This is a genomic window from Haloechinothrix aidingensis (assembly GCF_013450155.1).
Lineage (GTDB): Bacteria > Actinomycetota > Actinomycetes > Mycobacteriales > Pseudonocardiaceae > Haloechinothrix > Haloechinothrix aidingensis.
The window spans coordinates 1-115343 of sequence record NZ_JACCKD010000007.1 but is presented as its reverse complement, the minus strand read 5'-3'; the positions used below and the strand labels follow the sequence as shown (position 1 = coordinate 115343).

Annotated in this window: 102 protein-coding genes, 2 tRNA genes, 1 other RNA gene and 1 riboswitch (1 of these 106 running past the window's edge); of the genes, 74 read left to right on the top strand and 31 right to left on the bottom strand. The window is 69.7% G+C overall.

Annotation, left to right across the window (positions count from 1 at the left end):
- From H0B56_RS18125 to H0B56_RS18100, 6 genes are all read left to right on the top strand, one after another.
- Nucleotides 1-970, top strand: the 3' portion of a protein-coding gene (locus H0B56_RS18125; protein WP_219632887.1) for an NADP-dependent oxidoreductase. 53 nt of this gene lie to the left of the window's left edge; only the last 970 of its 1023 coding nucleotides appear in the window; its start codon lies off the left edge, out of view; the stop codon is at nt 968-970.
- A 56-nt stretch (nt 971-1026) separates the two neighbouring features.
- Nucleotides 1027-1251 (top strand): cation transporter, encoded by a 225-nt coding sequence (locus H0B56_RS18120; protein ID WP_180894287.1) that lies wholly within the window; start codon nt 1027-1029, stop codon nt 1249-1251.
- A gap of 129 nt (nt 1252-1380) precedes the next feature.
- Nucleotides 1381-2274: an AAA family ATPase gene (locus H0B56_RS18115; RefSeq protein WP_180894286.1), complete on the top strand. Its 894-nt coding sequence runs from the start codon at nt 1381-1383 to the stop codon at nt 2272-2274.
- Nucleotides 2275-2336: 62 nt separating this feature from the next.
- Nucleotides 2337-3449 (top strand): vWA domain-containing protein, encoded by a 1113-nt coding sequence (locus H0B56_RS18110; protein ID WP_180894450.1) that lies wholly within the window; start codon nt 2337-2339, stop codon nt 3447-3449.
- Nucleotides 3433-4563 (top strand): XdhC family protein, encoded by a 1131-nt coding sequence (locus tag H0B56_RS18105; protein ID WP_180894285.1) that lies wholly within the window; start codon nt 3433-3435, stop codon nt 4561-4563. Before H0B56_RS18110 ends, H0B56_RS18105 begins: the two co-directional genes overlap by 17 nt.
- Nucleotides 4551-5498, top strand: coding sequence for an ADP-ribosylglycohydrolase family protein (locus tag H0B56_RS18100; protein ID WP_180894284.1), 948 nt, complete (start codon nt 4551-4553; stop codon nt 5496-5498). The genes H0B56_RS18105 and H0B56_RS18100 overlap by 13 nt, the downstream gene beginning before the upstream one ends.
- Before the next feature lie 6 nt (nt 5499-5504).
- On the opposite strand, the gene H0B56_RS18095 is transcribed toward H0B56_RS18100, so the two are convergent.
- From H0B56_RS18095 to H0B56_RS18080, 4 genes are all read right to left on the bottom strand, one after another.
- Entirely contained in the window at nt 5505-6263 is a 759-nt protein-coding gene (locus tag H0B56_RS18095) for a hypothetical protein (protein WP_180894283.1), read from the bottom strand.
- Nucleotides 6264-6348: 85 nt separating this feature from the next.
- Nucleotides 6349-7110, bottom strand: coding sequence for an ABC transporter permease subunit (locus H0B56_RS18090; RefSeq protein ID WP_180894282.1), 762 nt, complete (start codon nt 7108-7110; stop codon nt 6349-6351).
- Nucleotides 7107-8072, bottom strand: a complete 966-nt coding sequence (locus tag H0B56_RS18085; RefSeq protein WP_343063946.1) for an ABC transporter ATP-binding protein — start codon at nt 8070-8072, stop codon at nt 7107-7109. Before H0B56_RS18085 ends, H0B56_RS18090 begins: the two co-directional genes overlap by 4 nt.
- A gap of 457 nt (nt 8073-8529) precedes the next feature.
- Nucleotides 8530-9081: a DUF5336 domain-containing protein gene (locus H0B56_RS18080; protein ID WP_180894280.1), complete on the bottom strand. Its 552-nt coding sequence runs from the start codon at nt 9079-9081 to the stop codon at nt 8530-8532.
- A gap of 450 nt (nt 9082-9531) precedes the next feature.
- On the opposite strand from H0B56_RS18080, the gene H0B56_RS18075 reads away from it, so the two are divergent.
- The 4 genes from H0B56_RS18075 (at nt 9532) to H0B56_RS18060 (ending at nt 14053) form a co-directional block, all read left to right on the top strand.
- On the top strand, nt 9532-10074 hold the full coding sequence (locus H0B56_RS18075; RefSeq protein ID WP_180894279.1) for a (2Fe-2S)-binding protein: 543 nt from the start codon (nt 9532-9534) through the stop codon (nt 10072-10074).
- On the top strand, nt 10071-12449 hold the full coding sequence (locus tag H0B56_RS18070; protein ID WP_180894278.1) for a xanthine dehydrogenase family protein molybdopterin-binding subunit: 2379 nt from the start codon (nt 10071-10073) through the stop codon (nt 12447-12449). The genes H0B56_RS18075 and H0B56_RS18070 overlap by 4 nt, the downstream gene beginning before the upstream one ends.
- Nucleotides 12446-13300, top strand: coding sequence for an FAD binding domain-containing protein (locus H0B56_RS18065; protein ID WP_180894277.1), 855 nt, complete (start codon nt 12446-12448; stop codon nt 13298-13300). Before H0B56_RS18070 ends, H0B56_RS18065 begins: the two co-directional genes overlap by 4 nt.
- 90 nt (nt 13301-13390) lie before the next feature.
- Nucleotides 13391-14053, top strand: coding sequence for an SRPBCC domain-containing protein (locus H0B56_RS18060; protein WP_180894276.1), 663 nt, complete (start codon nt 13391-13393; stop codon nt 14051-14053).
- 61 nt (nt 14054-14114) lie between these two features.
- Here the strand turns inward: H0B56_RS18060 and H0B56_RS18055 are convergent, their stop codons facing one another.
- Complete coding sequence (locus H0B56_RS18055) at nt 14115-15386, bottom strand: M14 family metallopeptidase (RefSeq protein WP_343063945.1); 1272 nt, start codon at nt 15384-15386, stop codon at nt 14115-14117.
- A 376-nt stretch (nt 15387-15762) separates the two neighbouring features.
- Nucleotides 15763-15857, top strand: a riboswitch (glycine riboswitch).
- Between the two features lie 216 nt (nt 15858-16073).
- On the opposite strand from H0B56_RS18055, the gene gcvT reads away from it, so the two are divergent.
- From gcvT to H0B56_RS17995, 12 genes are all read left to right on the top strand, one after another.
- A complete protein-coding gene (gene gcvT, locus H0B56_RS18050) occupies nt 16074-17171 on the top strand; it encodes a glycine cleavage system aminomethyltransferase GcvT (RefSeq protein ID WP_343063944.1) in 1098 nt (365 codons plus the stop codon).
- Nucleotides 17172-17237: 66 nt separating this feature from the next.
- A complete protein-coding gene (glyA, locus tag H0B56_RS18045) occupies nt 17238-18509 on the top strand; it encodes a serine hydroxymethyltransferase (protein ID WP_180894273.1) in 1272 nt (423 codons plus the stop codon).
- A 38-nt stretch (nt 18510-18547) separates the two neighbouring features.
- Nucleotides 18548-19549, top strand: a complete 1002-nt coding sequence (gene lipA, locus H0B56_RS18040) for a lipoyl synthase (protein WP_180894272.1) — start codon at nt 18548-18550, stop codon at nt 19547-19549.
- Nucleotides 19550-19669: 120 nt separating this feature from the next.
- Nucleotides 19670-19764: signal recognition particle sRNA small type (ffs, locus tag H0B56_RS18035), an RNA gene on the top strand.
- A gap of 110 nt (nt 19765-19874) precedes the next feature.
- Nucleotides 19875-22067: a DNA polymerase III subunit gamma and tau gene (locus tag H0B56_RS18030; protein ID WP_180894271.1), complete on the top strand. Its 2193-nt coding sequence runs from the start codon at nt 19875-19877 to the stop codon at nt 22065-22067.
- A 168-nt stretch (nt 22068-22235) separates the two neighbouring features.
- Nucleotides 22236-22607, top strand: a complete 372-nt coding sequence (locus tag H0B56_RS18025) for a YbaB/EbfC family nucleoid-associated protein (RefSeq protein WP_180894270.1) — start codon at nt 22236-22238, stop codon at nt 22605-22607.
- Between the two features lie 25 nt (nt 22608-22632).
- Nucleotides 22633-23229, top strand: a complete 597-nt coding sequence (gene recR / locus H0B56_RS18020; protein WP_180894269.1) for a recombination mediator RecR — start codon at nt 22633-22635, stop codon at nt 23227-23229.
- Between the two features lie 202 nt (nt 23230-23431).
- Nucleotides 23432-25090, top strand: coding sequence for an ABC transporter substrate-binding protein (locus H0B56_RS18015; protein ID WP_219632886.1), 1659 nt, complete (start codon nt 23432-23434; stop codon nt 25088-25090).
- A gap of 114 nt (nt 25091-25204) precedes the next feature.
- The gene (locus H0B56_RS18010; protein ID WP_180894267.1) at nt 25205-26209 is read left to right on the top strand and encodes an ABC transporter permease subunit; all 1005 of its coding nucleotides are present in this window, start codon (nt 25205-25207) and stop codon (nt 26207-26209) included.
- The gene (locus H0B56_RS18005; RefSeq protein ID WP_425484547.1) at nt 26206-27174 is read left to right on the top strand and encodes an ABC transporter permease; all 969 of its coding nucleotides are present in this window, start codon (nt 26206-26208) and stop codon (nt 27172-27174) included. The genes H0B56_RS18010 and H0B56_RS18005 overlap by 4 nt, the downstream gene beginning before the upstream one ends.
- A gap of 4 nt (nt 27175-27178) precedes the next feature.
- Nucleotides 27179-28210, top strand: a complete 1032-nt coding sequence (locus H0B56_RS18000) for an ABC transporter ATP-binding protein (RefSeq protein ID WP_180894265.1) — start codon at nt 27179-27181, stop codon at nt 28208-28210.
- Complete coding sequence (locus H0B56_RS17995) at nt 28207-29250, top strand: ABC transporter ATP-binding protein (protein WP_180894264.1); 1044 nt, start codon at nt 28207-28209, stop codon at nt 29248-29250. Before H0B56_RS18000 ends, H0B56_RS17995 begins: the two co-directional genes overlap by 4 nt.
- On the opposite strand, the gene H0B56_RS17990 is transcribed toward H0B56_RS17995, so the two are convergent.
- Entirely contained in the window at nt 29172-30143 is a 972-nt protein-coding gene (locus H0B56_RS17990) for an EamA family transporter (RefSeq protein WP_180894263.1), read from the bottom strand. The two genes, H0B56_RS17995 and H0B56_RS17990, sit on opposite strands and share 79 nt — an antisense overlap.
- Before the next feature lie 72 nt (nt 30144-30215).
- Here H0B56_RS17990 and H0B56_RS17985 point away from each other — a divergent pair, with 72 nt between their 5' ends.
- Complete coding sequence (locus H0B56_RS17985; protein ID WP_180894262.1) at nt 30216-31160, top strand: LysR family transcriptional regulator; 945 nt, start codon at nt 30216-30218, stop codon at nt 31158-31160.
- A gap of 92 nt (nt 31161-31252) precedes the next feature.
- Nucleotides 31253-32320: a winged helix DNA-binding domain-containing protein gene (locus tag H0B56_RS17980; RefSeq protein WP_180894261.1), complete on the top strand. Its 1068-nt coding sequence runs from the start codon at nt 31253-31255 to the stop codon at nt 32318-32320.
- A gap of 63 nt (nt 32321-32383) precedes the next feature.
- Here the strand turns inward: H0B56_RS17980 and leuA are convergent, their stop codons facing one another.
- Entirely contained in the window at nt 32384-34171 is a 1788-nt protein-coding gene (gene leuA, locus H0B56_RS17975) for a 2-isopropylmalate synthase (RefSeq protein WP_180894260.1), read from the bottom strand.
- A gap of 250 nt (nt 34172-34421) precedes the next feature.
- On the opposite strand from leuA, the gene H0B56_RS17970 reads away from it, so the two are divergent.
- The gene (locus H0B56_RS17970) at nt 34422-34853 is read left to right on the top strand and encodes a hypothetical protein (RefSeq protein WP_180894259.1); all 432 of its coding nucleotides are present in this window, start codon (nt 34422-34424) and stop codon (nt 34851-34853) included.
- 28 nt (nt 34854-34881) lie between these two features.
- On the opposite strand, the gene H0B56_RS17965 is transcribed toward H0B56_RS17970, so the two are convergent.
- Nucleotides 34882-35493 carry a nitroreductase family protein gene (locus H0B56_RS17965; protein WP_180894258.1) on the bottom strand — a complete coding sequence of 204 codons (612 nt, stop codon included), beginning with the start codon at nt 35491-35493 and terminating at the stop codon, nt 34882-34884.
- 151 nt (nt 35494-35644) lie between these two features.
- Here H0B56_RS17965 and H0B56_RS17960 point away from each other — a divergent pair, with 151 nt between their 5' ends.
- Nucleotides 35645-36910 (top strand): aspartate kinase, encoded by a 1266-nt coding sequence (locus H0B56_RS17960; RefSeq protein ID WP_180894257.1) that lies wholly within the window; start codon nt 35645-35647, stop codon nt 36908-36910.
- On the top strand, nt 36910-37950 hold the full coding sequence (locus tag H0B56_RS17955) for an aspartate-semialdehyde dehydrogenase (protein ID WP_180894256.1): 1041 nt from the start codon (nt 36910-36912) through the stop codon (nt 37948-37950). Before H0B56_RS17960 ends, H0B56_RS17955 begins: the two co-directional genes overlap by 1 nt.
- Nucleotides 37951-38087: 137 nt before the next feature.
- On the opposite strand, the gene H0B56_RS17950 is transcribed toward H0B56_RS17955, so the two are convergent.
- Nucleotides 38088-39296 carry an MFS transporter gene (locus H0B56_RS17950; protein ID WP_180894449.1) on the bottom strand — a complete coding sequence of 403 codons (1209 nt, stop codon included), beginning with the start codon at nt 39294-39296 and terminating at the stop codon, nt 38088-38090.
- 102 nt (nt 39297-39398) lie between these two features.
- Between H0B56_RS17950 and H0B56_RS17945 the strand changes: the two genes are divergently transcribed.
- Nucleotides 39399-40583, top strand: coding sequence for an RtcB family protein (locus H0B56_RS17945; protein ID WP_180894255.1), 1185 nt, complete (start codon nt 39399-39401; stop codon nt 40581-40583).
- A gap of 28 nt (nt 40584-40611) precedes the next feature.
- On the opposite strand, the gene H0B56_RS17940 is transcribed toward H0B56_RS17945, so the two are convergent.
- Nucleotides 40612-41496 carry a DUF2797 domain-containing protein gene (locus H0B56_RS17940; protein ID WP_180894254.1) on the bottom strand — a complete coding sequence of 295 codons (885 nt, stop codon included), beginning with the start codon at nt 41494-41496 and terminating at the stop codon, nt 40612-40614.
- Nucleotides 41497-41505: 9 nt separating this feature from the next.
- Nucleotides 41506-42390 (bottom strand): alpha/beta hydrolase, encoded by an 885-nt coding sequence (locus tag H0B56_RS17935; protein ID WP_180894253.1) that lies wholly within the window; start codon nt 42388-42390, stop codon nt 41506-41508.
- A 608-nt stretch (nt 42391-42998) separates the two neighbouring features.
- Between H0B56_RS17935 and H0B56_RS17930 the strand changes: the two genes are divergently transcribed.
- Nucleotides 42999-43577 (top strand): hypothetical protein, encoded by a 579-nt coding sequence (locus H0B56_RS17930; protein WP_180894252.1) that lies wholly within the window; start codon nt 42999-43001, stop codon nt 43575-43577.
- Nucleotides 43578-43726: 149 nt separating this feature from the next.
- On the opposite strand, the gene H0B56_RS17925 is transcribed toward H0B56_RS17930, so the two are convergent.
- Nucleotides 43727-44794: an alpha/beta hydrolase gene (locus H0B56_RS17925; RefSeq protein ID WP_180894251.1), complete on the bottom strand. Its 1068-nt coding sequence runs from the start codon at nt 44792-44794 to the stop codon at nt 43727-43729.
- Nucleotides 44795-45033: 239 nt separating this feature from the next.
- Here H0B56_RS17925 and H0B56_RS17920 point away from each other — a divergent pair, with 239 nt between their 5' ends.
- The 4 genes from H0B56_RS17920 to H0B56_RS17905 all read left to right on the top strand — a co-directional run bounded on the left by H0B56_RS17920 (nt 45034) and on the right by H0B56_RS17905 (nt 49280).
- Nucleotides 45034-45600: an NADPH-dependent FMN reductase gene (locus tag H0B56_RS17920; RefSeq protein WP_180894250.1), complete on the top strand. Its 567-nt coding sequence runs from the start codon at nt 45034-45036 to the stop codon at nt 45598-45600.
- Between the two features lie 129 nt (nt 45601-45729).
- Nucleotides 45730-46689 carry a gluconate 2-dehydrogenase subunit 3 family protein gene (locus H0B56_RS17915; RefSeq protein ID WP_180894249.1) on the top strand — a complete coding sequence of 320 codons (960 nt, stop codon included), beginning with the start codon at nt 45730-45732 and terminating at the stop codon, nt 46687-46689.
- A complete protein-coding gene (locus tag H0B56_RS17910) occupies nt 46679-48400 on the top strand; it encodes a GMC family oxidoreductase (protein WP_180894248.1) in 1722 nt (573 codons plus the stop codon). Before H0B56_RS17915 ends, H0B56_RS17910 begins: the two co-directional genes overlap by 11 nt.
- Before the next feature lies 1 nt (nt 48401).
- Nucleotides 48402-49280, top strand: coding sequence for a ThuA domain-containing protein (locus tag H0B56_RS17905; protein WP_219632884.1), 879 nt, complete (start codon nt 48402-48404; stop codon nt 49278-49280).
- 85 nt (nt 49281-49365) lie between these two features.
- On the opposite strand, the gene H0B56_RS17900 is transcribed toward H0B56_RS17905, so the two are convergent.
- Nucleotides 49366-49971, bottom strand: a complete 606-nt coding sequence (locus H0B56_RS17900; RefSeq protein ID WP_180894247.1) for an NADPH-dependent FMN reductase — start codon at nt 49969-49971, stop codon at nt 49366-49368.
- A 157-nt stretch (nt 49972-50128) separates the two neighbouring features.
- Nucleotides 50129-53425: an AAA family ATPase gene (locus tag H0B56_RS17895; protein WP_180894246.1), complete on the bottom strand. Its 3297-nt coding sequence runs from the start codon at nt 53423-53425 to the stop codon at nt 50129-50131.
- 151 nt (nt 53426-53576) lie between these two features.
- Between H0B56_RS17895 and H0B56_RS17890 the strand changes: the two genes are divergently transcribed.
- The 4 genes from H0B56_RS17890 (at nt 53577) to H0B56_RS17875 (ending at nt 57778) form a co-directional block, all read left to right on the top strand.
- Nucleotides 53577-55085: an MFS transporter gene (locus tag H0B56_RS17890; protein WP_180894245.1), complete on the top strand. Its 1509-nt coding sequence runs from the start codon at nt 53577-53579 to the stop codon at nt 55083-55085.
- 356 nt (nt 55086-55441) lie between these two features.
- Entirely contained in the window at nt 55442-56155 is a 714-nt protein-coding gene (locus tag H0B56_RS17885; RefSeq protein ID WP_425484546.1) for a DsbA family protein, read from the top strand.
- A complete protein-coding gene (locus H0B56_RS17880; protein ID WP_180894243.1) occupies nt 56152-56778 on the top strand; it encodes a vitamin K epoxide reductase family protein in 627 nt (208 codons plus the stop codon). Before H0B56_RS17885 ends, H0B56_RS17880 begins: the two co-directional genes overlap by 4 nt.
- Nucleotides 56779-56980: 202 nt before the next feature.
- Nucleotides 56981-57778 (top strand): DUF2470 domain-containing protein, encoded by a 798-nt coding sequence (locus H0B56_RS17875; protein ID WP_180894242.1) that lies wholly within the window; start codon nt 56981-56983, stop codon nt 57776-57778.
- A gap of 7 nt (nt 57779-57785) precedes the next feature.
- Here the strand turns inward: H0B56_RS17875 and H0B56_RS17870 are convergent, their stop codons facing one another.
- The 4 genes from H0B56_RS17870 to H0B56_RS17855 all read right to left on the bottom strand — a co-directional run bounded on the left by H0B56_RS17870 (nt 57786) and on the right by H0B56_RS17855 (nt 62991).
- Nucleotides 57786-59624, bottom strand: coding sequence for a prolyl oligopeptidase family serine peptidase (locus tag H0B56_RS17870; protein WP_180894241.1), 1839 nt, complete (start codon nt 59622-59624; stop codon nt 57786-57788).
- 84 nt (nt 59625-59708) lie between these two features.
- Nucleotides 59709-59782, bottom strand: a tRNA-Pro gene (locus tag H0B56_RS17865).
- A 27-nt stretch (nt 59783-59809) separates the two neighbouring features.
- Complete coding sequence (locus H0B56_RS17860; RefSeq protein WP_180894240.1) at nt 59810-60781, bottom strand: metallophosphoesterase; 972 nt, start codon at nt 60779-60781, stop codon at nt 59810-59812.
- 26 nt (nt 60782-60807) lie between these two features.
- The gene (locus tag H0B56_RS17855; RefSeq protein ID WP_180894239.1) at nt 60808-62991 is read right to left on the bottom strand and encodes a transglycosylase domain-containing protein; all 2184 of its coding nucleotides are present in this window, start codon (nt 62989-62991) and stop codon (nt 60808-60810) included.
- A gap of 386 nt (nt 62992-63377) precedes the next feature.
- Between H0B56_RS17855 and H0B56_RS17850 the strand changes: the two genes are divergently transcribed.
- Entirely contained in the window at nt 63378-63680 is a 303-nt protein-coding gene (locus H0B56_RS17850) for a WhiB family transcriptional regulator (protein ID WP_180894238.1), read from the top strand.
- A 28-nt stretch (nt 63681-63708) separates the two neighbouring features.
- On the opposite strand, the gene bagB is transcribed toward H0B56_RS17850, so the two are convergent.
- The 3 genes from bagB to H0B56_RS17835 are packed head-to-tail and all read right to left on the bottom strand — an operon-like array spanning nt 63709 to nt 66935.
- Nucleotides 63709-64869, bottom strand: a complete 1161-nt coding sequence (gene bagB, locus H0B56_RS17845) for an ATPase BagB (RefSeq protein WP_180894237.1) — start codon at nt 64867-64869, stop codon at nt 63709-63711.
- A gap of 2 nt (nt 64870-64871) precedes the next feature.
- Nucleotides 64872-65894, bottom strand: coding sequence for an ATPase BagA (bagA, locus tag H0B56_RS17840; RefSeq protein ID WP_180894236.1), 1023 nt, complete (start codon nt 65892-65894; stop codon nt 64872-64874).
- A gap of 60 nt (nt 65895-65954) precedes the next feature.
- Nucleotides 65955-66935: an esterase/lipase family protein gene (locus tag H0B56_RS17835; protein ID WP_246361306.1), complete on the bottom strand. Its 981-nt coding sequence runs from the start codon at nt 66933-66935 to the stop codon at nt 65955-65957.
- A gap of 301 nt (nt 66936-67236) precedes the next feature.
- Here H0B56_RS17835 and sp36 point away from each other — a divergent pair, with 301 nt between their 5' ends.
- From sp36 to H0B56_RS17815, 4 genes are all read left to right on the top strand, one after another.
- Nucleotides 67237-67401: a Sp36 family protein gene (sp36, locus tag H0B56_RS17830; RefSeq protein WP_089301920.1), complete on the top strand. Its 165-nt coding sequence runs from the start codon at nt 67237-67239 to the stop codon at nt 67399-67401.
- Nucleotides 67402-67487: 86 nt separating this feature from the next.
- Complete coding sequence (locus tag H0B56_RS17825; protein WP_180894235.1) at nt 67488-67943, top strand: RidA family protein; 456 nt, start codon at nt 67488-67490, stop codon at nt 67941-67943.
- A complete protein-coding gene (locus H0B56_RS17820) occupies nt 67940-68722 on the top strand; it encodes an NUDIX hydrolase (RefSeq protein ID WP_180894234.1) in 783 nt (260 codons plus the stop codon). Before H0B56_RS17825 ends, H0B56_RS17820 begins: the two co-directional genes overlap by 4 nt.
- Nucleotides 68719-69513: an MBL fold metallo-hydrolase gene (locus H0B56_RS17815; RefSeq protein ID WP_343063943.1), complete on the top strand. Its 795-nt coding sequence runs from the start codon at nt 68719-68721 to the stop codon at nt 69511-69513. Before H0B56_RS17820 ends, H0B56_RS17815 begins: the two co-directional genes overlap by 4 nt.
- Nucleotides 69514-69917: 404 nt before the next feature.
- On the opposite strand, the gene H0B56_RS17810 is transcribed toward H0B56_RS17815, so the two are convergent.
- Both H0B56_RS17810 and H0B56_RS17805 read right to left on the bottom strand, forming a co-directional pair.
- Nucleotides 69918-70592 carry a Crp/Fnr family transcriptional regulator gene (locus tag H0B56_RS17810; protein WP_089301917.1) on the bottom strand — a complete coding sequence of 225 codons (675 nt, stop codon included), beginning with the start codon at nt 70590-70592 and terminating at the stop codon, nt 69918-69920.
- A gap of 294 nt (nt 70593-70886) precedes the next feature.
- Entirely contained in the window at nt 70887-71138 is a 252-nt protein-coding gene (locus tag H0B56_RS17805) for a hypothetical protein (RefSeq protein WP_180894233.1), read from the bottom strand.
- Between the two features lie 188 nt (nt 71139-71326).
- On the opposite strand from H0B56_RS17805, the gene nth reads away from it, so the two are divergent.
- From nth to H0B56_RS17780, 5 genes are all read left to right on the top strand, one after another.
- A complete protein-coding gene (gene nth / locus H0B56_RS17800) occupies nt 71327-72046 on the top strand; it encodes an endonuclease III (protein ID WP_219632906.1) in 720 nt (239 codons plus the stop codon).
- Nucleotides 72043-72678 carry a redoxin family protein gene (locus H0B56_RS17795; protein WP_180894232.1) on the top strand — a complete coding sequence of 212 codons (636 nt, stop codon included), beginning with the start codon at nt 72043-72045 and terminating at the stop codon, nt 72676-72678. Before nth ends, H0B56_RS17795 begins: the two co-directional genes overlap by 4 nt.
- Complete coding sequence (locus H0B56_RS17790) at nt 72675-73406, top strand: NUDIX domain-containing protein (protein ID WP_180894231.1); 732 nt, start codon at nt 72675-72677, stop codon at nt 73404-73406. Before H0B56_RS17795 ends, H0B56_RS17790 begins: the two co-directional genes overlap by 4 nt.
- A 163-nt stretch (nt 73407-73569) precedes the next feature.
- Nucleotides 73570-74751, top strand: a complete 1182-nt coding sequence (locus H0B56_RS17785; RefSeq protein WP_180894230.1) for a MarP family serine protease — start codon at nt 73570-73572, stop codon at nt 74749-74751.
- A gap of 174 nt (nt 74752-74925) precedes the next feature.
- Nucleotides 74926-75963 (top strand): fatty acid desaturase family protein, encoded by a 1038-nt coding sequence (locus H0B56_RS17780; RefSeq protein ID WP_180894229.1) that lies wholly within the window; start codon nt 74926-74928, stop codon nt 75961-75963.
- A gap of 22 nt (nt 75964-75985) precedes the next feature.
- On the opposite strand, the gene H0B56_RS17775 is transcribed toward H0B56_RS17780, so the two are convergent.
- Nucleotides 75986-76930: an alpha/beta fold hydrolase gene (locus H0B56_RS17775; RefSeq protein WP_180894444.1), complete on the bottom strand. Its 945-nt coding sequence runs from the start codon at nt 76928-76930 to the stop codon at nt 75986-75988.
- Nucleotides 76931-76955: 25 nt separating this feature from the next.
- On the bottom strand, nt 76956-77450 hold the full coding sequence (locus H0B56_RS17770; RefSeq protein ID WP_180894443.1) for a phage holin family protein: 495 nt from the start codon (nt 77448-77450) through the stop codon (nt 76956-76958).
- A 532-nt stretch (nt 77451-77982) separates the two neighbouring features.
- Between H0B56_RS17770 and H0B56_RS17765 the strand changes: the two genes are divergently transcribed.
- From H0B56_RS17765 to mnhG, 6 genes are read left to right on the top strand one after another with little or no spacing between them, the layout of a single operon-like run.
- A complete protein-coding gene (locus tag H0B56_RS17765; protein WP_180894228.1) occupies nt 77983-80868 on the top strand; it encodes a DUF4040 family protein in 2886 nt (961 codons plus the stop codon).
- Nucleotides 80865-81176, top strand: coding sequence for a sodium:proton antiporter (locus H0B56_RS17760; RefSeq protein ID WP_089301910.1), 312 nt, complete (start codon nt 80865-80867; stop codon nt 81174-81176). The genes H0B56_RS17765 and H0B56_RS17760 overlap by 4 nt, the downstream gene beginning before the upstream one ends.
- Nucleotides 81173-82669 carry a monovalent cation/H+ antiporter subunit D family protein gene (locus H0B56_RS17755; protein WP_180894227.1) on the top strand — a complete coding sequence of 499 codons (1497 nt, stop codon included), beginning with the start codon at nt 81173-81175 and terminating at the stop codon, nt 82667-82669. The genes H0B56_RS17760 and H0B56_RS17755 overlap by 4 nt, the downstream gene beginning before the upstream one ends.
- Complete coding sequence (locus tag H0B56_RS17750; protein WP_180894226.1) at nt 82666-83061, top strand: Na+/H+ antiporter subunit E; 396 nt, start codon at nt 82666-82668, stop codon at nt 83059-83061. The genes H0B56_RS17755 and H0B56_RS17750 overlap by 4 nt, the downstream gene beginning before the upstream one ends.
- Nucleotides 83058-83318: an MrpF/PhaF family protein gene (locus tag H0B56_RS17745; RefSeq protein WP_180894225.1), complete on the top strand. Its 261-nt coding sequence runs from the start codon at nt 83058-83060 to the stop codon at nt 83316-83318. Before H0B56_RS17750 ends, H0B56_RS17745 begins: the two co-directional genes overlap by 4 nt.
- Nucleotides 83315-83641, top strand: a complete 327-nt coding sequence (gene mnhG, locus H0B56_RS17740; RefSeq protein ID WP_180894224.1) for a monovalent cation/H(+) antiporter subunit G — start codon at nt 83315-83317, stop codon at nt 83639-83641. Before H0B56_RS17745 ends, mnhG begins: the two co-directional genes overlap by 4 nt.
- A gap of 149 nt (nt 83642-83790) precedes the next feature.
- On the opposite strand, the gene acs is transcribed toward mnhG, so the two are convergent.
- Complete coding sequence (gene acs / locus H0B56_RS17735; RefSeq protein WP_180894223.1) at nt 83791-85788, bottom strand: acetate--CoA ligase; 1998 nt, start codon at nt 85786-85788, stop codon at nt 83791-83793.
- 287 nt (nt 85789-86075) lie between these two features.
- On the opposite strand from acs, the gene H0B56_RS17730 reads away from it, so the two are divergent.
- Nucleotides 86076-86813 carry a Fic family protein gene (locus tag H0B56_RS17730; protein WP_180894222.1) on the top strand — a complete coding sequence of 246 codons (738 nt, stop codon included), beginning with the start codon at nt 86076-86078 and terminating at the stop codon, nt 86811-86813.
- A 438-nt stretch (nt 86814-87251) separates the two neighbouring features.
- Here H0B56_RS17730 and H0B56_RS17725 read toward each other — a convergent pair whose 3' ends face one another.
- Nucleotides 87252-88091, bottom strand: a complete 840-nt coding sequence (locus H0B56_RS17725; protein ID WP_180894221.1) for an HAD family hydrolase — start codon at nt 88089-88091, stop codon at nt 87252-87254.
- A gap of 184 nt (nt 88092-88275) precedes the next feature.
- Here H0B56_RS17725 and ssd point away from each other — a divergent pair, with 184 nt between their 5' ends.
- From ssd to H0B56_RS17685, 8 genes are all read left to right on the top strand, one after another.
- Nucleotides 88276-89364 carry a septum site-determining protein Ssd gene (gene ssd / locus H0B56_RS17720; RefSeq protein ID WP_180894220.1) on the top strand — a complete coding sequence of 363 codons (1089 nt, stop codon included), beginning with the start codon at nt 88276-88278 and terminating at the stop codon, nt 89362-89364.
- Between the two features lie 37 nt (nt 89365-89401).
- Entirely contained in the window at nt 89402-90568 is a 1167-nt protein-coding gene (locus H0B56_RS17715) for a TadA family conjugal transfer-associated ATPase (protein WP_180894219.1), read from the top strand.
- Nucleotides 90562-91386 carry a type II secretion system F family protein gene (locus H0B56_RS17710; RefSeq protein WP_180894218.1) on the top strand — a complete coding sequence of 275 codons (825 nt, stop codon included), beginning with the start codon at nt 90562-90564 and terminating at the stop codon, nt 91384-91386. The genes H0B56_RS17715 and H0B56_RS17710 overlap by 7 nt, the downstream gene beginning before the upstream one ends.
- Complete coding sequence (locus H0B56_RS17705; protein WP_343063942.1) at nt 91383-92120, top strand: type II secretion system F family protein; 738 nt, start codon at nt 91383-91385, stop codon at nt 92118-92120. Before H0B56_RS17710 ends, H0B56_RS17705 begins: the two co-directional genes overlap by 4 nt.
- Nucleotides 92121-92216: 96 nt before the next feature.
- Nucleotides 92217-92459, top strand: a complete 243-nt coding sequence (locus tag H0B56_RS17700) for a DUF4244 domain-containing protein (RefSeq protein WP_343063941.1) — start codon at nt 92217-92219, stop codon at nt 92457-92459.
- Nucleotides 92460-92840 carry a TadE family type IV pilus minor pilin gene (locus H0B56_RS17695; protein ID WP_180894217.1) on the top strand — a complete coding sequence of 127 codons (381 nt, stop codon included), beginning with the start codon at nt 92460-92462 and terminating at the stop codon, nt 92838-92840. It abuts the gene before it with no gap.
- A complete protein-coding gene (locus H0B56_RS17690; RefSeq protein ID WP_180894216.1) occupies nt 92837-93190 on the top strand; it encodes an Rv3654c family TadE-like protein in 354 nt (117 codons plus the stop codon). The genes H0B56_RS17695 and H0B56_RS17690 overlap by 4 nt, the downstream gene beginning before the upstream one ends.
- A 326-nt stretch (nt 93191-93516) precedes the next feature.
- Nucleotides 93517-94119, top strand: a complete 603-nt coding sequence (locus H0B56_RS17685; protein ID WP_180894215.1) for a bifunctional DNA primase/polymerase — start codon at nt 93517-93519, stop codon at nt 94117-94119.
- 71 nt (nt 94120-94190) lie between these two features.
- Here H0B56_RS17685 and H0B56_RS17680 read toward each other — a convergent pair whose 3' ends face one another.
- Nucleotides 94191-96539, bottom strand: coding sequence for a DEAD/DEAH box helicase (locus H0B56_RS17680; protein WP_180894214.1), 2349 nt, complete (start codon nt 96537-96539; stop codon nt 94191-94193).
- A gap of 263 nt (nt 96540-96802) precedes the next feature.
- Between H0B56_RS17680 and H0B56_RS17675 the strand changes: the two genes are divergently transcribed.
- The 7 genes from H0B56_RS17675 (at nt 96803) to H0B56_RS17645 (ending at nt 107751) form a co-directional block, all read left to right on the top strand.
- A complete protein-coding gene (locus tag H0B56_RS17675; protein WP_180894213.1) occupies nt 96803-99091 on the top strand; it encodes a sodium-translocating pyrophosphatase in 2289 nt (762 codons plus the stop codon).
- Between the two features lie 171 nt (nt 99092-99262).
- Nucleotides 99263-99904 carry a hypothetical protein gene (locus H0B56_RS17670; protein ID WP_180894212.1) on the top strand — a complete coding sequence of 214 codons (642 nt, stop codon included), beginning with the start codon at nt 99263-99265 and terminating at the stop codon, nt 99902-99904.
- Between the two features lie 80 nt (nt 99905-99984).
- Nucleotides 99985-100596 carry a hypothetical protein gene (locus tag H0B56_RS17665; protein WP_343063940.1) on the top strand — a complete coding sequence of 204 codons (612 nt, stop codon included), beginning with the start codon at nt 99985-99987 and terminating at the stop codon, nt 100594-100596.
- Nucleotides 100597-100785: 189 nt separating this feature from the next.
- Nucleotides 100786-103602, top strand: a complete 2817-nt coding sequence (topA, locus tag H0B56_RS17660) for a type I DNA topoisomerase (RefSeq protein ID WP_180894210.1) — start codon at nt 100786-100788, stop codon at nt 103600-103602.
- 177 nt (nt 103603-103779) lie between these two features.
- Complete coding sequence (locus H0B56_RS17655) at nt 103780-104250, top strand: hypothetical protein (RefSeq protein WP_180894209.1); 471 nt, start codon at nt 103780-103782, stop codon at nt 104248-104250.
- 250 nt (nt 104251-104500) lie between these two features.
- A complete protein-coding gene (locus tag H0B56_RS17650; protein WP_425484545.1) occupies nt 104501-106585 on the top strand; it encodes a bifunctional MFS transporter/dTMP kinase in 2085 nt (694 codons plus the stop codon).
- Nucleotides 106582-107751 carry a DNA polymerase III subunit delta' gene (locus tag H0B56_RS17645; protein ID WP_180894207.1) on the top strand — a complete coding sequence of 390 codons (1170 nt, stop codon included), beginning with the start codon at nt 106582-106584 and terminating at the stop codon, nt 107749-107751. Before H0B56_RS17650 ends, H0B56_RS17645 begins: the two co-directional genes overlap by 4 nt.
- A gap of 70 nt (nt 107752-107821) precedes the next feature.
- Here H0B56_RS17645 and H0B56_RS17640 read toward each other — a convergent pair whose 3' ends face one another.
- Entirely contained in the window at nt 107822-109390 is a 1569-nt protein-coding gene (locus H0B56_RS17640) for a hypothetical protein (protein ID WP_180894206.1), read from the bottom strand.
- A gap of 125 nt (nt 109391-109515) precedes the next feature.
- On the opposite strand from H0B56_RS17640, the gene H0B56_RS17635 reads away from it, so the two are divergent.
- Nucleotides 109516-109589, top strand: a tRNA-Thr gene (locus H0B56_RS17635).
- A 92-nt stretch (nt 109590-109681) separates the two neighbouring features.
- Nucleotides 109682-111268: a tyrosine-type recombinase/integrase gene (locus H0B56_RS17630; protein ID WP_180894205.1), complete on the top strand. Its 1587-nt coding sequence runs from the start codon at nt 109682-109684 to the stop codon at nt 111266-111268.
- 15 nt (nt 111269-111283) lie between these two features.
- Here H0B56_RS17630 and H0B56_RS17625 read toward each other — a convergent pair whose 3' ends face one another.
- Nucleotides 111284-111979, bottom strand: a complete 696-nt coding sequence (locus H0B56_RS17625) for an NUDIX hydrolase (protein WP_219632882.1) — start codon at nt 111977-111979, stop codon at nt 111284-111286.
- 605 nt (nt 111980-112584) lie between these two features.
- On the opposite strand from H0B56_RS17625, the gene H0B56_RS17620 reads away from it, so the two are divergent.
- From H0B56_RS17620 to H0B56_RS17610, 3 genes are all read left to right on the top strand, one after another.
- On the top strand, nt 112585-112827 hold the full coding sequence (locus tag H0B56_RS17620; protein ID WP_180894204.1) for a hypothetical protein: 243 nt from the start codon (nt 112585-112587) through the stop codon (nt 112825-112827).
- Complete coding sequence (locus tag H0B56_RS17615) at nt 112820-113269, top strand: hypothetical protein (RefSeq protein ID WP_180894203.1); 450 nt, start codon at nt 112820-112822, stop codon at nt 113267-113269. Before H0B56_RS17620 ends, H0B56_RS17615 begins: the two co-directional genes overlap by 8 nt.
- 96 nt (nt 113270-113365) lie before the next feature.
- Nucleotides 113366-113566, top strand: a complete 201-nt coding sequence (locus H0B56_RS17610) for a hypothetical protein (RefSeq protein WP_180894202.1) — start codon at nt 113366-113368, stop codon at nt 113564-113566.
- A 129-nt stretch (nt 113567-113695) separates the two neighbouring features.
- On the opposite strand, the gene H0B56_RS17605 is transcribed toward H0B56_RS17610, so the two are convergent.
- The coding region (locus H0B56_RS17605; RefSeq protein ID WP_180894201.1) for an FtsK/SpoIIIE domain-containing protein at nt 113696-115343 on the bottom strand (1648 nt) is incomplete at its 5' end.

Here is a 115343-nt window from a genome sequence, read left to right as displayed (position 1 = left end):
ATTGCCATCCAAGGACGACTTCGCGATCGTGCGGGCGGAGGTCCGTGAGCCCGGCGATGGCGAGGTTGTCGTGCGCAACGACTACCTCTCCGTCGACCCGTACATGCGGGGCCGGATGAATGACGTGAAGTCCTACATCCCGCCGTTCCAGGTCGGCGAGGTCATGGACGGCGGTGCCGTCGGCACCGTGGTCGCCTCGCGGTCGGACGAGCTCGCGGTCGGGGACACCGTGCTGCACGAGTACGGCTGGCGTGAGTACGCGGTGGGTCCCGCCAAGCGGTTCCGTGCCGTGGACACCACGCGGGTTCCCGCGTCGTCCTACCTGAGTGTGCTCGGCATGCCGGGACAGACGGCCTACTTCGGGCTCTTCGATGTGGCGGCGATGCGTCCCGGTGACACCGTGTTCGTCTCCGGCGCCGCGGGCGCCGTGGGCAGCCTCGTCGGCCAGTTCGCCAAGTTGCGTGGCGCGCGCCGGGTCATCGGCTCGGCAGGCTCCGCCGACAAGGTCGCCTACCTGCGTGAGGAGCTGGGCTTCGACGAGGCGTTCGACTACAAGGACGGGCCGGTCAGCGAGCAGCTGGCCGAGGCGGCTCCCCGCGGCATCGACGTGTACTTCGACAACGTCGGCGGTGACCACCTCGAGGCGGCGCTGACCTCGCTGCGCACCTTCGGGCGGGTGGCGATGTGCGGCGCGATCACCCAGTACAACGACACCGAGCCGGCGCCGGGGCCACGTAACCTGTTCCTGGCCGTCACCAAACGGCTGAGCATGCGCGGTTTCATCGTGATGGACTTCGCCGAGCGTGCCGGTGAGTTCACCGCCGAGGTCTCCCGCTGGGTCCGGGATGATCGCGTGCGCGTGCGCGAGACCGTCACATCCGGCATCACCAGCATGCCGGATGCGTTCCTCGGGCTGTTCTCCGGCGACAACCTCGGCAAGATGCTGGTGCGGCTGGACGACTCCGCATAGCCGAAGATACCCCCAAGGGGTATATTTGCCACGGGGACTTCGGAAAGGAGGTAGCCGTGGCCGAAGCGACCACGTACACGGTGACCGGGATGACCTGCGGGCACTGCGCGCAGGCCGTGCGTGACGAGCTCGAGCGGGTCGACGGGGTGACCGAGGTGTCGGTGGACGTTGCCACCGGCGCCGTCACGGTACGCGGCGAGCAGCCGGTTCCGGACGAGCGGGTGCGCGCCGCCGTCGAGGAAGCCGGCTACGAGGTAGCGGGACAGCAGCCGGCGGTGTGAGACCGTCCCGCGGCCGGGGAGTCCCCGGCCGCGGGACAGGGTCGTTCGTCGGAACCGACGAACAGCGCGCGACACGGTGGTCGTCCGTACACGTGTGCTGACGGGACGTGGAAGGCTAACCTTCATGGTGTGACTTCCGATACAGCAGCTGTGAGTACCCCGGAGGAGCTGTCCTCGGCACTCGAACGCACCGGTTACCTGCCGGACGCCGGAGTGGCGACGGCGGCGTTCCTCGCCTACACGATGGGCCGCCCGCTGTTCTGTGAAGGCGAGCCGGGTACCGGCAAGACATCGCTGGCAGCCGCGCTGGCCGACGGGCTCGGTCTTCCGCTGATCAGGCTGCAGTGCCACGAGGGCATCGACGCCGCGCAGGCGTTGTACGAGTGGGACTTCGCCCGCCAGCTCCTGCACCTGCGTGCGCTCGAAGCGGGAGCGGGCTCGGGTGTGGATGCCGAGGCGGCCGAGCAGTCCATCTACACCCGCAGGTTCCTCCTCGCCCGCCCCCTGTTGCGTGCCCTCCTCGACGCCCCGTGCGTGCTGCTGGTCGACGAGATCGACCGGGCGGACGACGAGTTCGAGGCGTTCCTGCTGCAGCTGCTCGACGAGAACGCGGTGACCATCCCGGAGCTGGGCGTGATCCGGGCCGAGGTTCCTCCGATCGCGGTCCTGACCTCGAACCGGACGCGCGAGGTGCACGACGCCCTCAAGCGGCGCTGCCTCTACCACTGGCTCGAGCACCCCGATCTGGCCAGGGAAGTGGCGATCCTGCGCAGCAGGCTGCCCGGTATCGGGGAGGAACTGGCCGGGCAGGTGGCTACCGCCGTGCGCAGGATGCGTGGCATGGAGCTGCTCAAACCCCCGGGTGTCGCCGAATCGCTCGACTGGGGGCGGGCGCTGCGCGCGCTCGACTGCAGCGTGCTGGATGCGGATACGGCCACCCGCAGCCTGGGTGCCGTGCTCAAGTACCGCGAGGACGCCGACCGTGTCCATGCGGCAGGAATAGACACATTGCTCGCGGGGTAGCCATGTCTCGACCATCCGTGCACCAGTCCCCTGGCAGGCAACGCGACGCCGCGGGTGAGCACATGGACGTGCTCCCCGGCTTCGTCGGGTTCACCCGCGCGCTCGCGCACGCCGGGCTGCCGGTGGCCACGGATCGGGCGGCGGCATACCTGGACGCCGTGCGGCGGATCGACGTCGCCGCCCCCGAGCAGGTCTACTGGGCGGGCCGGCTGACGCTGTGCTCGGATCCGGACGACTTCGCGACCTACGACGCGGTGTACACCAGGTGGTTCGACCCGGCACGCGGCGGCGGTACCGAGCTGCGCCGTGAGGTCCGCGGCACGGCAGAGCTGGTGCCGCTCGGTGGCACCGAGCCTGCGGCCGGGGAGGACGACAGCGAGGACGACACGGTGCATGCGGTCGGTGCCAGCGACACCGAAGTGCTGCGCAGCAAGGACATCGGCGAGCTGACCGAGGCCGAGCGCGAGCATCTGCGCCAGATGATGGCGTTGCTGCGCCCGGACCCGCCGATGCGCCGCTCGCTGCGCCTGCGTCCCGCGCGGCGTGGTGCGCTCGACCCGCACCGGACCGTACGCGCGATGCTCTCCACCGGCGGGGAGCCGGTCCGCCTGGCCCGCCGCAGCAGGTCCGCGCGCCCCCGCAGGGTGGTGCTGCTTGTGGACGTCTCCGGTTCCATGCGGCCCTACGCCGACGCGCTGCTGCGCTTCGCGCACGCCGTCACCCGCCGCACTCCGGGCGCCGTCGAGTCGTTCACCCTCGGCACCCGGCTCACCAGGGTGTCCCGGCAGCTCCGCCAGCGCGACCCGGAACGCGCGCTCGCCGCGGCCGGCCGTGCCGTGGCGGACTTCGCGGGTGGGACGCGCCTCGGTGACACGCTCCGCGCGTTCCTCGACAGGTGGGGGCAGCGTGGCGTGGCCCGGCAGTCCGTGGTGGTGGTGTTCTCCGACGGCTGGGAGCGGGGCGACGCTGAGCTGCTCGGCGAGCAGATGGGGCGGATGCGCAGGCTCGCGCACGCGGTGCTGTGGGTCAACCCGCACGCGGGCAAGGACGGGTACGCGCCGATTCAACTGGGGATGACGGCGGCACTTCCGCACATCGACCGGCTGCTCGCCGGGCACAGTGTGGCCACTCTGGACCGACTCATCAGGGAGATTCGCGATGCGCGACGTACTTGACCAGCTGAACGAACGCCTGTCCCGTGGCGAGACCGTGGGCGTCGGCACGGTCGTCGGCACGTTCTCCTCGGCGCCGCGCCCGCCAGGCGCCGCCATGCTGGTGGCCGAGGACGGCACGGTGGTCGGCAGCGTGTCCGGCGGGTGCGTCGAAGGCGCCGTCTACGAGCTCGCGCAGCAGGTGATCAGCGACGGCAGCCCTGTGCGGCAGCGTTACGGCGTCAGCGACGACGACGCGTTCTCGGTGGGGCTGACCTGCGGCGGGACCATCGATGTGTTCGTGGAGCGGTTCTCGCGCGAGGAGTTCCCGGACTTCGCCCGGCTGGCTGACTCGGTCGCGGGCGAGCATGCTGTCGCGGTGGCCACGGTCGTCGAACACCCGGACGCCGACCGCGTCGGTGCGCGCATGGTGGTCTGGCCGCAGGATGTCTCCGGGACGTTGGGCTCCGAACGCATCGACGACGCCGTTCTCGACGACGCCCGTGGGCTGCTCGCGACGGGACGGAGCGCGAGCCTGCACTACGGTCCCGAGGGGCAACGCCGCGGCGAGGGTATGACGGTGTTCGTCAACTCCTACGAGCCACCGCCACGGATGCTCGTGTTCGGGGCCATCGACTTCGCCCGTGCGATGGTGCGGATGGGCGCCTTCCTCGGCTACCGGGTCACCGTCTGCGATGCTCGCCCGGTGTTCGCCACCACCGCACGGTTCCCGGAGGCCGACGAGGTCGTGGTGGACTGGCCGCACCGGTACCTGTCGAGCCAGGTGGACGCGGGTGCGGTGGACGAGCGCACAGTGGTGGCGGTACTCACGCACGATCCCAAGTTCGATGTTCCGGTGCTGGAGGTCGCGTTGCGGTCGAAGCTGGGATACGTCGGCGCGATGGGCTCCCGTCGCACGCACGAGGACCGCATGGCACGGTTGCGCGAGGCAGGGCTGGCCGAGCACGAGCTCGACCGCCTCGCCTCACCCATCGGGTTGGATCTGGGTGCGCGCACCCCGGAGGAGACCGCTGTCTCGATCGCCTCGGAGATCATCACCCTGCGCTGGGGCGGCAGCGGCAAGAGGCTGAGCGAGCTGGCGGGACGCATTCACGGCGAGCCGCCATGGCCGGAGTGACCAGGGAGGACAAGGTGCTCGGCCTGCTGCTGGGCACCGCGCTCGGGGACGCGCTCGGCGCCTCGTTCGAGGGCAGGCATGCGGTGACGGCCCGGACGGTCGATGCGGTGGAACGTGCCGACGGGACCCTCGTGCACACCGACGACACCGCACTGACCATGGTGCTCGCCGAGCACCTTGCCGCGCGGGACCATGCGGGGCTGGATGAGGACGTTCTCGCCGGCGAGTTCGCCGCGGCTTGGCAGAAGGAGCCGTGGCGCGGGTACGGGCCCGGCGCGGCGCAGGTGTTCGAGCTCATCGGCAGGGGGATGCCCTGGCAGCGGGCTGCGGTGTCACTGTTCGGCGGTGCCGGCTCGTACGGCAACGGCGGCGCCATGCGGGTCGCGCCCGTCGCCGCTGTCGGTACAGGGCCGCACCACGTCGCCGAGCTGGGCCGCCGCACGGCATCGATCACCCACGCCCACGAGGACGGCCAGCACGGGGCCGAGGTGCAGGCATTGGCGGCCTATCTGGCGCTGGAACGCGAGTCGGCTCCGCGGGTGCTCGACATCGACCAGTTCCGGCACGACCTCACGAGGGTCGTGCGATGCCGCGCGTGGCACGAGAAACTCGACCGCGTGTCGGAGCTGGTACGCACCGGCGCGGACCCGCGGCACGCCGCCCACTCGCTCGGCAACGACGTCACGGCTCTCGGTTCGGTGCCGATGGCGGTGATGTCGTTCGTGAGTAACCCCGACGACCCCGTCGCGGCGATCCGGTACGCCATCGGCGGGGGCGGGGACACCGACACGATCGGGGCCATGGCGGGCGCGCTCGCCGGCGCCCGTAACGGTGCCTCGACGCTGCCGGAACACCTTGTGGCGCGCCTGGAGGTGGGTGACCACGCACGGGAGGTGGCCGGCAAGCTGGCTACCGCGGGCCACCGCGGCGGGTGAGCCGGATCAGCCGGGCCCCGGAACCAGCCGGTGGTAGGCGCCCGCGTGCAGCGACACGGTGTAGTCACCGGGGGCGAGTAGCTGTGGATGGTCGTCGAGCGTGGCCTCGGCCGGCTCCTCCAGCCGGAAGTCGACCTGGCGTGTCGCGATGCGCAGGCTGGAGGTGTCTGCCTGCGGGGACGACTCGACAAGGATCCCGGCGGCGGTCGGTTCCACGGCCAGTGCGGTCGTGATCTCCCGCGCCGCTCCCGAGACGTGGCAGCCGACCGGACCCGACACGGACAGGCGCGTCGCCACCGAGTCGTATACCGTGCCGCCCTCGCGTGCGGAGCGCACCGAGAGAGCCGGAACGGGCCGGGCGACGAGCGAGGTGGGGTCGGCAGGCGGGCAGTCCGGCCCGAGGAGCAGGGCGGCCCAGCGCGCGGCGCAGCGACGCGCGAGCGGGAGTTGGGCCGCGCGCTGGGCCACGACCAGCCGGACGTCGTGACCGTCCGGCACGGCGCCGAACGCGGGGGTCCCGGCCACGTCGAGCACCGGCCACTCCCAGCTGTGCGCCGCGTCACGCACCGCGGCACGGAACTCGCGGCTACCCCTGTCGAAGCCCCGGACGACGGCCAGCCGCCCGGCCGGGATGTCCCGGGGCCACTGCCGCGGTCTCGTGGCGGGGTCGAGCAGCGCATCGATCGCCGGTCGAACCGCAAGCCCGCGCTCGTTACGGGCGTCGCCGGAAACGGGTGCGGCTGCGGTGTGCGCGCGAACGGTCATGTCGCTGACGGTACAGCGCGCGACCGGAGCCTGTGTACGGTGAAGATCATCACCACCCGGCAGGCGCCTGCCGTTTCCGCGCCGGTCAGGTCACGTCCCGCCGCACCGACAGCAGGCTTCCGAGTACGCCGAAGGCGAGCGCGTAGATCGCGAGCAGCGCACCACCCTGCCACGGTTCGAGGAACTCGACGACGGGGTCGGTCGTTGCCGTCAGTGCCTCGCTGGCGCCGCCCGGCAGGTACTGGTAGTAGTCCCGGATGACGGGCAGTCCCCGCATGAACGCCTCGACCACGAACAGGTATACCAGCGCGCCGACGACCGCGGCGATCTGGTTGCGCACCAGCGCGCCCACCCCCACACCGAGCAGGGCGTACAGCGCGACGGCTGCGAGGACGCCCGCGAGCGTCCCCGGGATGCCACTGGAGGTCATCGACAGGTCGATGTCGATCGCCGCGAGCCACGGCAGGGCGATCGCCGTGGCGGCCACGATCGTGACCAGCCCGAAGGCGATGCCGAGCACGGCGTAGGCGGCGAGTTTCGCGGTCACCACGCGCCCCCGGTGCGGGGTCGCCAGGAACGTCGGCGTCACTGTCTGGTGCCGGAACTCCCCGGTGACCGCGATGATGCCGAGCAGCAAGGCGAAGGTGTTCGCCGCGCTCGCGGTGGCGAACAGGTTGCGCTTGCCTTCCGGTGTGCTCAGCGGCGGGGACGGGTTCCCCTCGGCGCCGTCGAAGCCGATCGTGAACGCCATGAACGTGCCCATCAGGGCGATCCCACCCAGCAGCAGCCAGATCCACAGCTTGGTGCTGAACGTCTTGTCGAACTCGGCTCGCACCAGACGGATCATGACTGGCCTCCTGCCCGCGTAACGTCGTGGTGTTCCCCGGCAGGCGTCGCCTGCCCGGCGGTTTCCGGTGCGGTCTCTCCGGTGAGGGTGAAGAAGATCTGCTCGAGGTCGCTGGTCTCGGTGCTCAGCTCATGCAACTCGATCCCCTCAGTGAAGGCGATATGCCCGACGGCAGCGGTGTCCATTCCGGTCACGCGCACGGCGTCCGCGTGCGGGCGCCGCACATCGGCCTTGCCGTCCAGGGCGGTGGCGAGCCGGTCGGCGTCCGGGCTGCGCACCAGCGTCGCGTGCCCGTGGTGCTCGGCCAGCTCGCTCAGCGGTCCTTGCCGGATCAGCGTGCCGTTGTTGACGATCACGACATTGTCGACGGTCTGCTCCACCTCGCTGAGGACGTGGCTGGATACCAGGATGGTGCGGCCCTGGTCGGCGAGGTGGCGGAGCAGCTGCCGCATCCACTTGATCCCCTCGGGGTCGAGCCCGTTGGCCGGCTCGTCCAGTACGAGGACGTGCGGGTCGCCGAGCAGCGCCGCGGCGAGGCCGAGACGCTGCCGCATACCGAGCGAGTACTGCCCTGCCTTGCGCCGCGCGGCCGACGTCAGTCCGGTCAGCTCGAGCACCTCGTCGGCACGCTCGCGGGGCAGCCCCGCGACGCGGCAGTACACGCGCAGGTGGTCACGGGCGCTGCGTGCCGGGTGGAAGCTGGATGCTTCGAGTAGTGCCCCGACGGTTCGGGTCGGGGTCTCCAGCTCGGCGTATGGCCGCCCGTCGATCGTCGCGGTGCCGCCGCTCGGCGTCACCAGACCGAGAACGCAGCGCAACGTGGTCGTCTTGCCTGCACCGTTGGGGCCGAGAAACCCCGTTACCGAACCGGGCTCGACCGTGAAGCTCAGATCGTCGACGGCCTTGACGGCACCGAACTTCTTGGTGAGCCCGGAGACGACGATCCGTCCGGTTTCGGTCACCTCGGTGTCCATTGTGTTCCCCCATGAGGAATGCGGATAGGAAGGGTGGTCGGCGAGTGTGCGGTTGTACTTCGATCCGGACCCGCAGTGGGTCTCGCTGACCTGCCGGTGCGGTCACCGTATTTCAGTTCGCTCCGTTTCGCAGGAGAATTCCGGAACGGGTGCGTCGGGAGTGCCTGATGTGACGGTTCGATCCCGGTGCGAATATGCATTCGTAAGCGGCGATCATGTCGTACAGCGGGAGGGCGACGGAGTAGAGCAGTGCGATTCCCCGAGCACCGCTGCTGTGGCGGGGGGCTCGTGCGGGTTCGGCGGCTGCCCGGCGTGCTGGTGTGGCAGCGGGCCTGTCATCGCGGCCTGCTTTGCCGGCCGGTGCCGGATTCGCAGGCGAACGACTGAATCCGCATAGCGGGGCACCGGCCGGTCCGGGACCGCACCGGCCGGTGCCCAGTGCGGGTCAGGAGTACCTGAAGTAGTGGTTCGACTCGGCCCGGAACATGAACACGATGGCCGCGGCGATGACGGCGAGTGAGGCGATCTGGAGCAGGCCGATCAGCGCGCCCACGAACCCGATCGCGAAGTACACGGGAAGCGTCAGCAGGCCGAGCAGGCCGAAGAGCAGCCCGATACCGCCGAGGACGGTGAGCACGATGCGCGCCCAGTTCGCGCCGTTTCGCATGGCGAACGCCAGACCGGCGAGGATCACGGCGATGACCAGTCCGATAACGATGCCCAAGGTGCCACCGGCCGCTCCGGCCTCGGCCTGGTCGGCGGTCGCGCCGAGCCGCTCCGCCGACTCCTCGTTGATCGCGTCCTGACTGATCAGGCTCAGCAGGCTGGACACGATGCCGATGACCACGCTCGCCATCCACAGCATGAATGCCGTGTCCACCGATTTCGGGCGCGGCGGGGCCTGCACCGTGTTCGGGTCGACCTGCGGCGCCTGCGGGTAAGGGGGTGGCTGCCGCGCGGGATCGTACGGATCCTGCGGGTCTTGTGGAGATGTCATACCGGACAATCTAGGTGAAGCGCCCGTCCCGTGCAGCTGGTTTGCCACAATTCCTACGCCGCTCGGCGCCGCCTTCTTCGTGGCGGCCCGCACGCTGATCCGGGTGGGGTATCCGGACTCCGAGGACGCGATGGGACCGGACGGGCCGCGTCCGATCCGCCCGGGGGACGGGCGGCCTACGGACAGTCACCGCATCCCCGTCTGCTTGCGCTCAGCGCGGCCGGGGCGCCCCGTCCGTGCGCGGGCCCGCTCGATACCCGGCCGGACGGAGAGACGGGCACTGATCTTGATTAGTCCCGACCGGTTAATTCGCTTCGCGGGGGTTGTTTGCGCTGGAGAGTGGGAGGATCCTCGTATGTGATGTCGGCCACTTGTCGAATGGTCAGTTGCCTCGGCCCGACGAGTTCGTGACAGCCCGCCGGGCACCACCGAAGAAGGAGTTGGAGGCCCATGCGCATTACGGTCACCGTTGATGGAACCCGGTACACGGATGATGTAGAGCCACGGATGTTGCTCGTCCAGTACCTGCGTGAACAGCTCGGCAAGGTCGGCACGGTCGTCGGTTGCGACACCAGCAACTGCGGTGCTTGCACCGTGCACGTCGACGGGCACAGCGTGAAGTCGTGCTCGATGCTGGCCGTGCAGGCGGACGGCTCGGAGGTCACCACTGTCGAAGGGCTGAGCAGGGACGGACGGATGCACCCGGTCCAGGAGGCCTTCCACGACAACCACGCCCTGCAGTGCGGCTTCTGCACACCCGGGATGATCATGCAGTCGATGGACCTGCTCGCCGAGGACGCCGACCCGGACGAGCAGACGGTCCGCGAAGGCCTGGAGGGCAACCTCTGCCGCTGTACCGGATATCAGAACATCGTGCGCGCCGTACAGGACGCCGCGCACCGGATGCGGCCAGGAGCAGGCCCGGACGCCGAGCGGGTCGCCGACGAGACGGCTATGTCCGAGCAGACGCGCGCGGAGGTGCGTCAGTCATGACCGCGACCGCTGACTCTCACGCAGGAGGCGAGGTCGGGCAAGCGCGGTTGCGCAAGGAGGATGCGCGGCTGATCGCCGGGCGCACCCGGTGGACGGACAACATGTCCCTGCCGGGAATGATGCATATGGCGATCCTGCGCAGCCCGCTCGCCCACGCCAGGATCAACAGGATCGACACGAGCGAGGCCCGGAGCATGTCCGGCGTCGAGGCCGTGGTCACCGGCGCCGATGTGGCCGATGACCAGGGCAGCCTGCCGTGCGCCTGGCCGATCACCGAGGACATGAAGTCGCCGAACGCCCCGTCGCTCGCGGTCGACGAGGTGAACTTCGCCGGTGAGGCCGTCGCCGTCGTGGTAGCCCGGTCGGCTGCCGAGGCGCACGACGCGCTGGAGGCCATCGAGATCGACTACGAGGAACTGCCTGTGGTGCTCGACATGTCCTCGGCGATGACCGAGGGGTCCGACCTCGTGCACCCCGATCTCGGCACGAACGCCAGCGCGACGTGGGTGTTCGACTCCGCCGAGGCGGGCACCGGTGGAAGCGCGGACGAGGCGCTCGCGGGCGCCGAGGTCACGGTGCACCGGACGTTCCGGCAGCAGCGCCTGATCCCGGCATTCATGGAGCCACGTTCGATACTGGTCGACCCCACCGGCGAGCAGACGACGATGTGGTCGGCAACGCAGGTACCGCACATCCTGCGCCTGATGCTGGCGATGACCACGGGCGTCGACGAGCACAAGATCCGCGTGATCGCCCCGGACGTCGGTGGCGGCTTCGGCGGCAAGCTGCAGGTGACGCCGGAGGAAGTCATCACCTTCCTGGTGGCGCGCAAGCTGGGCAAACCGGTGAAGTACACCGAGTCGCGGTCGGAGTCGTTCACCTCGGCGCACCACGGTCGCGACCAGATCCAGAAGCTGAGCCTGGCAGCCAACCGCGATGGCACGGTCACCGGGCTGAAGGTCGAGCTACTCGCCGATATGGGTGCTTACCTGCGACTGGTGACGCCGGGCGTGCCGATCCTGGGCGCGTTCATGTTCAACGCGATCTACAAGATCCCGGCATACCATTTCTCCTGCACGAACGTGTTCACCAACAAGGTGCCGACGGACGCCTACCGCGGCGCGGGCAGGCCGGAGGCGACGTTCGCGATCGAGCGCATGATGGACGAGCTCGCGGCCGAGCTCGGTATGGACCCGCTGGAGGTGCGGGAGCGCAACTGGATCAAGCACGACGAGTTCCCGTACACCACGGTGTCCACACTCACCTACGACTCCGGTAACTACGAGGCCGCGACGGCACGGGCCAGGGAGCTGTTCGGCTACGACGCGTTGCGTGCCGAGCAGGCCGAACGCCGCAGGCGGGGCGACACGGTGCAGCTGGGCATCGGCGTCTCCACGTTCACCGAGATGTGCGGTCTCGCGCCCTCGCGGGTGCTCGGTGCGCTGTCGTACGGTGCGGGCGGCTGGGAGCACGGCGCTGTGCGCATGCTGCCCACCGGCAAGGTCGAGGTGATCACCGGAAGCTCCCCGCACGGGCAGGGCCACGAGACCGCGTGGAGCCAGATCGTGGCCGACCGCCTCGGCGTGGGTTTCGACGACGTCGAGGTGTTGCACGGCGATACCCAGTCCTCGCACAAGGGGCTGGATACGTACGGCTCGCGGTCGCTGACCGTCGGCGCCATGGCGGTCGTGCAGGCGGCGGACAAGGTGATCGCCAAGGCACGCAAGATCGCCGCGCACATGCTGGAATGTGCCGAGGACGACGTCGAGTTCTCCGGCGGCAGGTTCACGGTGCGCGGTACGGACACCTCGACCAGCATCCAGGAGATCGCCCTCGCGGTCTTCGCCGCCCACGACCTGCCCGACGGCGTCGAGCCGTCGCTGGACTCGGAGGCGACGTTCGACCCGGAGAACTTCTCCTTCCCGCACGGCACACACCTGTGCGCCACCGAGGTGGACACCGAGACCGGCCGTGTGCGACTGCGTTCCTATGTCGCCGTGGACGACGTCGGCAACGTGGTGAACCCGATGATCGTCGAGGGACAGGTGCAGGGCGGGCTGGCGCAAGGCATCGCGCAGGCCCTGTTCGAGGAAGCGGTCTACGACGAGACAGGCACCCTGACGAGCGGCACGCTGGCCGATTACCTGGTGCCGTCCGCGGCCGACCTGCCGTCGTTCACCACGGACCGCACCGAGACGCCGTCGACGACGAACGCGCTCGGGGTGAAGGGCGTCGGGGAGGCGGGCACGATCGCCTCCACCCCCGCCGTCGTCAACTCCGTTGTGGACGCCGTGCGGCACATGGGTGTACAGGATATCGAGATGCCGTGCACGCCGATGCGGGTGTGGCGAGCCATTCATGGAGGTGCGCGATGATCCCGGCCGCGTTCGACTACGAGGCGCCGAGCACGATCGACGAGGCGGTGCGGGCCCTTGCCGAGGCCGACGACGAGGTGAAGATCCTCGCCGGTGGCCAGAGCCTGTTGCCCGTGCTGCGCATGCGGCTGGCGGCACCGGCCAAGCTGATCGACCTCGGCAGGATCGGTGAGCTGCGGGGCGTCCGCTCCGACGGCGACATGCTCGTGATCGGTGCCATGACGAGTCACTACGACGTGCAGCGTGACCCGTTGCTCAACGAGCACGCCAAGCTGCTCGTGATGGCCACGGACACCGTGGCCGACCCGCAGGTGCGGCACAGGGGCACGTTCGGTGGCTCGCTCGCCCACGCCGACCCGGCCGGTGACCTGCTGGCGCCTGCGCTGGCCCTGGATGCCGAGATGGTGATCGCCGGGCCGCGGGGCAGGCGCACCGTTCCGGCCGCGGAGTTCTTCGTGGACTACTTCACCACCGCGGTCGGCGAGGACGAGCTGCTCTGCGAGATCAGGGTGCCGAAGTACACGGGCTGGCACGCGCACTACGAGAAGTTCAACCGCGTCGCACAGGCGTGGTCGATCGTCGGTGTGGCCGCAGCGGTCCGGACCGACGGGCACATGATCGCCGAGGCCCGCGTCGGGCTGACGAACATGGCGTCCGTACCGGTGCGGGCGCGGGGAGTCGAGCAGGCGCTCGTGGGCCAGGAGGCGACCCCGGAGGCGATCCGGGCGGCCGCCGAGCACGCGCTCGACGGCACCAGCCCGACGACCGACGGCAATGCCGACGTGGCCTACCGCGAGCACCTCGCCAAGGTGCTCACCTCCCGGGCGGTCTCCGCCGCGGCAACCAGCTAACCAGGTGGGAGCCGAATGTGACATCCGGCTCCATAGAAGGAACCGAGGTCACATTCGGCTCCCCCTCGCGGGACGAAAGGAGCTACGCCTGTGCGACTTGATCACGAGTTCACGGTGCCGGCACCGGTCGAGGAGGTGTGGCAGGCGTTGCTCGACCCGGAGCGCGTCGCCCCCTGCATGCCGGGCGCGACGCTCACCGGGGTCGACGGCGACGAGTTCACCGCCACCATGAAGGTCAAGCTCGGACCGATCTCGCTGCAGTACAAGGGAACCGGCGAGTTCACCGAGAAGGACGCGACGGCGCGGCGGCTCGTGATCAAGGCGTCCGGTAAGGACACTCGTGGATCCGGCACGGCGTCGGCCGATGTCGCGGTCACGCTCACCGAGGAGGGCGGGGTAACCAAGGGCTCGGTCGCCACGGACCTGACGGTCACCGGCAGGCCTGCGCAGTTCGGGCGCGGGATGATCTCCGAGGTCGGCGGCAGGCTGCTCGGTGACTTCTCGACCTGCCTCGGTGAACGACTCGGTACGGCCCAGGAACACGCGACGGACCAGACATCTGCCGGTGCCGGGTCCGCTGCAGGGCCGGGCGCTCCGGCGGAGAGTGGTGGTGACCGGAAAGGCGAGCACGAAGGCGCCCCGATCAACCTGATGGATGTCGCCGGCGCTCCGGTGCTCAAGCGCGCCGTACCGGTCGTCGTCGGCGCCGCCGTCATCATCGCGATCATCCTGGCCGTTCGCGCCTGGCGCTAGCTGTGCGCTGAATGACGCTTTCAGTCCCTCTCGTGGACTGAAAGCGTCATTCAGCCCGCGCTCAACCGGCCTCGCGCAGGAGCAGGTCGACAGCGGCGTCGTTGCGCGCGGTCTCCTCCGCGATCACCGAACCCGGTGGGTAGAAGCCGTCGATGCCCCCTCCGCTCGGGTACATCTCGAGGGTGAAGCTCAGGATCTCGTGCTCGCCCCACATCCAGTCGTTCACCGTGCCGTCGGTGATGTAGAAGTCGCTGGACTGCATCGGCTCGTAGGCGTTGGTGTCCGCCATCGCCGTGCCCACGTCGACGAACCGCTGGTACTCCTCCTCGGTCATCCCGTCCGGAGTGTCCGCCTCGGTGAAACCGAACGGCCAGAGGACAAGCTCACCGTAACTGTGGAAGTCGATATGAGCCGCGATGCGTTGCTGCCCGTCGACCACCCGGGATTCGACGAACTCGGCGACCACCCGTGTCTCGGGGTCGGAGAACGGTTCCGGTCCCCGGTAGGTGTTCGAGCGCGGGTATCCACTGGATCCGCTGCAGCAGCCCCAGTTGTACGCCCAGTTGCGGTTGAGGTCGGTACCGACGGCGCCCCAGTAGTGCGGCATCCGGCTCTTGCGCCAGCCCTTGTACCGCTCGCCCGAGACGTCGTACTCGGCCCCGTCCGGGTTCACCATCGGCAGCACGTGGATCGTCCGCTCGTCGACCAGCTCGGTGACCTCCGGGTCGGTGCCGTACTCCGAGGTGAACCGGGTGACGATCCGCAGGCACATCTCGGTGGTCAGGTGTTCCCTGGCGTGCATCGTGCAGGTGAACAGCACCTCGGGCTCGGCGGGTTCGGCGCTGTCCTGTGCGGGGGTGTCGCTGATCGTGATCAACGGCAGGTCGCGCCCCTCGTACGAGGTGCCGACGCTAGTCAGCTCGGTGATGTCCGGGTGATCCTCGGCTGTGTCGCTGAGCACGGCGGTCATCTCGTCGTAGGTGTGGTAGGCGTCGTCGACGGGCGGTGGGGCTGCGGCCGACAACGGTTGGTGCCGCTGGGGCGTGAACCCCCGCGCGCGCAGCCCGGCCACCTGGCGGTCGGTGGCGTGCACGACCAGCCCGTTCCGGTCCATGTGAAGGACGTCCGCACCGGTGCGCGCGACCCGGGTGCGTTCGGCCGGGGTGTCTGCCCCGGGCACGATGACGGTCTCGCTCCCGCTCGAGTCCTGTGCCTGCCCGTGGGTGGCCTCCGTCGCATCCGCCGTGACCGCCAGCGGGGCGAGTAGGGCGATGCCCGCGATTCCCGCGATGAGCGTTGCCGTGCGGTGCCGGGCGAGTCGTCTGGTCAACACTGCTTGCCTCCAGGGTGTCGTGTGGAGCACCCGCGTCGGTACGCCGGGTTGCCCACCACCGGTGGCCATCCGGTGGTGCGGTGCGTCACCCGCAGCCGGCTGTCACGATCACGCCGTCCGGGCCGCCCCCGGATTCGAGTGCCCGCCACTCCCCTCCGCGGGAGTGCTCCGTGCCCCAGCTACCCGGCGGGTGGCCGACACCGGCCGGACGGTGCGTGGCCGGCCGGTGTCGCCTGCGGCGTCGTCGTGGTGTGACGTACCAGATGTAGCCTGGTCGTCAGGTGTGTCACAACCAACGAATGTCGGTACTGCAGTGGACTGGGGAGGGACGAGCGCGTACGTTTAGGCGTGAAACACAACTGCATACCGGGTCGTACGAGCCGGAGCGGGAGAGACCTCGCCAGCGCGGCGGGGCGCCGAAGGAGCAAGATCCCCACCAAACTCTCAGGCATCCGATACCGCTTCAGGCCAGGCCACTCTGGAAAGCAGGCGCACCGCGCCTCACCCACGGTGCAAGCCTTGCCCGCGCTGGGCAGCAGCGCTGCAGGCGAAGCTCTCAGGTTCATGACAGAGGGGGAGTTCCGATCAGTACGAACCCGAGGAGCTCCGTATGCGCATCTCCCACCCCTTATGCAGCCGTTCAGTGGCTGGTCAGTGGCTGATCGAGCCCCGTTGAGGAGGTCTGGCGTGTCTACCCCGTCCCCCTTGCACGAGGTGCACAGCGAGCTGGGTGCCTCGTTCACGGATTTCGCGGGCTGGTCCATGCCCGTGCGTTACAGCAGCGAGCTCGCCGAACATCGCGCGGTCCGGGAATCGGCCGGTCTGTTCGACCTGTCGCACATGGCCGAGATCGAGGTTCGCGGGCCGCAGGCTGCGGACATGCTCGACTACGCTTTCGTCGGCAACCTGGCCACGGTGAAGGTCGGGCGAGCGCGTTACAGCATGTTGTGCAACACCGCGGGTGGCGTGCTCGACGATCTGGTCACCTACCGGCTGGAGGAGGACCTCTACCTCGTGGTTGCCAACGCGGCCAATGCCGAGGTGGTCGCTACCGCGCTGACGGATCGTTCCGCGGGTTTCGACGTCGAGGTGACCAACCGCTCGGCCGACTACGCCCTGATCGCCGTGCAGGGGCCGTCCTCGGCGGACATCGTGCGCGCGGTCAGCGACGCCGATCTCGACTCGCTGCGCTACTACGCCAGCATGCCGGCCACTGTCGACGGCGTGGACCTGTTACTGGCCCGCACCGGCTACACCGGCGAGGACGGGTTCGAGCTGTACTGCGCGCCCGCGCAGGCGCGGCAGGTCTGGGACGCGCTGAGCGCGGCCGGGCAGGAGTACGGGCTGCTTCCCGCAGGGTTGGCGTGCCGGGACACCCTCCGCCTGGAAGCGGGGATGCCGCTGTACGGGCAGGAGCTGACCGAGTACCTGACTCCCTTCGACGCGGGGCTGGGCCGGTTGGTGAAGTTCGAGAAGGCCAGCGACTTCGTCGGCCGCGACGCGCTCGCGGCACGGTCGGAGGCCGAGGCGCAGCGCATCCTTGTCGGGCTCGCCGGTTCGGGGCGCCGCGCCCCGCGGTCGGGATATCCTGTTGTCGGACCGGACGGTGGCGAGCCGATCGGAGAGGTGACCAGCGGCGCCCTGTCGCCCACCTTGGGGTATCCGATCGGGATGGCGTACGTGCCCGTCGAGTACAGCGATGCGGGTACCGAACTGTCCGTTGACGTGCGAGGCAAGAGCCTGCCCGTCGAGGTTGTCGCGCTGCCCTTCTACCGGCGGTCGTGACCGGCGGACGGGCACAGTGGGACAACCGACAAGTGCAGAACTGATCGAGGAGTAAGAGGCCACAGCATGAACTCGTTTGACGCATCGCTTGCCACCGTTGACCCGGAGGTTTCCGCGGCGATCGACGCCGAGCTGACCCGTCAGCAGTCGACGCTGGAGATGATCGCCTCGGAGAACTTCGCGCCGGTCGGGGTGCTGGAAGCCCAGGGTTCGGTGCTGACAAACAAGTACGCGGAGGGGTACCCGGGCCGGCGTTACTACGGTGGCTGCGAGCACGTCGATGTCGTCGAGGAACTAGCCATCAAGCGCGTCACTGAGCTGTTTGGCGCGGAACACGCGAACGTGCAGCCGCACTCGGGTGCGCAGGCCAACGCCGCGGCGATGGCGGCGGTGCTCGAGCCGGGCGACACGATCATGGGGTTGGACCTGGCGCACGGCGGGCACCTCACACACGGGATGAAGATCAACTTCTCCGGCCGCCTGTACAACGTCGTCGCCTACCAGGTGGACAAGGAGTCGGGCCGCATCGACATGGGCGAGGTGGAGCGCCTCGCCAGGGAGCACCAGCCGAAGATGATCATCGCGGGCTGGTCGGCGTACCCGCGGCAGCTCGACTTCGCCGAGTTCCGCCGTATCGCAGACGCCGTGGGCGCATACCTGCTTGTGGACATGGCGCACTTCGCGGGCCTGGTCGCCGCTGGTCTGCACCCCAACCCGGTGCCGCACGCGCACCTGGTGACCACGACCACGCACAAGACGCTCGGCGGCCCGCGCGGTGGCGTGATCATGTGCGGCCAGGAGCTGGCCAAGAAGGTCAACTCGACGGTGTTCCCCGGCCAGCAGGGCGGCCCCCTCGAGCACGTTATCGCGGCCAAGGCCGTCGGCTTCAAGATCAACGCCAGCGAGGAGTTCCGCGAGCGCCAGCAGCGCGTACTCGACGGCGCCCGGATCCTCGCCGAGCGGCTGTCGGCCCCCGACTGCGCGGAGGCAGGCGTGAAGGTCTCCTCCGGTGGCACCGACGTGCACCTGGTGCTCGTCGACATGGTGGCCTCCGAGCTGGACGGCAAGAACGCCGAGGACCGCCTGCACTCGATCGGCATCACGGTCAACCGCAACGCCGTGCCGTTCGACCCGCGCCCGCCGATGGTGACGTCGGGCCTGCGGATCGGCACCCCCGCCCTGGCGGCGCGCGGGTTCGGTACGGAAGACTTCACCGAGGTGGCTGACATCATCGCTACCGCGTTGCAGCCCAGTTTCGACGAGGCCACACAGAAGGCGCTCGCCGAGCGGGTCGAGCTGCTGGCGCGGAAGCACCCGCTGTACCCGGACATTCGGTAACCCCGAACAGTCCCGCCGAGGTCCCTGGAGGTAGAACCGTGAGCGTTGCCCCGGAGGGTCGCAAGATGCTGCGACTCGAGGTGCGGAACTCGCAGACGCCGATCGAGCGGAAGCCGTCGTGGATCAAGACCCGGGCGCGCATGGGGCCGGAGTACACCGAGCTCAAGGGCCTGGTGAAGCGCGAGGGGCTGAACACCGTCTGCGAGGAGGCGGGCTGCCCGAACATCTACGAGTGTTGGGAGGATCGCGAGGCGACGTTCCTCATCGGCGGGGACCAGTGCACGCGGCGATGCGACTTCTGTCAGATCGACACCGGCAAGCCCGCCGAACTCGACACCACCGAGCCGCGCCGGGTCGCCGAGAGTGTGCAGGCCATGGGCCTGCGCTACTCCACGGTGACCGGCGTGGCCCGGGACGACCTTCCGGACGGCGGTGCGTGGCTGTACGCCGAGACGGTGCGGCAGATCCACCAGCTCAACCCGGGTACCGGGGTGGAGCTGCTGATCCCGGACTTCAACGCGGAGCCGGACCAGCTGGCCGAGGTGTTCGGCGCCGAACCGGAGGTCCTGGCGCACAACACCGAGACGGTGCCGCGGATCTTCCGGTCCATCCGCCCCGGCTTCCGCTACGAGCGCTCCCTTGAGGTGCTCACGAAGGCGCGGGAGGCCGGTCTGGTGACGAAGTCGAACCTGATCCTGGGCATGGGTGAGACCCCGGACGAGGTCGAGCCCGCGCTGACCGACCTGTTCGACGCGGGCTGCGAGATCGTGACGATCACCCAGTACCTGCGGCCGTCGGCGCGGCACCATCCTGTGGACCGGTGGGTCAAGCCGGAGGAGTTCGTGGAGCACACCGAGGCGGCCGAGCGTATCGGCTTCGCCGGGGTGATGGCCGGGCCGCTGGTGCGGTCGTCCTACCGGGCGGGCAAGTTGTACGCCCAGACGAAGAGGCACCGGGGTGAGGCGATCCCGGACAACCTGCAGCACCTCGCCTCGGCCGGACCGGCCGCCCAGGAGGCCCGCACCCTGCTGTCCGGCTGACGTGGCCGCCGCGGGGTGGGAGCCGAAGGTGACCTCGGGTTCTTAGAAGGAGCCCGGTGTCACCTTCGGCTCCCACCACACCCGCCCGGGCGCGGCGCGGACGCGGCCTCTACACTGGAAGGTGGACCCCGCGCGGCGTCCACCCTGTGAACCTCCCCAGGGCCGGAAGGCAGCAAGGATAAGCAGGCTCTGGCGGGTGCGCGGGGTCCCCTTCTTGCCGGGACCCCTCTGCCGGCTGCTGTGCCCCTCGCGAGCGGCGTCGAGCCCGCTGGAGATCTACCCCACCAACCGGAGACCGCATTGGCGGAGCCGGTATCCTCACGGCGTGGCCCTCGCTCTGTACCGCAAGTACCGGCCGGCGACCTTTGCCGAGGTCGTGGGCCAGGATCACGTGACCGTCCCGCTGCGGACGGCGCTCGCCGCGGGTCGGATCAACCACGCGTACCTGTTCTCCGGCCCGCGCGGCTGTGGCAAGACCTCCTCGGCGCGGATCATGGCACGTTCGCTGAACTGCGCGCAGGGACCGACCGACGAGCCGTGCGGCGAATGCGACTCCTGCCGCAACCTCGCCCCGGAGGGACCGGGCAGCATCGATGTGATCGAGCTGGACGCGGCCAGCCACGGTGGCGTCGACGATGCGCGTGAGTTGCGGGACCGCGCGTTCTACGCGCCCGCGGAGTCCCGCTACCGGGTGTTCGTCATCGACGAGGCGCACATGGTCACCGCGCAGGGCTTCAACGCGCTGCTCAAGATCGTCGAGGAGCCGCCGGAACACCTGATCTTCATCTTCGCCACAACCGAACCGGACAAGGTGCTGACGACCATCCGGTCGCGGACGCATCACTACCCGTTCCGGCTCATCCCGCCGGGGGCGATGCGTGAGCTGCTGGAGCGCAACGCCGCCGCCGAGGGCGTGACGGTGGAACCCGCGGTGTTCCCGCTGGTCATCCGGGCAGGTGCGGGATCGGCACGGGACACCCAGTCGGTGCTGGATCAGCTGCTCGCGGGGGCGGGCCCGGAGGGCGTGACCTACGACCGCGCCGTGGCGCTGCTCGGCTTCACCGACTCCGCCCTGCTGGACGACATGATCCACGCGCTGTCCGCGGAGGATGCCGCGTCGGTGTACGGCACGATCGAGCGACTCACCGAGGCCGGGCACGACCCGCGCAGGTTCGCCACCGACCTGCTGACGCGCCTGCGCGACCTCGTCCTGCTGCGTTCGGTCCCGGACGCGGGCGAGCAGGGGCTGGTCGCCGCGCCGGAGGAAGAGCTGAACCGGATGTCCGCTCAGGCGGACAGGATCGGCCTCGGAACGCTGACCCGGTACGCCGAGATCGTCCATGATGGACTTCGCGAGATGCGTGGCGCTACCGCGCCCAGGCTGCTGCTCGAGTTGCTGTGCGCACGGATGATGCTGCCCGCCGCCACCGATGACGAGGCTGCCGTGCTGCACAGGGTCGAGCGGCTGGAACGCAGGGTGACCGCGGGAGGGGCCGCTCCGGCCGCGGACTCGCCGGGCCGGGCAGCCGACCGGGCGGGCGAGGAGAGCCAGGCTCCCTCCCGGCAACACCAGGATTCCGCGCAGCCGCGCCAGGAGCAGCCCGTTCGGCGCGGCGAGCAGGCGGACGAGCAGCGACCCCAGCCGGAACGACCGTCCGAACAGGACGCCGCCCCCGCGGCGCGGCAGGCGCCGCAGCCGGAGCAGACCCAGCCGGAGGAGACCCATCCGGAGGAGACCCATCCGGAGGAGGTCCAGCGGGAGGAGGTCCAGCCGGAACCACGACCGCAGGTATCGCGGGAGCCCGAGCCTCAGCCACAGCAACCACCGGAGCCGTCGCCGGGACAGGCACAACCGGGCAGCATCGATGCCACCGCGCTGCGCGGTATCTGGTCGCAACTGCTCGCGGAGGTGCGTAAGAGCAGCAGGAGCACCGAGGCGATGCTGACCAACGCCACCGTGCACAGCGTGGACGGCTCGTCCGTTGTGCTCTCGCACACGGCGGCCCCGCTCGCGCGGCGGCTGTCCGAGGAACGCAACACCGATGCCGTCGCGGCCGCACTTCACCAGGTTCTCGGCGGGCAGTGGCAGGTGACGTGTGTACACGCGGGCAGTGAGGCCGGTGCGGCTCCGCAGGCGGGCAGGCAGCGTTCCCAGCAGCAGACCCAGCAGCGTTCCCAGCAGCAGACCCAGCAGCAGACCGGGCAGCCCTCCGAGCAGGCGCGGCAGCACGGCCCGGCCGCGGACCGGCAGGCGGCGACCGAGTCGCCGGAGGCGCGGGATGCCGTACGCCCGGAACCGGAGCGTGCGGAGCCGGAGCGCCCGGAGCCGGAGCGGACCGAACCCGAACGGCCCGGTCCCGCCGCGTACGCGGCGGGTACCGACGACGATATCCCGTTGCCCCCCGAGGAGCCGGACGCCGAGCCGGATCCGGAACCGCCGCAGGTCGGTTCCGGGCAGCAGGGCGTGTCGGTACACCAGCTGCTGTCCGACGAGCTGGGGGCGCGTCCCCTCGAATGACCCGCCGGGCTCGCGGCTGCCGGGGCCGTCTTGTTGCGGTCGGACCGGAGCCCGAGTCATATCGGCGGTTAAGCTGGACGTAGTACGCCCGGAAGGCTGGGTACGAGCAGGCGCGGGCCAAGGGCGGCGAACACGAGACATCGACGGCGGAAGGATCGAGGCCGAATCATGGTGCAGCCAGGTGGCGGCATGCCCGACATGCAGCAGATCATGCAGCAGGCGCAGCAGATGCAGGAGCAGCTGCAGAACGCGCAGGCGGAGCTCGCGGATACCGAGGTGACCGGTTCGGCGGGTGGCGGCATGGTCCGCGCCGTCGTTACGGGCGGGCTCGAGCTCAAGGACCTCAGCATCGATCCGAGTGTGGTGGACCCGGAGGACACCGAGACGCTGGCGGACCTGGTGGTGGCGGCCGTACGCGACGGCATGTCGGCCGCGCAGAAGCTCACGGAGGACAAGCTCGGCCCGCTCGCCGGTGGACTCGGCGGCGGGATGGATCTCGGTGGGCTGGGCGGTCCCGGCTTGCCGGGTTCCGCTCAGTAACCGACCGACGGGAGCGGAGCGGGAGTTGTACGAGGGAGTAGTACAAGACCTCATCGACGAGCTGGGCAGGTTGCCCGGGGTCGGGCCGAAGAGCGCGCAGCGCATCGCCTTCCACCTGCTCAGCTCGGATCCCGCGGATATCACCCGGCTCGCCGAGGTGCTCGGCAAGGTCGCCGAAGGAGTGCAGTTCTGCGAGACGTGCGGCAACGTCGCCGAGCAGGAACAGTGCCGCATCTGCCGTGACGAGCGGCGAGAGCCGCACGTGATCTGCGTCGTGGAGGAGTCCAAGGACGTGCTCGCCGTGGAACGCACGCGCGAGTTCAAGGGCCGCTATCACGTGCTGGGTGGAGCCCTCGACCCGCTCTCGGGGGTCGGGCCCGACCAGCTACGCATGCGGGAGCTGCTTGCCCGGATCTCCTCCGACGAGGTCACCGAGGTCATCATCGCCACCGACCCGAACACCGAGGGCGAGGCCACAGCCACGTACCTGGTGCGCGTGCTGCGGGACTTCCCCGGCCTGACGGTGACCCGGCTGGCCTCGGGGCTTCCCATGGGCGGCGATCTCGAGTTCGCCGACGAGCTCACCCTCGGCCGTGCCCTGTCCGGTCGCCGCGCGCTGTGACGGCCCGCGGCGACCGGACCGCGCATTTCCGCCAGTGGCACACCTGTGCCACTCCGTAGCAGGATCGTGACCTCAAGTGGTTAACTGAACGAACGGTTAGCGCTAGTGTCTGCGCCCATGAGTTCGCCTGCCGCGATCCGAACGGGTCGCTGGGGGCGGGAACCGACCATGTGCAAGGGGTGCAGACATGCTCCAATCGCGGGTGACGCGACTCGGCCGTACGGCCCTGATCGGGATCGCCGGTGCGCTCGCCGTGTCGTTGGCAGGTTGCGAGTCCGAGCGTGACACCGGGGACGGTGATCGCAACGAGACCGAGCCGTTCGTTTTCGGTGTACCGACCGACGCACGGACACTGGATCCGATCTTCACCACCGACGGGGAGACGTTCCGGGTCACGCGGCAGATCTATGACACCCTTCTCGACCACGAACCGGGCGGGAAGGAGATCGTCGGTGGCCTGGCCGAGGACTGGGAGTCCTCCGATGACGGGCTGGAGTGGACCTTCCAGCTCCGTGAGGGCGTGACCTTCCACGACGGCGAGGAGCTCGACGGCGAAGCCGTGTGCGCCAACTTCGAGCGGTGGCACAACTTCGAGGGTGCCTACCAGGACACCAACTTCACGTACTACTGGCAGAACATGTTCGGTGGGTTCGCCGAGAACGAGGAAGACGTGGACACCGAGGAGAAGTTCCGCTCGTGTACCGCAGACGGGCTCACCGTCACCATCGAGGTGGCCGAGCCGTCGGCGAACTACCCCGGCGCGTTCAGCATGGCCACCTTCGGCATCGTCAGCCCGGGCAGCCTCGAGCAGATCGAGGACGACGAGATCACCAGCGCGGACTCCGCCTTCCCTGACTACACCCAGGAAGCAGGGGTGCTTGCGGGCACCGGCCCGTTCAAGATCTCCGAATGGGACCACGGCTCGCAGGAGATCACCCTGGAGCGGTTCGACGACTACTGGGGCGACAACGCCAAGGTGAAGACGCTGATCTTCAAGACGATCTCGGAGGAGACCGCGCGCAGGCAGGCGCTCGAGGCCGGGGACATCCACGGTTACGACCTCGCCGCTCCGGGTGATGTCGAGCCGCTGAAGGAGAACGGCTTCCAGGTGCCGACCCGCGACGTGTTCAACATCCTGTACCTGGCGTTCCAGCAGGAGACGACCCCGGAGTTCGCCGACCTCGAGGTACGCCAGGCGATGGCACACGCGGTGGACAGGCAGCGAATCGTGGACACGATCCTGCCGGAGGGCGGCGAGGTCGCCTCGCAGTTCATGCCGCCCACTGTGGACGGATGGTCGGAGGACGTCACGACCTACGACTACGATCCCGAGCTCGCCGAGGAGATGATCGCCGACGCGGGGGTCGACGGCCTGACGGTGGACTTCTGCTACGTCACCGACACCTCGCGCCCGTACATGCCTGCGGTGCGTGACATCTTCGAGATCATCTCCAGTGACCTCGAGGAAGTGGGCTTGTCCATCGACCCCAAGCCGATGGAGTGGGACCAGTACATCCCGGCGACCAACAGCGGGAAGTGCAGCCTCTACCTGCTGGGATGGACGGGTGACTTCAACGAGGGTTACAACTTCCTCGGCACCTGGTTCGACCGGCCGAGCGACGAGTGGGGCTTCGAGAACGAGGAGATCTTCGACCTGCTGAGCGAGATCGATCGCACTCCGGATCCGGACGAACGGGCCGCGAAGCTCGCCGAGGCCAACGAGGTCATCATGGACTTCCTGCCCGGCCTGCCCATCTCGAGCTCGCCACCGGCCATCGCCTTCGCGCCGGACGTGGAGCCGATGGACGTCTCCCCGCTGACCCAGGAAGTTTTCGCCGACGTCAGCTTCGCGGAAGAGTGACGGCCCGACGCGCGGGGTGCGCTGGGTGACGTGCCGGGACGGCACGGGCCACAGGCACCCCGCGCGGCGACCGCTCGCGATCGCACGCGCGACCTCGACCGTGAATGAGAGACCGTGTTTCGTTACATCGTCAAGCGCCTGCTGCAACTGATCCCGGCGCTGTTCGGGCTGTCGATCCTGCTGTTCTTCTGGCTACGGCTACTGCCTGGCGGGCCGGAGAACACCCTGTTGCCGGATGACGCGTCAGCCCAGCAGCGCGAGGCACTGCGTGAGTCCCTCGGGCTGAACGAGCCCATCATCGTCCAGTACGGACTCTTCCTGGAACGGCTGGGGAATTTCGACTTCGGTAACTCCTTGCAGACGGGCAGGCCCGTCATGGACGAGTTCACCACCAGGTTCCCCGCGACGGCGGAGCTGGCGATCGCCGCCATGCTCATCGCCGTGTGCGTGGGCATCCCGCTCGGCTACTTCGCGGCGCGCAAGCGGGGCAGCTTCCTGGACTCGAGCGCGGTCGCCGGTTCGCTGCTCGGCATCTGTATCCCGGTGTTCTTCCTGGCGGCCATGCTCAAGGTGGTTTTCGCGGAGAAGCTCGGGTGGCTGCCCTCGGCGTTCCGGCTCGACGCCGGAGCGCGCTTCACCGAGATCACCGGCTTCCGCGTGCTGGACAGCGTGCTCACCGGGGAGTTCGACGTCACGGCCAGCGCGCTCGGCCACCTCATCCTGCCCGGGCTGGCGCTGTCCTCCATCCCCCTCGCGGTGATCACCAGGATGACCCGGGCGAGCGTGCTCGAGGTGCTCGGCCAGGACTACGTCCGAACCGCCGAGTCCAAGGGGCTGCAACCGACGGTGGTGCGCACCCGGCACGTGCTGCGTAACGCCATGCTGCCGGTGATCACCGCGATCGGCCTGCTGACCGGCAGCCTGCTTGCCGGTGCCGTGCTGACGGAGAGCGTGTTCGCCTTCGGCGGTATCGGCTCGTTCATCTACGAGTCCACCCAGCAGCGTGACTACCCGGCGATCCTTGGCTTCCTCATGCTCATCGCGATCATCTATGTGGTCGTCAACCTCCTGGTGGACCTGTCGTACACGCTGTTCGACCCGAGAGTGCGGGTGCGCTGATGACTCTGGGGACGGACAGGGTGAACAAGGTCGACCGGCTCGCCGAGCTCACCGCGCGGCGGGACGGCGACGCCGAGGGCGCGAGCCTGCTGCGCGAGACGTTCGGCAGGCTGCGCCGCAGCCCCATGGCGCTCTCCGGCGCCGTGATCGTCGGTGCGTTCCTGTTCGTCGCGGTCATCGCGCCGTTCGTCGCGCCCTACGAGCCCGGGGCACAGCTGTGGGGCAGGGAGGTCATGCCGAACCAGAACGTCTTCGTCGGCCCCCGCGCGGAGAACTGGTTCGGGCTCGACCACCTCGGACGCGACCAGCTCTCCAGGATGCTGGTCGGGGCACGCAACTCGCTGCTGGTCGGCGTGGTCGCGACCCTGCTCGGGTTCACCGTCGGCGCGATGCTCGGCGGGGTCGCAGGGGCGGCCGTGAGCCTGGGCAGGGCGTGGGGGCGGCGGCTGGACGCGGTGATCATGCGGTTCATCGACATGATGCTGGCCATCCCCGCCCTGCTGATAGCGGTGAGCATCGCGGCGATCCTCGGGCCGAGCCTGCCCACGGTGATGGTGGCTGTCGGACTGGCACAGGTACCGATCTTCGCCAGGCTGCTGCGGGGATCCATGCTCGCTCAGTCGCATTCGGACTATGTGCTCGCCGCGACGGCGCTCGGGGTTCGCAGGCCGCGGATCGTGCGTTCGCACATCCTGCCGAACTCGCTGGGGCCGGTCATCGTGCAGGCGACCCTGACCCTGGCCACGGCGATCATCGAGGCAGCCGCGCTGTCGTACCTGGGCTTCGGCAACCCGGACCCGGCCACGCCGGACTGGGGAGCCATGCTCGCCGACGCACAGCGGTTCCTCGTCGGTGCGCCGGAGCTGGCGATGTACCCGGCTGTGGCCATCATCATCACCGCACTCGGCTTCACGCTGCTCGGTGAAGCGATGCGGGAGTCTCTCGACCCGAAACTGCGGAAGTGATCGCATGGCCTTGCTGACGGTGGACAACCTCTCGGTCACCTTCACGGGAAACAACCAGCGACCGGTGCGTGCCGTCGACGGGGTGTCGTTCGGCATGGACGAGGGCGAGGTGCTCGGGCTCGTCGGCGAGTCCGGCTGCGGGAAGAGCGTGACCTCGCTTGCGCTCATGGGGTTGCTGCCGACCCGTGGTGTCGAGGTCGGTGGTCGGGTGCACTTCGACGGCACCGACGTGCTGTCGTTGCCGTCGCGGCGGCTGCGGGACATGCGAGGCAGCCAGCTGGCGATGATCTTCCAGGATCCGCTGTCCTCACTCAACCCCGTTGTGCCGATCGGCAGGCAGGTGACCGAGACGCTCAGGCGCCACAAGGGTATGCGGGGCAGGGCCGCCCGGGACCGTGCCGCCGAGCTGCTGGACCGGGTCGGGATCCCCGACCCCGCGCGGCGGCTGACGGAGTACCCGCACCAGCTGTCCGGGGGTATGCGCCAGCGGGCCCTGATCGCGATGGCCGTCGCGTGCGCCCCGCGCCTGCTGATCGCCGACGAACCGACAACGGCCCTCGACGTCACCATCCAGGCGCAGATCCTCGACCTGCTCGGTGAGCTGGCGCGCTCGGAAGGGACCTCGCTGCTCATGATCACCCACGACCTGGGAGTGGTGGCCGGGTTGTGCGACAACATCAACGTGCTCTACGCGGGCAGGGTGATCGAGGTCAGTAGCAGGAAGCAGCTGTTCGCGAGCCCGCACCACCCGTACACCGCGGGGTTGCTGGGCTCGGTCCCGCGGCTCGACGCCCCGCGCGGCGAGGCGCTGACCCCGATCCGCGGTTCCATCAACGACACGATCGACTGGGATGACGGCTGCGCGTTCGCGCCACGCTGCGACCACTACACGATGGAGTGCCTGACCGGTACGCCCGAACTGGTGCGTGCGGGCGAGGGTCACCAGCACCGCTGTGTCAACCCGGTGAATCTCGACCCCGGGTCGGCACATGCCGACCGGCCCGACCCTGTCGCGGAGGGAGGAAACGTTCGATGAGCGTGCTCGAACTGGAAGACCTCAAGGTGCACTTCCCGATCAGGAGCGGGGTCGTCTTCGACCGGACCGTCGGGCACGTGCATGCGGTCGACGGGGTCTCGCTGTCCGTCGAGACAGGCAGCACCTACGGTCTGGTCGGCGAGTCCGGTTGTGGCAAGACCACGCTCGGCAGGGCCGTGTTGCGGCTCGTCGACATCACCTCCGGGCACGTGCGTTTCGAGGGAACCGACCTCGCCGGGCTGTCGGGCGAGGAGATGCGTCGCAGGCGAAGCCGCCTGCAGATGGTGTTCCAGGATCCGCTCGGCAGCCTCGACCCCCGGCAGAACGTGGAGTCGATCCTGGCCGAAGGGCTCGAGGTTCACGGGATCGGTCAGAGCAGGGCCGATCGTCGTACGAAGATCGTCGACACGTTGGAACGGGTGGGGCTGGCGAGCAACGCGCTGTCCCGCTACCCGCACGAGTTCTCCGGCGGGCAGCGGCAGCGGATCGGTATCGCGCGTGCTCTGGTGCTGGAGCCCGATGTGATCATCTGCGACGAGCCGGTGTCGGCATTGGACGTCTCGGTGCAGGCCCAGGTGCTGAACCTGCTCGAGGAGCTGCAGTCGGCGTTCGGGCTGACCTACCTGGTGATCGCGCACGATCTCGCCGTTGTGCGGCACATCTCCGACGTGATCGGGGTGATGTACCTCGGCGGGCTGGTGGAAGAGGCCGGGGCGGACGAGCTCTACGCCGATCCGATGCACCCCTACACCAAGGCGCTGCTGTCCGCGGTTCCGATCCCGGACCCGGTGGTCGAGGACGCCCGGGAGCAGATCCTGATCCCCGGCGACCTCCCCTCGCCGTCCTCCCCGCCGAGCGGGTGCCGGTTCCACACCCGGTGCCCGTGGCGGCAGCCCGAGCGGTGTGACACCGAACGCCCTGAGCTGCGTGAGGTGGCCCCGGGACACCGGGTCGCCTGCCACTACGCCGAGGAGATCCGTGCCGGCGAGCTGCGGTCGCGTTCGGCCGATGTGGCTGCGGGTACCCCGCCACCGGCATGAGGCTCGCTGCGCGCCGCGTCGGCGCCACCACGAGCGGGCCTGGATCCGAGCAGTACACCGCCGATGACGAGCAGCGCCGCGAACAGCTCGACGACGGTGGGACGCTCGCCGAGCAGCACGAAGGCCGCGGACATCCCGACGACCGGTACCAGCATGGAGAACGGCGCGACCGTTCCCGCCGGGTTGCGCCCCATGAGCACCGCCCACAGCGCGGCCGCGATCACGCTGCCGAACAGCGCGACGTAAGCCAGGCCGGCGAGAGCGGCCCAGCCTTGCGCGGAATTGATCGTGCTCACCGCGCGCCACGCGGTGCCCGGCCCCTCCGTGAGCAGGGACAGGGTCAGCAGCGGCAGGGGTGGCACGACCGCCATCCAGACCGTGAACCGCAGGGCGCTGTCCGGCCGGGCCTTGCGCACGCACAGGTTGCCCGCCGCCCAGCTCAGCGCGCCGAGCAGGGTCAGCGCCATCGGCAGCAGCGCGGCGTGCTCGGACCGTTGCCAGCCGATCAGTGCCATGCCCGCGGCCGCGATCACCACGCCGAGCGCCGCGACCGGGCGCACCGGCTCGGCAAGCAGGAACGCACCGAGCAGGACCGTGAACGGTGCGGAGGCCTGCAGGACGAGGGAGGCGAGTCCCGCGGGCATCCCGAGTTCCATACCGACGAACAGGAACGCGAACTGGCATGTGCCCGTACCGAGCCCGTAACCGAGCAACCACCGCAGCGGTACGCGGGGCGGCGGCACGAACAGCACCACGGGGATCGCGATCAGGGTGAACCGCAGGGCAGCCGCGAGCAACGGCGGGAAGTGCCCGAGGGTGATGTCGATGGCGACGAAGTTCATACCCCAGAGCAGGGCGATGACGACGGCAAGGATGCGATCTCGGGAAGCCACGCTACCGAGAGTGGTGCGAAGAAATGTAAAGCACAAGCGAAAATAATTGCAAGATATTTGTAGTATTACTGTATGGACATTCCCAAGCTGCGCACGCTGCGCGAGTTCGCCGATCGCGGGAGCGTGACCGCGGTCGCCGAGGCGCTGCATTGCACGCCCTCGGCGGTGTCCCAGCAGCTCCGGGCGCTCCAGGCGGAGGTCGGGGTCCCGTTGACCGAGCCGGCAGGCAGGGGGATGCGGCTCACCGACGCGGGGCGTGCGCTGGTGGCGCGCGCGGACGAGGTGCTCGCCGCTCTGGAGCGCGCGGAGTCGGATGTGGACACCTACCGCAGCGCGCCGCGCGGGCGAGTGCGGGTGGCGCTGTTCCCCTCGGCCGCGTTGATGCTGCTACCGGGGTTCCTGCACAGGGTCGCCGAGGTCACCGATCTCGAGGTGGAATCATCGGGTGTGGAGCTGACGCCGGGCGAGGTCCCCGGCTTGCTCGCGGATTACGACGTCGTGCTGACCCACAGGGACGAGCACGCGGAGGCACTCGACTCGCCGTCGGGTGCCGCGGGCGAGGACGCGAACAGGCTGCGTGTGGTGCACCTGCTACGGGAACCGTTCGACATCGCGCTGCCACACGGCCACCGGCTCGGGGCGAAGCACAAGGTGGAGCTGGCCGATCTCGCGCACGAGCGGTGGATCAGCGTGGATGTCGGCTTCCCCGCCGACGACGTGTTGCGGTCCGTGGCGATTCGTACCGGTATGCATCCACACGTGGTGCAGCGCATCAACGACTTCCGGGTGATCGAGGCACTGGTGGCAGCCGGGCACGGCGTCGCGCTGCTGCCGAGGTATTCGATGGCTGCCAGGGGAGGCCGGCTGGTCCGCCGTCCCCTCGCCGGGATCCGCGCGGCACGGCACATCGAGGCGGTGCTCCGGGCAGGGGGGCCGACCCGTCCCGCCGTCTCCGCGGTCCTCGACATGCTCAGCGCCGAGGCCACCGCCGTTACCAGCACCCCGGACGCCGAATGACGCGTTCAGTCCCTCTGCTGGACTGAACGCGGCATTCAGCGCACCAGCTTGTCGGGATGCGGGGATACGATGCGGTCGTTCGAGGAGGGCTGATGGCAGGTACCGCGGAACGCGAGATCGCACGGCTGCGGCTCGTGGCGCAGCGGTTGTGCGGGCACGGACACGAGACCGCCGCGGACGCTGTTCGGTGGCTGACCGCCCTGCAGGGCCAGGACTACCCGGGTGCGCTGACCTCCGTGGCGTTGCGTACCGAGGACGGCAGCCGGGCGAAGGTCGAGGAGGCGATGAACGCGGGCGAGGTCGTGCGGTCCTGGCCCATGCGCGGGACGCTGCACCTGGTCGCGGCGGAGGACCTTCCCTGGTTGCTGCAGGTGACCGCCACCCGTGCGGTGGCAGGCGCTGCTGGTCGCCGCGCTCAGCTCGACCTGGACGAAGCGACCCTGGAAAACGCCCGGACGGTCGCGGTGCGGGTCCTCTCGGGAGGACGGCAGCTGCGACGGGCCGAGCTGCAAGCGGCTTGGGAGGATGCCGGCGTGTCGGTGGCAGGCCAGCGCGGCAACCATCTGATCAGGCATCTGGCGCAGACCGGGACGCTGTGTTTCGGGCCGGTAGCCGGTGGCGAGCAGCGGATCGTGCTGCTCGACGAGTGGATCCCGCGCGGGCGGCAGCTGGAACGCCCCGAAGCCCTCGGCGAGCTCGCGCTGCGCTTCTTCCGGAGCCACGGACCAGCCACGCACAAGGATCTCGCCCGCTGGACAGGCCTGACCATCACCGATGTCCGTACCGGAGTCGCCGCCGCCAGGCCGGAACTGGCCACTCTGGAACTCGACGGTGCCGAGTACCTGATGGACCCGAGCACTCCCGAGCTGCTGGAGCTCTACCGCGAGCGGGTAGCAGGGGTCCACCTGCTACCCGGATTCGACGAGTTCATCCTCGGCTACCAGGACCGCCGCGCGGCGGTTCCCGCGGAGTTCGCCGACCACATCGTGCCCGGTGGCAACGGGGTGTTCCGGCCGACCGTGGTCAGTGACGGCCGTGTCGTCGGCACCTGGAAACACAGCGGTACGGGCGCGAAGCGAACCGTGCGGGCGACACCGTTCACCACCTTTCCCGCGGAGGTCAGCGACGCCATCCCGGGTGTGTACGCCGCACTCCCCTGACCCGCAGGGTTGAGCTGAATGACGCGTTCAGTCCATCAGAGGGACTGAACGCGTCATTCAGCGTTACCGGTAGGCGCGGTTGACGGCCGAGATCACGGCACGCAGGGACGCGGTCACGATGGAGGGGTCGATGCCCACGCCCCAGTAGACCTGCTCGCCGATCGCGCATTCGACGTAGGAGGCCGCCTGGGCGTCGTCGCCCGCGGTCATCGCGTGCTCGCTGTAGTCGAGGAGCCGGATGTCGAAGCCGATCGTGGACAGCGCGTCGAAGAACGACGCGATCGGCCCGTTGCCGGAGCCGGTGATCTCCTGCTCGTCGCCGTCCACACGCACCGTCACCGTGATGGAGTAGTGCCCGCCTCCGTTGTCGACGACGTGCGACCGCATCAGCTCGAGCGGCTGGGTGGCCGTGAGGTACTCGGCCGAGAACGCCTCCCACATCGTGGTGGGGTCGATCTCGCCGCCCTCCGTGTCGGTGTACTGCTGGACCACCTGGGAGAACTCGACCTGCAACCGCCGCGGGAGGTCGAGCTGGTGCTCGCTGCGCATCACGTAGGCGACGCCACCCTTGCCGGACTGGGAGTTCACCCGGATCACGGCCTCGTAGGTGCGCCCGACGTCCTTCGGGTCGATCGGCAGGTAGGGCACTTCCCACGGGTAGTCGTCGACGGGCACGCCTTCCGCGTCCGCAGCGGCCTGGAGGGCGTCGAAACCCTTGTTGATCGCGTCCTGGTGGCTGCCGGAGAAGGCCGTGAACACCAGGTCCCCGCCCCACGGTGTGCGCTCCCCGACGGGCAGCTGGTTGCAGTACTCCACGGTGCGCTTGATCTCGTCGATGTCGGAGAAGTCGATCTGCGGGTCGATGCCCTGGCTGAACAGGTTCATGCCGAGCGCGACGAGGTCGACGTTGCCGGTGCGCTCCCCGTTGCCGAACAGGCACCCCTCGATCCGGTCGGCACCTGCCTGGTAGCCGAGCTCGGCCGCGGCGATGGCGGTACCCCGGTCGTTGTGCGGGTGCAGGGACAGGATGAGCGAGTCCCTGCGCTCCAGGTTGCGGCCCATCCACTCGATGGAGTCGGCGTAGATGTTCGGCGTGGCCATCTCGACGGTGGCAGGCAGGTTGACGATCACCGGATGTTCCGGGGTCGGCTCCAGGATCTCGGTGACGGCGTTGGAGATCTCGGCAGCGTAGGACAGCTCGGTTCCGGTGTAGGACTCCGGTGAGTACTGGAAGCGGAAGCTGGTGTCCGTGTACTTCGCCGCCAGCTCCTTGGCCAGCTCCGCGCCCTGCGTGGCGATCTTCTTGATGCCCTCGCGTCCCTCGCGGAACACCACGCGCCGCTGCGCGATGGAGGTGGAGTTGTAGAAGTGCACGATGGCCTTGTTGGCACCTTCCAGCGCCTGGAACGTGCGTTCGATCAGCTCGTGCCGGCATTGGGTCAGCACCTGGATGTGCACGTCGTCCGGGACAGCCCCGTCGGTGATGATCTCGCGGACGAAGTCGAAGTCCGTCTGGCTGGCCGCGGGGAAGCCGACCTCGATCTCCTTGTACCCCATCTGTACGAGGAGGTCGAAGAACTTGCGCTTGCGCGCGGGCGACATCGGGTCGATCAGCGCCTGGTTACCGTCCCGCAGGTCCACGGCGCACCAGAGCGGGGCGCGGCCGATACGCACGTCCGGCCAGGTCCTGTCGGGCAGTGTGATGTCCTCGACCAGCTCGTACCAGGGGCGGTAGCGGTGGTACGGCATCGAGCTGCCCCGCTGGGCGTTCCATACGGGCTGGTCAGCGGGGGCCGGCTTGGCGGGGGTTCGCGGGTTGCGGGTCCCGCCTGGTCGCGCTGTGGAAGTCATTGGGGGTTCTCCTGCTCTCCTGACGGCGAATGCTCCGGATTGACCGGCGCCACGACGAAACCCCGCGACGGGGAGCCGGTCTGATCAGGCCCCGTCGCGGCAGCGAAGCAGGAGAACGAACGCCATTGCGTCAAGGGTAACCCGTGCGGCTGAACGGCGACCAGCCGGGCCGCACCCCGGAGTGCGAACGGGGACGCGACGATGCTACGTGCCAGTAGCGTCACGCCGATCAACATGACAAACTTCCCCTATGTCAGACCACGCCAAGGACGAACCGCCCAACAACGACGAAACTCGTGCCATACCGCGGGCAGGCGGGGTGTCCGACAGCGAGCAGGGTCGCTCGCGTGCGCGCCGGTCGCCGGCCGTCGACTGGCGGGCAGTCAAGGACCAGTTCGTAGGCGTACTCGCGGGTGCCGTCCGTTGGGTGGGGTTGATCTTCGCAGTGCTGCTCGTGCTGCATGTCGTCTTCACCCTGGCCGATGCGAACCCGGACAACTCGATCGTCGACTTCGTCACGAATACCGCTCCCTCGCTGACGCTCGGGTTCGAGAACATGTTCACCTTCGACGAGCGCAACACCGAGGTGCTCGTCAACTTCGGCATCGCGGCGTTGTTATGGCTGGTGATCTCCTCGGTCGGTGCCTCGATCATCCGCAGGCTCGGCGGCGCTCAGGTTTAGGGCTGCCCGCTGGATCTTCGCCGGGCAGCTAGGGCGTGTCCCGGAATGCCGGCGTGCCCCACTCGCCGAACGCGAGCTCGTCGAGGGTGATACGCCTGCGCGGGGCCTGCTCGCGCTCGGCCAGGTTCTCGTCCCCGAGGACCTTCGCGTCCGCCTGCACGCCGACGGCGAGGGCAACCAGCGGTTCGGCGTAGTCCGGCAGGGCGAAGTCGCGGCGCGCCGCCTCGGCGTCGAACCCGGCCATCTGGTGGGCCGCGAGCCCGCTCGCGGTGGCCTGCAGCACGAGGTTCTCGGTGGCAAGGCCGGCACTGTAGGTGGCGTACGGGACGGTGCCTTTCGCGTTCTCGGTCATCGCCACGACCAGCAGGAGCGCGGACGCGCGACAGGCCCAGCTCCGGTTACGTTCGGTGAGCGCGGCGAGGATCTTGGCGTGCACCGTGTCTCCTCTGCGTCCGACCAGGTAGCGGGCGGGCTGGGTGTTGCCGAACGACGGCGCCCAGCGCGCGGCCTCCAGCAGCGCGCGCAACTGGCGGTCGGAGACGGCCGCGTCCGGGTCGAACGCCCGGGGGCTCCACCGCGAGGCGATCAGCTCGTGCACAGGCACGCTGGTCGTGGCCGGTTTGTCGGGTGGTGCGGGCATGCGATCAGATTATGCGCCGCATCGGGTGGTTTCGCGTGGCGGTTGCCACACGGTATGCCGTACAGGGGGTGACGGATCTGTACCCTGGTTCGCAAGCATGTAACGGCGCTAGCCCGAACGGGGTGAGGCGCAGCGAGGAGGGTGACGCGCTGTGGCGCTCATAGTCCAGAAGTACGGTGGTTCGTCGCTGGAGAGCGCCGATCGCATCAAGAGCGTTGCGGAGCGGATCGTCGAGACGAAGAAGGCCGGCAACGATGTGGTCGTGGTGTGCTCGGCGATGGGGGACACCACCGACGAGCTGCTCGACCTCGCGGAGCGGGTGAACCCGACACCACCCGAGCGCGAGATGGACATGTTGCTCACGGCGGGGGAACGCATCTCCAACGCGCTCGTGGCGATGGCGATCAGCGCGCAGGGCGCCGAGGCGTGGTCGTTCAGTGGCTCGCAGGCCGGGGTCGTGACCACGTCCGCCCACGGCAACGCACGTATCCTCGACGTGACGCCGGGCAGGGTCACCGAGGCGCTCGCGGAAGGGTATGTCGCGCTCGTGGCGGGCTTCCAGGGTGTCTCGCAGGACACCAAGGACGTCACCACGCTCGGCCGGGGCGGGTCGGACACCACCGCTGTCGCGCTGGCCGCCGCGCTGGATGCCGACGAGTGCGAGATCTACTCGGACGTCGACGGTGTCTACAGCGCTGATCCGCGGATCGTGAACGACGCTCGCAAGATCGACACCATCCCGTACGAGGAGATGCTCGAGCTCGCCGCGACCGGGTCGAAGATCCTGCACCTGCGCGCGGTGGAGTACGCGCGTCGTTACGGCGTGCCGTTGCGCGTCCGCTCGTCCTACAGCAGCAAGCCGGGCACGCTCGTGACCGGTTCGATTGAGGAGATTCCCGTGGAACAAGCGCTGATCACCGGCGTCTCGCACGATACGTCCGAAGCGAAGATCACGGTGACCGATGTGCCCGACTACGAGGGCGCCGCGGCGAAGATCTTCCGCGCGGTCGCCGACGCGGAGATCGACATCGACATGGTGCTGCAGAACGTCTCGCGCACCTCGTCCGGGGTGACGGATATCACCTTCACGCTGTCGAAGTCCAATACGGAGGAAGCGGTGAAGGCGCTCGAGCACGTCCGGGAGGACGCGGGCTTCGACGCGGTGCTGTGCGACGAGAACGTCGGCAAGGTCTCGCTGGTCGGCGCGGGCATGCGATCGCACCCCGGTGTCACGGCCACGTTCTGCGAGTCGCTCGCCAACGCGGGCGTCAACATCGAGATCATCAACACCTCGGAGATCCGGATCTCGGTACTGATCAGGGATGCCGATGTGGATGCCGCGGTGCAGGCGCTGCACGGTGCGTTCGGGCTCGGCGGCGACGAGGAAGCCGTCGTCTACGCGGGGAGTGGTCGCTGATGAGCCAGGGTGTGCGGATCGGGATCGTCGGCGCGACCGGACAGGTCGGTGCGGTCATGCGCGGGATCCTGGCGGAGCGGGACTTCCCGGTGGCCGAGATGCGGTACTTCGCCTCGTCCCGCTCGGCGGGTACCTCGCTGCCGTGGCGCGACTCCGAGGTCACGGTCGAGGATGTCGCTACGGCGGACCCGTCCGGACTGGACATCGCACTGTTCTCCGCGGGTGGCTCCACGTCGAAGGCGCAGGCGCAGCGGTTCGCCGACGCCGGTGCCATCGTGATCGACAACTCCTCGGCGTGGCGGTTGGATCCCGAGGTGCCGCTGGTCGTCAGCGAGGTGAACCCGCAGGCGATCAAGGAGGCGCGCCGCGGGATCATCGCCAACCCGAACTGCACCACGATGGCCGCGATGCCGGTCCTCAAGCCGCTGCACGACGAGGCCGGGCTCGCCAGGCTGATCGCCAGCACGTACCAGGCGGTCTCCGGTAGCGGCCTGGCCGGGGTCGAGGAGCTGGGTGCCCAGCTGCGCGCCGCAGGGGACAGGGCGACGGAGCTGGCCCACGACGGTCGCGCCGTGCAGCTCGGCGAGCCGGAGAAGTACGCGCGCCCGATCGCGTTCAACGTCCTGGCGATGGCCGGCTCCCTCGTGGACGACGGCAGTGCGGAGACGGACGAGGAGCAGAAGCTGCGCAACGAGAGCCGGAAGATCCTCGGTATCCCGGACCTGCGCGTCTCCGGCACCTGCGTGCGTGTACCGGTGTTCACCGGCCACTCGCTGTCGATCAACGCGGAGTTCGAGCGGCCGATCACACCGGAGCGGGCCTACGAGGTGCTGTCCGGGGCGGCAGGCGTGGCCGTGGCGGAGATCCCCACGCCCCTGGAGGCTGCGGGGACCGACCCCAGCTACGTCGGCAGGATCCGCGCCGATGACGGGGTCGACGGTGGCCGTGGTCTCGCCCTGTTCGTCAGCAACGACAACCTGCGCAAGGGCGCGGCACTGAACACCGTCCAGCTCGCCGAGCTGGTCGCCGAGACGCTGTAGCGGCGCCTCCGCGCGACTCGGTTGCCCGCGCGGCGGGTCGGCGTCCCGCGCCGTCACCACGTGGCCGGATTGCCCGGTGCACGCGCTGAACGGCTACGACCCGTCGCACAGGCGCGAGTACGGCTGTGCGGAGCCGTTCAGGCTGCCGAACCGGCCAGCTCGCCTGCCCTGTCCCGTGTGGACGGTGTCAGTCTGCCGATGGTCACGGCGACGGCCGCGATGAACAGGCCGCCGAGGCCCGCGGCCGCGAACCCCCACGCCGCCGAGGAATGGTCCATCACGAAACCGACGGCGGGCGAGCCGATCGCGAGCCCGAGGCGGGTGGCGCTGTCGAGCATCCCCATCGCCTCCCCGCGTACCTTGGCCGGGGCGAGATGGCTGATCGCCTCCGCGCCTGCGGCCAATGTCGGCGCGCACATCAGGTTGGTCGGGATGAGCGCGAGCGCGAGCAGCCACCACGCCCCGCCTGCCAGGCCGACCGGCACCACGAGGGCGGCGAGCAGGATCATGAGCGTCGGCTGGGACAGCGACCTGTGCACCGCCCCGTGCGTCAGGCCGCCCGCGAGCGAGGCGAGGCACATCACGACGATGACCAGGCTGGTCCAGCTGACCTGGTCGTGCTCGCGCAGTATCGCGAGCGCGGCGAGCTCGGTCCCGACGAGGACGAACAGGGCCCCGCCCGCCAGGAGCAGCGCCCTGGCGAGCCGGGGGGTGAGCCAGTCGCGTAGTGGCGGGCGTTCGCCCTTGCGCAGGTGTGCGGTGTCCGCTGTGCGGATCGGGGGGTTGACCAGGTACAGCGCGGTCCCGGCGGCACCGAAGCAGGCACCGATGGCGGTGAGGGCGATCGTGCTGGACAGCTGGGTCGTCAGCAGGATGCCGGTGGCCGGCCCGAGCATGAACGAGAGCTCGATGAGGATCGAGTCCAGCGAGTAGGCCGTGCGCTGCAGCCGGGCCGGCACGATCGCCGCGAGGATCTGGCGCATGACCGGGCTGGCTGGCACCGCCAGCATCCCCGCGGGAAACGCGAGGATCAGCAGCAGCGGGTACGTCAGGTGCGGCGCGCTGATCCAGTAGGCGGCCGAGGCGGTCGTGCACGCGGCGATCACGGGGCGCAGGCCGTGCCGGTCGAGCATCCTGCCGATGAACGGTGCGGCGGCGGCTGTGCCTACCGTGGTCATCATCCCGACGAGGCCGGCTGCCCCGTATCCCATGCCCAGCGCGCTGACGATGTGCAGGGTGAGGGTGAGCCCCATGGCCGTCATGGGGACACGGGCGAGGAAGGTGAGCAGCATCGCCGTCGGCACCTGGCGGTAGGCGAACATGCGACGGTAGTCCCGCAGCGGCATGCGGACCATCACAACGCATTCTGGTACGGACGTGCAACTGATTTGTCCCGCAGGTCACGGCGACCGCTGCCGGCAGGTACGAGGCCAAGGAGGGCAACGCGCATGACCCTCGGGGAGACGGGTGCGCCGATCAGGATGTGGGCCGACCCCGCTTCGGTGGATGAGGCGGTGATGGGGCAGCTGCGCGATATCGCGAACCTCCCGTGGACGCACGGGCTCGCGGTGATGCCGGACGTGCACCTGGGCAAGGGCGCTGCGGTCGGCTGCGTGATCGCCATGCGCGACGCGGTCTGCCCGGCCGCGGTCGGGGTCGACATCGGATGTGGCATGAGCGCCGTGCCGTCGTCCCTGCATGCCGACGACCTGCCCGCTAACCTGCGAAAGCTCCGCAAGCGCATCGAGGCCGCCGTGCCCGTCGGCTCGGCCGTGCACCGGAGTCCGGTGGATACCGGCAGCGTCCCTGGCACCGGTGACTGGGACGCGTTCTGGCGGGACTTCGGCAACCTTCACCCGGGCGTGCGGGGTATGGCTGACCGCGCGAGAAGCCAGCTCGGCACTCTCGGTGGCGGCAACCACTTCATCGAGGTCTGCCTCGAGCAGGGCGGCCCGGACGACGGCCGGGTGTGGCTGATGCTGCATTCGGGGTCGCGCGGGATCGGCAACGAGCTCGCGCAGCGGCACATCGACATCGCCAGCGGCCTGGCGCACAACGCTGACCTGCCGGACCGGGATCTGGCCGCGTTCCTCGCGGACACCCCGCAGATGCGCGCGTACATCCATGACGTCTTCTGGGCGCAGGACTACGCGGCGCGTAACCGGGCCATCATGCTCTGGCTGGTGAAGAGGGCACTTGCGGATACGGTTCGCGGGGCCCGGTTCGACGAACCGATCTCGTGTCACCACAACTATGTCGCCGAGGAGACCTATGACGGGGTGAACCTGCTGGTCACACGTAAGGGGGCGATCAGGGCGGGTGCCGGGGAGCTGGGCATCGTGCCGGGGAGCATGGGGACCGGCTCGTACATCGTGCGCGGGCTGGGCAACGAGCGCGCGTTCCGGTCGGCCGCGCACGGCGCCGGGCGCCGGATGTCGCGGAACAAGGCGCGCAAGACCTACTCCGCGCGCGATCTCGCCGCGCAGACCAGGGGCGTGGAGTGCCGCAAGGATGCGGGCGCCCTCGACGAGATCCCGGCCGCGTACAAGGACATCGACTCGGTGATCGAGGCGCAGCGCGACCTGGTCGAGGTGGTGACACGGCTCAAGCAGGTCGTGTGCGTGAAGGGATGACCCCGGGCCTGGGGCCCGGGACGTACGCTCAGAACAGTACGTGCTCGCCGGGACCGCGCGGGGTGGTGCGGTAGCCGACGGGCGCGGCGTCGGTGGGCTGCAGGGGCCAGCCCGCGAGCATGCGGCCGCTGAGCATGGTGGGGCCGTCGTCGGTGTCGAGTACCAGCTCGGTGCCGATGACCGTGCGGACCGAGCCGGCGAGCACGCAGGTGGGTGTGAGCGTGGTGATGTCGGCGACGGTGTTCGGCAGCCGGTCGAGCCCGAACATCTCGGTGTGCTCGACCTCCTCGAACGGCAGCGGTTCGAGGCCGCTCGGCCACCCGCCGCACCGTATCGCCTGCTGGTAGGCGGTTTCGAGCTCCGCGCGGCGTCTGTCCGCCGGTGGGAGGTCCCACAGCCCGGCCAGCTTGGTCGTGCGCTTGCGCCGTTCTGGCGCCAGGCGGGCCGCCGCGACCGCGCGTTCGGCCGCGCGGATGACCTCGTGTGGTCCCTGCGCCAGCCAGGTGAATGCCAGCGCACCTTGCTCGGCGAGCCGGTTGTGACCCCTGCCGACGGTGGTGATTCCGACTTTGAGCAGGCCGGGGCCGAACCACGCGAGGTAGAGGTGGAAGGGCCTCGGGTCGACCACCGCGTCCCGCGCGATGGCCCTACCGGGGTCGGTGGCCGCGCACGACCGGCATTGGGTCTCCGAGGTGTTCCTGCGGATGTGGCTACCGTGCGGGCACCGGCGCCGATCGTCCTGCCGGACCCCGACGCAGAACCGGGAGGAGCCCAACCGCACGCCGACCGGCCGGCCTTCCTCGAGCGCGCTCTCGTGTTCGTAGCCGTTCTCGTCGGCGACGGTGAGCGTGGCGCTCGAGCCTCGCCACCTGATCCCGCCACACAACCCCGCGGGTATCGAGCAAGTCGACATAGCGATATATCAATCGAGTAGGTGTCGCGTGAGGAACTCCGTCTGGTCGGCGACCGCGCGCTCGAAGTCCTCGCCGAGGTAGATGTCGAAATGCCCGATCGGGTAACGCTTGATCTCGGCGCGGGGGGCTGTGCTCGCCCACTTCACGGTGTTGCCGGCAGGGCAGAGCGTGTCCTGGTCGGTCACGCACCACAGGGCCGGGCACTGCACGTTCTTCGCCATCCTGCCCGGCCGGTACAGCGGTACGTGCAGCCCGATCCGCGCGGCGACCCTGTTCTGCCACGTCGACTCGGCCGGGACGAGCGCCTCCATGCCCGCCTTGGCATCCGGGGTGTTCATCATGCCGAGCTGTCCCGGCTCGGCCACGGCGGGAATGTAGTGCGGCGCCTTGCCGAGCAACGCGCGCGCCTGGTCGCGCACGGCATGCGCGGTGACCCGTACGGCGTGGACGGGAGGTATCACGCGCGTCGTGGCCGCGCCGTCGGAGAACGGGCACTGTGCCACCATCGCCGCGATCCTGCGGTCCTCGGAGGCCAGGCGTACCACGTGACCGCCCGAGTAGGACGAGCCGAACAGCGCGATCCGGGCGGGGTCGGCCCACGAGACGCCCCGTGCCGCGGCGATCGCGGCCCGCCAGTCGTCGAGCTGGCTGCCGATGTCCAGCAGCTGGCGCGGCTGACCGCCGCTGGCGCCGAAGTACCGGTAGTCGAACAGCAGCACGCCGATGCCCGCGGAGGCGAACCGCTCGGCGTAGCGCGTCAGGGCGAGCTCACGCGTGCCCGTGAAGCCGTGTGCCATCACCACGACCGGGTGCGGGCCGTCGCCGGCCGGACGGTAGAGCCAGGCGGCGCATTCCGTGCCGCGGGAGGTGAAGGGGAAGTCTTGGGTCTCCATGTCTCCATCCTCGCGGGAGCCCTCGCCCTCCCGTCAACGCAGGGTCGTCAGCTCGGCACAGTGACCGGCCGCCTGTCGCGCGGGTGATCGAGCTGCGCGCCGTTCCGGCGTGTCGTACGGCACGCGGAGGCTGCGCGGCTACACTTTCCCGCGAGTTCGTTCGCGGGGCGGGCTACGAGTCACGGCCGGTCATCCGGCTCGCCCGCCATGCGCGCTCACCGGTCGCGAGTCACCTACTCGGCCATGGGGAAGTGCGGTAACGGACCCTGTGGGTAGTTCCATGGAGTGCCCTCTCCCCCGTTCAGGGGTGTGCTGTGCGGTGAGAACCGTGTGGGTTACATTCTCGCGCCACAGAGTGACGACTGGGCCACAGCGACGCCTGTCATGACGCAGCGCCGACGACAGTGCTCGCACGACCGCGTGGGTTGATCATCATTTACGGGGAAATCTGCGATCCGGTATTCGCTATGTGATCATTCGCCGGGGCTGGCTCCGCATTCTTCGCCTGGTGCGTGATCGACTCGGCGAGTACGCATGGAATCTGGCGGGAACGCAATCCTCGAGAGGAGTAGCTGATGAGAAGGAAATTCGCTCGCTCGATTGCCGTGGTGGCGGTCGGTAGCCTTTTATCCTTGGGTGGTTCGAGTATCGCCACGGCGAGTGCCGCGGAAAGTGCTGTCGATGAGTCGACGGGTTCGTCGAGCACGGCCAGCGCAGCGGCGCAGCTCAGCGAGACGCACGCCGAGATCTCCGAGGCGGCCGAGGCCGGTGATGTCGACCGCACGGCCGCCGGGGTGGAGCGTGCCCAGTCGCTGCTCGGGGAAATCGCTGGTGGCGAGCGGTACAATCTGCCGAGCGAGGTGAGCGAGCAGGCTGCGGCTGCCCGGACGGAGGCTGACCGGGTCGCTGCCGGCCTCGAGGAGCTCGACGGGACGGAGCCGCGCATCCTCGGCACGCTGAACAACCTCGTGCAAGGCTTGCTGATGACGATCGCCGATCTGGTCGACAGCGTCCTCGGCGGCGGCATCGGAGCTGATTTGCCCGGCGGCGGTGTGGCTGATTTGCCCGGCGGTGATATGCCTGAATTGCCGACCGAGGATTCCGCCGAAGAGTCCGGTGACGAATCAGAAGACGATTCCGGCGAATCGGAGGAGGGCGGCGACGAATCGGGGGCCGACCTTCCGTGACGGTCCGGGTCCTCCGGTTCGGTCATTCCTCCCGGAACGGATATTTCTGAGGATGCACATTCCAGCCGGGGTCCGGCGGGCGCTGCCCGCCGGACCCCGGCATGTGCGCGGTGGGGCCTCGTCACCAGCGGATGGCCGTGGCGACGGCGCTAGCGACCTGCCAGGGTGAGGCCGGTGCGCAGGGCGGCGGAGATCTCCGAGGTCGCCTCGCGGAACCGGCCGCCGAGCCCGATGAAGTTGACGAACCCGTGGATCAGGTCCGGTTGCCTGCTCAGGGCCACCGGCACGTTCGCCTTGTTCAGGGCCCCGGCGTAGGCCTCGCCCTCGTCGCGGAGCGGGTCGAAGCCAGCGGTGACCACGTAGGCGGGCGGCAGGCCGGAGAGGTCGGCCGCGCGCAGCACGGACAGGCGCTCGTCGGCCTTGTCCGTACCGGCGGGGAGGTAGAGGTCCTCGAACCAGTCCATGTCCTCGCGGGTGAGGAAGAACCCGTCGGCGAACAGGTCGCGGGACGGGGCCCGGGTGGTGAAGTCGACCGCCGGGTAGATCAGGAGCTGGAAGGCGGGAGCGGGTCCCTTCCCGCGGGTCGTCTGGTGGGCGACGACGGCAGCGAGGTTGCCGCCCGCGCTGTCCCCGCCGACGGCGATGCGGGCCGGGTCGATCCCCAGCTCCGCGGCGTGGCCGTGCGCGTACTCGAACGAGGCGAGCGCGTCGTCGACAGCGGCGGGGAACGGGTTCTCCGGGGCGAGCCGGTAGTTCACCGACAGCACTCGCACGCCACCCTGCTTGGCCAGCAGGCGAGCGACGTTGTCATGGCTGTCCACATTGCCGATGACCCACCCACCGCCGTGGTAGAAGACCAGCAAGGGGGCGGGTGCCGTGACGCCGGCGGGGCTGTACAGGCGCGCATCGAGCGAGCCATCCGGTGTGGGTATGCGCAGCTCGCGGGTGATCACCGGCTGGATGGTGGGCCCGGCTGTCATCGACGAGGACGCGTCCAGCTGCGCGCGCGCCGCGACGGGATCGTTCAAGCCGCTGAGGCTCATCCCGGAGAGATCGAACAGCCGCAGCAGCAGCTGCGCATCGAGGGCGAGCTCCTGGCTGTCGACACGGACCGGCTTGCCTGCTATGCGTCGCTGCACGGGGCGCGGCAGGGCGAAGGTGGCGCGAAGGCCTGCTGCTTGCGCGCCCAGCGGTACGCGCTGGGTCAACGTGGTCATGAGACGTCCTCCTGGACATTCGGATACCCGGAGTTTGTCATGTGCTCCCGGTCATGGGGATGGTGGCCTACGGCACAGTCCGGCCGGGACATCATCGGAATGGCTGACGGACCTGCGCGGGAAGTGGCGGTGTGGGGTGTGGCGCGTGTCAACTGTTCGGGTAAGACTGGACTTGAAGTGCTGTCGAGGTCGTACGGTGGTCGGCGTATCCGTGCCCGTATGCCTGGAGAAGTCACGTCATGACGATCACAGTTGTTGGTATCGGCGGCTCGTTGCGCGCGGGGTCGCAGTCCGAACGCGCGCTGCGCATCGCGCTGGACGGGGCGGCCGATGAGGGGGCGGCGACCAGTGTGATCACCGGTGAGGATCTCGTCCTGCCGTTCTACGACATCGCGATGAGCGAGCGCACCCCCGCGGCCGAGCAGCTGCTCGACGCGGTCCGCGCAGCCGACGGAGTGGTGATCGCCTCCCCCGGCTATCATGGTGGGCTTTCCGGGCTGGTCAAGAACGCACTGGACTACATAGAGGACTTGCACGCGGACGGCCGTCCGTACCTGCACGGGCGCGCTGTGGGGTCGATCGCTGTCGCCTTCGGGTGGCAGGCCGCTGTGACCACGCTGAACCAGCTACGCACCACCGTGCACGCGCTGCGCGGCTGGCCGACACCCCTTGGTGGCGCGGTGAACTCGGTCGAGACGAAGTTCGACGAGGCAGGCGGCGCCAACGAGCCGAGGGTCGAGGCGACCCTGCGTGCGATCGGCGAGCAGGTCGTCGACTTCGCGCGTGGCGAAGCCGGTGGGGACTGACGCGCTGCGCTGTTTTGGTGAAACATGTTCACATTCTGTCGATGTGATGCCTAGACTCCCCGCGATGACACGGCACCCGTCCCGCCCGGCGGGAGCGGGGCCGACCGTGGACGCGAGTGGAGGCGACGAATGGCGAGCGGAGGAGGGGATCGCTGGGTTCCCCGCAGGGTGCTCCTGCGCGGTACCGGCGCGGTCGCTGTCGCGGTCTTCGCGCCGCTGACCGGCGGTGGTATGCGGCAGGCCGTGGCGGTACCGCGGGGTTCGGCCGAGCAGCCGCGCTACCTGACACGTGCCGAGCTGGAGACCCTGCGCGCGGTTGTCGACAGGATCGTGCCGGAGGACCATGCCACGCCGGGTGGTGCCCGTTCCGGGTGCGCGGAGGCCATCGACGGGCTGCTCGGCGCGTTCCGCGAGGACCCGCCATTGATCTTCGCAGGCGCGCCCTTCTCCGACAGGGCGGGCAGTCCCGTGAACCATTTCGCCGAGTTCCTCCCGCTGGACTCCTATGAGGAGACGGCCTGGCGGCTACGGATCGAGGGCTCGCGCGACCGGCCGGAACGGACGTTCAACGGACCCGTCACGGGGTTCCAGACCATCTACCGGGACGGCCTTGCCGCGCTGGACGAGGCAGCCGTCGGCGGGCGCCGGTTCGCCGACCTGACCGCGCCGGAACAGGACCTGTTGCTGGCCACCTCGCGGGACCCCGCGGTGACCGCCTTGATGGACGTGGCGGTGCCGCACACCTTCGAGTTCCAGTACGGCGCGCCCGAGTACGGCGGCAACGCCGACCTCGCTGCCTGGGACTACACGGGGTACCCGGGAGATGTGCAGCCACGGGGCTGGACACGCGAGGAGGTCGAAGAACCCGACCGGCACGCCGGGCCCGTGGCGCCGCTGCCGGGCGTCGTGCCGGCGGACGAGCTGGTGGCCGCCCTCGCGCTGGCCCACCCCGACGCTGTTCGTGGCGTACTCGCCCGCAGCGGCGGGCTGCTGAGCGGGTTGCGCGGCGAGGTCGGCTCGGCCGTCGCCGCGGCCAAGCGACACGGGGCCGTGCGCGGCGAGGAGGGAGGGTCCACGGATGGCTGGTGAGGCCGTGATCATCGGTTCGGGCGCAGCGGGCAGCGTGGTGGCCTGGGAGCTCGCGCGCAACGGTTGGTCTGTGACCGTGCTGGAACGGGGCAGGCACCTGCGGGAGGGGCTCGGCGAGCGTCCCAGTGGCGAGCTGGGCACCCGGTACGGCAGCGACGAGATCAAGAACGTCTCCCGTGCGATGGGGTTCCCGGACGGGCTTCTGGAGCCGTACACCACCCGTACTCAGGCCGAGGCCGCCGACGGCACGGCCCGCTCGGCACGCGGCGCGCTCGGCCAGCTTGGCGCGGCCGTCGGGGGTACGACGCTGCACTACAACGCGAAGACACCGCGCTTCTGGAAGCAGGACTTCACACAGCTGTCCGACCACGGTCCCGTGGAGGGCGCGCAGGTGGCCGACTGGCCCATCGGCTACGACGACCTCGAGCCGTACTACGACGAGGTCGAGCGGCGCGTCGGGGTGCAGGGAGACATCGACGCGATGCCCTCCCGCACTCTCGAGCAGTCACCCCGCAGCGCGGGCTTCGAGATGCCCCCGAACCCGGTGCCCTACGTGGGCTCGCTGCTGGGGGAAGGGGCACGGCGGGCCAGTTACACGACGTACCCGCAACCGGCCGCGGTGAACTCGACCGGGTTCGACGGCAGGCCCGCGTGCAACTCCTGCGGGCTGTGCTCGGGGTACGGCTGCCCGATCAACGCGCGCGGCGACGCCCTGGTCTCCTGGCTCAACCCCGCTGTGGGCACCGGACGGGTGCGGGTCATCGACAGGGCGTTCGTGCACCGCATCGACACCACCCGGAAGGGCCACCGCGCGCGGCGGGTGCGGTATCTGGACATGTCGGGCCGCGAGCACGCGGTCTCCGGGGACATCGTCGTGGTGGCAGGCAGCCCGATCAACACCGCGCGCCTGTTGCTGCTCTCGGCGACCGGAGCGCACCCGGACGGGCTCGGCAACGGTTCCGGCCAGCTCGGCAGGAACATGATGTTCCACAACCTCACCCTTGCGGTCGCGGTGTTCGGCGAGGACGTGCACCCGCTTCGCTCGCAGAGCAACGCGTTACAGCTGGACGACCTGGTGGGGCCGTTCACCGGCCCCGAGGTCAAGGCTCTCGGGGTGCCCTACGTCAAGGGCGCCATGGTCCAGGTGGGTGGCGCGATGCCGCTGCTGGAGAGCGCGGAGCTGTATGCCGGGCTGGTCGGCTACGGGCAGGCGCACAAGGAGCTGATGAAGGCCGCGCTGACCTACACGAGGATCGGCGGGTCGGCCATGTGGCACGAGGACCTCCCGCAGGCGGACAACCGGGTGGATCTCGACCCGGAGGTGACGGACTTCCTCGGCATACCGTCGGCGCGCATCACCTACAGCCCGCACCAGCACGAGAAGGCGGCGGCGATGCTGCTCGGGCCGCGGATGCAGGCGTTCCATCAGCTGGCGCCGGGCGCGATCGCCTCGGCGTTCGTGCCGTACCCGGTGATCTCCGACGGCGCGACCTACAGTGCGCACCTCGGTGGTACCGCACGTATGGGTGAGGACCCGGCGACCTCGGTGTGTGACGGCAGCGGGCGGATGCACGAGGTCGACAACGTCTACGTCGCCGACGCCTCCACCTTCCCGACGTTCCCGGGTTTCAACCCGACTCTGACGATCATGGCCAACGCGCTGCGGATCGCGCGCGGCATCGCGGGCGGTTCGCGGCAGGGAGGGAGTTGACATGCCCGACGGTCCGGTATCACCGCGGACGAGGCGTACGGCGCTGCGGTCGGGGGCGCTGGCGCTGTCGGTACCGATGCTCGGCGCGTCCGGGGTAGCCGCGGCGAGTCCCGGGCGACGGTCCGGTTCCCGGCCGTTCCGGGTTCTGGTGTTCTCCCGTACCGCCGGTTTCCGGCATGCGTCCATTCCGGACGGTATCGCTGCGATCGAGGAGCTGGGGGCGAGCAACGGCTTCGGTGTCGATGCCACGGAGGACCCGGCCGTGTTCGCCGCAGGGGAGATCGACCGGTACAGTGCCGTGATCTTCCTGAACACCACGGGAACCGTGATGGACACCGCGGGGCAGCGACGGGCGCTCGAGCGCTATATCGGCGCGGGCGGCGGTTATGTCGGCGTGCATTCCGCATCGGACACCGAGTACGACTGGCCGTTCTACGGCCGGCTCGTCGGTGCCTACTTCCACACGCACCCGCTCCAGCAGGCGGCGCGGTTCGACAACGAGGCCCCCGAGCATCCCGCGACCGCGCATCTGCCTGACCGGTTCACCGTGTTCGACGAGTTCTACTCGTTCGACCACAATCCGCGACCGGAGGTGCGCGTGCTGCTGACGATCGACGAGCGCACCTACCTGCCGGACCCGAACACCAGCAACATCCCCTTCGACGGGGACGGGGAGTTCAATGAGGACTTCCTTCCTGGCGAGAGTGGCCGCATGGGCGACCACCCGATGAGCTGGTGCCACAGCAACCTCGGCGGGACGTCGTTCTACACCGCGCTCGGCCACGAGAGCTACCTGTACCGCACCGAGTGGTTCCGCCGGCACCTGCTCGGCGGCATCCTGCTCGCCGCGGGCAGGGTGCGCGCGCACAGCCCGGGCTAGGTGGGAGCCGAAGGTGACATCGGGCTCCGTCTATGGAACCGCTGTCACCTTCGGCTCCCACCTGCCTCCGGAATGCCGGGGCCGGTTACCCCGCGGCGACGTACGGATGTTCGGCGCGTGCCGTGCGCAGGGCCCGCGACCACCACGTCAGCTGGTCCAGCATGAGCTTCGCCGCGCCGTCCACGCCGGGTGAGCTCGGCCAGCCGAGCCGGTCGGTGTGGCCGAGGTCGATGCTCACGCCGTCGCGGGTCGTGGTGGCGTGCACCTCGGCGAACACCTGGCGTAGCTGCTCCACGGCGCGGATGCCCTTGGCCGCGCCGCCGTAGGAGACGAAGGCGACGGGCTTGGCGGACCACTCGCCGTAGAACCAGTCGATGGCGTTCTTCAGCGCGGCCGGGTAGGCGTGGTTGTACTCGGGCGTGACGACGACGAAGCCGTCCGCGTCCGCCAGGCGCTCGCCCACCGCGGTCACCTCGGCCGGGAGTGATCCGTCGTCGTTTCCGGCGAGGATGGCCGGCAGCTCGGCCTCGGCCAGGTCGATCATGTCGACCTCGATGTCCGTGCGGGACCGGGTCTGGGTCAGGAACCAGTCCGCGATCGGCTTACCCGCGCGGCCCGGGCGGGTACTTCCGATGATGACGGCGATACGGAGCCGGTCGGTGGTCGTGGTGGGCGCTGTGCTGCTGGACATTCGTTCCTCCTGCGTCTGATACGCCTTCGGTGCGTCGCACACCGAAGGCGCGAGACCGGATCTGGCGATGCGAGGCCGTGCCCGGGTAGGAGCCCGATGTCACGTTCGGCTCCCTAGAAGAACCCGGTGTCACCTTGGGCTCCCACCTGCCGGCCGGTCAGAGCGACCAGGACATCGCGCGGGTGGGCTGGTAGCGGCATGTGACACCGGTGGACACGGTCGCGCGCAGGTGCTCGGCGAGTTCCGGGTGGTGCTCGTCGAGCCTGCGCAGCGAGTCCCGGATACGCGCCGTGACCGTCTTGCGCGCGCGTTCGGCGCCGTCGCCGAGCTTGCGCGCGCGCCCGGACAGGCCGCTCGCGGTACGCAGCTCGTCCAGCAGGGCCTCCCGCTCCTGGTCCAGAGCCGCCGCCCGCGCGTCGTCGTGCCGGTCGAGGGCGCGATCGATCTCCTCGCCGAGCCCGCTCAGCCGCCGCTGGTACTCCGCCTTCGCGCGTTCGTCGAGTACCGGGTCGGCGCCGAGGCTCCGCTCGGCACGCATGGTGTCGCCGCCGTCCGGGTTGACCAGTTCGACCGCGGGGATCTCGGTCCCCGGCCTGCTGAGCAGCGTGTGCAGGTCGCGCAGGCCCTTGGCGTCCGGTAGGTGGACCGTCCGTCCCGCGAAGGTCAGGTTCCACACCCGACCGTCGTGGCGGAACTCGTCGCGCGTGCGCTCCGCCCCCGTCGCCCATGTCGCGGCGGGATCTTCCGCCGCTCCCGGCGTGCCCGACGCGGCGGCGGTGCCGTTCGACTCGGCCGGTGCGGGCGCGATGCTTCTGGCGCGTTCGGCCGTGTCGCGCATGCCGATCTCGCTGGCCGCGCTCGCAACCCCGGCCAGCAACTCCGAGGCGGTCGCGGCGTCGCCGGGCGCTGAGCGCCCCAGCAGCGCGCGGGCCAGGTGCAGGCGCGCGTCGAGCGACCACGGCCGGGCGTCGAGGGCGTCGGCCGCGTCTCGCGCGGCGGTGAACCCGTCGATGGCCTCGTCCCAGCGCATCTCGGCCGCGTCGAGCTGAGCGAGCCAGAAGCTGTACGGCCCGTACGACGTCCCGCCACCGGCGACCACGGCCCACAGGTCCCGGTACCCAGCCAGCGACGCACGCGCTTGCTCGCACAGCTCGGCATCCCCGGTACCCGCGGCGACCTGTGCCTGGGCTCGCAGCACGACGGGAGTGAACATGCCGGGGTACTCGTCGCGGAGCGCGATGATGCCGGGTAGTCGGTGCCGGACGCTCTGGGCGTCACCACGCTGCGCGGCGGTGATGACCTCCGGGATCAACGCGTAGTCCGACCCGTCGCCGTGGTACTTCTCGATCACCCGGTCGGCCGCGTCGAAGTCGCCCTCCATAAGCGACAGGGCCCAGCGCTGCTCCTGCCACAGGCGGAACCGGTCCGCCTCCTCCAGGTGCTCACCGAGCGCGAAGGCGCTGTCGATGGCCTCGCGGGCCTCGTCGAACCGGCCCTGCATGGTGGCGATCGCCCCCGTCCTGGAACGGGCCAGGAAGCGGAACCGGGGTAGCTGTGCACGCTCGGCGAGCGTCACGAACGAGGTGTGCGCGTCGAGCGCGCGCGGGTCACCCTGTTCAAGCAGGGCGACCATGCGCAGCAGCGTCCCGTGCATCTCCAGTTCGATGTCGTGGTCGTGCAGCCCGACCGTGATCATTTCCTCGGCCAGCGCCCCCCGTTCGGGCGCGGTCCCCGGCTTCCAGATCGTGTCGTGCCGTGCCAGCAGGCTGAAACCGACCGCCTCGTCGTCACCGCAGGTGCGTGCGAGCTCGACGGCGCGCGCGCTGAGCTCCGAGGCCCGCCGGTCCCCAGGCGCCGCGTGCGCGCGGGTCCTGCCCGCCGCGGCAAGCGTGCGCACGATCAGGGGGTCGTCCTGGGCGAGGTCGTGTGCGGCCAGCCGAGCCAGCGCCTCGTCGAGGAGGTCGATCTCGCGCCTGCCGTCCGTATCCGGCTCGGCGAGCCCGAGCCCGTGCCGTCCCAGCGCTGCGCGCGCGAGCGGCCGCGGGTCGTCGAGCTCGCGCGCGACCCGCACGACCTCGTCGAAGGTGGCGCGCGCCCGGGTGAGCAGGCCAGCGCAGTGCTGCGCCGATCCCAGTTCCAGCGCGATCCGCGCGTACAGCGCGGGATCGTCGTCGGGGACCAGCTCGAGCGCGCGATCGTAGTGGCCGGTGAGCTCCTCCGGGGCGAGCCTGCCGCAGGCGTCGGGCGCGGCCGCCAGCAGGTACTCCCTGGCGTCCTCGGGTGCGATCTCGGGAACGGCGAGGTAGGCGTGGTGGGCCAGGTCGCCGGGCCCGAACGTGCCGGGATAGACCTTCGCGCGTCGCATGCCGCGCACCACGGCAGCGTGCCTCCGTCGTGCCTCGACGCGGTCCATGCGCGCATGCAGCGCCTCGCGTACGAGGTCGTGGACGAAGGCGTAGCAGCCCGGGTCGACGGTGGTCACCAACCGTGCGGAGACGGCCCGGCCGAGCAGCCCGTCGAGCTCGGTGGTGCCGGTTCCCGCAGCGGCCGCGAGTGCCTCCCTGTCGAACTCGCGGCCGAGGATCGCTGCCGTGGACAGCAGGTCCACGACCTCGGAAGGAAGGTGCGCCAGCCGGGCATCCAGGGTTTCCCGGATCCCTGGCGTGATCGCCTCCGTCGAGCCACCGCCGTGCCACAGCCGGACCGCCTGCTCGACGAAGAACGGGTTGCCGCCGGTGCGGCGGTGCACCGCGGCCGCCGTGTCCTCGCTGGGCATCTCGCCGACGGTGCGGGCGATGACCTCGCGCACCTGCTCGACGTCGAGTCCCGTCAGGGTCAGGGTGGTGGCCTTGGTCAGTAGCGGGGGGAATGTCTCCCGCAACCGGTGCTCGGCGGTGTCGACCTCGACGTCGCGGTAGGTGCCGATGAGCAGCAGCCGCTCGAACCAGGTGTGCCGCGCGACGAACTCGAGCAACCTGACCGACGCGGGGTCCGCCCAGTGCAGGTCGTCGAGCACCACGACGAGTGGTCTGTGCTGCGAGACCATGACGAGCGCGCTGGTAACCGCGTCCTGGACGCGGAAGGTGGCGTCCCCGGCCGCGTCGGCGCTGTCCGGCGTGTCGTCGGCCTCGCCGAGCACGTATGCCAGGCCCCGCCCAGCCACCGACTCCACGGCCCGCCATTCATCGGGGGTGGCTGCCCGGCGCAGACCGCGGATGACCTGTACCCATGGCCAGTAGTCGGGTGCGCCTTCCCGGTCCCAGGTGGCGGCGTTGAGCACCAGGGCGCCCTGCGCGCCTGCTTCCCTGGCGGCCTCGATGACCAGGGAGGTCTTGCCGATGCCGGCCTCGCCGGCCACCAGTACGAGGCCGCCGTGACTGTGCACCGTCCGGTCGAGCTCGGCACGCAGCACGGTGTGTGGATGGTCGCGGCCGATCAGCCGAGATGCCGTCACGACGTGATCACCTCCCCAGGGGTGTGCCGTATGGCGGACGGTGTCTCGCGCTGCGAGATCGAGTCTCGCGCCAGATGTGGTGATGACTCAACGCTACCGAAGGGACGCCATGGCCACGTCGTACACGGAAGGATCCGCACCCTCCGGAGGCGTGGACCGCGCCACGTGGCGTGAGTGGCTGGGGCTGGCGGTCCTGACGTTGCCGGTGCTGGTGCTGGCCACGGATCTGACCGTGCTGTTCCTCGCCATGCCCTCGATCGCGACCGATCTTCATCCCGGCACCGCACAGATGCTGTGGATCCTGCACGTGTACGGCTTCCTCGTCGGCGGTTTCCTGATCACCATGGGCAGGTTGGGTGACCGCGTCGGCCGCCGCAGGCTGTTGCTGGGCGGCGGGGCCGTGTTCACGGCGCTCGTGGTGGTCGCGGCGTACTCGACGAGCGCGGGGATGCTCATCGCGGCACGCGCACTGCTCGGTGTGGCGGGCGCGACGCTGATGCCCTCGTCCTTCGCCCTGCTGCGCAACATGTTCCACGACGCCGGGCAGCGCAGGATCGCGATCTCGTTGCTGACGGGCGCGTTCACGGCTGGGGGTGCGCTGGGGCCGGTGCTGGGCGGGGCGCTGCTGGAGTTCTTCTGGTGGGGTTCGGTGTTCCTGGTCAACCTGCCTGCCCTTGTGTTGCTCGTGGCGGCGGGGCCGTTCGTACTTCCGGAGTACCGCGACCCGGACTCCCGGCCGCTCGACCTCATCAGCGTGGGCCTGTCGCTCGGCGCGGTACTCGGGGTGATCTACGGGCTGCAGGAGATGGTCGAACACGGTTTCCGGCCCGCCTACCTGGTTCCTGTCGTAGCCGGCCTTGCGTTCGCGGTGGTGTTCGTACGCAGGCAGCTGCGGCTGGCCGATCCGTTGCTGGACCTGACCCTGTTCGCCGAGCGCGCGTTCGGCGCGTCGGTGGGGGCCGTCCTGCTCACCGTGTTCGCGCTCGGGGGACTGCTGTTCCTGCTCACGCAGTACCTGCAATGGGTGGTCGGGCTTTCCCCGCTGGGTGCGGGTGTGTGGATGCTGCCCTTCGCGGGCGCGAACCTGGTCGGGGCGCTGCTCGCGCCGCTGTTGGCGCGATGGATGCGGCACGTGTGCGCGATGGGGCTCGGTTCGCTGCTCGGCGTGGTCGGCCTGGCCTTCTCCGCGGTGATCGGGATCGACGCGGGGCCCGCCGCGCTGATGGCCGGGGTGGGTGTCGCGGGGATCGGCGCGGGTGCGGTGGTGACGCTGGGCAGTGACTTGATCATCGGCACGGCCCCGCTCGAGCGCGCGGGTTCGGCCGCGGCGGTGCAGGAGGTCGCCGGTGAGATGGGACAGGCGCTCGGTACCGCGTTGCTCGGCAGCCTGGGATTGCTGGTATACGGGCGGAGCGTGCTCGAGCACCTCCCCGCGGGGGTGCCGGAGGACGCGGCCGCGGCAGCGCGGGCCGGTCCCGCCGAAGGCTTCGGCGCCGCCGGACGGCTGCAGGCCGGGGCGGGCGAGAGGCTGCTCGACGTCCTGCGCGAGGCGTTCGGCCACGGGCTGGTCGCGGCGATGTCGGTTGGCGTCGTGGTGTTTCTGCTGCTGTTCGTGGCGGCGGTGGGCGCACTGTTACGGCCGGAAAGCAGGCACCGCTAGCGTGCTCGGTCGTGACGTCGTCCGGTAGGGCGAGCAGGCCATCGACGGCGTCGGCGCCGCGTGGCGACGGACCTCTGTGGACGACGTTCTGACCGGGTGACCGGGGACCGACGCGGCCACGGTCGGAGTCGGGCCCCGGCAGGTCAGCCCGAACGCGGGTGCATCGTGGCGGCCAGCGGTCCGCAAGGTGGCCTGCCCTGACAGCGCGCCGATCAGGTACGTTGAGCGAGAATTGGCCAGTCGGCCGCTCGCGACGACGCCCAGGATGGGGTTGGACGGCGCGGAGGGGTGCGGTGGTCACTCACGCGTACGCACACACAGTCGGGTGGGAAGGCGTGTAGAACACGATGTCGAATGTGACCAAGGACGCGCGCGGTGGCGGGATCTCGCTCAACATCGTGCTGACCGCCGCTGTCGTGGTAGTAGCGGTGCTGGTGATCGGTGGCGTGCTGCTGTTCGGCGGCGGGGCGGACGACGAGGCGGTGCCTGCGGAGGTGCTGCACCCGGAGGGCAGTCACACCCTGACCGAGGCCGAGGACGGCGAGGTCACCGTGGTGGAGTTCCTGGACTTCCAGTGCGGTGCCTGTGCGGGCTTCTACCAGAACATCACCCGGGAACTCGAGCGCGACTACGAAGGCGAGATCACGTTCGTGGTGCGCAACCTCCCGCTCGACATGCACCCCCTCGCGGAGCCGGCGGCGTATGCAGCCGAGGCGGCGGCGCTGCAGGACTCCCATTCGGAGATGTACCACGCGCTGTTCGACAACTACACGGAGTGGGCGCGCGACGAGAGCGGTCAGCGGCCGAGCGAGGACGTGGAGCGCGCCCGCGAGATGTTCGCGGGCTACGCCGAGGACATCGGCCTTGACGTGGAGCGTTTCCGTGCGGACATGGACTCGCCGGAAGTGCGCGAGCGGGTGAGCAGGGACCTCGCCGACGCCGAGGAGGCCGGTGCGAGCAGTACGCCCACCTTCTTCGTCAACGGCGTGAAGTTCGAGCCGGAGAGTAAGGGCTTCCAGGCCATCGACGCGGAGCTGCGCGAGACGATCGACGAGGAGCTGGGCCGGTGACCGTCCCGGCGATCACGAGCGGAGCGCGCGAGCGGGGCGGCCCCGGGATCCACACGCTCGGCTGGCTTTACCTCGTGGCGGGTGCCATCGGGTTCGTGGCCTCGGCCACGCTCATGATCGAGCGGGTGGCGTCGCTGCGCGACCCCGATTATGTCGTCAGTTGCAGTATCAACCCGGTGGTCGCCTGCGGGTCGGTCATGGACAGCCCGCAGGCCGAGGCGTTCGGTTTCCCCAACCCGCTGATGGGGATCGCGGGGTTCGCCGTGGTCGTCACGTCCGGTGTGGGGTTGCTGGCAGCGTTCCGGCCGCCCCGGTGGTACTGGCTGGGGATGCTGGCGGGCACGACGTTCGGCCTGCTGCTCGTGCACTGGCTGATCTATCACAGCCTGTACACGATCGAGGCTCTCTGCCCGTACTGCATGGTCGTGTGGGCGGTGACGGTACCGATCTTCTGGTACACGCTGCTGCGCGTGCTGCGCCACGAGCTCTGGTTGCCCGGCCCCGTCGCGTGGCTGGTCGACCGGGTGGCGCGGCTGCACACGTTCGTGCTCGCCCTGTGGTTCCTCGGCATCGCCGCCCTGATCGTGTGGGTGTTCTGGGACTACTGGTCCGCCCTGCTGTAGGCGGCTCCCACGAGGTCGGTGGCCGCCCGGCCCGCCGAGGGGGGGGGGAGCCCAATGTGACCCTTGGCTCCCTCTACGGAACCGAGGTCACCTTCGGCTCCCTCCCCGCGCGGGCTCGCGTCCTCCGTTCGAGGAGCCCTCTTTCCCGCATCGGCAATATTGGTTAGGCTAACCTTATTAGTCGAGAGGGAGGAGGCACGCCGTGACTCGACGCCCCCCGACCCCGGAACCGGCGGAGCGGGCCAAGTCGATCGTGGTCCGCCGTGGACCGGTGACGCTCGCGACGCCGGCTACCGGCGACGGCCCCGATCCGGCGCCGGTAGCCGCTGAGCTGCACCACCTGCACTCGGACGGCACGCTCAGCCTGGTATTCGGCAGTGACAAGGCGGATCAGGTGGCCACAGCGGACGGTAGCCTGCGTGCCACGAGCGTGGTCGAGCTCGTCGACGTCGCACCGGTGGGGCTGCGTGAACCTGCCAGGGGACTGTTGTGGATCACAGGGGACGTGCGCCTGCTCGATGCCGTAGAGGCGCACGACCGCGCGCTCCGCATCGCCGAGCGCACCCCGCATCCGGGCTTGCTGGATGTCGGGCACGGCGCGAGCGTGCTCTGCGTGCATCCCGTCTCGGTCGTACTGTCCGACGGCGAGGGCACCGAGCCGGTTCGCCTCCCGGAGTTCTGCGCGGCGCTGCCGGACCCGTTCAGCCGCTGGGAGTCCCGGTGGCTGGCACACCTGGAGTCCGGTCACCCGGAGGTGCTGTGCGAGCTGACGCGGCACGTACCGCCGAGCGTGCCCGCTGGGCCGCTCCGCCCGCTCGGGCTCGACCGCTTCGGGCTGCGCCTGCGGGTGGAGTCCCCGGCAGGCGATCACGACATCCGCATGGCCTTCTCACGGCCCGCCCGGAGCCTGCGCGATGTGGAGCGCGAGGTACGCAGGCTGCTCGGCAGCCCGTGCACATCCCCGCGCGCGACGACGTCCGGTTGGCCGGTGAGCGGCTGAGCGGGGCTCAGGCCAACCCGACAGCACGCATGGCGAAGTGCACCTCGACGGCGACCTGGCTCAGCGTCTCGGCGACCACGAGCGAGCCGTGGCCCGCGTCGTACCGGTAGAACTCGTACGGCGCGCCCCGCTCGGCCAGCCGGTCCAGGTAGTTCTCGATCTGCCTGATCGGGCAGCGCGGATCGTTGTCCCCGGCCAACACCAGTACCGGGGCGCGCACGGCATCCACGTACGTGATCGGTGAGCAGTCCGTGTAGACCTGGGGCACCTCATCGGGGGAACCGCCGAACAGTGCCTTGTCGAACGAGCGCAGCTGCTCCATCTCGTCGGCGTAGGCGGCCACGTAGTCCGCGACCGGCACGCCTGCCACGCCGGCAGCCCACCGTTGAGGCTGGGTGCCGAGCGCGAGCAGGGTCAGGTACCCGCCCCAGGACGCGCCGGCCACCACGCACCTGCCGGGATCGGCCAGCCCGCTGTCCACGGCCCAGTCGTGTACCGCGGCGACGTCCTCCAGCTCGGTCAGTCCTGGCCGCCCCTCGATGGCGTCCCGCCAGGCCGACCCGTAGCCCGTCGACCCCCTGTAGTTGACCTCCACCACCGCGAAACCCGCGTCCAGCCAGGTAGCCCGGTAGGCGGAGAACCGGTCCTCGTCGGCGGCGTGCGGCCCGCCGTGCAGCACGAACGCCGTGGGGAGCCGGACATCCGGTACCGCACCGGGCGGCCGGGACACCAGCGCGTGCACCTGCCCGGCGGGACCGGTCACGAACGCGTCCGTGACCGGCACGGACTCCGGCGCGCGTTCCCCTGGCGGGTTCAGCAGCACCCGGTCCGTACCGTCCGGGGCCTGGGCCCGGATCACCGGCGGGGTGTGCGCGGCCGACCAGGAGTACTCCACCGTGCCGTCCGGCCGTACCCCTGCCCCGCCGATCCGCCCAGCGGGAGTGCCCAGGTCGGTCAGCGCACCCGTGGTGATGTCGTAATGGTGCAGGGAGCTGCGACCGGACCGGAAATGCAGCACGAGCAGCGCCGAGGCGTCCGGGTACCAGGTCGCCAGGACGTCCCCCGGCAGGTCGAGCGCGATCTCGGTCTCCCGGCCGGTCTCGGGATCCCAGATCAGCAGCTCGTCCTTGCCCCGGCGCTCGTGCGAGACGAGCAACCGCGAGTCGCCAGCCACCGGGGAGAACTCCAGGGCACCCAGGCCCTTACCCGCACCGTCCCACTTGTCGGCAACGGTGCCGAACCCGTCGGTGCGCAGCACCCGCAGCGCCGGGTGGCGGGAGTCACCGTGCTCGGAGTGCGCGATCGCCAGCAGCCGCTCGTCGCGGGACAGCGCGGACACCCCCGCGTCGTCGTCGCTGCTGTAGAACTGCGTCGTGCCGCCGCCGGTGTGGGCGTACAGGGTGCTGCCGGCGTCGGTGGACACCCCGGCCGCGGTGAGGCCGCGACCGATCTCCAGCCCGGCCGGGTAACCATCGGGAACGTCCGGCAGGGCCCGTTCGGCGGCGCTGCCCGAGGCGTGGAACGGCTCGCGCACCCACGAGCCGAACTCGTCGCCGTCGGTGTCGTCGAACCACCAGATCGACTTGCCGTCCGGTGAGAGGGTGGCTATGACCGTGCCGTTCGGCCGGTCGGTGATCTTGCGGTGCTCGTCGGTGGTGCGGTCCCAGGTGTAGACCTCCCACACCCCGCTGGCGTTGGAGACGTAGATATTGGCTTCCGGCGCGTCCAAGGCCCAGTCGGGTGTGGATATGCGCGCCGCGGTGAACCGGGCGCGCCAGCGAGCGTCCGCCTCGGCGTCACTGATGAGTCGATCGGGAACCTGGGGAGCGGGATGGCTGCGAGTCACCCCACGATCGTGCCAAAAGAAAAGCCGGAGGCGGTGACCGGTACCTTTCCGGTACCGCACGACCGCCTCCGGCTTTCCCTGCCGTCGGGGTGGCGGGATTTGAACCCACGACCTCCTCGACCCGAACGAGGCGCGCTCCCAAGCTGCGCTACACCCCGGTATGGCTGAACGGGCCGCGGATAAGTCTAGCCGACGTCGCTGCCGGCGTTGCAGCGGGCTCGGTTGTGATGGCCTGCCGCTGGTCGTGGGACCAGCGTGAGCAGGCTGGCCTCCGGACGGCAGGCGAACCGCACCGGCGCGAACGGCGACGTGCCGAGCCCCGCTGAGACGTGCAGCCACATGTGCGCTCCCCAGCGGGACGCGCCGCGTGCCCGGGAGCGGTCGAGCTCGCAGTTGGTGACCAGTGCGCCGACACCGGGGATGCGCAGCTGCCCGCCGTGGGTGTGCCCGGCAAGCACCAGGTCGTAGCCGTCGTCGGCGAACCGGTCCAGCACCCGGGGTTCCGGGGAGTGGGTCAGGCCGAGCCGCAGCGTCGCCGCACTGTCCGGCCTGCCTGCGATCGCGCTGTAGCGGTCGTAGCCGAGGTGCGGGTCGTCCACCCCCGCGGCGTGCACGGTCCCGCCGCCTACTCGCACCCGGTTCGCGCTGTGCGTCATGTCGTGCCAGCCGCGTTCCAGGAACACCGCACGGAGGTCCTCCCACGGCAGCTCCGGGCCGTGAATGCGCTTCTTGCGGCCTTCCGGCATCAGGTAACGGGCGGGGTTCTTCGGTTTGGGCGCGTAGTAGTCGTTGCTACCGAAGACGAACATGCCCGGCAGGTCGAGCAGCGGCTCGAGGGCGCGCAGCACGGCTGGCACAGCCTGGCGATGGGACAGGTTGTCCCCGGTGTTGACGACCAGGTCGGGTTCCAGCGCGCGTAGCGCGGCGACCCAGCGCTGCTTGGACCGTTGCGCGGGAAGCATGTGCAGGTCCGAGATGTGCAGGATGCGCAGCGGGCGCGCGGACTCCGCGAGGACCGGGAGCTCGGCTGTGCGTAGCGTCCAGAGCCTGCGCTCGATGACGGCGGCGTAGGTCAGGCCCGCCGCGCCCGCGGCGGCCGTCGCCGCCGCCGCGCGCAGTGTCGAGCCGTGCGGGCTTGCCGGAGCTGGGGTGGTCACGGCCCGAGCATACGTCCCTGGTGGGCTCACTCGTCCTTGACGTTCCGGTACGGGCCCGGTGTCTCGGGGATGGGCTTCTCGTCCGCACCGTCGAGGATCTCGCTCATCGCGCCGAACCAGGTCTGGGCCGGGGTGCGCCCACCGAACATCGTTCCTTCGTCGGCATCGCAGGCGTGCACGTTGCCCGGCCCGTTGTAGCACAGCCCTCCGTTGGGCCGGTCCGGCCGGAACACCATCGCGCCGCCGGACAGCTGCGGGGTGGCACCGAGGAACGCACCCGAGCTGTTGTTCTGCGTCGTGCCGGTCTTGCCGATCATGGGACGTTCGCCCCAGTCCGCCTCGGAAGCGGCCCGGTGCGCCGTACCGCCCGGCAGGTGGTCCTTGCTGAGCCCGTCGGCGAGGGCGTGCGCCACGTCCTCCTCAACGGCCTGCTCGCATTCCTCTTCCTCGATCTCCACGGTGTCGCCGTTGCGGTCGACGACCTCGCGGATCGGGGTCGGCGGGCACCACACCCCGTCGCTGAGGATCGTGGCGCCCACGTTGGCGAGCTCGAGCCCGCTCAGCGCGGCGGGACCCAGCGTGAAGGAACCGAGACCGGGGGAGTTGCCGGACGGGCCGAAAAGCTCCTTCTGGCTCACCGCCAGGGCCCGGTTGTCCGACTCCGGGTCGGGCTCGGCGCCTGCGTCGTTCCTGGCCATGGATCGGCGCATGCCGAGCTTGCTGGCCAGCTCCACGATGTTGCCCATGCCGGCCTTCTCGGCGAGGATCACGAACGCGGTGTTCGGTGACTGGGCGAGGGCGTCCTGCAGCGTCAGCTTCGACGGGAACTCGGCGCCCTCCGCGTTGGTCACGCAGTACTTCTTGTCGCCGTACTGGTTCAGTGGCGGGCACTGGGGCTGCTTGCTGACGAACACCTCGGAGACGTGCCGGTCCGGGACGTCGATCTCGTCGTAGACCCCGGTGACGCCCTCCCGGAGGGCGGCGGCCGCGGTGAAGATCTTGTACGCCGATCCCGCCCCGGTGACGTTGGTGACCGCCGATGGCAGTGCCCAGCTGGACTGCCCCTTCTCGGGGTCGGTGCCGTAGTCCTTGTTGGCCGCGAGCGCGACCACCTCCCGCCGCTCCTTGCCGGGACGTACCAGCGAGAGCGTGTTCGCCACGTTGTCCTCGGTCTTGTCGACCTGCTCCTCGGCGGATTCCTTGGCGCTCCGGTTGACGTCGCGTTCGAGGGTGGTCTTGATCGTGTAGCCGCCCTGGTAGAGGTCCTGCTTGTCGATGCCGGACTCGATCAGGTAGTCCTCCACGTACTGGCAGAAGAAGCCGTGCTCGGGCCCGGCGCCGGTGCAGTTGGCAGGCGGCCTGTTCGGCCCGTCCGCGACGACCCCGAGCGGCTCCTCCTTGGCCTCCTCGGCGTCTTCCTCGGACAGCTTGCGGTTCTGCACCATCAGGTCGATCACCAGGTCGCGCCGCTCCTTGGCGCGTTCCGGGTAGTTCCAGGGGTCGTGCATCGCCGGGTTGATCACCATGCCTGCCAGTAGCGCCGACTCCGCGACCGTGAGGTCCTCGGCCTCGGTGTCGAAGTACGAGCGCGCGGCAGCGCCGACGCCGTAGATCTCGTGGGTGAACTCGACGACGTTCAGGTAGCCGGTGAGGATCTGTTCCTTGCTCATCCGGTTCTCGAGCTGGATGGCGATCCGGGCTTCCTGCAGCTTGCGTGCGATGGTCTGTTCCCTGGCGCGCTGCTGCCCGATCCGGTCCTCCGGGTCGTCCCCGCCGTGCACGACGTTGATCAGGTAGTTCTTGACGTACTGCTGGGTCAGGGTCGACGCACCTTGCGTGTCACCGCTCGTCTGGTTGGTGATGGCGGCACGGACGGTGCCCTTCCAGTCCACCCCGTGGTGCTCGTAGAAGCGGCGATCCTCCACCGAGATCAGCGCCCACTTCATCGCGTCGGAGATCTGGTCGCCGGCCTTCGGGATGCGGTACTGGTCGTACAGCGTCGCGATGGGCTCGTCGTTCGCGTCGGTGATGGTGGTGACCAGCGGCGGCGGATCGTTCGCGAGCTCGGCGGACATGTTGTCCACCGTGGCGCTGGCTTCGTTGGACATCACCCCGAGGCCACCGACGACCGGGAAGAGCAGGCCCGCCACGAGGCCACCGGCGAGCAGGCACAACCCGACGAGTTTCAGCAATCCGTCCGTCTTCCGCACACCATGAGGGTACTCAATGCGACGGTCGATCGTTGGCAGTCAGGATCTGCTCCAACTGGGTGAGACGGCTCGGCCGTGGGTGGCCGTGGCCGTGGCGCGGCGGGGCGATACGACTGCTGCCGTGCCGAGCCGGGAACGGTCCGATATGTGAACTGCCCCCGGGAATCGGATACCGACGGAACCGATCGGTGCTGCCGCGCGTCAACCACTCCGGAGAGCTCGAACGGGACGGCATACGCTCTCCGCCTCCGGGTGGGTCACCCGACCGTCAGGTAGGCCACGGGTCGTCCGATAGGGTAAGACGCAAGGAGACCAGAGCATGACTGTGGGGTACGTCTCCTGGAGTGATGCGCTGGTCGCGGAGACCAGTTGAGGGAGCTGGGGGCATGAACGACGCGAGTACTGAGGGTTATCTTCGGTCCGATTGGCGTATCTGGGCCTCGTGCAGGGACAGCGACCCCGACGGCCTCTTCGTGCAAGGCGCTGAGCAGCACCGTGCCAAGACCGTCTGCATGGGCTGCCCGGTGCGTGCCGAGTGCCTCGCCGAGGCTCTGGACAACAGGATCAACTTCGGTGTCTGGGGCGGCATGACCGAGCGGGAGCGCCGCGCGCTGCTGCGCCGCCGTCCCGATGTGGACTCCTGGCACGAGCTACTCGATCAGGCAAAACGGCACCACGTGGCCTCGTGAGCGAGATCGCGTGTACAGCTCGCGCGGTTCACGCACGGTCGCGTGCGGCCGAGGCCAGCCGGTCGCCGATCGCGCGGAGGCCGTCGATGTCGTGCACGTCGGTTGGCAGCGCGGGCACGCCTGCGACCTCGACCGACGGGTGCGCTTTCGTGAACCGTGCGAGCAGGCGCTGCTCCCGCTCGGCGAGTGCGACCCGGTCGGCGTGCAGGCGCAGCACGGCCTCGGTGACCGAACCGCCTTCCCCGTTACCCGCGAGCGCGTCGGCGGCGGCCAGGGCCTTGTTCGCGGATACATCGGCCAGCACCGGGTGGGTTCGGTTCGCGATCAGCCCGGTCAGCGGCATGGACTCCTCGGAAAGCCGCTCCACGAAGTAGCTCGCCTCCCGCAGCGCGTCCGGTTCGGGCGCGGCGACCACGAGGAACGCGGTGTCCGCGGAGCGCAGCAGCTCCGCGGTTTTCGTCGCCCGTTCCCGGAACCCACCGAACATCGTGTCGAAGGCCTGCATGAACGCGGAGGCGTCGGCGAGGAACTGGCCGCCGACCACGGTCGAGACCGCCTTGGAGAACATGGAGAAACCCGCGGAGACGACCTTGCGGACGCCCCAGCCGCCCGCGCGAGCGGGACCGGCGAGCATCTTGATCATGCGGCCGTCCAGCGCGCTGGACAGCCTGCCCGGCGCGTCGAGAAAGTCGAGCGCGGAGCGGCTCGGTGGCGTGTCGACGATGATCAGGTCCCATTCGTCCGATGCGACCAGCTGCCCCAGCTTCTCCATCGCCATGTACTCCTGCGTTCCGGAGAACGACGACGAGATGGTCTGGTAGAAGGGGTTCGCCAGCAGCTGCTCGGCCCGCTCCGGCCCGGCGTGCGCCAGCACCATGTCGTCGAAGGTGCGGCGCATGTCGAGCATCATCGCCCACAGCTCACCCTTCGGGTCGAAACCCTCCACCGTGATCTTCTTCGGGTGGTTACCGAGCTCGCGTAGGCCGAGCGACTGTGCGAGCCTGCGCGCCGGGTCGATGGTCAGCACGACCGTCTGCCTGCCACGTTCGGCGGCGCGCAGCGCGAGCGCCGCGGCTGTGGTCGTCTTGCCGACGCCGCCGGAACCACAGCAGACCACCACCTTGGTCTCCGGGTCGTCGATCAGGCCGTCGGTGTCGATGCCGGTGTACTCCGCTGCCGTGCCCGTCATGGTCAACGCACCCCCTGCTCGACGAGAAGGTCGGCGAACTCGTACAGCGCCGCCACGTCGACTCCCGAAGCCAGCTCCGGCAACTCGAGCGCGGGCAGGTCGCCTTCGGCGAGCTGGTTCAGCGCCGACTGCTCGGATGTGACCCGGATCGCGTGTTCGGTCGCCTCGTCGATCAGCCCTTCGAGGGCGTCCTGGCCGAAGGAGTAGCCGACCGTCGCCAGGTCGCCGCGTAGCCGTTCGACGTCCATACGGCCCTCGGTCGCTTCGGCCAACGTCTCCTGCGGCAGCCGCACGGGACGCATCCGGTTGATCAGAACGGCGCCGGGCCGCAGGTCCGCCTCGTCGAGCTCGGTCACGGCCTCGAGGGTCTCGCGGACCGGCATCTCCTCGAGCAGCGTCGTGATGTGCACGACCGTGTTGTCCGAGTGGACCAGCTTGACGACGGCCTCGGCCTGCCCACGGATCGGTCCGGTCTTGGCGATGTCGGTCAGTGCCCTTGTCACGTCCAGAAACTTCACCACTCGCCCGGTCGGCGGCGCGTCTACGACGACATAGTCGTAGGCGTACCTGCCGTCCGAGTCGGTGCGCGTGACGCACTCCTTGATCTTTCCGGTGAGCAGGACGTCGCGGAGCCCGGGTGCGAGTGTGGTCGCGAACTCGACGGCACCCATCCTGCGCAGCGTGCGGCCGGCGAATCCGAGGTTGTAGAACATCTCGAAGTACTCCAGCAACGCCGCTTCCGCGTCGATGTGCAGCGCCCGCAGGTCACCGCCACCCCGCGTGGAGGCGATGTGCCGTTCCCCGTACGGCAGCGGCTCGCTCTCGGTCACCTGCGCGATGCCCTGGCGTCCCTCCACCTCGACCAGGAGCACCCGGCGACCGCCGCTGGCCAGCGCAAGACCGAGCGAGGTCGCCAGGGTCGTCTTACCGGTTCCGCCCTTGCCGGTGACGAAATGCAGGCGTGCTCGGGTGAGTTCCTCGGTCCAGCCGATGCCCGCCGTCGCCGGGCCACTGATGGAAGTCATCACGGGCAAGCCTAAGGGGTCCGGTGGATCGGGCGAAGCAGGCTTCGTGCCGCCTGGCGGTTACGGCGCCCCGATGGGGCTGACGAACCGGCACGGGACCGGCTCGGCGTGCTCCGGATCCAGCGCGTTCAACACGTGGTCGAGCGCGTTGGGGTTGAACGCGACGCCGGCGTGCCCGCTGAAGTCGCGCGCGCACTCCTCCTGCAGCACGATGTTGGTGATGTTCTCGCCCCGCGCGATGCCGCTGGTGTACGGCACGACCAGCTCGTCGTAGCGGGTGACGATGTTGGTGTAGCTGACGTCCGGGTCGAAGGTCCCCTTCGCGTGCAGTCGCTTGAGGAAGTCCGAGCCGCGCAGGAACTGCGAGCAGGACTCGCACGCCTGGTCGAGCGCGAGGTCGACGACGGGACGCAGGCCGAGCACCTTCGCGTAGGCGTAGAGGGTGTCCAGCCCGAGCAGCGCGGTGCCCTCCCACAGCGGCGTGAGGCTGATGTAGTCGTCGACATGGTCGGCCCCGTCGAGGAAACGAACGTAGTAGCTGGGCATGAGGGTGCCTTGGGAATGCCCCACCAGGTCCACCTGCTCCGCCCCGGTCGCGCCGCGCACCTCGGTCACGAACGCGGCCAGTTCCTCGGCACTTGACTCCATCGTCGTCATCCCGCCCGGCGTGTAGAGCGGCGTGCTCACCCCGTCCTTCACCCCGTATGTGAGAGAGAACACACAGTAGCCTTCCTCGGCCAGCCGGGGCGCGAACTTCTGCCAGTTCGCCGCCTGGGTCGCGGCGAGGCCGTGGACCAGCACGACCGGGTCGGGATGCTCCTCGTCCGGTGTGCATGACCAGTCGTTCGAGCCGGGCGGGGAGGTGTCCGGGTCGCCGATGTCGAGCACGTTCGGCCGGATCTGCCGCTCCCCCGCTGCCGTTGCCGGAGGTTGTGCCCTGGCCCCTGCCGAGGGCCCTGCCGTGGCGTGAGCGAGGGCAGGGGCCGCCAGGCCGAGCAGCATGACGAGCAACCCGGTGAGCACCGTTCGGAACGCGCGCATGGTCCACCTTTCGCCGCGGGAGGAACCGGCCGATCATCACCCCAGCGAGGCGAGCCGCCCCGTGAGAATGCGCACGAGGCTATCCGTGCGGGGCGGGCGTCACAAGTAGCCAGGGGGCGGCTGGCCGGTGACCGGTGGCCGCGCCGGCCGGGCGCTGTGATCATGGTGCTGCCGATACCGGAGACGCGTAGCAGGGCCTGGATCACGAGGCACTAGGCTCCCAGGAGACAGCACGGTGGGATAACCACGGTGCGACAGGCACAGTAGGACCAGCGCCGATTCGCGAGATGAGGATGTTGCCGTGAGCGCGACCCAGTGGGAGTACGCCACCGTTCCGTTGTTGATCCACGCGACCAAGCAGATCCTGGACCAGTGGGGTCAGGACGGCTGGGAGCTGGTCACCGTGCTGCCGAACCCGACCGGTGAGCAGCACGTCGCCTACCTCAAGCGGCCACTGGAGAGCTGACCGGCACGGTTGGTTACCCGGCCGGGGTGCGTCACCCGGGCCGCCGGTATGGCCCACCAGGAGTGGCACGGAGAAAGGGGTAAGGGATGAGCTGGAGTGCGCGACTGGCCGAGCTCGACATCTCGCTTCCACCGGTGGTCGCCCCGGTCGCCGCGTACGCGCCCGCGGTGCGCACCGGGTCGCATGTCTACACGGCGGGTCAGGTGCCGATGGTGGAGGGCTCGCTGCCCGCTACCGGCAAGGTCGGTGCCGAGGTCACCGCGGAGCAGGCACAGGACCTCGCGCGTACGTGCGCGCTCAACGCGCTCGCGGCGGTGCACGACCTGGTAGGGATCGACGCGGTGGTGCGCATCGTGAAGGTGGTGGGGTTCGTGGCCTCCGCCGAAGGGTTCACCGGTCAGCCCGGTGTGCTCAACGGTGCCTCGGAGCTGCTCGGCGAGGTCTTCGCCGAGGCAGGAGTGCACGCCCGCTCGGCCGTCGGGGTCGCCGAGCTTCCCATGGGCGCGCCCGTGGAGGTCGAGATGATCGTCGAGGTCGCATGACCGGTGAGCGCGGGCAGGAGCACGGTGGCGTGCCGATCAGGCCGGCCGCGACCGTCATCCTGCTCCGCGACGGCGACGCGGGCGTCGAGGTCTTCCTGCAGCACCGGGTAGCGAGTATGGACTTCGCAGGCGGGATGACCGTGTTCCCCGGCGGCGGAGTCGACCAGCGCGACTCGGAGTCCTCGGTTGCCTGGCAGGGCCCGGAACCCGCGGAGTGGGGCGCCGAGCTCGACTGCGACGCCTCGCTGGCCAGAGCGCTGGCCTGCGCGGCGGTGCGGGAGACATTCGAGGAGTCCGGTGTGTTGCTCGCCGGTCACACCGACGGGACGGTGGTCACCGACACCGGCCCGTACGCGTGGGCGCGCCAGGCGCTGGTCACACGGGAGCTGTCGCTGGCGGCCTTCCTCGCCGAGACGGGGCTGATACTGCGTGCCGACCTGCTGCGACCCTGGTCGCACTGGCTGACGCCGGAGGGTGAGACGAGGCGTTACGACACCCGCTTCTTCCTCGCCGCGTTACCGGAGGGCCAGCTGGCCGACGGTGCGACGTCGGAAGCAGCGGGCTCGGGATGGCAGCGCCCCGCCGACGCCTTGGACGATGCGAGGCAAGGGCGCACCATGATGATGCCGCCGACGTGGTCGAACCTGTCCGACCTCGCCGAGGTGCCGTCGGTGGCCGACGCGCTGGCCGCGCAGCGCAGGGTCGAACGGACCACGCCCCGGCTGGTGCGCGATGACGAGGGAGTACGGCTCGTGATTGACGGACGGGAGTGGTCGTGAGGGGCGAACTCGAACATCCGGCCTACGGTCGGCTGCGTGCGGTCAGCTCGGTGGCCGCGGTGCTGCTGGAGAACAACCCGTCCTCGATGACCCTGGAGGGGACGAACAGCTGGCTGTTGCGTGCGGCCCCTGAGGAGCCGTGCGTGGTCGTCGACCCGGGGCACCACGACCCCGAGCACCTGGAGGCGATCGGCGAAGCGGCAGGGAGGGTCGCGGCCATCCTGGTCACGCACCACCACCCCGATCACGTCGAGGGCGCCGACCGGCTCGCCGAGCTGGTGGGGGCGCCGGTGCGGGCTTTCGACCCCCAGCTGTGCCGTGCCGCGCCCGCGCTGGCGGACGGGGAGTCGTTCCACCTCGCCGGGTTGGATATCGCTGTGCTGCACACCCCGGGCCACACGGCCGACTCGGTGACGTTCGTGGTGGAGCACCCGGAACGCACACACGTGCTCACCGGCGACACCATTCTCGGGCAGGGCACGACCGTGCTGTCGGACCTCGGCGACTACCTGGACTCGCTGCGCAAGCTCGCCGAGTTGCCTGCGGGCGCGCTGGGCCTGCCGGGGCACGGTGCGGAGCTCGCCGACCTGCGCGCGACGGTGCGTGCGTACCTCGCTCATCGAGAGCAGCGCCTCGACCAGGTGCGCGGCGCGCTGCGTGAGCTGGGACGGGACGCGGACGCCCGGCGAGTCGTCGAGTTCGTCTACGCGGATGTCGATCCGGCGCTGTGGGGAGCCGCTGAGATGAGCGTGCGGGCGCAGCTCGACTACCTCCGCCAGCGGGGCGAGTGACCGACCCGGGTATCACGTCTCGATAACGACTTCACCCGGCCGGGTAGCTGTTTGGCAACGAATTGCTCCAGCTGTACGTCCTACAGGGTGAATCGGCTTGAGACAAGCCGTAGGCATCGTGGACCGTGGTAAGTCGCAGCACCTGGCAGCCGGGTACTACGGCGGCGAACAGGGTGCTGAGCCATACAACAGAATGCGGAAAAACTCCCTCCGGTATCGGGTCGGGGCCTTCAGCCGGAGGGCGGGGAGACGCGGTACGTCGGGGGATGGACCGCGCGCAACAAGGGCCGGTGCGCCACGTCGGGGGTGGCGCCCGGCCCTTGTTGATGTGTCAGGTTTCGTCGTCGCGGTCGCCGACGCGGATCGTGTCCCGGCATCGGCGTAGAGGTCTGCGGTCGCCTCGGTCACCGTGCCCTGCGGGCGAGCCGTTCGGGGTCGAGGATCAGCACGCTCTTGCCCTCCAGCCGCAGCCAGCCACGGTGCGCGAAATCCGCGAGGGCCTTGTTGACGGTCTCGCGCGATGCCCCCACGTACTGGGCGATCTCTTCCTGGGTGAGGTCGTGGGTGACCCGCAGCAACCCGGCTTCCTGGCTGCCGAACCGTTGCGCCAGCTGGAGCAGCGCCTTGGCGACACGGCCGGGAACGTCGGTGAAGATGAGCTCCGCGACCATGTTGTTGGTACGGCGCAGCCTGCGGGCGACGACACGCAGCAGCTGCTCGGAGATCTCCGGGCGGGTGGAGATCCACTGCCGCAGCGCCGCCCGGTCCATCACCACCGCGCGGACCTCGGTCACGGTCGTCGCGGTCGACGTCCGCGGGCCGGGGTCGAAGATCGACAGCTCACCGAACATGTCGGAGGGCCCGAAGATGCCCAGGAGGTTCTCCCGGCCGTCGGCCGACTTGCGCCCGATCTTCACCTTGCCCGACTGGATGATGTACAGCTTGTCGCCCGGTTCACCCTCGTTGAAGATGACGTGGCCGCGCGGGAAGTCCACGCTCTCCAGGGTCTGTACGAGCGCCTCAGCCGCTGCTGGTTCCACGCCCTGGAAAATGCCCGCGCGGGCGAGGGTCTCATCCACCTCAGTGCCTCCTGTTGACACGCGACCGCCGTCCTCGGCGTGAGGATGCGTGCCGCCGAATCACTGTGCCCAATCTAACGTTCCCGGCCATCTGCGGCCGGCAGGTTCGGCACAGTATGTTGTGTTCGGTGTAGTCGCCTTTCGAACCAGCCTCGACAAGCCGAAAGACGTCCTCATTACGTTGTGAAGTGTAAGTCGTACCGCATGCTGGCAAAGCAGACCCGCCGTTCTCGGGCGAGTCCGACCCGGTTGGGTGAGTGCAGGATGCGGTCAGCCTTACGCCGGCGGGGAAGTCTACTCCTGTGCCTGGCCGGGGTGTGACTTGGCTCCCGCGCGGCCCACCCGGCGCAGCCGGAACAGCTCGAGAGCGCGTCCGATCCCGTACCCGTACAGCGCGCGCACCTCGTTGGGGCGGGCCTGCTCGAGGAACTCCTCGACGTCCTCACCGCGCACCGAGACATGGCGAAGACGATCCTCCACGCGTTCCATGAACAGCGCGAAGCCCATGACGATCAGCGGGACTGCGACTACGAACCACACCGTCATGCCCCTATCCTCGCCCATCCGTGGCCTCGCCGGTGACCGGGGTAGCACAACCGGTCGACAGCGCACGCCCGTACTCTGGATGCGTGCCATCCTCGATCGATCCGGAATCCGGGACGGGTAGCCGAACCGCCGGGCGCGCGAACGCGGTCGCGCGCAGGCGGCAGGCGGGAGAGGAGAGCAGGCTCGCCCTGGTCCGGCGGGCTCGCCGGATCCTGCGCCGGCTGCGGCGCGCCTACCCCGGTGCCGAGTGCGAGCTCGACTTCTCCAACCCGCTCGAGCTGCTGGTCGCTGTCATCCTCTCCGCCCAGTGCACGGACAAGCGGGTCAACGAGGTGACCCCCGCGCTGTTCGAGCGCTACCGCACGGCTGCCGACTACGCCGGGGCCGACCGTAGCGAGCTCGAGGAGTACATCAGGTCCACCGGCTTCTACCGGAACAAGGCCAGCTCGCTGATGGGACTGGGGGCGGCCCTTGTCGAGCGGTTCGACGGCGAGGTTCCGGACACGCTTGACGAGCTGGTCAGCCTGCCCGGTGTGGGGCGCAAGACGGCCAACGTGGTGCTGGGCAACGCGTTCGGCATACCGGGCATCACGGTGGACACGCACTTCGGCAGGCTGGTGCGCCGGTGGGGCTGGACCGACCTGGAGGACCCCACCAAGGTCGAGCACGCCGTCGGGGAGCTCATCCCCCGCCGTGACTGGACCCAGCTGTCCCACTACGTGATCTTCCACGGGCGTCGGGTGTGCCACGCGCGCAAACCTGCCTGCGGGGCCTGCCTGCTCGCCGACCAGTGCCCGTCGTTCGGTGCCGGTCCGACCGACTTCGCGGAGGCGGCCGAGCTGGTGCGCGGTCCGGAGCGGGAGTGGTTGCTCGAGCTGGCCTGCGAACCGGGTGGGGGCGCGCGGTGAGTACCGCTGCCCGGTGGGCGTTGGCGTGCGGGGTCCTCGTGCTGGCAGCCGTGGCCGCATTGCTGCCGCTGGTCGGCAAGGACTCCGGCGCAGGCGACGACTCGCGGCCCGGTCCTGCCGAGGACTCCGGGCTGGAACGGGCGCGGCAGGACGCCGATCTGCGCCCCTGCCCCACAGGGGAGCGCGCCGCTGCCGAGGTCGACGACCTCGAAGGAGTGCGCGCCGCGTGTCTCGGCGACGGTGAGCCGGTGGCGCTCGGCGCCGCGTTGGCCGGTGAGGCGACCCTGATCAACGTATGGGCCACCTGGTGTGGGCCGTGCAGGGAGGAGCTTCCGATCCTGCAGGAGTACGCGCAGTCGCAAGACCGGGTGAACGTGCTCGGGGTGCAGGTGGAGAGCGACCCCGTCGACGGCCTCGAGATGCTCACCGAGCTCGGTGTCCGGTTCCCGTCGGTGCACGACGGTGCGGGCTCGACCGGGGCGGTGCGCGACGCGCTCGGCGTGCCACGCGCCCTGCCCGCGTCCTACTTCGTCTCCCCGAGCGGAGAAGTGACCTTCATCACGGACCCGCGGGTGTTCTACAGCGTCGATGATGTGCGGGAGGGCGTAGAAGCGCACGGAGGTGGCACGTGACCGAAGCAAGCCGAGCGAACAGCGCGGGGCGTCATCACGGGGCGCTCGTCGACCCGCGTGAGGTGCCGTCTTGGCTACGGGGTTTGGTGGATATCGCCGGTGACCTCGATGCCGGGCTGTTCACCCGGTTCACACCCCCGCGGGACTCGTCGACCCGGTCGGCTGCGGTGCTGATGCTGCTCGGTGACGCGGGGGACGGCGTCACACCCGATCCGGACGTGCTGCTGCTGCGCCGGGCCGACGAGATGGGCGCGCACGCCGGCCAGGTGGCCTTCCCCGGCGGTGGCGCCGAGATGACCGACAGCGGGCCGGTCGACACGGCCCTGCGGGAGGCGCGCGAGGAGACCGGCGTCGACCCGCTGGGTGTGCGGCCGGTGGCGCTGCTTCCGGAGCTGTACGTGCCGGTGTCCGCGTTCGCGGTCACGCCGGTCCTCGCGCACTGGGATCGCCCGACGCCCGTACACGCCGCCGACCCCCGGGAGACGGCCGCCGTGGCGCGGGTGCGGCTGTCCAGCCTGGCCGAGCCTGCCAACCGGTTCCAGGTGCGCCGGGAGGACGCGGGATGGCAGGGGCCCGCCTTCGCCGTCGACGGTCTCTTCGTGTGGGGCTTCACCGCGGGGTTGCTCAGCGTGCTGCTCTGGCTCGGAGGCTGGGAGCGGGAGTGGGACACGTCGGACGTTCGCCCGCTTGACGTAGCGTTACACGAACACGGTCAGCACATCCGTTAGGCGAGCGCCGCGTTGAGTACTCAGGAGGGCTGGCCACGGCTCGGCGATGCACCGGTGACGGCATCGCGGAGGCCCGCACGATCCGGCAGCTGCTCGGCCGGGGTCCGCGCGTGGCCCTGCCGGCGGTATGTACGGTCACGTGGATCGGTGGTGAGGAGAACGAGTGAACTGGGTTGATCTGCTGGTCGTGCTGCTGGCGTTGCTCGCGGCCGTCTCCGGTGGCCGGCAGGGCGTGGTCGTGGCACTACCCGCGTTCCTCGGCGTGCTCGCCGGTGCCGTCCTCGGTATCCGGGTGGCGCCGAGTATCGTCGATTTCTTCGACGATCCCGTCGCCAAGGTCGCCTTGGCGATGGCGACGGTGGTCTTCCTCATCGCGCTCGGCGAGACCTTCGGCGTGTGGATCGGTCGCACGATCAAGGAACGCCTCGCCACACCGAAGCTGGCCGGGGTGGACCACACGCTCGGTGCCGTGGTGCAGGGCGCCGTGGTCTTCGTCGTCGCGTGGCTCGTCGCCGTCCCACTGACCAGTGTCAGCGGGCTTCCGGCGCTGACCTCGGCGATCAACAACTCGGTTGTGCTCGGTGGCGTCAACGATGTCATGCCGCCGCAGGCCCAGCGGCTACCGAACGACCTGCGTAACCTGCTGGATGTCTCCGGCTTTCCCACCTTCGAGCAGCCGTTCGCGCAACCGCCCGCGCCGGACGTGGAGCCGCCGGACCCGCAGCTACAAGCCAGCCCGGTCGTGCAGGAGGTGCGGCCGAGCGTGCTCAAGATTCGCGGCGACGCGCCATCCTGCGGTCGTGCGCTGGAAGGCACCGGTTTCGTGATCTCCCCGCAGCGGGTGATGACCAATGCGCACGTGGTGGCCGGCACCGAGTCGGTCAGCGTGGAGACCGGCGCCGGTGCACGCCCCGCAACGGTGGTGCACTTCGACCCCGGAACGGACGTCGCCGTCCTGGCGGTCCCCCAGTTGCAGGCTCCCGTGATGGACTTCGCTCGGCGGCCCGGCAGCCCCGGGGACAACGTCATCGTGCTCGGGTACCCGCTGGACGGCCCGTACACCGCGACGTCGGGGCGCATCCGGGACCGCACCAACCTGCGGGGCCCGGACATCTACGACCGCGCGACCGTGCAGCGTGACGTGTTCACGGTGCGGGCCGAGGTGCAAAGCGGCAACTCGGGCGGGCCGATGATCGACCCGCAGGGCCGAGTCGTCGGTGTGGTCTTCGGCGCGTCGGTGCAGGATCCGGACACCGGTTTCACGCTCACCGCGGACCAGGTCGACTCCGAGGTCCAGTCCGCACCCCGCATGACCCAGGAGGTCGGCACCGGCCCCTGCGTGTGACGGGAGCGCGTACGAGGTCGGCGCGGCTGCGCGACGAAGCTGGGCGTTGCCGGGGGGTTGGTGTCATACTGGGAGATACCTACCGCATCTCCCTGACGCACCGGGAGATGCGTGACATCCGCGAATGTTCCGTCCCGGACCCCGGCGGCTCGCCGAGCAGAGCCGGGAGTCTTCATGTGGTCATCAGTCGGCAACGTCCCACCCGTCCGGCCGAGGAGGCCGACCGAGTTCGCCGAGCTGGCTCGTAGTGTCAAGCGGGCCGGGTTGTTCGAGCGGCGGCGCGGCTACTACAGCGCGCGCATCGCCGTGAACCTGGCGGTACTGGCGGGTGTATGCGCGCTCTTCGTATTCATCGGCGACTCGTGGTGGCAGCTGTTCACGGCGGTGTTGTTCGCGATCACGTTCACCCAGCTGACCTTTGTCGGTCATGACGCGGGGCACCGCCAGATCTGCCGGGGCAAGCGAGCCAACGACGTGATCGGCTATGCCCATGGTGGACTCGTCGGGATGAGCTACGGGTGGTGGGTCGGTAAGCACAACCGCCACCACGCGAACCCGAACCACGAGGACGACGATCCCGATATAAACATCGCGATGTTCGCCTTCACCACGGGCCAGTCGACCATGAAGCGCGGGTTCCTGCGATGGATGGCGAAGTACCAGGCCATCCTGTTCTTCCCGGTACTGCTGCTCGAAGGGCTGAACCTGCACTGGACAAGCGTCCGTGCCGTGTGGCGCGGTGAGGTGGCATCGCGCAAGCTCGAAGCGGGGTTGCTGATCGCGCATCTCGGCGGCTACCTCGCGCTGGTGTTCCTGGTCCTGTCGCCACTGACAGCGGTGGTGTTCATCGCGGTGCACCAGGGCTTGCTCGGCCTGTACATGGGATGCGCGTTCGCCCCGAACCACAAGGGCATGCCGACGCTGTCCGCGGACGACTCTCTGGACTTCCTGCGCAAGCAGGTCCTGACCGCGCGCAACGTACGTGGCGGCCCGTGGGTGGACGCAGCGCTCGGTGGTCTCAACTACCAGATCGAGCATCACCTGTTCCCGACGATGCCGCGCCCGAACCTACGCAGGGCGCAGGTCATGGTGCAGCGGTTCTGCGCCGAGCACGGCATCGGCTACAGCGAGTGCGGGCTGCTGCGCTCCTACGGGCACGTGCTGCGTTACCTGCACGAGCTCGGTGCGCCACTGCGCGCGAAGCGACTCTGACGGCCGCGACCCCCGGCGCCGCTCAGCGCATCTCGGCCAGCCACTCGCGGAGGAGCTGGGAGGTGCGTTCCGGGGCTTCGAGGTGGGGATAGTGGCCGATGCCGGGCAGGTGCTCGAAGCGGGATCCCGGCCCGGACCAGGGGGCGCAGGAGCGTGCCGTCTCGGGCAGGATGCAACCGTCCTCGGTCCCGTGCAGCTGGAGCACGGGACGCACGCAGGGCTGGCCGACGGCGGCGGCGAAGCGCCTGCCTTCCGCGCGCAGCTGCGCGCGCAGCGCCCACCGGTAGTACTCGAGAGCGCAGTGCGCCGCTCCGGGCACGAGCATCGCCTCGCGCAGCCGGGCCGCCACGGCGGGCAGCTCGCGGCTCTCCCGCCAGGCCGGCCCGGACCAGGAACGCAGCAGGGTCTCAACGGCAGCGGCCCCGTGGCGTACCAGTGAGCGTTCGGCCAGTACCGGTAGTTGGGCACGGAAGACGTGCGCGGCCGCGCGCAGCTGGCTCGGGCGGTGCGGGTGGATCAGCCCACGAGCGATCGCGCGCCGGTACGCCAGGGGGTGCGCGGCGCCGACAGCTCCGATCGAGTCGACGACGCGCGGGTGCAGCTCGGCGACCGTCCAGGCGAGCATCCCACCCCAGGCGTGCCCGACGAGGTGCGCGCTCCGGGTCCCGAGCGCCCGTACGAGCCCGGAGATGTCCCCGGCCAGCGTCCACGCGTCGTAACCGCGTGGTGTCTTGTCCGAGTCACCGTAACCGCGCAGGTCGACCGCGACCGCGTGGTACCCGGCCTCGGCAAGGTCGACGAGCTGCCGGTGCCAGACCCACCAGCACTCCGCGAAGCCGTGCAGCAGGACGACGACCGGGCCCGACCCGAGCTCGGCTACGTGCAGCGAGATGCCGTTGGCGGAGATGTCCCGGTGTGTCCACGGGCCGGGTACGCGGATGCTGGACGGGTCGGGGGTCGGTGTCACCGCGATCGGGTCGGTGCCGGGTCGCTCACGGGCGGGCTCGGCTGCCGTGCGGCGCGTCGACACCACCTTCGTGCCCGGCGAACGTACTGCTGCCGTCCGCCTCGTGCCCGCGCCGCAGGCTCGCCGCGGTGTCCTTGACGCTGGTGATGGTGCGTTCCGGCGCTCGCAACCTGCGTACCTTCCGGTACCCGAGGTAGGCGAAGACCCCGGCGGTGACGAGCATGAGCAGGAAGACGATGCCGAAGGACGCCCAGCGCATCAACCATTCGGACAGCAGCTCGCCGAGGAAGAAAAAGAAGAAGAACGAGCTGTACAGCGCTACGACCCCGGCGATGATGAAGTAGACACTGCCCCTGACGCCCTTCTTGACCTCGCCGACGACCTCGGACTTGGCCAGTTCGAACTCGGCGCGGACGAGTGTGGACACGTGCTCGGAGGCGTCTCGCACCAGCGAGCCGATGGACTGGTCACCACCCGCGCCGTTGCCGCCCTGTTCTTCCGACAGGGGAAGGTAGGGCATGCCCGCTGCGTCGTGGCTCTCGCTGCGTTGATTCACGGGCCCAATCGTGCCATGGAACACTGCGGGTGATGCACTGACCTCGATTGTCGCGTGTGTCCCGTGCTCGCACCCCTCGACGGGGGCCGGTTGGCTCGGACGTGTGTTCGGTGACGAAACCCACTGTGACCTGTGACGAAGAGCACGATCTCGGTTGCTGATCTCCTTTCCGTCAGCCGTTGGACTGATATCGTGCTGCTCGCAACCGAACGGGCGAGGCCGAGGAAGTCGAGGTGCGAGCGGTCATGAGCCGACAGCTGTGCCTTCCGCGGTTGAGACTGTCCGGACTGCGCGTCGTGGCCGGGGTGCTCGCCGGTGAGCCCGCCTCCGCGGCACCGTCACGTTCGACCGGTACCAATGGATACAGCAGTACGTGGGGTCACCACGGCAGCGGATGCCCCCCGTCGGGTAAGGCGAGGTGCTGACAGCACACCGTTCCGGGATGCTGTCGCCGGATAGTCTTTCCCTGCCGTGCATCCGTTGAAAGGGCGGCTTCGTGGTACTGCCATTGGTTCTTGGCCTGCTCGTTCTTGTCGCGGTGGCCGCGCCCGTCCTCGATCGGTTCGTCGGGAGGGCAGCGGGCTGGCTGCTGGCCGTGATCTTCCTCGCGCTCGGTGCCGTGCTGGCCGTGGAAGCACCGCGCATCATCACCCACGACGAGGAGATCGAGTACTCCGCGCCGTGGATGCCTGCCATCGACGTGCTGTTCGACTTCCGCCTCGATGGCACCGGCCTGCTGTTCGTCATCCTGGTACTCGGCGTCGGCGCGCTGATCATGGGCTACTCGGCGCGCTACTTCAGCCGGGGTAAGCACGGCGACTACTACTTCCTCATGGCGCTGTTCGCCGCCGCCATGTTCGGGCTCGTCGTCGCCGATGACGTGGTACTGCTGTTCGTTTTCTGGGAGCTGACGACGGTCTGCTCGTTCTTCCTGATCGGACGAACCGGACACTCCGCGAACCAGCCCGCGATACGTACGCTGCTGCTCACCGTCGCCGGTGGGCTGGCGTTGCTCGGTGCCGTGATCACGATGATCGTGCACATCGGCACCTCCCGGCTCAGCGTGATCCTGGCCGACCCCGCGTGGCAGGAGGATCCGGCGTTCGCGACCACGACCGGTGTGCTGGTCATCATCGCCGCGTTCACCAAGTCGGCACAGTTTCCGTTCCACTACTGGTTGCCGGACGCGATGGCGGCGAGCACGCCGGTCAGCGCGTACCTGCATGCCGCCGCGATGGTCAAGGCAGGTATCTACCTGCTGATGCGCTTCTCGCCCGCGCTGGCCGACAACATCACCTGGAACGTCCTGCTCATCGGCGTCGGGCTGCTGACGGCGATCATGGCGGCGTTGTTCGCGCTGCAACGTCACGACCTCAAGGAGCTGCTCGCCTACTCCACGGTGAGCCAGCTCGGGTTCCTCGTCGCGGTCATCGGCATCGGGACTCCAGGGGCCCTGGCTGCGGCGGGTGTGCACACCCTGGCGCACGCGCTGTTCAAGGCCACGCTGTTCATGCTCGTCGGCGTGATCGACCGGGAAGTCGGAAGCAGGGATATCCGAAGGCTGACCGGCCTGCGCCGGGTCATGCCGATCACAGCGGGCCTGGCCGCGCTGTCGGCGCTGTCCATGGCCGGTGTGCCACCGTTGCTGGGCTTCATCTCCAAGGAGAAGCTCTTCGCGAGCTACCTCGAGGCCCCCGGCCCTGCCGTGGTGGGCCCGCTCGTCGGGGCCGCCGCCGTGGTCGGCGCGATACTGACGTTCGCGTACTCGTTCCGGATCGTCTACGGCGCCTTCGGCGGGCCGACCACGCAGACGAGGCTGCGGGAACCCTCGCTGGTGTTCCTGCTGCCTGCCGCGGTCTCCTCGATCGCCGGGCTCGTGCTCGGGTTCTTCGCGGGCTGGCTGGACCCGTTGATCGACCGTGTCGTCCTCGACACGCGCGGCACCCCGGGCGAGATACACCTGGGCCTGTGGCACGGCGTCGCGCCCGAGCTGTACATGTCGGTCGTCACCATCGCCGTCGGTGTGGTGCTGTTCCTGCGCCGCGAGTTCATCGACCGGTTGCTGGACCGCAGGCTGTTCCCCGTTACCGGTGTGCAGGTCTTCGAGCGGTGCCACGCCGCCGCGATCACCTTCGGCGCGCGGGTCGCCGGGCTCACACGGACGTTCTCGCCGGCTCGGCATCTGGCCGTCCCGTTCGTGGTGCTCGCCGCATTCGGGGCGGGAGCGTTGCTGACGGGAGTGCGCGTCCCCCCGTTTCCCGAGCCGGTCACCCGGCCGATGGACTGGCTGCTGATGGCCCTGGTGGCCGGGGGGACCGTCGGGATCGTGCTCACCCGGTCGCGGTTGGCGGGGCTGGCCCTGCTCGGCGTGATCGGGTTCGTCATAGCGCTGTTCTTCTTCATCCTCGGCGCTCCGGACGTCGGGCTGACACAGCTGCTCGTCGAGGTGCTCACGGTCGTGGTGGCCGTGCTCGTCCTGCGCAGGCTGCCGAAGTCCTTCCACTCGACGGGCGCGCTACGGAAGTCGGTGGCTGCCGGGGTCGCGCTGCTCGCGGGCGGCGCCGCCGCGGTCGGCACGTTCGCGTTCACCGGGCGGCGCGAGATCTCCGGCGCTGGCGAGTACTTCCTGCGGGAGGCCAAGGAGGAGACCGGCGGTACGAACGTGGTCAACACGATCCTCGTGGACTTCCGTGCGCTGGACACCCTCGGGGAGCTGACCGTCCTCGGTCTCGCAGGCGTGGTCATCCTCGCGGTACTCGAGGTCAACGGCCTGATGCGTGGTGACTCCAGCCCGCAGGCGGCGCGGTACATCGGGACCCCGATCGGTTCGCCTGCCGGGAACATGATCCTGGCACGTACGGTCGGCCGCTGGCTCGCCCCGGTGCTGGTCGTGCTGTCGCTGTACCTGCTGGTGCGCGGGCACGGCGAGCCAGGTGGCGGCTTCATCGCCGCACTCGTCGGTGGGGCCGGATTCGCGCTGGCCTACCTGAGCGCCTCCTCGGCGGAAGCCGCGCCGATCCGGTGGCCCTACGTCGGGTTGATCGCGAGCGGTGTCGGTGTGGCGACGCTCGTCGGCGTGCTCGGGTTCGGCGACGGCGGGTTCCTGCGGCCGTTGCACGCCGATATCCCGCTGTTCGGCGGCGGGCATTACCACTTCAGCACGGCGCTGGTGTTCGACATCGGCGTGTACCTCGCCGTGATCGGCGTGACCGTGACGGCGCTGAACCGGCTGGGTGTGGAGGACGTTCCGCCGGGCACGGAGACCGGCAACCGGCGCAGCGATCCCGCCGGCACCGTCGCCGCCGAGCCGGGCGAGCCGGGCGAGCCGGACTCGCGGTACGAGGCCACGGAACCGCTTCCGGGATCGGGAGGTCGCCGATGAGCTTGGCGTTGGTGGTTGGTGTTCTTGTCGCGGGCGGGACCTTCCTGGTGCTGCAACGTGGCATGGTGCGTATCGCGTTCGGGTTCGTGCTGCTCGGGCACGCCGCGAACCTCGTGCTGCTGTCGGCGGGCGGCGCCGCGCGGCGTGGTGAGCCGCTGCTGTCGATCGCGGATCTGGCCACGGCCGCGGACCCGTTGCCGCAGGCGTTCGTCCTGACCGCGATCGTGATCGCCTTCGCGATCACGATTTACATGCTCACCCTGGCCGGCGCGGGCGAGGGGGACGATGACACGGAGGATCGTCGATGAGTCCCGCACTGCTGCCGCTGCTCGTCATCGTGCCGCTGCTGTCCGCGGCGCTGCTGGCGGTCGCGCGCCACGTCGAGGTGTTGCGGCGTGCCGTGCTGCTCGGGGTAAGCGCCTTCGCGTTGGTGTTCGGAACCGTGCTGTGCTTCACGAGCTGGGACGGCGTCGTGACAGCGCACGCCGTGGGGCTGTGGCCGAGCGGGATCGCGATCCCGTTCGTCGCGGACATGTTCAGCGCGCTGATGATCACGGTTACGGCGCTGTTGACGCTGCTGTGCTCGATGTTCGCCATCGTATCCGGAGATGACCGGCGTCCCTATTTCTCCGCGCTCGTGCTCATGCTCTCCGCCGGGGTGTACGGGGCGCTGCTTACCGGGGATCTCTTCAACCTGTTCGTGTTCATCGAGGTCATGCTGCTGCCTTCGTACGGGTTGATCGCCGTGCTCGGGGGCAGGGACCGGTTGCCTGCGGGTCGCCTGTACGTCGCGATGAACCTGCTGACATCGACGATCTTCGTGGCCGGTGTCGGGTTGGTGTACGGCACCGCGGGAACCGTCAACATCGCGGAGCTGGCCGGGGCCGCCGCCGAGTCGCCCGCGGTCGCGGCGGCCGCGTCGGTGCCGCTCATCGCGCTGTCGGTGAAGGCGGCGGTCGTGCCGGTGCACGGATGGTTGACCAGCACGTACCCGGCGACCTCACCCGCGCTGACGGCCCTGTTCTCCGGGCTGCACACCAAGGTCGCCGTCTATGCCATCTACCGCATCTACGCCGTCGTGTTCGACGGCGGCACGGCCTACACCGGGCTCGTCCTCCTCGTGCTGTCGTTGACGATGCTGGTGGGCGTGTTCGGTGCCGTCGGCCAGGAGTCGATGCGCTCGATCCTGGTGTTCAACATGGTCAGCGGTATCGGGTACATCCTGCTCGGCGTGGCGCTGTTCGGGCCGCTCGGCCTGATGGCCGGCATCTTCTACCTGGTGCACCACATGATCGTGAAGGCGTCGCTGCTGCTGTCGACCGGCGCGGTCGAGGTCAGCTACGGAACGGGCCGGCTCGGCTCGGTCGGCGGTATCGCCCGGACGGAACCGCTGATCGCCGCCGCGTTCATGGGGTCGGCGCTGTCGCTCGCGGGGATACCGCCGTTCTCCGGGTTCGTCGGCAAGGTCGCCATCGTGAAGGCGGCCGTGGACGAGCAGCAGATCGCGATCGCGGTGGTCGCTGTCGTGGTCAGCCTGTTCAGCTTGATGTCCGTACTCCGGATCTGGCGGGGCGTCTTCTGGGGCCGGGCCCACGAGGACGAGGTGCATGCGGTGAGTGCCCGGCGTCCCGGTGCGCTGCTCACCCACGCCCCACCGGCCCTTGCCCTGCCTGGCCTGGTCCTGACCGTGGTGACGTTGGGAATCGGGCTCGGAGGGCAGGGCCTGCTCGTGCTCTCCGAGCAGGCCGCGGCGGGGTTGCTCGACGTCAGTGGCTACATCGAGGCGGTGATCGGTTCGTGATCAGTTTGCTGAGCTGGCCCGTGCGAGCACTGGGCTGCTTGCTGTACTTCATCTGGTTGCTCCTGCGCTCGAACATCGCGGTGGCCCGGGACATCGTGACCCCGGGTAGCAGGATGTCGGCGGGGATCGCGCGGCTGCCACTGCGCTGCCGGTCGGATCTGGAGATCACCATGCTCGCCAACATGATCTCCCTGACCCCCGGGACGCTGACCCTGTCCGTGTCCAACGACCCGCCGGAGCTGTACGTGCACGGCATGTACGCCCCGGACGTCGACGAGTTCCGCGCCCAGCTGTACGAGCTGGAGGCCCGGATGCTGACCGGCATGCGCCGGTACGGCGATGTGGGCGAGTTACCGGCCGAGATGCGCGGCCGGATGGGAGGCGGGGCATGAGCATCGTGCTGGATATCGCGCTGGTTGTGGTCGCGCTGACGCTGCTGCCTGCGAGCTACCGGATGTTCACCGGTCCGAACGACAGTGACCGCGCGGTGTCGGCCGATCTGGTCTTCTTCGGCTTCATCGGGGTCGTCGCGTTGCTCGGCCTGCGGATGGACACGGACATCGTGCTGGATGTCGTGCTGGTGGCCACCGTCGTCGGGTTCCTCGCGACACTGTCCATCGCTCGCCTGGTGACCAGGGGGTACCGATGAGTTTCGCGCTGAACCTCGCGGGCACGGTCCTGATCGTGCTCGGCGCCGTGGTGTTCGCCCTGGCCGGTGTGGGGCTGCTGCGGCTGCCCGATCTGTACTCGCGCATCAGCGCGATCACTACCGCATCGGGGCTCGGCCTGGCCCTAATCCTGCTCGGCGTGCTGCTGCACGAGCCGAGCACGCTCAATGCCGCCAAGGCGCTGCTGGCCATCGTGGTCAACCTCGCCACGGCCGCGGTGGGCGGGCATGCGCTCGGCAGGGCCGGTTACCTCACCGGCGCCCGCCTCAGCGACCGGACCCGCTACGACCACCTGAGCCAGTAACCCGCGTGTCGGGCCCACCGGCACACCGTGTCGGGCTCGCCGGCACACTGCGTTGGGCCCGCCGGCACACTGCGTTGCGTGCCATGAGCCCAACACGCTGTGTCGGCCCGCCCGACACGGCGTGCTTGGCGGGCCGACACAGCGAGGGATCAGTCCTCGTCGGACCCCTTGTGCAGGCCCGCGGAGATCAGGTCCATCACGGAGGAGTCTGCGAGCGTGGTCACGTCGCCGACCTCGCGGTTCTCGGCCACGTCCCGCAGCAGGCGCCGCATGATCTTGCCGGAACGGGTCTTGGGTAGTTCCGGCACCACCATGATCTGGCGCGGCTTGGCTATCGGCCCGATCTCGCCCGCGACGTGCTGACGGAGGGCGTTCACCGTCTCGCTGTTGTCGGCGTCGGAGGCGGTCCCTCCCGCGGTCCCGCCGCGCAGGATGACGAAGGCGACCACGCCCTGCCCTGTGGTCTCGTCGGTAGCTCCCACCACGGCGGCCTCGGCCACGTCGGGGTGGGACACCAGTGCCGACTCCACCTCGGTGGTGGAGATGCGGTGCCCGGAGACGTTCATGACGTCGTCGACCCGGCCGAGTAGCCAGATGTCGCCGTCGTCGTCGTACTTCGCGCCGTCGCCTGCGAAGTAGTAGCCCGCGTCCGCGAAGGTGGACCAGTACGTGTCCTTGTAGCGCTGGTCGTCACCCCAGATCGTGCGCAACATACCGGGCCACGGCTTGTCGATCACCAGGTAGCCACCGGAGCCGAAGGGAACCTCGGTGCCGGAGTCGTCGACGACCTTCGCGGAGATGCCGGGAATCGGGCGCTGCGCGGACCCGGGCTTGGTGTGCGTGACACCGGGAAGCGGGGAGATCATGATCCCGCCGGTCTCGGTCTGCCACCAGGTGTCGACGATCGGTGCGGACCCGCCGCCGATGTGCTCGCGGTACCACATCCAGGCTTCCGGGTTGATCGGCTCGCCCACGGTGCCGAGCAACCGTAGCGAGGACAGGTCGTACCGGGCGGGGATGTCGTCTCCCCACTTCATGAACGTGCGGATCAGGGTAGGCGCGGTGTAGTACAGGGAGACCTTGTAGTTCTGCACGATCTCCCAGTGCCTGCCCTCGTGCGGGGTATTGGGCGTGCCCTCGTACACCACCTGCCTCGCCCGGTTGGCCAGCGGACCGTAGACGATGTAGGTGTGCCCGGTGACCCAGCCGATGTCGGCCGTGCACCAGTACACGTCCTCCCCCGCCTTGTGGTCGAAGACCGTGTGATGGGTGTAGGCCGCCTGTGTCAGGTACCCACCGGAGGTGTGCAGGATCCCCTTCGGCTTGCCCGTCGTTCCCGAGGTGTAGAGGATGAACAGCGGGTGCTCGGAGTCGAACGGCTGCGCGGTGTGCTCGTCGGGCTGCGAGTCGAGCAGCTCGTGCCACCAGAGGTCGCGGCCTTCCTTCCACGGGATCTCGCCGATCTCGTCGCCGGTGCGCCGCACGACGAGGAGTTTCTCCACGCTCTCGGCACCCTCCAGCGCCTCGTCGACGGCGGACTTCATGGGAGCGGCCTTGCCCCTGCGGTACTGGCCGTCCGAGGTGATCACGACCTTGGCGCTGGCGTCATCCACCCTGGTCCGCAGCGCGGCGGGAGAGAACCCGCCGAAGACGACGCTGTGCATCGCGCCGATCCGGGCGCAGGCCAGCATCGCGATGATGGCCTCGGGGACCATCTGGAGCTGGATGGCGACCCGGTCGTGCGCCGACACTCCGAGCGAGGTCAACGCGTTGGCTGCGCGGCAGACCTCGCGCTGCAGCTGCGCGTAGGTGATGTCGCGCGTGTCGCCGGGCTCGCCGACCCAGTGGATCGCCACCTGGTCGCCGTGTCCTGCCTCGACGTGCCGGTCGACGCAGTTGTAGGCGACATTGAGCTTGCCGCCCACGAACCACTTCGCGAACGGTGCTCCGGACCAGTCGAGTACCTGGCTCCACCGCGTGTCCCAGTGCAGCCGCTCGGCTTGTTCCTCCCAGAACCTTTCGCGGTCGGTTTCGGCCTTGGCATAAGCGTCCGCGGTCGCGTTCGCCTGCGCCGCGAACGCGGCACTCGGCGGGAACGTGCGGCTTTCACTGAGCAGGTTGTCGAGCGCGGGGGATTGCTCTGCCATGGTGCGGGGCCTCCTCGAGATCTTCGATGCCAGGGACCGTGTCGGCCGGGTGCCGGAATGCCACTGTGACACAAGCCATCGGCGATGCCGGTACGGTACTGACGCTAGTACTCCACCGAAACGGTCGCACCCGTATCGCATGCGAGCGGTTGATCTCGCCGCACGGCTGGTCCGAATCGCCTGCCGGGTGGAACGCGGCCGGTGATTCCTCGGCGAGTGGTGGCTGACCGGAGCCGGGATGGGGTTGATACGCGCAGCGTGCCGGGCGGCCGATAGCGTTGACCGTTGTGAGCGACCCACTTGCCCCCCTCCTGGACCTCCCGGACGTTCCCGACGCGGTGCGCGCGGCCCGCGACGCCGTGGACGCGGTGCACAACCATCCCGTCAACCGGCGGGGGTGGCCGACGACCGCCGCGGAAGCGACGGTGCGCGCCGCCCGCGCCTCGGCGGCCATCGACGGTGCCGACGTGGAACTGCCGGAGGGCGGCGAGGTGGACGAGCCGGTCCTGGCCGGGGCGCTGCGGGTGGGCGAAGCCCTCGGGTCGTTGCTTCCCACCTGGCAGCGAGCCCCGCTGCAGGTCCTCGCCAGGATGCACGTGCTCGCGGCCTCCGACCTGCAGCCCGATCCGGAGCAGCTGGGCAGGCCGCGCCGGTCCGGTGACGCCCCGGAACGTATCGAGATGTTGGCGCAGCTGCTCAGCGGGAGCACCTCGGTCCCTGGGCCGGTGCTGGCCGCTGTCGTGCACGGTGAGCTTCTCTCGCTCGAGCCGTTCGGTACGGCGGATGGCGTGGTCGCGCGCGCGGCCGGCAGGCTGACCATGATCGCGACCGGGCTCGACCCGAAGGGGCTGTGCGTCCCTGAGGTAGCTTTCCTGCGCCGGATGCGTCGCTACCGCGAGGCCGCCCAGGGGTTCGCGGGTGGCGAGCCGGAGGGCGTCGGGACATGGCTGTTGCTGTGCTGCGAGGCTTTCGAGGCCGGGGCGAAGGAGGGGCTCAGCATCGCCGATGCCGCGGCCGAGGAATGACCCTGGCGTTGCGCGTGCCGGGGGCGGCGAGCCGCACAAAGCGAGCCGCACAAAGATGGCGGCGCCCGCCGGCCGGAACCGGCTGACGCCGCCGCGTGGCGCAGGCTATCGGGTTACCATGCGTGCGTTTCGTGTCGTACTCAGTAGGACTCGGCGCCCGGCGTCCCAGTACGCAGTCCGTTTAACGACAAGCCTCCCGCGGCGTGCTCCGCGTGGGTGCCCGAAGTCCGCGCACGGAGTCCCTTCGGGGTGGATGAGACTTCTCCTTGTCTCCTCCCTGGCCTCCAGGAGTCCGCACCTTCTTTCTACCCAGTGATCTCCGTCGCTGCAAGGGGGTGGTGCGGTGCACCGGTACAGTGCGCGGATCCCGTGACTCGCCCCTGTTGACCTGCTAGGATGCTGTTCATGTGCCGGGGGGAGCTATCACCCTCAGGATCCTCATGACGTGCCTTTCCTGCGGTGCCGGAAGCCGTACCAGGTGGCTCCCGCCGCAACCGCAACCGCACCCACACCCACACCGAGCGCCACCGTGGTCGCGCTCGGGATCCTGGTCCGCATCGAGACCGGCTTCGAGAACAGCAGCACGGGCCACTCCCGTTCGGTGGCTGTGCGGCGAAGTGCCTTGTCCGGGTTGACCGCGCACGGGATCCCCACGGCCTCGAGCAGCGGTAGGTCGGTGCTGGAGTCGGTGTAGGCGTAGCAGCGGGTGAGGTCGTAGCCGTGCGCCTCGGCCAGGCTGCGCGCGGCGGTGGCTTTCTCCTCGCCGTAACAGTAGAACTCGACCTCGCCGGTATACCTTCCGCCGGCGATCTCCATGCGCGTTCCGACGCACAGGTCCGCACCGAGCAACTCGGCGATCGGCTCGACCACTTCCGCGCCGGTCGCCGACAGCACGACGACGTCGTGACCCTCGGCCTTGTGGCCCGCGATCATCTCGGCGGCCTCCGCGTAGACCAGCGGGTCGACCACGTCGTGCAGCGTCTCGTGCACGATCGCGCTGACCTGGGCGACGTCCCAGCCTGCGCACAGCGTCGAGATCTGCTCGCGGAGCCGTTCGGTCTTGGCGGCGTCCGCCCCGGACAGCGAGAACATCAGTTGGGCGTAGGCGCTCTTGAGCGCCGCACGCCGGTTGATCAGACCTTGTCGCAGCAACGGCCTGCTGAACGCGAGCGCGCTGGACGAGGCGATGACGGTCTTGTCGAGATCGAAGAACGCGGCGATGCGGTTGGCAGGCTCGGTTGGTGAGGCCGCGGCCGCCGTGTCGGGGAGGGGACCCATGCGAACAGCATAGGTTCTCGCGTCGGGTGTGACGTTCGGGGCGGTAGTCGGGCCACAGGTTGTCCACAACACCCCTGTTGTCCACAACCGGAGTGCCGGGCTGTTGGGAGCGGGACCGCGTAGGCGCGACGGTGTGCGGTGTCCGTTCGGTCAAACCGAGCACAGCCGGAGAACGGGGGACGCCATGACGGGACATCTGCCACTGGTCGTCGTCGACGACGAGGACCTTCTCGACCACGTCCTGCGGATCGCCGCGTCGGTCGGTTGCGAGGTGGAGTGCGCGCCGGATGCCGAGGCCGTGCGGCGAGGCTGGTCGCGGGCTCCGCTCGTGGTGCTCGACGAGACCGCCCTCACGCAGTGTGCAGGCAGGGATCTGCCGCGGGCGAGTTCGGTCGTGTTGGTGTGCGCCGCCGAGCTCGCCGCGCACACCTGGCAGCTTGTCTTCCGCACCGGCGTCGAGCACGTGCTGACGTTGCCTGGCGAGGAGTCCTCCCTCGTCGCTGTGTTCGCCGATGTGGTGGAGGGGCCGAGTGGCGGGGACGGCCGCGTGGTCGCGGTGGTCGGTGGGCGCGGCGGCGCGGGCGCCTCGGTGTTCGCGGCCAGCATCGGCGTGGCCGCCAGCCGTTCGGGGGAGGAGGCCGTGCTTGTCGACTGCGACCCGCTCGGCGGAGGGATCGACCTGGTGCTCGGCGCGGAGTTCGATGCCGGTTCGCGGTGGCCGGATCTGAGCCTGGGCTCGGGTCGGGTGTCGATGAGCTCGCTGCGTGGTGCGCTACCCCGGCTTTCCTACGGTAGTGGTGAGCTCTCCGTGATCTCCTGCGCCAGGGACGGTGCGAGACCGGATCCGGACGGGGTGGCCGCCGTCGTCGACGCCGGCAGGCGTTCCGGCGCCACAGTCGCGTGTGACCTCTCCCGCGAGCTCGCGCCGTGCGATCGCCGCGCGGCAGAGCTGGCCGACCTGGTGTGCCTCGTGGTCCCCGCTGAGGTGCGCGCGTGCACCGCGGCCACGCGGGTGCTCGAACGGCTGCGGCCACTGTCCGACCGGTTGGCCCTCGTGGTGCGCGGGCCCGCGCCGGAAGCGTTGCCTGCTGAGGCGATCGCCGAGGTGGTCGGGTTGCCCGTGCTCACGGTGATGCGGGCGGAACCGCGGTTGGGCAGCGCGCTCGAGCGGGGCCGGTTCGATCCCCGGCAGCGCGGACCGCTCGCCACCGGCGCGCGGGACGTCCTGCGCGCGTTGGCCGGTGGTCGTGACGAGCAGGTGGGAGCGGCGTGATGCGCGGGGAACGGTTCGGCAACGCGGGAGCGGCGTGATGCGCGGGGACCTTGTCGAGCGAGTTCGTCGCAGGCTCGCGGTCGACGGTGCGGACGTACGGCCGTCGGCTGTGGCGGACGCGGTGCGCGCCGAGATCGGCGGGGTCGCCGCGCACGGTGATGTTCTCGCCGCGTTGCACACGTTGCGCGACGAGCTCGAGGGGGTGGGCCCGCTCGAGAAGCTGGTAAGCGACCCGGCAGTGACCGATGTTCTCGTTACCGCCCCGGACCAGGTGTGGGCGGACGGTCCGGAAGGGCTGCGTCGGACCTCGGTCACGTTCCCGGACGAACCAGCGGTACGTCGCCTCGCGCAGCGGCTCGCCCTCGCGGCCGGCCGCAGGCTGGACGATGCACAGCCCTATGTGGACGGTTGGCTGCCGGGGACGGACTCGGATCGTCAGGTGCGGTTGCACGCGGTGCTGCCGCCCGTTGCCCCGGACGGCACCTGCCTGTCGTTGCGAGTGCTCCGGCCCGCCACCTACGACCTGGCGACGCTGACGCGGCTGGGCACGCTGGACGCCGGGACGGAGGCGATTCTCGCGGCCGTGGTCGCGGCTCGGCTGGCCGTACTGGTCACCGGTTGTACGGGGTCCGGCAAGAGCACGTTGCTCGGAGCTCTACTCGGAGCGGTGCCGCACGCCGAGCGGATCGTCTGTGTCGAGGACGCCGGTGAGCTGCGACCGGTCCATCCCCAGTTCGTCAGGCTGCTGGCCCGTCCCGCCAATGTGGAGGGAGTGGGCGAGGTAACCGTGTGTGACCTGGTGCGTCAGGGGCTGCGGATGCGGCCGGACCGGATCGTGGTCGGCGAGGTCCGGGGCAAGGAGGTCTGCGATCTGCTGAACGCGCTCAACACCGGCCACGACGGCGGTGCCGGGACGCTGCACGCGAACTCGCCTGCGGAGGTACCCGCCCGGCTCGAGGCGCTCGCCGCACTCGGCGGCATGCCGCGCGAAGCACTGCACAGCCAGCTGGCCGCGGCGGTCCAGGTCGTGCTGCACATGCGGCGCTCGGCAGGTGGCGGCCGCGTGCTCGCCGAGATCGGTGTCCCGCGCAGGGCACGGGGCGAGGTCGAGGTCGTCCCCGCGTGGCGGGACGGGCAGTGGGCCCGGTACGGGGACGCGCTCCGTGCCGCCCTCGACGATCGTGGGGTGCGGTGCGAATGCTGATCGCCGCCGTGCTGTCGCTTGCCGTCGCCCTGCTGGGTATGCCTGCCTGCCGGGGACGTGCCCGGTTGCGTGCGTTGCGGGGCTCCCGGCGGGATCGGCGTGGCGGATCCGCCGGGCGGGGCATGTGGCCTGGTGCCGCGCTGGTCGTGATCTGCATCGGCTCGGGGCTCGTCCTCGGCCCAGCCGGTGCGGGCGTGGCTGCCGCGCTGGGCCTACTGGTCTGGCGTCGGCAGCAGGTGCGTGGCAGGGAGCGTGCGCGCCAGGCTGCGCTCCGAGGGCTGTCGGTGGGCCTGGCCACCCTGGTGGCGGAGCTGCGTTCCGGTACCCATCCGGCGTCGGCGGCGGAGGCCGCGGCCGAGGACGCGTCCGGCTCGCACCGCTCGGCGGGCGCGGTCCTGCGGAGCGTGGCCGCTCTTGCGCGCCTCGGCGGAGATGTCGAGGCTGCGCTGAGCGGTATGCCGGCCACCGGGCCCGTACCGCGGCGACCCCTGGTCAAGTTGGCCAACGCGTGGCGGCTCGCGCAGGGCTACGGTGTCCCGCTGGCCGATGTGCTCGAGGCGGTGCGTGGCGACCTGGACGCGGTGGCAGGTTTCACCGCCCAGCACCGCGCGCGGATGGCGGGACCACGGACCAGCGTGCTGGTGCTCGCGGCATTGCCACTGCTTGGCCTGGCCCTTGGGCAGTTCATGGGCGCTCGCCCGCTGGACGTCCTCGGTTCGACGGCGCAAGGGCAGCTGCTGCTGGTGCTCGGTGGCGCGTTGCTGTGCGCCGGTCTCGCGTGGAGCGCCCGGTTGACCAGAGCGGAGGTGCGGCTGTGAACGCGGTGGCCGTCGGGGTGCTCGGTGTCGCCGTCCTCGCGTCACCGGCAGGCGTCGTGGCGGAGGCGCGTACACGCCGGCTGCTCGTCACCGGGGTGACCCGCGCGAGAGACGGGGTGACCGTGGATCAGGCCGTCCCGGCTTACGCCGCGGTGGTCGCTGCTGTGCTCGCCGCGGCGGTGGGCGGTGGCTGGTACGCGCTCGCCGTCGCCGCGGCCGTCGGCGCGGTGGCCTGGTGGGCGCGCCCGCGCCTGCGGGAGGTACTGGTCCGCGCGCGGGGTTCGGCAGCGGCCGAACAGCTCGATCTGGCGGCGTGTTTCGACTTGCTCGCCGCCGGTCTGCGGTCCGGGTTGTCGGTCCCGGATGCGGTGCTCGCGATCACGGGTGTGCTGCCCGAGCAGCCGGCAGGCGCGTTGCGGGCGACCGCCGATCTGCTCGCGCTCGGCGCCGATCCCGGCACGGCGTGGGAACCCGCACTGGCGTGCGAGCAGACCGCGGAGCTGGCACGCGCGGCGCGGCGGGCCGCGGTGTCCGGTACGGCGCTCGCGGGCGTGGCATGTGAGCTCGCCACGAGGGTGCGGGCGCGGCTGGCCGAGGGCGCGGAGGAGCGTTCGCAGCGGGCCGGGGTGCTCATCGCGGGGCCGCTCGGGTTGTGTTTTCTCCCGGCGTTCGTCTGTGTGGGGGTCGCGCCCGTGGTGCTCGGGCTCTTCGGCGAATTGACGACCGCGTACTGATCGCGCGGCCGGGCCGGAGCTCGAGGTGTATCAGTGGTGAACGCCCACCGGGGCGTTCGCGGGAGGTGGTGACTGGAGGTTTCGGAGGTGACCGTCATGTCGACGACACAGCGCAGCAACACTCCGCCCGGCAACCTCCCCCCTGGCGTGCCGAAGGGGATGCGGCCCCGGCTCGCGGCGCTGCGAGCAGCGGAGGACGGGATGGGCACCGTGGAATACGCCATCGGCACGCTCGCCGCGGCCGCGTTCGCCGCGGTGCTCTACAGCGTCGTGACCGGGGATTCGGTGGTGTCCGCGCTGACGGCGCTGATCGAACGAGCGCTCAGCACGGGGTTCTAGATGCTGGCGAAGGGAAGCTCGGAACGGGGATCGGTGACCGTGGAGGCGGCGCTCGCGCTGGCTTCCCTCGTCGCGGTGCTGGTAGCGACGATCGCGGGTGTCGCCGCGGTCACCGATCAGCTCCGCTGTACCGATGCCGCGCGGGAGGCCGCTCGACTGATCGCTCGTGGCCAGGCGGAGCGCGCGGACGAGGCCGTCAGCCGAATCGCGCCCGCTGATGCCCGGTGGGAGGTGGACGAGTCGACGAACGGTATCGCCGTCACGGTGACTGTCGTTCCGGCGGGCGGACTGCTGCCCGGGGTGATCGTTCGCGGGGATGCGTTCGCCGTCCCCGAGCCCGTGGCTGCGCAACCGGGCGAGCTGCAGGGCGGTGTGCCGTGACCGGCCGTGACGATGAGGGTTTCGCCACGGTGTGTGCCGCGGGGGCGGTGTTCGCGGTCCTGACCTTCTACGGCCTGCTGATCTGGCTGGGCGCTGCCACGGTGACCCGGCACCGCGTCGCGGCTGCCGCCGACCTTGCCGCGCTGGCCGCCGCGGCGCACGTCTCGGACGGCACGGACGGCGCGTGCGCGCAGGCGGGCCGGGTGGCCCGGCGGATGGACACCCGGCTGCGGGCATGCGAGCTGGACGGCCGGGATGCGCTGGTACGGGTGCGTGCGCAGCCGCCGCTCGTCCCGGCCGAGCTGGGCACGGTGACCGTCGGGGCGCGCGCGGGCCCCGTTGACCGCTGATCACGGACTGCGAGCGGTCGGCGAGAGTTTGGCGCGACCGTTGGGTGCCGGTCGTTCGTCGTGCAACGGCCACCGGTTACCGACCGCGTATTTCCGACGACGCGGAGTGTGTTGTTGAGTAGGTCACAGCAGGCCGAAGCCATTCGGTCGAGCAACCACAAAACATATGGGCGGGTCGTTCACGGCCCGGCGGGCGAGGTCGAGTACGACCGCCGGAGCAGGGCCGGTGTCGGCAACGTCGGCGGTGCCGCCAGCGGCACGGCCGCAGCCGTACCCAAGGCCGTGAGTGCCCCAGCCGCGATATGACTCTGGAGGCGGGAGATTCGATGTTGGACACCGTAGGGTGGCGGGACGCTTTCCGTATCGAGCTGCGTGCCGTCGCCATCGGTCTGGCCTCGCGGGGCTGGCCGGTGCTTCCGGGTAGCTACCCCGACAAGGCCGGGGATGCGCCGGAGCCGGTGCAGTCCGGCTGGGCGGACCGGCCGGCGATGCATCCGCAGCAGGTAGCGGAATGGTGGACCACCTACCCGTACAGCGTGCTGGTCGCGACCGGCACGATGCTGGACGCGGTCGAGGTCGACGCCGAGCTCGGTCGCGCTACGGCGACTCTGCTGCGTGCGTGCGAGCGTCCGGCGCCGATCGTGTCGATGCCCAACGGCAGGTGGTTGTTCCTGACCGCCGCCGGTGACGAGATACCGGCCGAGCTCCGCGCTCGCGAGGGTGTTCGCAGGCACGGGGAAGGTAGCTGTGTCGCCCTGCCCCCGACGCCGCTGGATCACGGGGTTGTGCACTGGCGCGTCAAGCCCGAGGTCTGGGGCTGGCAGCTTCCGCGCCCGAGCGCGATGCACGGCGTCCTGGTCCGGGCTCTGCGCGAGCTGACAGGCACGGCGGAGGAATCCACGCACACCGTGGAAACCTCCGCCGCCTGAGAGGGGTAGACGTGGCTGTACATCAACGTCGTGCGCCGTCGAGCGAGCGTGCGGGATCGCTCCCTCATCCCTCACGCTCTGGCCTTCTCGTCTCGACGGACGGCCCCGAGCACGATGTCGAGTACGGCCACCGCCCCTGCCTTGTCCAGCGGTTCGTTGCCGTTCCCGCACTTCGGCGACTGAACGCAGGACGGGCAGCCTGCCGGGCACTCGCAGTATGCGATCGCCTCCCGCGTCGCGGCCAGCCACGGGATGAGCGTGGCGTATCCACGATCGGCGAATCCCGCTCCCCCGGGATGCCCATCGTGCACGAACACCGTTGCCTCCCCGGTGTCCGCGTGCAGCGCAGTGGATACGCCACCGATGTCCCAGCGGTCGCAGGTAGCGAACAGCGGTAGTAGGCCGATCGCCGCGTGCTCGGCGGCATGCAGGGCACCGGGGACGCGCGCCGGTTCCAGCCAGGCGCCCCCCGGTGCCCTGCCATTCAGCAGGTCCTCGTTGATGGAGTACCAGACGGCACGCGTCTCGAGAGTCTGTTCCGGCAAGTCGAGCGGCACCTGGTCGAGGACTTCCCCACTGGGCAGCTTGCGCAGGTATCCGACGACCTGCTCGGTAACCGCGACCCGTCCGAGCGCCATGCTGATGCCGCCTGCCACCTCACGGGTGGACTCCTCGACGACCGTGATGTCGGTCACCGTCCGCGCCGAGGTGTTCCACTCCGGGTCCTCGGGGTGCACGAACGCGAGGCAGCGCTCCAGGTCCAGGTCGTCGACCACATAGGAGACACCCTGGTGCAGGTACACCGCCCCCGGGTGAACCGTCGAGCACGCCGTTGCCGGGTCGACGGTGCCCAGCACGCGGGCCGTGTCGCCCTCGACCACGGTGATCTGTTCGCCGCCGGAACCCCGGATACCCACCTGCTCGTGCGGGTGTCGCAAGGAGGTCCAGTACCAACCGCTGCTCCTGCGGCGCAGCGTGCCCTCCGCGGTGAGGTCGTCGAGCAGCACGCGGGTCGACTCGCCGAAACGCGCCAGCTCGCCCGCGCGGAGCGGGAGCTCAGCTGCCGCGCACACCAGGTGGGGCGCCATGACGTGCGGGTTGCCCGGGTCGAGCACGGCTGACTCGAACGACCGCTCGAGCAGCGCCTCGGGGTGGTGCACGAGGTAGGTGTCGAGCGGGTCGTCCCTGGCGATGTAGACGACGAGTGACTCGGCTCCCGCCCGGCCCGCGCGGCCGGCCTGCTGCCAGAAGGATGCCAGGGTGCCCGGGTAGCCGGCGAGTACGGCGGCGTCCAGGCCGGAGATGTCGACGCCGAGTTCCAGGGCGTTCGTGGTCGCCACACCGCACAGCCGCCCGTCCATCAACCTCGCTTCGAGGTCGCGACGTTCCTCGCCGAGCAGGCCACCGCGGTAGGCGGCGACCTGGTCGGCAAGGTCGGGATCCACCTCGGCCAGTGCGCGCCCCGCGGTGAGCGCCGTCAGCTCCGCTCCGCGGCGGGAGCGCACGAACACCAGCGTGCGGGCACCTTCGGTGACCAGGTCGGTGAGGACCCTGGCGGCTTCGGCGCCTGCCGAGCGGCGGATCGGTGCGCCGTTCTCCCCGGTGATCTCCGGTTGCAGGGGTGGTTCCCACAGCACGACGGTGCGCGCGCCGCGCGGGGACGCGTCCTCGGTGACCTCCTCGCACGCTTCTCCCGTCAGCCGGGTGGCGAATTCGGCGGCGTCGGCCATGGTCGCCGAGGCGAGAACGAACACCGGCTCGGCCCCGTAGTGCTCGGCGATGCGCCGTAACCGCCGGAGCAGCAGCGCCACGTGCGAGCCGAAGACTCCACGGTAGGTGTGGCACTCGTCGACGACGATGTAGCGGAGCCCGCGCAGCAGCCGTTGCCAGCGCGAGTGCCCGGCGAGGAGCCCGAAGTGCAGCATGTCGGGGTTGGTGAACACCCAGTTCGCGTGCGCGCGCACCCAGTCCCGCTCGGTCCGCGGGGTGTCCCCGTCGTAGGTCGCCGCGCGGACGGGGCCCAGACCCAGGCCGGTGATCGCCCGTAGCTGGTCGGCGGCGAGCGCCTTGGTCGGCGCGAGGTAGAGAACGGTTCCCGCGCGGTCGGTACCGCTGTCGTCGCCGCACAGCGCGGACAGCGCGGGCAGCTGATAACCGAGCGACTTACCGGAGGCCGTTCCCGTCGCGAGCACCACGTGCCGCCCGGACCAGGCAAGATCTGCTGCCTGCCGCTGGTGTGCCCAGGGGTGCGGGATGCCGCCGCGCTGGATGGCCTCGATGACCTCGGCCGGAGCCCAGTCCGGCCACGGCTCGGTGCGACCGTGCCGAGCGGGGATCCGGCTGTGGTGCGTGACCGGGCTGTCCTCGGCGGCCGAACCCGCGAGGATCCGCTCCAGCAACCGATCGGCCTGGCGTGACATCGCCTCGCAGACTAGCGGTTGCGTAGGGGCGGGCCGAAGGACTCCTCGGGTACCGAATACGCACGGAAGGAGCCCTTCGGCCCGCCCCTACGCGGATGACGGTGCGTGATGTGAGCAGCCCCATGCACACAGGACACTGCCGAACAAATAGACTCCGCCGACATCACCCGTGTGATGCAAATCCCACGTCAGTGGCGACTCATGTCTGGTTTCTCTGTCGGCGCTGGCGACACACGAGAAGTGGACGACAAACAGGAGGACGAATGTCCCGGCTATTCCTCGCGGACGGCCCCGAGCTGTCCGGAGGTGACTACGGCATCGTTGCCGTGGTCGCCGTGATCGCCCTTGCTGCATTGGCCGTCGGTTATGGCCTGCTCAGGGAGGTGCTGGCCACCGGCCAGGGCACCGAGAGAATGCAGGAGATCGCCAAGGCCGTGCAGGAAGGGGCAGCCGCTTACCTCACGAGGCAGCGCAACACCCTCGCCATCTTCGGCGCCGTGGTGTTCGTGTTGCTGTTCTTCCTACCGGCCGATGACTGGGCGGAACGCATCGGGCGCTCGATCTTCTTCGTCGTGGGCGCGGCGTTCTCCTTCGTCATCGGTTACCTCGGTATGTGGCTCGCCACGCGGGCGAACCTGCGGGTCGCGGCCGCGGCACGCGAGGGAGGCGGCAGGGAGCGCGCCCTGCGCATCGCGTTCCGCACCGGCGGGGTGGTCGGCCTGTTCACGATCGGCCTCGGCTTGTTCGGTGCCGCGGTCGTCGTGCTCGTCTACGCCGGCGAGGCGCCGAAGGTGCTGGAAGGCTTCGGCCTGGGCGCCGCACTGCTCGCGATGTTCATGCGTGTCGGCGGTGGCATCTTCACCAAGGCCGCGGATGTCGGTGCCGACCTGGTCGGCAAGATCGAGCAGGGCATCCCGGAGGACGACCCCCGTAATGCCGCGACGATCGCCGACAACGTCGGCGACAACGTCGGCGACTGCGCCGGTATGGCCGCCGACCTGTTCGAGTCGTACGCGGTCACGCTGGTCGCCGCGTTGATCCTGGGTAGCTTCGCCTTCGGGACCTCGGCGAGCGGCCTGACGTTCCCGCTGATCATTCCCGCCATCGGCGTGATCACGGCCGTGATCGGTATCTACATCACCCGCTCCCGTGCGGGTGAGTCGGGCCTGACCACGATCAACCGGTCCTTCTACCTGTCCGGGCTGATCTCGGCGGTGCTCTCGGTCGCGGCCGCGTTCATCTTCCTGCCCGGTCAGTTCGAGGACACCGAAGCAGGGGTGTCCCCGGCCGTCGCGGCCAGCGCCGCGGTGATCATCGGTATCGTCCTCGCGGGCGTCATCATGTGGTTGACGGGCTACTACACCGCTCCGGAGCGTAAGCCGGTGCAGCACGTCGCCGAGACCGGCCGTACCGGGCCGGCCACGGTCATCCTGTCCGGGGTGTCCGTCGGGTTCGAGTCCGCGGTCTATACCGCGCTGGTCGTCGCCGCGGCCGTCTACGGCGCGTTCCTGCTGACCGGTTCGGTGCTGATCGCGCTGTTCCTTGTCGCCCTGGTCGGCACCGGCCTGCTGACCACCGTCGGCGTCACCGTCGCGATGGACACCTTCGGGCCCGTCGCGGACAACGCGCAGGGTATCGCCGAGATGACCGGTGAGATCGAGGGCGAGGGCGCGGATGTCCTCGTGGAGCTGGACTCGGTCGGTAACACCACCAAGGCGGTGACCAAGGGCATCGCGATCTCGACAGCCGTGCTCGCGGCGACCGCGCTGTTTGGTTCCTACATGACCTCGATCAACGACCGGGTCGAGTCGATGGGCCTGACCGAGGGCGAGCTGCCCAACGCGTTCAGCACCCAGATCGTCAGCCCCAACACGCTCGTCGGCGTGATCATCGGTGCCTGCGTGGTGTTCATGTTCACCGGGCTGGCCATCAACGCGGTATCCCGGGCAGCGGGCGCGGTCGTCTACGAGGTGCGGCGCCAGTTCAAGAACATCCCGGGAATCATGGAGGGCACGACCAAGCCCGAGTACGGGCGGGTGGTCGACCTGGTCACCCGGGACTCGCTGCGTGAGCTGGCGACACCGGGGTTGCTCGCCATCTTCGCGCCGGTCGCTGTCGGCTTCGGCCTCGGCACGGGCGCGCTGGCAGGCTATCTCGGCGGAGCCATCACGGCCGGTGTGCTCATGGCGGTGTTCCTCGCCAACTCCGGTGGTGCGTGGGACAACGCCAAGAAGCTGGTCGAGGACGGCAACCACGGCGGCAAGGGCTCCGAGGCCCATGCCGCGACGGTGATCGGTGACACTGTCGGCGACCCGTTCAAGGACACGGCCGGTCCGGCGATCAACCCGCTGTTGAAGGTGATGAACCTGGTCGCGTTGCTGATCGCGCCCGCTGTGGTGCAGTTCAGCGTCGGGCCGGACGCATCGGCTCCGGTGCGGTACGTCATCGCGCTGGCTGCGGTGGCGATCATCGTGGTCGCGGTCGTCGTCGCGAAGCGCCGGGAGGGGTCCATCTCGGACAACCCGGCCGAGGAGGAAGCGCGTTCGTCGTAACCCGACACGCTGACACTGGCCCCGCCTCGCGTTCGAACCAGCGAGGCGGGGCCAGTTGTACTAGTGTCGGCCGTCGAACGCGGGTGACGAGTGAGTCGCTCGTGAGCGTGGCCGTGGTGAGTAGCCCGACTCGTGTATTCAGCCCCACGGACTCATGGAGGGGTGCAGGGAATGTGGCGAGGCATCGGCGCGCCGGCCGCCGTGGCGGTCCTGCTACTGGTCGCCGGATGCGGGGCGGGTGACGAGAACGCGGGGCAGGTGCGGCCGGAGCCGTCCCGGCAGCAGGCGGCCGAGTCCGACGGCGGCACGCAGGACTCTCGCGCGACCGAGTGGGCGGACTCCTACTGCAGCGCCACCTTGCGCCTCGTGCATGCCGTATCCACGTCCCCGCAGGTCGATCCCAGCTCGCCGGAGCGTGCCTCGAAAACCTCCATGGACATGCTCACGACTGTCTCGGAGGGGCTGCGACAGGCGGAGCGTGAGCTGGATGGGCTCGCCCCTGCCCCGATCAGGGGCGCCGATGAGGTACTCGAGCGCACCAAGGGCGAGTTCAGCGAGCTCCGGGACCGTTCGGAGAGTGCGCGGAACCGGCTCGCCGCGACACGGCAGCGGGAGGAGCCGGACGTCGCCGAGACCAGGTCGGCGCTGGACGTCACCAGTAACGTGCTGGACGAGGTCGGCGAGGTCAACTTGCTGGGCGGTATGGAGGAGATACCGGAGTTCGTCGAGGCGAGCCGGTCCGCACGCTCGTGCGCGGAGCTACTGTCGTCCGGGTCACGCCCCAGCTTGAACCCGGACGGGTCCCGGGAGTGACCCCGGCGGCGGGGCCGCGGGCGAGCCGGGTGCCACGCACCACTTCCATGCCCTCGAACGCGTGTTCTATGCTAGGGGGTGTGGCACAGCTGTCGTTCTTCTCGGCGGAGGCGAGTGCGCCCTGCGTGGCGGACCTCGCGGGCGTGCTGTGCGGGCACGGTCAGATCGTGAGCTTCGCAGACACGGCGGCGCGGTTGTCCGTGGTCACCGACGAGCACTGGCGCGCCGACGCCCTCGCAGAGGAGTGCGCCGAGCGCGGGATCGAGGCGGAGGTCACCTCCTCGGACGGTGGTTACCCGCTGGTGCGCACCGCGTTCCGGGCGGACCTGCTCGCGGTGGCGCAGGCGTGGAGCCGGGGGGCTGTCAAGGCGGTTCCCGCGGGCTTCATGCTGGACGGGGCCGCGTTGCGGTTGTGGATGCTGGCCTGCGGCAGGCGTGCGGAGCGCGGCTACCAGCTCCAGCTCGATCCCAGGGCGGAGGAGACACACGAGCCGCTGCTCCGTAGAGTGAGCGCTGCGGGCCTCGTGTCGGCGTCCGGTCAGGCGAACCTGCTCGGGCCGCGTGCAGGCGGGCCCGCGGTGCGGATCGCCGGTGTCAAGCGGATGCGCAGGCTCGCCGAGCTTGCCGGCCGGGCGCCGGTGGGTGCCGAAGCACAGTGGCCGGCCGAGTCGAGGGCGGTCGCCGCCTCGTGACCAGCGAAATCGGGCGAATACACCACCCTGCCGCGTGAATGTGGTGGCTGTGCATGCTAGTGGTGGAAATACGGCGCGGGTTGCTGTGTGTTCAGCACCCTTACTGAGCAATTAAGGTCTCAGCCCGAGTGAGTGCCGGACGTGGACTCCGGCTCGTGGCTGAGTGACAGGAGCGGAGGCTGCCGAGTAGTGGCTGGATCGACAGGGAGCAAGCGCGGCGGACGCGCCGCATCGAGCCAGACGGGGCGACGGCTGGTGGTCGTCGAGTCCCCGGCGAAGGCTCGCAAGATTGCCTCCTACCTGGGCAGCGAGTACGTGGTCGAGTCGTCGAAGGGGCACATTCGCGACCTGCCGCGCGGCGCGGCGGACGTACCCGCCAAGTACAAGGGTGAGTCGTGGGCGCGCCTCGGCGTCGACGTGGACAACGACTTCGAGCCGCTCTACATCGTCACGCCGGACAAGAAGTCCACCGTCACCGAGCTCAAGCAGCTGCTCGCCGATGCCGACGAGCTCTACCTCGCGACGGACGGTGACCGCGAGGGCGAAGCGATCGCGTGGCACCTGCTCGAAGCGCTCAAGCCCAAGGTCCCCGTACGCCGGATGGTCTTCCACGAGATCACCGAGTCGGCGATCCAGGCCGCCGCGGAGAACCCCCGCGAGCTGGACTCGAACCTCGTCGACGCGCAGGAGACCAGGCGCATCCTGGACCGCCTGTACGGCTACGAGGTCTCGCCCGTGCTGTGGAAGAAGGTCATGCCGAAGCTGTCGGCGGGCCGGGTGCAGTCGGTGGCTACCAGGGTCATCGTGCAGCGTGAGCGGGAGCGGATCGACTTCACCTCGGCGTCGTACTGGGACATCGCCGCGACCATGGACGCGGGCTCCAGCGGTGAGCAGTCGGCTGCCGCGACGTTCTCCGCGCGGCTGGTCTCCGTGGACGGGTCCCGGCTGGCCACGGGCAAGGACTTCGGCTCGAACGGCCGGTTGAAGGACTCGGTCGCGGCGAGCTCCGACGTGCGCGTGCTGGACGAGGCGGAGGCCACCCGGCTCGCCGAGGCTCTCGACGGCAGGCCGTTCACGGTCAGCAGCGTCGAGTCCAAGCCGTACACCCGTAAGCCGTACGCGCCGTTCATGACGTCGACGCTGCAGCAGGAGGCCAGCCGGAAGCTGCGGTTCGCGGCCGACCGCACGATGCGCACCGCGCAGCGGCTCTACGAGAACGGTTACATCACCTACATGCGGACCGACTCGACCACGTTGTCGGACACCGCGATCACCGCGGCGCGCAACCAGGCGACCGAGCTCTACGGGTCCGAGTACCTCTCCCCCAAACCCCGCCAGTACAACCGCGCGGTGAAGAACGCCCAGGAGGCGCACGAGGCGATCCGCCCGGCGGGCGAGTCGTTCCGCACCCCGGGGCAGGTCGCGGCGGAGCTGGAGACCGACGAGTTCCGGCTCTACGAGCTGATCTGGCAGCGCACCATCGCTTCGCAGATGGCTGACGCCAAGGGAACCACGATGTCGGTGCGCATCACCGGTGTGGCCGCGGGCACCGGCGAGGAGTGCGTGTTCTCCGCGTCCGGGCGCACGATCACCTTCGCGGGTTTCCTGCGCGCCTACGTCGAGGCTGTGGACAGCGAGGCCGGTGGCGAGGCCGACGACGTCGAGCGCAGGCTCCCGAACCTCGAGCGTGACCAGGAAGTGAGCGCCACCTCCCTTGTCCCGGACGGGCACTCGACCAGCCCGCCCGCCCGCTACACCGAGGCGAGCCTGGTCAAGGCGCTCGAGGAGCTGGGCATCGGCAGGCCGTCGACATACGCGTCGATCATCAACACGGTCCAGGCGCGTGGCTACGTGTGGAAGAAGGGGTCGGCCCTCGTGCCGTCCTGGGTGGCTTTCTCGGTCGTCGGTCTGCTCGAGAAGCACTTCGAGCGGCTCGTCGACTACGACTTCACCGCCGCCATGGAGGACGAGCTGGACGCGATCGCCTCCGGCAATCAGGAGCGGACGCGCTGGCTGTCCGGCTTCTACTTCGGTGGCGACATCGGTCCTGAGGGGTCGATCGGGCGTTCCGGGGGCTTGAAGAAGCTGGTCGGTAGCGGTGTGGAGGACATCGACGCGCGCGAGATCAACTCGATCCCGATGTTCACCGACGAGAACGGCACGACCGTCTACGTGCGGGTCGGGCGCTACGGCCCGTACCTGGAGCGGGAGGTCGACGGCAGCTCGCAGCGTGCGAACCTGCCGGACGACCTGCCGCCGGACGAGCTGACCCACGAGGTGGCCGAGAAGCTGTTCGCCACCCCCGCCGAGGGCAGGGTGCTGGGCACGGACCCGGATACCGGGCACGAGATCGTGGCCAAGGACGGGCGGTTCGGCCCGTATGTCACCGAGATCCTCCCGGATGAGGACGAGCAGGCCGCGAACGGTTCGACGGAGAAGTCGGAGAAACCGGCGAACGGCGAGGCCGCGAAGAAGGGGCGCAAGACCACCAAGAGCAAGAAGCCCAAGCCGCGCACGGCGTCGTTGCTGAAGTCGATGTCGCTGGAGACGGTCACGCTCGACGACGCGCTGAAGCTGCTCGCGCTGCCCAGGGTGGTGGGCACCGATCCCGAGTCGGGTGAGGAGATCACCGCCCAGAACGGCCGGTACGGCCCGTACCTGAAGCGGGGGACGGACTCTCGGTCGCTGGAGACGGAGAACCAGATCTTCGAGATCACGCTGGACGAGGCGCTGAAGATCTTCGCGGAACCCAAGCGCAGGGGCAGGCAGGCCGCCGCGAAACCGCCCCTGCGGGAGCTGGGTAACGACCCCGCGAACGGCAAGCCCATGGTGGTCAAGGATGGGCGGTTCGGCCCGTACGTCACCGATGGCGAGTACAACGCCTCGTTGCGCAAGGGTGACACGGTCGAGGAGCTGACCGATGAGCGCGCGGCCGAACTGCTCGCCGAGAAGCGTGCCAAGGGTCCTGCACCGAAGAAGCGCCGGACAACGGCCAAGTCCAAGTAGGCCCGGGAGTGGTTCTCGCCTGGGCTGCCGGCAGGCAGCCGGGGGACGGCACGCCTCCGCGGTGTGACCGAGCGTGCCGGCCGCCAGGACTTTTCCCTCGCACGTATTACTGACGGTATCCATCGGTGTCGCTACGCTTGTGCGTTGGCGAGGCTGTCGGACCGGGAGGGAAGCGCCATGAGTGCACCATCGAGCGCGGACGGCACTCAGGAGCCCCCGCCGCAGCCGATGTTTCCCGACCCGCTCGCCGGGCTGATCACCGGCGAGTCGACGCAGGCAGCCGTGCCCGGTACCGACAGCAGTGGTTTCGACGCGCCGACCCGGCGAACCTTCGAGGGCAACCCCGACGGTCTCGACGCGATGCTGCGCGTGGTGCTCGATGACGAACCGCACGAGCGTGCGGGCAGCCGGACGACCCAGCACGGGGCGCGCGAGCAGCCGCCGGGGGATCGTCAGCCGCAAGGCAGGCGTGGCTTCGGGCCCGCCCAGCGCATGATGTCGGATGCGAGCGAGCAGGCCAAACGGGTCCTCACGGACGCGGACACCAAGTCGTCTGCCGGTGTGGCCGTGGCGGTTGTCCTGATCGTGCTGTTCGTGATCATCGCCGTTTCCCTGCTCGCCAGCCTGGTGGGTCTGCTGTCCGCGTAGCTCCATCGAGTGAGTGCCGGAGGGTGTTCGCCCAGCTCCTGTACGTGCTTGTGCGGGGATCAACAGACACGCCGCACGGCGGGCGCTACGCTGACGGCTGTGTCGGCGTAACGCCCGGCGGTGCATGCGCGGTGTAGTTCCCCGCCGGGTGGCGCCGGCTACGCACGTAGAAGCCGCGTGGCCGGAAGTCGTACGAAACGTTTGGACTGTGCACGGTGCACATGCGCGCACGGTCCTGCGCGGAAGCGGGGTGGGGCGCATCGCTAGCGAAGCTGTGGAGGACGGTGCCGCCGAGACGGGTGGGCTCGCGTCGCCCTCGATCGTCTACCGCGCCCGACGGGTCCTCGCGATCAGGCCGTTCCGCAGGCTGTGGGGCGTCACCTACCTGTGTAGCACCGCCGACTGGTTGACGCTGCTCGGGCTGACCGGCTACGTCACCAAGCTGACGGACAGCTACATGGCGCAGAACTTCGCCTTCACCGGCGTCGTGTTGACCCTGCTGCTGCCTGGCCTGCTGTTCGCCCCGCTCGGCGGCCTGCTGGCCGACCGGTTCGACCGCCGCACGATCATGGCCAGTGCCGATGCGATGCGGTGCGGGCTGCTGCTGTCCATCGCCATCGTCGGCGAGCCGCTGTGGTTGTTCATCGGTAGCTTCCTCGTCGGGTTCTGCTCGATGCTGTGGATCCCGTCCAAGGACGCGGCGGTGCCGAACCTGCTGCGCAGGCCGGACCAGGTGGAGACGGCGAACCAGCTCAACATGGTGATGACCTACGGCGTCGCCGTGGTCAGCGGCGCCGGTCTGTACGCGGTGATCACCGGCATCGGCCCCGCGCTCGGCCTGGGGGAGGCCGTGCTGGGCACGCTGGGCCTCGCGAAGATCATCCTGGTGATCAACGCGTCGCTGTACCTGGCGAGCGCGATCCTCATCGCCACCCGCATCCCCGAGCTGTCCAGGCGCAACGTGCATCCGGTTCGGTCCGACCATGCCGCCGCGGTCCCGAAACGGGACGGGCAGCCACGGCGCGGCCTGTTCGGGATGATCCTCGACGGGGCACGGTACGTGCACGGGAACCGGCTGGTGCGCGGCCTGCTGGTGGGCATGCTGGGGGCGTTCGCGGCGGGCGGCGCGGTCATCGGGTCCTCGAACGCCTATGCCACGAGCCTGATGGCGGGCGACGCGGCGTTCGGGTTGCTGTTCATCGCCGTGTTCACCGGGATGTCGCTTGGCATGACGGGAACGTCCCGGCTGGCGAGACGCCTGCCGCACGAGCGGCTGTTCGGCCTCGCGATCGTGAGCGCGGGCATCGCGCTGTGCGTGGTCGCGCTCTCCCCCCACCTGTTCGTCTCCCTGCTCGCGGTGGGCCTGGTCGGCGCGTGCGCCGGGGCAGCGTTCCTGGCAGGTGTGACCATCATCGGCACGCGGATCGACGACGACATCAGGGGGCGCATCAACGCCATCTACCAGTCGTTGATGAAGGTGGTGCTCGGCGGCACGATGGCGGCGGTGCCGCTGCTGATCGGGCTGATGCGGCCCCGCACGGTCTCGATCTTCGGCAACCCCGTCGTCATCGACGGAACGCGCCCGGTGCTGCTCAGCGGCGGTGTCCTCGCCGCCCTGGTCGGCCTGATCGCCTACTGGCTGATGGACACGCGCCGCGGTGCCCCGGTGCTCGCGGACCTGCGCAACGCCCTACGCCGCAGCCCCCGGCGCGTCAACGGCCTGCTCATCGCGATCGAGGGCACCAGCAGCACAGACACGCAGATCCAGGCCGCTGCGCTGGCCGACCGGTTGAGCAAGCAGCCACGGCCCGTCCGGCTGGCGACCGACCCCGCGCTGAACGACCACCAGCTGTCGGCCTTGCTGTCCGCGACGTCGTTGACGGGGGCGCGGGCCAGGGCGCTGGCAGCGGCGGCCGTGCGAGCCGACGTCGTCGAGCGGGACGTGCGCCCCGCACTGGACCAGGGGGCCGTCGTGGTGATGGAGCGTTTCGTGGACTCGCCGGTCGCCCAGCTGACCGCCGAGGCAGGGCTGGATGCCGAGGAGCTCGAGGGGTTGGCCGACTGGGCGACCGGCAGCCTCCGCCCGGACGTGACGGTCCTGCTCGACATCGAGCCGGACGCCACGGCCGGGCAGGTCGCGACCGATCAGCGTTGGCGCATCCGGGGGCTGCTCGCCGAGATGGCAGCGGCCGACCCCGGGCGCTATGTCGTCGTCGACGCCGAGGGCAACTCCGAGGAGGTCGCCGACAGGGTGCACACTGCAGTGAAGGCGGCTCTCGTGGACAGGGGGCTACTGGCGGCGACGCCGACGGCGCGACGGGCGGAGGTCGTGTGAGTACGCGGACGGTGTGGTCCCAGCTGGTGGGCCAGGAGCCGGCGATCGAGACGCTGTCGGCAGCGACGGTCCGGTCCGAGGCGATGACGCATGCCTGGCTGTTCACCGGCCCGCCCGGCTCGGGCCGCTCGGTCGCTGCCCGCACCTTCGCGGCCGCGTTGCAGTGCTCCGAGGGTTCCGGCTGCGGGCAGTGTTCCGGGTGCACCACGGCGCTGGCAGGCACGCATGCCGACGTCCATCCGGTCGTGCCGGAAGGACTGTCCATCTCGGTGGCCGAGATGCGCTCGCTCGTGCAGACCGCGGCACGCCAGCCGACCACGGGCCGGTGGCAGATCGTGATCATCTCCGATGCCGACCGGCTGACCGAGGGGGCGTCGAACGCGCTGCTGAAGGCGATCGAGGAGCCCCCGGCGCGCACGGTGTTCCTGCTGTGCGCGCCCTCCGATCACCCGGAGGACGTCTCCGTCACGATCCGTTCCCGCTGCAGGTTGGTCGCATTGCGGACGCCGCCGCCGTCGGCGATCGCGCGGGTACTCGTCGAGCGGGACGGGGTCGATGCCGGCGACGCGGAGTGGGCCGCATCGGTGTGCGGTGGGCACGTGGGCCGGGCGCGCAGGTTGGCCACCGACCCCACGGCCCGGGAACGCAGGGCCGAGGTGCTGCGTATCCCGACGAACACGCGGCGGCTGACCGATGCCTTCGACTGCGCCGACGTGCTGATCCGGGCGGCTGAGGCCGACGCGGACGAGGAGAGCAAGGCCCGGGACGATTCGGAGAAGGAGGAGCTGCGTACGGCGATGGGCGCCGACGGCACCGGCAAGGGCACCGCAGCCGCCAAGCGCTCCGCCGACGCGGCCGTCAAGCAGCTGGAGAAGCGGCAGAAGATGCGTGCCACGCGCACCCAGCGCGACACGTTGGACCTGGCGCTGGTCGACCTGGCCGGGTTCTACCGCGACGTGCTGGTCGTCGCGGCCGGTCAGGGTGAGCGGGAGCTGACGCTGAACCACCCCGATCACGCCGAGCACATCAGGGACGCGGCTCGGCGGTGGGAGCCGGAGGCCGCGCTCCGCCGCCTCGAGGCGGTGCTGGCCTGCCGCGACGCGATCCGCTGGAACGTCAAGCCGCGCATCGCGGTGGAGTCGATGGCGGCCGCCCTGGTCGGGTAGTTCGCGCATCACCGGCGTGCGTGGTCGTCAGGCCCCGGCACATCCGGTGGAAGTGAGGTCAGTCCTCGACTCAGGCGCGGGGTCGTGGTGTGGGGACCCGGCCGGCTCCGGGGCCACGCCTGCCCGCGGTGATCACGAGCGCCACCCCGGCCAGCAGGGCGGCTGCCCCGCCGAGGGAGATCGGGGTCGCGGAGTAGGCGGGCCCGGCCAGCTGGGCGATATCGTCGCTGGGCACGGGCCCGGGGTCGGTCGGTGCGCAGACGACCCCGCCCTCGGGCGCGTAGGCACTGGCGACCTGCTCGCCGATGGTGTGCTGGGCCAGCGTCGACGGCGGGTCGATGCCCTGTTCGAGCAGTGCCTCGGCCAGCGCCTCCGTCGGCAGCAGCTGCACGTCGAGCAGGCGGGCAGACGCGCCGAGGTGGTGCCCGGGGAACGGCAGGTCGTCGGTCCGGGTGCGCTCGTCGAGCCCGGCGATGCTCAGGCGCAGGATGAACAGGTCGGTGACGTGCTCGTCGGCCTCGGACGGCAGCGGCAGCGCCGCACCGTCGTCGTCGGCGGCGACCCCGCCGACGATCGGCAGGTCGCCGAGGTCGTCGTGGGCCGAGAGGTCCTCGAAGCCCTCGGTGGGAACCCCGATGGGGATGTCGATGCGGGGGTCGTCCTCATCGAGCTCGAACAGGGGCTCGTCCTCGAACGACCCTTCTATCTCGGGGTGCCGGTAGTCGATCTCCGAGGTCTCCGCGTCCCCTGTCGAGGTCGCGGTCAGCTCGGGCTCGCGCGCGACGTCGAGGTCCAGCCCGACCGGCCTGCTTGCCAGGACGCTGATGTCCTCGCCTTCGAGGGTGCTCGTGGACGTCACGGCGCTGGTGCCGGCCTCGTCGTCCGGCTCGCTGAGCGTGACACGGGAGCGTGAGGACAGCCCGTCGGGCATGCTCACCAGCGAACCGGACACGCCGTCCGGCGGATCCGTTCCGGCGAGCAGCCCGCCGAGCGTGCCGAGGGTGCCCTCCGGTTCGTAGCCGTCGGGGAACGGAAGGTCGAGGTCGCGAAGCGGGATATCGGGCAGGGTGAATACGGCGCTGCCGAGCGCTACCGACTCGGCCTCGAGGTCGGCTTCGGCGATCGGGTCCACGCAGGGGCCTGTGGCCTCGCTCCACCGCGCGTGCACGCTGCCTTCCAGGTCACCGGTCCGGGCGAGAATGGCGGCCGGTGGCTCGGACGGTTCGATGTCCCCGGTCCGGGGTTCCTCGTTGTCCTCGAGCGCGGTCTGCAGCAGGGTGCCGGGCACCGGTCGGGGGATCGTGGACGCGCCCTCCGTCGCCGACCCGTGCGGTGCGGCCTGTGCCATCGCGCGCTCGAACCGCGCACTGCTCGTCGAGTTGGCCCGGGCGCTGGTCAGGCCCACGCCGTTGTCGGTGGCCAGCAGCCGGTCGTCGGCCTGCACGTCGTCGAGCTCGGTCAGGATCGAGTCGGCGGGTATCGAGCTGGACAGCACCCGTGCCAGCCCGAACGCCGTCCCGGCGTGGCCGACGGCGTGCCCGTCGGTCGGTGGGGCGTCCGCCCCGGCGGGAGCTGCCGCGAGCGCGGGCAGCGCGCAGGCCAGCAGCATCGCCGACAGGCGAAGCGAACGTCCGTGCATCGGCACCTGCCCTTCGAGAACGATGATCGCCCACCGAATCGTAGGGCACGGCCGGTGCGGCCCGCCTGCTGCGATGACGGGGGTGTGCGGGTGGCGCGATCGGGGTCGCTACACTGTCTACGCACGCCGCCTTAGCTCAGACGGTCAGAGCGATTCACTCGTAATGAATAGGTCAGGGGTTCGAATCCCCTAGGCGGCTCAGCCAGTGGCCAGGTCGTTTCCGGAGTCCGGGGGCGGCCTGGCCACTTCTGTGTAGCTAGACATGTAGCTATGTGGGGCTAGTATGGCTCCATGAGCACGTCTCAAGAGCCTCAGACGCGGCAGCGCGGCGAGATCGTGCGGCTACCGAGCGGGTCACTCAGGGTGAAGGTGTACGCCGGGATCGACCCTGTGACGAAGAAGCGGCACTACCGCACGGAGGTAGTCCCACCTGCGTCAGATCCCGCGAAGCAGCGGAAGCAGGCGGAGAAGGTTCGTACGCGCCTGCTCAGCGAGGTTGACGAGAACCGCCAGGTACGGACCAGCGCGACTGTCGGTCAGCTTCTGGACGAACATGTCCAGTACTTGAGCGTGGAGGAAAACACCCTCGCTGGATACCGGTCACTTATCGAGCATCACGTTCGGCCACTGCTTGGTGACGAGCGGCTCGGCCGGGTGGACGCGAAGGTCCTGGACTCGTTCTACAGCGAGTTGCGACGGTGCCGCGCGCATTGCCGGGGTGGGCGGTATACGGAGCATCGCACTGATCGAGAGCACGAGTGCGACGATCGGTGCAGGCCCCACCAATGTCGATCGCTGGGTAATGGGTCCATCCGGAAGGTTCGGGCGATTCTGAGTGGTGCGGGCAAGCGTGCACTCCGTTGGGGCTGGGTGGGTGTCAACCCATTCGACATGGCTGAGCCGTTGCCTGCGGCGCGTCCCGATCCGCAACCGCCAAGCCCGGATCAGGCCGCAACGATCGTCAACGAGGCGTGGGCCGATCTCGATTGGGGCATGCTGGTCTGGCTGGCGATGGTCAGTGGTGCGCGCCGTGGGGAGCTGTGCGCGCTGACGTGGAAATGCCTGGATTCCGATACCGGGGTGCTGACGATCCGGTCGAGTATCGCCCAGAAGGGCCGCAAGACGTGGGAGAAGGAGACCAAGACCCACCAGCAGCGTCGCATCACTCTCGACGAGCAGACGGTTGCCCTCTTGAAGGCGTACCGGCAGCACTGTGCTGAACGCGCCGGAATCGGGACTGAGATGCCCGGAGAGGCGCGGATCTTCTCGACGGACCCGGTTGGGCGGAGTTGGCTCAAGCCGGACACTGTGAGCCAGCGCTACGCGCGCATGTGCTCGCGTATCGGCTGGGACATGAACATTCACCAGCTTCGCCACTATTCGGCAACCGAACTGATCGCTTCAGGCGTGGACGTGCGCACCGTCGCCGGGCGACTCGGCCACGGGGGCGGTGGGGCGACGACCCTGCGGGTGTACAGCGCGTGGGTGGCCGAGGCCGATCAACGGGCGGCGGGGAGTCTGGCCGGGCGGATGCCGGAGCTGCCGGTAGACCTGGCGGGCACCAACTCGTTCAGCGTGTCCCAGGGTAATGAGGCTTCTGGCGGCGAGAGCCCGTACCAGAAAATCGCTGCTGATCTGAAGGGCTCGATTGCCTGTGGGGTGCTGAATCCAGGTGACGCGCTTCCGACGGTCGCCAAGCTCGCCGAGCGCTACAGGGTGTCGGCTGGTACGGCCCAGCGCGCGATTGCCGCGCTCCGGGCTGAAGGGCTTGCGACTGTCAGTCGGGGGCGTCGGGCGACAGTTGCCGATCCGGCGGTCAGCGTGGACGCCGCACCTGCCGAAGTCGTCAGCCTGCGGAATAAGAGGACGGCAACGTAGGTTGTTGTCGCGTCGTCAGGCCAGAGTTGGCTGCTCCGTGACCCCCAGAATGTCCAGCACCGGCCGGTAGATCTGATCAGGGGCGATGAACCGCGTGAGCCGACGTCTATCGATCCACGTCACGTCAGCATTCTCGGCAGGATCGGCGTTCTGGGCGTCCCCGGCCACGTACTCGCAGAGTACGTAGTCGCACCGCACGTTGGTCGCAGGATGCAATCGACTACCTATGCTGCGCACGGCGAGGCATCGGACTCCGGTTTCGGCCACTGTTTCACGGACCGCTACCGCTTCGGCCCGGGTGCCCGGCTTGACGATGCCAGCGGGGAATTGCCACGTGAGCCCACTCGCTTCATCGCGCCGACACACGATGAGAACGTCAGTCTCCTTGGTGACAACCGCGATCGCGACGCGCAGCTCGTGACCGGCCGGACTGGATTGCCTCGGAATCTCGACGTCCGGGAAGTCTTCATCAGCATCCGGGGAAGTCAGCAACTCGGTGATGCTGATACCGAAGATGCGTTCGAGTAGCCGTGTTGTCGCTGGCCTCGGCTGGCCGACAGGGTTGCCGTTCACGCCACGACCGGAAGCAAGCCTCTGAAGGTGACGTGCGCTGAGCGTTCCGGGCTCGCCGTGTTCTCTCGCGAAGGTCTCGGCGTACTTGGCGAACTCTTCGAACGTTTGCCGTCGCTGCCAGATCTGTTGTTCCAGCACGGTACGCGGAGACCGTTGGCTAGGCCGTCCCTGCGGCATGTTCATCCCTCCCGCCAGATGTCCCGCGATGTCGTGTGTATGTCGCCCGCGTGTCGTTTCGCTCAATACGAAGCTGATCGAAACTTGATTTCAGTATCGCACGGCATGTAGCGGCTGGTCACTCAGGTGGTTCAAGTGGAGTCTTCGACGGTGAACGGTGGTCTGGAGCGGGATGGCGCCGGGAAATTGCGGCGCATTCGCGCTGCGTGGGTGGGCTGTGTGTCCGACGGATACGAACACATTGTCACGCACGCGGAGCTTTCCGGCGGGCTGTACCGGTGGCTCGGGTCGCACCGGCAACGTGGGTTGTATCGGGCGTTGTGCGGGCATGTGGTGATGCCGGGCTCCATGGTGGACGCACCTGGCCCGCGGTGCCGAGTGTGCCTCCGCTTTTTGCACGTGCATCCGAGTGTGGTCACTCCGGAGCGCGCCCACGAACTGCGGCTGCGCCGCAGGTCGGGGCCGATGGCGGGTGCTCTGGCGCGGTTGATGGCTCCGGTGGGAACGGGCATGACCCCGACCTCGCCCGTTCCCACCGGTCTCCACCCCGATTGGGGTGAGACGTGATGGGGGTGCGGCTGCTGCTGGCCCGGCCGCTGCCGGGCACGGTCGGCGAATCCCGGCGTGTGACGCACGTCTTCCCGGAGCCGGAGAGCGTGCCGGGCCGGTTGGATGCCTACTGCGGGGCGTCGTTCGGCGTGGGCGAGCTGGAACTGCTGGACGGCATCCGGGGCATGCCGTGTGAGCCCTGCCTGCTGCTGGCACCGCCACCCGGCGGGCGGCTCGACGGTGGTGCGGGCGATGGTTAGCCCGATGGTGATCTCGGACGCGTGGCACTGGACCGGGGTGCATTGGCACGGCTATGTGATTGCCCGCGCCGACAGTGCGTGCCCGCTGCTGCGGTGCCGGTCTGCGCGGTTGGCGCGGGTGCCGGACGCGGTGTTGGTCGATCCGGTCGCGGTCGCGGACTGGATCGAGCAGCACACCCGCGCACACCTCTATCCGCGTCAGACGTGGGCACCGGCGGACCAACGGTGGGTGCGTTGTGGCGATGCCGAGGATCTGGCCCGTTCCCGTCGTATGCATTTGGCGATCGCCTCGCGGGGTGACTCGCTGTATCTCGATATCCCGACCGCGACCGGCGTGTTGTTTCTGTTCGTGGAGGCCGTCACCGATGAGCACTGCCTACACCCCCACACCACCGACCCCACCGACGAGGAGGGAGACGGAGCGTCAGCCGGGACCGCCTGATTCCCCCGCGTTGGGTGGGTGCCCGCAGGGTGGGGCGCACGCCCCGGTCCCCGTGCAAGGCGGTGGTGGGCAGGTCTGCGCGAAGTGTGGCCAGCGATGCTAGACGACGAGCAGCACGGCGAGAGCGGCGGCGTGGAGGCGATCGCGGCCCGGTTGGAGGCGATCACAGCCCGCCTGGATGGGTTGGCCGCGCGGGTGGATCGGCTGGCCGAGACCGTGGCTTGGCTGGTCGAGCAGACCGGCTGTGACAGCTCCCCGGACGGTCTCGATACCGGCCCACGCGAGTCCGGATCGTGACGGGCGTGACGGGTTCTCGACCCACTGTCACACCCGTCACCCGCATCGCTTCCCCAGCTCACCACCCGTGCCAGCCCGTCACACGACGCGTGACAGGTCCGGCGCACTGTGACGGGTGGTCGTGACGGGCTACTCCTCGTCCTCATCGGTCTCGTGATCGTCCCTGTGGTCGTGTTGGTGGGTGTGGATGGCGGTGTGGATGTCGGTGGTGCGGTAGCCGCGTACTTGGCGGGGTGTGCCGTCGTCGTCGGGGATGCGGCGGCGGACGGGGGTGCAGCCGTGTTCGCTCATGTGCCGTGCGAACGCGGTGGGTTCGGCATTCAGGGCGTCGAGCAGTTCGGCGGTGGGGATGAACTCGCGTCCGTCCTCGGCGTCGAGGTCCTCGGCGAGATAGTCGGCCACGGAGGCGAGCGGTTCCGGCATCCCGTCAGACGGGGACGGAGTCGTACTCCCGCTACCGATTGCTGTGGCCGCTGTGGGGTGATCGATCTGTGGTGCGGGTTCGGTGCCGGTGGCGTGCCCGGTCAGGGTGCCCTCGGCCTCGCGGAGGGCGTGGCCGCGTTGGCAGATGGTGCGCCAGTCCTGTCCGGCCATGTAGTAGGTGCGCACGGTGGTGGCCAGCTCGTCGCCGGGGGTGTCGGCCTCGCCGTCGGGGCGGAGGATGCCCACGCCCTTGTGCGCGGCCAGCAGGCGGCTGGCGTCGTGGCCTCGGGTGTTCATCTGTTCGCCGAGGATGATGTTGGAGTCGCGCCAGTCCATCACCCGCAGCGCGAACCGCGAGCCCAGCACCGCCCGTAGGCCGGAGGGGATGGTTTTGGAGTCGGGTCGCTGGGTGGCCAGGATCAGCACCACCCCGGCGGCGGGTGCTTTCTTGGCTAGCCAGGTGAGTAGTTCGCCGATGTGTTCTCCGGCGGTGAGTTTCCGCCCGCCCACAGTGACGGGCGTGCGGTCTTCCAGCGGGACTTGGACCTCGTCGATGACCAGGGCGGTGATCGGCATGTCCAACGCGGTATCGCGGGCCATGGCGGGGGTGATCTTGGATTCGGGACAGGTGGCATCATCCAGCGTGCGCATGCGCCGATACCGGCCTTGGACCTCGCCGACGAGTTCAAGAAGCCAGTCTCGCAGGGTGAGTACGTGCTCGGGTTCGTCGCCGGAGAGGAACCGGTGGGCCACCGTCTGGGCGGCGTCCCAGTCCTTGCCTGCTTTGAAGTCGGCGACATACAGGCGGGTGTGCGGGTCCAGGATCATCCCGGCGGCGGCGAGGCGGGTGGCGAACGTCTTGCCTTGGCGCGGAATCGCCCCCACCAGGAGGGAGGTCCAGACCAGGGGCAGGGTGACGGGCCGGTCGCGGGCATCGCGGCCGAACGGCACGGGCCGCCACACGTCCCACCGGGCCGCGTCCACCAGTGGGGTGCGGGCCGGTGGGGTGTCGTAGGGGTCGGCGTCGGCCACCCACAGGGCCACGCGTCCGGCGTGGCCACCGCTGCCGCGGACCCGCTCGATGAGCAGTTGCACCTCATCCACCGCCAAAGCGGAGGCCAGGGCCTCGCGGCGTTGGATCACATCGGCGGCCTTACGCGTGGCGGGCAGATCGACCGTGACCGCCCACCCGTGACCCTGCCGGGTGGGGCGTTCGACCAGCCGTAGGCCCTCGTCCTTGCCAATGAGCTTGGCGTCCCGGAAGGCGTCGATGAGGATGTGCGGATCCATCGTCCACGTCAACGACCGTGGCCCCGCCAGTGCGTGTTTCCGGCCGGGTTTGCCGTCCTTGCGG

What these genes read in the sequence shown, in the direction of transcription:
- H0B56_RS18110 (WP_180894450.1), top strand. Translation starts at nt 2,337, where the DNA reads ATGGACGTGCTCCCCGGCTTCGTCGGGTTCACCCGCGCGCTCGCGCAC.
- H0B56_RS18105 (WP_180894285.1), top strand. Translation starts at nt 3,433, where the DNA reads ATGCGCGACGTACTTGACCAGCTGAACGAACGCCTGTCCCGTGGCGAG.
- H0B56_RS18100 (WP_180894284.1), top strand. Translation starts at nt 4,551, where the DNA reads ATGGCCGGAGTGACCAGGGAGGACAAGGTGCTCGGCCTGCTGCTGGGC.
- H0B56_RS18095 (WP_180894283.1), bottom strand. Translation starts at nt 6,263, where the DNA reads ATGACCGTTCGCGCGCACACCGCAGCCGCACCCGTTTCCGGCGACGCC.
- H0B56_RS18090 (WP_180894282.1), bottom strand. Translation starts at nt 7,110, where the DNA reads ATGATCCGTCTGGTGCGAGCCGAGTTCGACAAGACGTTCAGCACCAAG.
- H0B56_RS18080 (WP_180894280.1), bottom strand. Translation starts at nt 9,081, where the DNA reads ATGACATCTCCACAAGACCCGCAGGATCCGTACGATCCCGCGCGGCAG.
- H0B56_RS18075 (WP_180894279.1), top strand. Translation starts at nt 9,532, where the DNA reads ATGCGCATTACGGTCACCGTTGATGGAACCCGGTACACGGATGATGTA.
- H0B56_RS18070 (WP_180894278.1), top strand. Translation starts at nt 10,071, where the DNA reads ATGACCGCGACCGCTGACTCTCACGCAGGAGGCGAGGTCGGGCAAGCG.
- H0B56_RS18065 (WP_180894277.1), top strand. Translation starts at nt 12,446, where the DNA reads ATGATCCCGGCCGCGTTCGACTACGAGGCGCCGAGCACGATCGACGAG.
- glyA (WP_180894273.1), top strand. Translation starts at nt 17,238, where the DNA reads ATGAACTCGTTTGACGCATCGCTTGCCACCGTTGACCCGGAGGTTTCC.
- H0B56_RS18025 (WP_180894270.1), top strand. Translation starts at nt 22,236, where the DNA reads ATGGTGCAGCCAGGTGGCGGCATGCCCGACATGCAGCAGATCATGCAG.
- H0B56_RS18000 (WP_180894265.1), top strand. Translation starts at nt 27,179, where the DNA reads ATGGCCTTGCTGACGGTGGACAACCTCTCGGTCACCTTCACGGGAAAC.
- H0B56_RS17995 (WP_180894264.1), top strand. Translation starts at nt 28,207, where the DNA reads ATGAGCGTGCTCGAACTGGAAGACCTCAAGGTGCACTTCCCGATCAGG.
- H0B56_RS17985 (WP_180894262.1), top strand. Translation starts at nt 30,216, where the DNA reads ATGGACATTCCCAAGCTGCGCACGCTGCGCGAGTTCGCCGATCGCGGG.
- H0B56_RS17980 (WP_180894261.1), top strand. Translation starts at nt 31,253, where the DNA reads ATGGCAGGTACCGCGGAACGCGAGATCGCACGGCTGCGGCTCGTGGCG.
- leuA (WP_180894260.1), bottom strand. Translation starts at nt 34,171, where the DNA reads ATGACTTCCACAGCGCGACCAGGCGGGACCCGCAACCCGCGAACCCCC.
- H0B56_RS17970 (WP_180894259.1), top strand. Translation starts at nt 34,422, where the DNA reads ATGTCAGACCACGCCAAGGACGAACCGCCCAACAACGACGAAACTCGT.
- H0B56_RS17965 (WP_180894258.1), bottom strand. Translation starts at nt 35,493, where the DNA reads ATGCCCGCACCACCCGACAAACCGGCCACGACCAGCGTGCCTGTGCAC.
- H0B56_RS17955 (WP_180894256.1), top strand. Translation starts at nt 36,910, where the DNA reads ATGAGCCAGGGTGTGCGGATCGGGATCGTCGGCGCGACCGGACAGGTC.
- H0B56_RS17950 (WP_180894449.1), bottom strand. Translation starts at nt 39,296, where the DNA reads ATGCCGCTGCGGGACTACCGTCGCATGTTCGCCTACCGCCAGGTGCCG.
- H0B56_RS17945 (WP_180894255.1), top strand. Translation starts at nt 39,399, where the DNA reads ATGACCCTCGGGGAGACGGGTGCGCCGATCAGGATGTGGGCCGACCCC.
- H0B56_RS17940 (WP_180894254.1), bottom strand. Translation starts at nt 41,496, where the DNA reads ATGTCGACTTGCTCGATACCCGCGGGGTTGTGTGGCGGGATCAGGTGG.
- H0B56_RS17935 (WP_180894253.1), bottom strand. Translation starts at nt 42,390, where the DNA reads ATGGAGACCCAAGACTTCCCCTTCACCTCCCGCGGCACGGAATGCGCC.
- H0B56_RS17925 (WP_180894251.1), bottom strand. Translation starts at nt 44,794, where the DNA reads ATGACCACGTTGACCCAGCGCGTACCGCTGGGCGCGCAAGCAGCAGGC.
- H0B56_RS17920 (WP_180894250.1), top strand. Translation starts at nt 45,034, where the DNA reads ATGACGATCACAGTTGTTGGTATCGGCGGCTCGTTGCGCGCGGGGTCG.
- H0B56_RS17915 (WP_180894249.1), top strand. Translation starts at nt 45,730, where the DNA reads ATGGCGAGCGGAGGAGGGGATCGCTGGGTTCCCCGCAGGGTGCTCCTG.
- H0B56_RS17910 (WP_180894248.1), top strand. Translation starts at nt 46,679, where the DNA reads ATGGCTGGTGAGGCCGTGATCATCGGTTCGGGCGCAGCGGGCAGCGTG.
- H0B56_RS17905 (WP_219632884.1), top strand. Translation starts at nt 48,402, where the DNA reads ATGCCCGACGGTCCGGTATCACCGCGGACGAGGCGTACGGCGCTGCGG.
- H0B56_RS17900 (WP_180894247.1), bottom strand. Translation starts at nt 49,971, where the DNA reads ATGTCCAGCAGCACAGCGCCCACCACGACCACCGACCGGCTCCGTATC.
- H0B56_RS17850 (WP_180894238.1), top strand. Translation starts at nt 63,378, where the DNA reads ATGAACGACGCGAGTACTGAGGGTTATCTTCGGTCCGATTGGCGTATC.
- bagB (WP_180894237.1), bottom strand. Translation starts at nt 64,869, where the DNA reads ATGACGGGCACGGCAGCGGAGTACACCGGCATCGACACCGACGGCCTG.
- bagA (WP_180894236.1), bottom strand. Translation starts at nt 65,894, where the DNA reads ATGACTTCCATCAGTGGCCCGGCGACGGCGGGCATCGGCTGGACCGAG.
- H0B56_RS17835 (WP_246361306.1), bottom strand. Translation starts at nt 66,935, where the DNA reads ATGCGCGCGTTCCGAACGGTGCTCACCGGGTTGCTCGTCATGCTGCTC.
- H0B56_RS17825 (WP_180894235.1), top strand. Translation starts at nt 67,488, where the DNA reads ATGAGCTGGAGTGCGCGACTGGCCGAGCTCGACATCTCGCTTCCACCG.
- H0B56_RS17820 (WP_180894234.1), top strand. Translation starts at nt 67,940, where the DNA reads ATGACCGGTGAGCGCGGGCAGGAGCACGGTGGCGTGCCGATCAGGCCG.
- H0B56_RS17805 (WP_180894233.1), bottom strand. Translation starts at nt 71,138, where the DNA reads ATGACGGTGTGGTTCGTAGTCGCAGTCCCGCTGATCGTCATGGGCTTC.
- H0B56_RS17780 (WP_180894229.1), top strand. Translation starts at nt 74,926, where the DNA reads ATGTGGTCATCAGTCGGCAACGTCCCACCCGTCCGGCCGAGGAGGCCG.
- H0B56_RS17770 (WP_180894443.1), bottom strand. Translation starts at nt 77,450, where the DNA reads ATGCCCTACCTTCCCCTGTCGGAAGAACAGGGCGGCAACGGCGCGGGT.
- H0B56_RS17760 (WP_089301910.1), top strand. Translation starts at nt 80,865, where the DNA reads ATGAGCTTGGCGTTGGTGGTTGGTGTTCTTGTCGCGGGCGGGACCTTC.
- H0B56_RS17755 (WP_180894227.1), top strand. Translation starts at nt 81,173, where the DNA reads ATGAGTCCCGCACTGCTGCCGCTGCTCGTCATCGTGCCGCTGCTGTCC.
- H0B56_RS17745 (WP_180894225.1), top strand. Translation starts at nt 83,058, where the DNA reads ATGAGCATCGTGCTGGATATCGCGCTGGTTGTGGTCGCGCTGACGCTG.
- mnhG (WP_180894224.1), top strand. Translation starts at nt 83,315, where the DNA reads ATGAGTTTCGCGCTGAACCTCGCGGGCACGGTCCTGATCGTGCTCGGC.
- acs (WP_180894223.1), bottom strand. Translation starts at nt 85,788, where the DNA reads ATGGCAGAGCAATCCCCCGCGCTCGACAACCTGCTCAGTGAAAGCCGC.
- H0B56_RS17725 (WP_180894221.1), bottom strand. Translation starts at nt 88,091, where the DNA reads ATGGGTCCCCTCCCCGACACGGCGGCCGCGGCCTCACCAACCGAGCCT.
- ssd (WP_180894220.1), top strand. Translation starts at nt 88,276, where the DNA reads ATGACGGGACATCTGCCACTGGTCGTCGTCGACGACGAGGACCTTCTC.
- H0B56_RS17715 (WP_180894219.1), top strand. Translation starts at nt 89,402, where the DNA reads ATGCGCGGGGACCTTGTCGAGCGAGTTCGTCGCAGGCTCGCGGTCGAC.
- H0B56_RS17710 (WP_180894218.1), top strand. Translation starts at nt 90,562, where the DNA reads ATGCTGATCGCCGCCGTGCTGTCGCTTGCCGTCGCCCTGCTGGGTATG.
- H0B56_RS17700 (WP_343063941.1), top strand. Translation starts at nt 92,217, where the DNA reads ATGTCGACGACACAGCGCAGCAACACTCCGCCCGGCAACCTCCCCCCT.
- H0B56_RS17695 (WP_180894217.1), top strand. Translation starts at nt 92,460, where the DNA reads ATGCTGGCGAAGGGAAGCTCGGAACGGGGATCGGTGACCGTGGAGGCG.
- H0B56_RS17685 (WP_180894215.1), top strand. Translation starts at nt 93,517, where the DNA reads ATGTTGGACACCGTAGGGTGGCGGGACGCTTTCCGTATCGAGCTGCGT.
- H0B56_RS17680 (WP_180894214.1), bottom strand. Translation starts at nt 96,539, where the DNA reads ATGTCACGCCAGGCCGATCGGTTGCTGGAGCGGATCCTCGCGGGTTCG.
- H0B56_RS17675 (WP_180894213.1), top strand. Translation starts at nt 96,803, where the DNA reads ATGTCCCGGCTATTCCTCGCGGACGGCCCCGAGCTGTCCGGAGGTGAC.
- H0B56_RS17670 (WP_180894212.1), top strand. Translation starts at nt 99,263, where the DNA reads ATGTGGCGAGGCATCGGCGCGCCGGCCGCCGTGGCGGTCCTGCTACTG.
- H0B56_RS17655 (WP_180894209.1), top strand. Translation starts at nt 103,780, where the DNA reads ATGAGTGCACCATCGAGCGCGGACGGCACTCAGGAGCCCCCGCCGCAG.
- H0B56_RS17640 (WP_180894206.1), bottom strand. Translation starts at nt 109,390, where the DNA reads ATGCACGGACGTTCGCTTCGCCTGTCGGCGATGCTGCTGGCCTGCGCG.
- H0B56_RS17630 (WP_180894205.1), top strand. Translation starts at nt 109,682, where the DNA reads ATGAGCACGTCTCAAGAGCCTCAGACGCGGCAGCGCGGCGAGATCGTG.
- H0B56_RS17620 (WP_180894204.1), top strand. Translation starts at nt 112,585, where the DNA reads ATGGGGGTGCGGCTGCTGCTGGCCCGGCCGCTGCCGGGCACGGTCGGC.
- H0B56_RS17615 (WP_180894203.1), top strand. Translation starts at nt 112,820, where the DNA reads ATGGTTAGCCCGATGGTGATCTCGGACGCGTGGCACTGGACCGGGGTG.
- H0B56_RS17610 (WP_180894202.1), top strand. Translation starts at nt 113,366, where the DNA reads ATGCTAGACGACGAGCAGCACGGCGAGAGCGGCGGCGTGGAGGCGATC.